This is a genomic window from Carnobacterium gallinarum DSM 4847 (genome assembly GCF_000744375.1).
Taxonomy (GTDB): Bacteria; Bacillota; Bacilli; order Lactobacillales; family Carnobacteriaceae; genus Carnobacterium; species Carnobacterium gallinarum.
On the sequence record NZ_JQLU01000003.1, the window covers coordinates 173,015 to 288,357 of the forward strand.

Annotated in this window: 105 protein-coding genes, 2 pseudogenes and 2 other annotated features (2 of these 109 running past the window's edge); of the genes and pseudogenes, 26 read left to right on the forward strand and 81 right to left on the reverse strand. The window is 33.7% G+C overall.

The window, feature by feature from the left end; translation table 11 throughout:
* The 3 genes from BR43_RS01780 to BR43_RS01790 all read right to left on the reverse strand — a co-directional run.
* Positions 1-316, reverse strand: the start of a protein-coding gene (locus BR43_RS01780; RefSeq protein WP_034558856.1) for an FAD-dependent oxidoreductase. Its footprint begins 1,043 nt before the window's first position; the window shows 316 of its 1,359 coding nt (coding positions 1-316); the start codon lies at positions 314-316; its stop codon lies off the left edge, out of view.
* Between the two features lie 310 nt (positions 317-626).
* Positions 627-1,766 (reverse strand): AI-2E family transporter, encoded by a 1,140-nt coding sequence (locus tag BR43_RS01785; RefSeq protein ID WP_051933773.1) that lies wholly within the window; start codon positions 1,764-1,766, stop codon positions 627-629.
* Positions 1,767-1,848: 82 nt separating this feature from the next.
* Positions 1,849-2,895: a M42 family metallopeptidase gene (locus BR43_RS01790; protein WP_034558858.1), complete on the reverse strand. Its 1,047-nt coding sequence runs from the start codon at positions 2,893-2,895 to the stop codon at positions 1,849-1,851.
* Between the two features lie 251 nt (positions 2,896-3,146).
* On the opposite strand from BR43_RS01790, the gene BR43_RS01795 reads away from it, so the two are divergent.
* Complete coding sequence (locus BR43_RS01795; protein WP_034558860.1) at positions 3,147-3,581, forward strand: GNAT family N-acetyltransferase; 435 nt, start codon at positions 3,147-3,149, stop codon at positions 3,579-3,581.
* Positions 3,582-3,634: 53 nt separating this feature from the next.
* Here BR43_RS01795 and BR43_RS01800 read toward each other — a convergent pair whose 3' ends face one another.
* From BR43_RS01800 to BR43_RS01815, 4 genes and pseudogenes are all read right to left on the reverse strand, one after another.
* The gene (locus BR43_RS01800; RefSeq protein WP_034558862.1) at positions 3,635-6,085 is read right to left on the reverse strand and encodes a M60 family metallopeptidase; all 2,451 of its coding nucleotides are present in this window, start codon (positions 6,083-6,085) and stop codon (positions 3,635-3,637) included.
* Between the two features lie 330 nt (positions 6,086-6,415).
* Positions 6,416-6,667 carry a DUF3006 family protein gene (locus BR43_RS01805; RefSeq protein ID WP_034558865.1) on the reverse strand — a complete coding sequence of 84 codons (252 nt, stop codon included), beginning with the start codon at positions 6,665-6,667 and terminating at the stop codon, positions 6,416-6,418.
* 3 nt (positions 6,668-6,670) lie between these two features.
* The gene (locus BR43_RS01810) at positions 6,671-7,696 is read right to left on the reverse strand and encodes a ComEC/Rec2 family competence protein (RefSeq protein WP_034558866.1); all 1,026 of its coding nucleotides are present in this window, start codon (positions 7,694-7,696) and stop codon (positions 6,671-6,673) included.
* Positions 7,697-7,784: 88 nt separating this feature from the next.
* Positions 7,785-8,288, reverse strand: a pseudogene (locus BR43_RS01815) (magnesium transporter); the annotation flags it as partial.
* 134 nt (positions 8,289-8,422) lie between these two features.
* Between BR43_RS01815 and BR43_RS01820 the strand changes: the two are divergent.
* Complete coding sequence (locus BR43_RS01820; protein WP_034558264.1) at positions 8,423-10,033, forward strand: IS1634 family transposase; 1,611 nt, start codon at positions 8,423-8,425, stop codon at positions 10,031-10,033.
* A 21-nt stretch (positions 10,034-10,054) separates the two neighbouring features.
* On the opposite strand, the pseudogene BR43_RS01825 reads toward BR43_RS01820, so the two are convergent.
* The 4 genes and pseudogenes from BR43_RS01825 to yjbM form a co-directional block, all read right to left on the reverse strand.
* A pseudogene (locus BR43_RS01825) lies at positions 10,055-10,933 on the reverse strand (magnesium transporter); the annotation flags it as partial.
* A 31-nt stretch (positions 10,934-10,964) separates the two neighbouring features.
* Positions 10,965-11,861: an RluA family pseudouridine synthase gene (locus BR43_RS01830; RefSeq protein WP_034558868.1), complete on the reverse strand. Its 897-nt coding sequence runs from the start codon at positions 11,859-11,861 to the stop codon at positions 10,965-10,967.
* Positions 11,851-12,663 (reverse strand): NAD kinase, encoded by an 813-nt coding sequence (locus BR43_RS01835; RefSeq protein WP_034558870.1) that lies wholly within the window; start codon positions 12,661-12,663, stop codon positions 11,851-11,853. Before BR43_RS01835 ends, BR43_RS01830 begins: the two co-directional genes overlap by 11 nt.
* Before the next feature lie 29 nt (positions 12,664-12,692).
* A complete protein-coding gene (gene yjbM, locus BR43_RS01840) occupies positions 12,693-13,352 on the reverse strand; it encodes a GTP diphosphokinase (protein WP_034558872.1) in 660 nt (219 codons plus the stop codon).
* A 167-nt stretch (positions 13,353-13,519) separates the two neighbouring features.
* Between yjbM and BR43_RS01845 the strand changes: the two genes are divergently transcribed.
* Positions 13,520-14,098 (forward strand): CYTH domain-containing protein, encoded by a 579-nt coding sequence (locus BR43_RS01845; RefSeq protein WP_034558874.1) that lies wholly within the window; start codon positions 13,520-13,522, stop codon positions 14,096-14,098.
* A 186-nt stretch (positions 14,099-14,284) separates the two neighbouring features.
* Entirely contained in the window at positions 14,285-14,971 is a 687-nt protein-coding gene (locus tag BR43_RS01850) for a DsbA family protein (protein ID WP_034558876.1), read from the forward strand.
* Between the two features lie 108 nt (positions 14,972-15,079).
* On the opposite strand, the gene pepF is transcribed toward BR43_RS01850, so the two are convergent.
* Positions 15,080-16,897 carry an oligoendopeptidase F gene (gene pepF, locus BR43_RS01855; RefSeq protein ID WP_034558878.1) on the reverse strand — a complete coding sequence of 606 codons (1,818 nt, stop codon included), beginning with the start codon at positions 16,895-16,897 and terminating at the stop codon, positions 15,080-15,082.
* Positions 16,898-17,015: 118 nt separating this feature from the next.
* Positions 17,016-18,203, reverse strand: coding sequence for a competence protein CoiA (locus BR43_RS18920; RefSeq protein WP_051933774.1), 1,188 nt, complete (start codon positions 18,201-18,203; stop codon positions 17,016-17,018).
* 183 nt (positions 18,204-18,386) lie between these two features.
* On the opposite strand from BR43_RS18920, the gene BR43_RS01865 reads away from it, so the two are divergent.
* Positions 18,387-18,932, forward strand: coding sequence for a ClbS/DfsB family four-helix bundle protein (locus BR43_RS01865; protein ID WP_034558880.1), 546 nt, complete (start codon positions 18,387-18,389; stop codon positions 18,930-18,932).
* A 67-nt stretch (positions 18,933-18,999) separates the two neighbouring features.
* On the opposite strand, the gene BR43_RS01870 is transcribed toward BR43_RS01865, so the two are convergent.
* The 6 genes from BR43_RS01870 to BR43_RS01895 all read right to left on the reverse strand — a co-directional run bounded on the left by BR43_RS01870 (position 19,000) and on the right by BR43_RS01895 (position 24,159).
* Positions 19,000-19,668 carry an adaptor protein MecA gene (locus BR43_RS01870; RefSeq protein ID WP_034558883.1) on the reverse strand — a complete coding sequence of 223 codons (669 nt, stop codon included), beginning with the start codon at positions 19,666-19,668 and terminating at the stop codon, positions 19,000-19,002.
* A gap of 201 nt (positions 19,669-19,869) precedes the next feature.
* Positions 19,870-20,391, reverse strand: coding sequence for a hypothetical protein (locus BR43_RS01875; protein WP_034558885.1), 522 nt, complete (start codon positions 20,389-20,391; stop codon positions 19,870-19,872).
* Between the two features lie 39 nt (positions 20,392-20,430).
* Positions 20,431-22,443 (reverse strand): ABC transporter ATP-binding protein/permease, encoded by a 2,013-nt coding sequence (locus BR43_RS01880; protein WP_034558887.1) that lies wholly within the window; start codon positions 22,441-22,443, stop codon positions 20,431-20,433.
* 21 nt (positions 22,444-22,464) lie between these two features.
* The gene (locus BR43_RS01885; protein WP_034558889.1) at positions 22,465-23,112 is read right to left on the reverse strand and encodes a hypothetical protein; all 648 of its coding nucleotides are present in this window, start codon (positions 23,110-23,112) and stop codon (positions 22,465-22,467) included.
* Positions 23,096-23,800 (reverse strand): ATP-binding cassette domain-containing protein, encoded by a 705-nt coding sequence (locus tag BR43_RS01890; protein WP_034558891.1) that lies wholly within the window; start codon positions 23,798-23,800, stop codon positions 23,096-23,098. Before BR43_RS01890 ends, BR43_RS01885 begins: the two co-directional genes overlap by 17 nt.
* Positions 23,800-24,159, reverse strand: a complete 360-nt coding sequence (locus BR43_RS01895; RefSeq protein WP_034558893.1) for a GntR family transcriptional regulator — start codon at positions 24,157-24,159, stop codon at positions 23,800-23,802. Before BR43_RS01895 ends, BR43_RS01890 begins: the two co-directional genes overlap by 1 nt.
* A gap of 176 nt (positions 24,160-24,335) precedes the next feature.
* Here BR43_RS01895 and BR43_RS01900 point away from each other — a divergent pair, with 176 nt between their 5' ends.
* Entirely contained in the window at positions 24,336-24,986 is a 651-nt protein-coding gene (locus BR43_RS01900; protein WP_034558895.1) for a Crp/Fnr family transcriptional regulator, read from the forward strand.
* Positions 24,987-25,070: 84 nt separating this feature from the next.
* Here BR43_RS01900 and spxA read toward each other — a convergent pair whose 3' ends face one another.
* The 5 genes from spxA to opp3b all read right to left on the reverse strand — a co-directional run bounded on the left by spxA (position 25,071) and on the right by opp3b (position 29,937).
* Positions 25,071-25,469, reverse strand: coding sequence for a transcriptional regulator SpxA (spxA, locus tag BR43_RS01905; protein WP_034558897.1), 399 nt, complete (start codon positions 25,467-25,469; stop codon positions 25,071-25,073).
* Between the two features lie 402 nt (positions 25,470-25,871).
* On the reverse strand, positions 25,872-26,828 hold the full coding sequence (locus BR43_RS01910) for an ABC transporter ATP-binding protein (protein WP_034558899.1): 957 nt from the start codon (positions 26,826-26,828) through the stop codon (positions 25,872-25,874).
* Positions 26,829-27,929, reverse strand: coding sequence for an ABC transporter ATP-binding protein (locus BR43_RS01915; protein ID WP_034558901.1), 1,101 nt, complete (start codon positions 27,927-27,929; stop codon positions 26,829-26,831).
* Positions 27,930-27,943: 14 nt separating this feature from the next.
* Positions 27,944-28,996, reverse strand: coding sequence for an oligopeptide ABC transporter permease (gene opp3C / locus BR43_RS01920; RefSeq protein WP_034558903.1), 1,053 nt, complete (start codon positions 28,994-28,996; stop codon positions 27,944-27,946).
* Positions 28,996-29,937, reverse strand: coding sequence for an oligopeptide ABC transporter permease (gene opp3b, locus BR43_RS01925; protein ID WP_034558909.1), 942 nt, complete (start codon positions 29,935-29,937; stop codon positions 28,996-28,998). The genes opp3C and opp3b overlap by 1 nt, the downstream gene beginning before the upstream one ends.
* A 267-nt stretch (positions 29,938-30,204) precedes the next feature.
* On the opposite strand from opp3b, the gene BR43_RS01930 reads away from it, so the two are divergent.
* The gene (locus BR43_RS01930) at positions 30,205-30,558 is read left to right on the forward strand and encodes a DUF3899 domain-containing protein (protein ID WP_034558912.1); all 354 of its coding nucleotides are present in this window, start codon (positions 30,205-30,207) and stop codon (positions 30,556-30,558) included.
* 87 nt (positions 30,559-30,645) lie between these two features.
* Positions 30,646-31,644: a tryptophan--tRNA ligase gene (trpS, locus tag BR43_RS01935; protein WP_034558915.1), complete on the forward strand. Its 999-nt coding sequence runs from the start codon at positions 30,646-30,648 to the stop codon at positions 31,642-31,644.
* A gap of 53 nt (positions 31,645-31,697) precedes the next feature.
* Here trpS and lplA read toward each other — a convergent pair whose 3' ends face one another.
* The 3 genes from lplA to hemG all read right to left on the reverse strand — a co-directional run bounded on the left by lplA (position 31,698) and on the right by hemG (position 35,014).
* Positions 31,698-32,705, reverse strand: coding sequence for a lipoate--protein ligase (gene lplA, locus BR43_RS01940; RefSeq protein ID WP_034558918.1), 1,008 nt, complete (start codon positions 32,703-32,705; stop codon positions 31,698-31,700).
* Between the two features lie 23 nt (positions 32,706-32,728).
* Positions 32,729-33,475, reverse strand: a complete 747-nt coding sequence (locus BR43_RS01945; RefSeq protein ID WP_034558921.1) for an MBL fold metallo-hydrolase — start codon at positions 33,473-33,475, stop codon at positions 32,729-32,731.
* A 129-nt stretch (positions 33,476-33,604) separates the two neighbouring features.
* On the reverse strand, positions 33,605-35,014 hold the full coding sequence (gene hemG / locus BR43_RS01950; RefSeq protein ID WP_034558923.1) for a protoporphyrinogen oxidase: 1,410 nt from the start codon (positions 35,012-35,014) through the stop codon (positions 33,605-33,607).
* 397 nt (positions 35,015-35,411) lie between these two features.
* Between hemG and BR43_RS01955 the strand changes: the two genes are divergently transcribed.
* Positions 35,412-35,912, forward strand: coding sequence for an antibiotic biosynthesis monooxygenase family protein (locus BR43_RS01955; RefSeq protein WP_034558927.1), 501 nt, complete (start codon positions 35,412-35,414; stop codon positions 35,910-35,912).
* Positions 35,913-35,960: 48 nt separating this feature from the next.
* Here the strand turns inward: BR43_RS01955 and BR43_RS01960 are convergent, their stop codons facing one another.
* The 8 genes from BR43_RS01960 to BR43_RS01990 all read right to left on the reverse strand — a co-directional run bounded on the left by BR43_RS01960 (position 35,961) and on the right by BR43_RS01990 (position 46,127).
* Positions 35,961-36,710: a DUF975 family protein gene (locus BR43_RS01960; RefSeq protein ID WP_034558930.1), complete on the reverse strand. Its 750-nt coding sequence runs from the start codon at positions 36,708-36,710 to the stop codon at positions 35,961-35,963.
* Between the two features lie 26 nt (positions 36,711-36,736).
* Positions 36,737-37,819: a M42 family metallopeptidase gene (locus BR43_RS01965; protein WP_034558934.1), complete on the reverse strand. Its 1,083-nt coding sequence runs from the start codon at positions 37,817-37,819 to the stop codon at positions 36,737-36,739.
* A gap of 631 nt (positions 37,820-38,450) precedes the next feature.
* Positions 38,451-38,627 carry a hypothetical protein gene (locus BR43_RS19785; protein WP_157463903.1) on the reverse strand — a complete coding sequence of 59 codons (177 nt, stop codon included), beginning with the start codon at positions 38,625-38,627 and terminating at the stop codon, positions 38,451-38,453.
* An 8-nt stretch (positions 38,628-38,635) separates the two neighbouring features.
* Positions 38,636-38,836 carry a TIGR04197 family type VII secretion effector gene (locus BR43_RS01970; RefSeq protein WP_051933776.1) on the reverse strand — a complete coding sequence of 67 codons (201 nt, stop codon included), beginning with the start codon at positions 38,834-38,836 and terminating at the stop codon, positions 38,636-38,638.
* A 440-nt stretch (positions 38,837-39,276) separates the two neighbouring features.
* On the reverse strand, positions 39,277-40,962 hold the full coding sequence (locus BR43_RS01975) for a peptide ABC transporter substrate-binding protein (protein ID WP_034558937.1): 1,686 nt from the start codon (positions 40,960-40,962) through the stop codon (positions 39,277-39,279).
* 322 nt (positions 40,963-41,284) lie between these two features.
* Positions 41,285-42,982 carry a peptide ABC transporter substrate-binding protein gene (locus BR43_RS01980; protein ID WP_034558938.1) on the reverse strand — a complete coding sequence of 566 codons (1,698 nt, stop codon included), beginning with the start codon at positions 42,980-42,982 and terminating at the stop codon, positions 41,285-41,287.
* 447 nt (positions 42,983-43,429) lie between these two features.
* Positions 43,430-45,442 (reverse strand): ABC transporter permease, encoded by a 2,013-nt coding sequence (locus tag BR43_RS01985; protein WP_034558940.1) that lies wholly within the window; start codon positions 45,440-45,442, stop codon positions 43,430-43,432.
* Positions 45,429-46,127 (reverse strand): ABC transporter ATP-binding protein, encoded by a 699-nt coding sequence (locus BR43_RS01990; RefSeq protein ID WP_281173945.1) that lies wholly within the window; start codon positions 46,125-46,127, stop codon positions 45,429-45,431. The genes BR43_RS01985 and BR43_RS01990 overlap by 14 nt, the downstream gene beginning before the upstream one ends.
* A gap of 370 nt (positions 46,128-46,497) precedes the next feature.
* On the opposite strand from BR43_RS01990, the gene BR43_RS01995 reads away from it, so the two are divergent.
* Both BR43_RS01995 and BR43_RS02000 read left to right on the forward strand, forming a co-directional pair.
* Positions 46,498-47,172, forward strand: coding sequence for a response regulator transcription factor (locus BR43_RS01995; RefSeq protein WP_034558942.1), 675 nt, complete (start codon positions 46,498-46,500; stop codon positions 47,170-47,172).
* 15 nt (positions 47,173-47,187) lie between these two features.
* Positions 47,188-48,249 carry a sensor histidine kinase gene (locus tag BR43_RS02000; RefSeq protein WP_034558944.1) on the forward strand — a complete coding sequence of 354 codons (1,062 nt, stop codon included), beginning with the start codon at positions 47,188-47,190 and terminating at the stop codon, positions 48,247-48,249.
* A gap of 93 nt (positions 48,250-48,342) precedes the next feature.
* Here the strand turns inward: BR43_RS02000 and nrdG are convergent, their stop codons facing one another.
* The 16 genes from nrdG to BR43_RS20400 all read right to left on the reverse strand — a co-directional run bounded on the left by nrdG (position 48,343) and on the right by BR43_RS20400 (position 68,241).
* A complete protein-coding gene (gene nrdG / locus BR43_RS02005; RefSeq protein WP_034558946.1) occupies positions 48,343-48,903 on the reverse strand; it encodes an anaerobic ribonucleoside-triphosphate reductase activating protein in 561 nt (186 codons plus the stop codon).
* 68 nt (positions 48,904-48,971) lie between these two features.
* Entirely contained in the window at positions 48,972-51,161 is a 2,190-nt protein-coding gene (gene nrdD / locus BR43_RS02010) for an anaerobic ribonucleoside-triphosphate reductase (RefSeq protein WP_034558948.1), read from the reverse strand.
* 1,363 nt (positions 51,162-52,524) lie between these two features.
* The gene (rplT, locus tag BR43_RS02015) at positions 52,525-52,884 is read right to left on the reverse strand and encodes a 50S ribosomal protein L20 (protein ID WP_034558950.1); all 360 of its coding nucleotides are present in this window, start codon (positions 52,882-52,884) and stop codon (positions 52,525-52,527) included.
* A 125-nt stretch (positions 52,885-53,009) separates the two neighbouring features.
* The gene (gene rpmI, locus BR43_RS02020) at positions 53,010-53,210 is read right to left on the reverse strand and encodes a 50S ribosomal protein L35 (RefSeq protein WP_034558951.1); all 201 of its coding nucleotides are present in this window, start codon (positions 53,208-53,210) and stop codon (positions 53,010-53,012) included.
* Positions 53,211-53,240: 30 nt separating this feature from the next.
* Positions 53,241-53,762: a translation initiation factor IF-3 gene (gene infC, locus BR43_RS02025; protein ID WP_034558953.1), complete on the reverse strand. Its 522-nt coding sequence runs from the start codon at positions 53,760-53,762 to the stop codon at positions 53,241-53,243.
* A gap of 27 nt (positions 53,763-53,789) precedes the next feature.
* Positions 53,790-53,933: a sequence feature (ribosomal protein L20 leader region), on the reverse strand.
* A gap of 58 nt (positions 53,934-53,991) precedes the next feature.
* The gene (locus BR43_RS02030; RefSeq protein WP_245617795.1) at positions 53,992-55,392 is read right to left on the reverse strand and encodes a polysaccharide deacetylase family protein; all 1,401 of its coding nucleotides are present in this window, start codon (positions 55,390-55,392) and stop codon (positions 53,992-53,994) included.
* Between the two features lie 654 nt (positions 55,393-56,046).
* Positions 56,047-57,984, reverse strand: a complete 1,938-nt coding sequence (gene thrS, locus BR43_RS02035; RefSeq protein WP_034558955.1) for a threonine--tRNA ligase — start codon at positions 57,982-57,984, stop codon at positions 56,047-56,049.
* A 392-nt stretch (positions 57,985-58,376) separates the two neighbouring features.
* Positions 58,377-59,303, reverse strand: coding sequence for a primosomal protein DnaI (gene dnaI, locus BR43_RS02040; protein WP_034558957.1), 927 nt, complete (start codon positions 59,301-59,303; stop codon positions 58,377-58,379).
* Entirely contained in the window at positions 59,303-60,766 is a 1,464-nt protein-coding gene (locus BR43_RS02045) for a replication initiation and membrane attachment family protein (RefSeq protein WP_034558959.1), read from the reverse strand. Before BR43_RS02045 ends, dnaI begins: the two co-directional genes overlap by 1 nt.
* A 22-nt stretch (positions 60,767-60,788) precedes the next feature.
* Entirely contained in the window at positions 60,789-61,247 is a 459-nt protein-coding gene (gene nrdR, locus BR43_RS02050; protein WP_034558960.1) for a transcriptional regulator NrdR, read from the reverse strand.
* Between the two features lie 199 nt (positions 61,248-61,446).
* Positions 61,447-62,061: a dephospho-CoA kinase gene (coaE, locus tag BR43_RS02055; protein WP_034558962.1), complete on the reverse strand. Its 615-nt coding sequence runs from the start codon at positions 62,059-62,061 to the stop codon at positions 61,447-61,449.
* Positions 62,062-62,092: 31 nt separating this feature from the next.
* Positions 62,093-62,947 carry a DNA-formamidopyrimidine glycosylase gene (mutM, locus tag BR43_RS02060; protein ID WP_034558964.1) on the reverse strand — a complete coding sequence of 285 codons (855 nt, stop codon included), beginning with the start codon at positions 62,945-62,947 and terminating at the stop codon, positions 62,093-62,095.
* A 553-nt stretch (positions 62,948-63,500) separates the two neighbouring features.
* Positions 63,501-64,094 carry a VanZ family protein gene (locus BR43_RS18925; RefSeq protein WP_051933777.1) on the reverse strand — a complete coding sequence of 198 codons (594 nt, stop codon included), beginning with the start codon at positions 64,092-64,094 and terminating at the stop codon, positions 63,501-63,503.
* Positions 64,095-64,112: 18 nt separating this feature from the next.
* Positions 64,113-64,514, reverse strand: coding sequence for a hypothetical protein (locus BR43_RS02070; RefSeq protein ID WP_034558966.1), 402 nt, complete (start codon positions 64,512-64,514; stop codon positions 64,113-64,115).
* Positions 64,515-65,321: 807 nt separating this feature from the next.
* On the reverse strand, positions 65,322-67,982 hold the full coding sequence (polA, locus tag BR43_RS02075) for a DNA polymerase I (RefSeq protein WP_034558968.1): 2,661 nt from the start codon (positions 67,980-67,982) through the stop codon (positions 65,322-65,324).
* Positions 67,983-68,013: 31 nt separating this feature from the next.
* Entirely contained in the window at positions 68,014-68,241 is a 228-nt protein-coding gene (locus BR43_RS20400; RefSeq protein WP_245617796.1) for a GNAT family N-acetyltransferase, read from the reverse strand.
* A gap of 390 nt (positions 68,242-68,631) precedes the next feature.
* On the opposite strand from BR43_RS20400, the gene BR43_RS20695 reads away from it, so the two are divergent.
* Positions 68,632-68,784, forward strand: coding sequence for a transposase (locus BR43_RS20695; RefSeq protein WP_157463907.1), 153 nt, complete (start codon positions 68,632-68,634; stop codon positions 68,782-68,784).
* A 155-nt stretch (positions 68,785-68,939) separates the two neighbouring features.
* Positions 68,940-69,200 (forward strand): transposase, encoded by a 261-nt coding sequence (locus BR43_RS18930; RefSeq protein WP_051933778.1) that lies wholly within the window; start codon positions 68,940-68,942, stop codon positions 69,198-69,200.
* Between the two features lie 213 nt (positions 69,201-69,413).
* On the opposite strand, the gene BR43_RS02090 is transcribed toward BR43_RS18930, so the two are convergent.
* Genes BR43_RS02090 through BR43_RS02105 form a run of 4 tightly spaced genes read right to left on the reverse strand, consistent with a single transcriptional unit; the run spans position 69,414 to position 71,918 of the window.
* The gene (locus BR43_RS02090) at positions 69,414-69,932 is read right to left on the reverse strand and encodes a hypothetical protein (protein WP_051933779.1); all 519 of its coding nucleotides are present in this window, start codon (positions 69,930-69,932) and stop codon (positions 69,414-69,416) included.
* 10 nt (positions 69,933-69,942) lie between these two features.
* Positions 69,943-71,298, reverse strand: a complete 1,356-nt coding sequence (locus tag BR43_RS02095) for a T7SS effector LXG polymorphic toxin (RefSeq protein WP_034558970.1) — start codon at positions 71,296-71,298, stop codon at positions 69,943-69,945.
* Positions 71,286-71,642: a hypothetical protein gene (locus tag BR43_RS02100; RefSeq protein WP_034558972.1), complete on the reverse strand. Its 357-nt coding sequence runs from the start codon at positions 71,640-71,642 to the stop codon at positions 71,286-71,288. The genes BR43_RS02095 and BR43_RS02100 overlap by 13 nt, the downstream gene beginning before the upstream one ends.
* A gap of 21 nt (positions 71,643-71,663) precedes the next feature.
* A complete protein-coding gene (locus BR43_RS02105) occupies positions 71,664-71,918 on the reverse strand; it encodes a DUF3130 family protein (protein ID WP_034558974.1) in 255 nt (84 codons plus the stop codon).
* Positions 71,919-72,248: 330 nt separating this feature from the next.
* On the opposite strand from BR43_RS02105, the gene BR43_RS20550 reads away from it, so the two are divergent.
* Both BR43_RS20550 and BR43_RS20555 read left to right on the forward strand, forming a co-directional pair.
* A complete protein-coding gene (locus tag BR43_RS20550) occupies positions 72,249-72,500 on the forward strand; it encodes a transposase (protein ID WP_157463909.1) in 252 nt (83 codons plus the stop codon).
* Between the two features lie 76 nt (positions 72,501-72,576).
* Positions 72,577-72,933 carry an ISL3 family transposase gene (locus BR43_RS20555; RefSeq protein WP_051933781.1) on the forward strand — a complete coding sequence of 119 codons (357 nt, stop codon included), beginning with the start codon at positions 72,577-72,579 and terminating at the stop codon, positions 72,931-72,933.
* Between the two features lie 142 nt (positions 72,934-73,075).
* On the opposite strand, the gene BR43_RS02115 is transcribed toward BR43_RS20555, so the two are convergent.
* From BR43_RS02115 to pepA, 8 genes are all read right to left on the reverse strand, one after another.
* On the reverse strand, positions 73,076-73,543 hold the full coding sequence (locus BR43_RS02115; protein ID WP_034558976.1) for a MaoC/PaaZ C-terminal domain-containing protein: 468 nt from the start codon (positions 73,541-73,543) through the stop codon (positions 73,076-73,078).
* Positions 73,544-73,682: 139 nt separating this feature from the next.
* Complete coding sequence (gene murC, locus BR43_RS02120; RefSeq protein WP_084679692.1) at positions 73,683-75,014, reverse strand: UDP-N-acetylmuramate--L-alanine ligase; 1,332 nt, start codon at positions 75,012-75,014, stop codon at positions 73,683-73,685.
* A 296-nt stretch (positions 75,015-75,310) separates the two neighbouring features.
* Positions 75,311-78,136, reverse strand: coding sequence for a DNA translocase FtsK (locus BR43_RS02125; protein ID WP_034558978.1), 2,826 nt, complete (start codon positions 78,134-78,136; stop codon positions 75,311-75,313).
* Between the two features lie 235 nt (positions 78,137-78,371).
* Positions 78,372-79,931 carry an amidase family protein gene (locus BR43_RS02130; protein WP_051933782.1) on the reverse strand — a complete coding sequence of 520 codons (1,560 nt, stop codon included), beginning with the start codon at positions 79,929-79,931 and terminating at the stop codon, positions 78,372-78,374.
* Between the two features lie 277 nt (positions 79,932-80,208).
* On the reverse strand, positions 80,209-80,823 hold the full coding sequence (ytpR, locus tag BR43_RS02135; RefSeq protein ID WP_034559217.1) for a YtpR family tRNA-binding protein: 615 nt from the start codon (positions 80,821-80,823) through the stop codon (positions 80,209-80,211).
* Between the two features lie 27 nt (positions 80,824-80,850).
* Entirely contained in the window at positions 80,851-81,318 is a 468-nt protein-coding gene (locus tag BR43_RS02140) for a universal stress protein (RefSeq protein WP_034558979.1), read from the reverse strand.
* Between the two features lie 121 nt (positions 81,319-81,439).
* Positions 81,440-81,751 (reverse strand): thioredoxin family protein, encoded by a 312-nt coding sequence (locus BR43_RS02145; protein WP_034558981.1) that lies wholly within the window; start codon positions 81,749-81,751, stop codon positions 81,440-81,442.
* Between the two features lie 41 nt (positions 81,752-81,792).
* A complete protein-coding gene (pepA, locus tag BR43_RS02150) occupies positions 81,793-82,872 on the reverse strand; it encodes a glutamyl aminopeptidase (RefSeq protein ID WP_034558983.1) in 1,080 nt (359 codons plus the stop codon).
* Positions 82,873-83,069: 197 nt separating this feature from the next.
* Here pepA and BR43_RS02155 point away from each other — a divergent pair, with 197 nt between their 5' ends.
* Positions 83,070-83,408 carry a membrane protein gene (locus tag BR43_RS02155; protein ID WP_034558985.1) on the forward strand — a complete coding sequence of 113 codons (339 nt, stop codon included), beginning with the start codon at positions 83,070-83,072 and terminating at the stop codon, positions 83,406-83,408.
* Between the two features lie 124 nt (positions 83,409-83,532).
* Here the strand turns inward: BR43_RS02155 and BR43_RS02160 are convergent, their stop codons facing one another.
* Together BR43_RS02160 and BR43_RS02165 are read right to left on the reverse strand one after the other, a co-directional pair.
* On the reverse strand, positions 83,533-83,916 hold the full coding sequence (locus BR43_RS02160) for a hypothetical protein (protein ID WP_034558987.1): 384 nt from the start codon (positions 83,914-83,916) through the stop codon (positions 83,533-83,535).
* Between the two features lie 2 nt (positions 83,917-83,918).
* The gene (locus BR43_RS02165) at positions 83,919-85,118 is read right to left on the reverse strand and encodes a Tle-like phospholipase domain-containing protein (protein ID WP_034558989.1); all 1,200 of its coding nucleotides are present in this window, start codon (positions 85,116-85,118) and stop codon (positions 83,919-83,921) included.
* Positions 85,119-85,248: 130 nt separating this feature from the next.
* On the opposite strand from BR43_RS02165, the gene BR43_RS02170 reads away from it, so the two are divergent.
* On the forward strand, positions 85,249-85,572 hold the full coding sequence (locus BR43_RS02170; RefSeq protein ID WP_051933783.1) for a DUF1433 domain-containing protein: 324 nt from the start codon (positions 85,249-85,251) through the stop codon (positions 85,570-85,572).
* A 77-nt stretch (positions 85,573-85,649) separates the two neighbouring features.
* On the opposite strand, the gene trmB is transcribed toward BR43_RS02170, so the two are convergent.
* From trmB to BR43_RS02200, 6 genes are all read right to left on the reverse strand, one after another.
* Entirely contained in the window at positions 85,650-86,303 is a 654-nt protein-coding gene (gene trmB, locus BR43_RS02175; protein WP_034558993.1) for a tRNA (guanosine(46)-N7)-methyltransferase TrmB, read from the reverse strand.
* A gap of 79 nt (positions 86,304-86,382) precedes the next feature.
* Positions 86,383-87,180 carry a phosphotransferase family protein gene (locus tag BR43_RS02180; RefSeq protein WP_034558996.1) on the reverse strand — a complete coding sequence of 266 codons (798 nt, stop codon included), beginning with the start codon at positions 87,178-87,180 and terminating at the stop codon, positions 86,383-86,385.
* Positions 87,181-87,664: 484 nt separating this feature from the next.
* Complete coding sequence (locus BR43_RS02185) at positions 87,665-89,089, reverse strand: MDR family MFS transporter (RefSeq protein WP_034558998.1); 1,425 nt, start codon at positions 89,087-89,089, stop codon at positions 87,665-87,667.
* Between the two features lie 147 nt (positions 89,090-89,236).
* Positions 89,237-90,097 (reverse strand): D-amino-acid transaminase, encoded by an 861-nt coding sequence (dat, locus tag BR43_RS02190; RefSeq protein ID WP_034559000.1) that lies wholly within the window; start codon positions 90,095-90,097, stop codon positions 89,237-89,239.
* A 200-nt stretch (positions 90,098-90,297) separates the two neighbouring features.
* Positions 90,298-91,530: an ABC transporter permease gene (locus BR43_RS02195; protein ID WP_034559002.1), complete on the reverse strand. Its 1,233-nt coding sequence runs from the start codon at positions 91,528-91,530 to the stop codon at positions 90,298-90,300.
* Complete coding sequence (locus BR43_RS02200) at positions 91,531-92,265, reverse strand: ABC transporter ATP-binding protein (RefSeq protein WP_034559004.1); 735 nt, start codon at positions 92,263-92,265, stop codon at positions 91,531-91,533. It lies immediately after the preceding gene.
* Positions 92,266-92,552: 287 nt separating this feature from the next.
* Here BR43_RS02200 and BR43_RS02205 point away from each other — a divergent pair, with 287 nt between their 5' ends.
* From BR43_RS02205 to BR43_RS02220, 4 genes are all read left to right on the forward strand, one after another.
* On the forward strand, positions 92,553-92,978 hold the full coding sequence (locus BR43_RS02205; RefSeq protein WP_034559006.1) for an HIT family protein: 426 nt from the start codon (positions 92,553-92,555) through the stop codon (positions 92,976-92,978).
* A gap of 16 nt (positions 92,979-92,994) precedes the next feature.
* Entirely contained in the window at positions 92,995-93,393 is a 399-nt protein-coding gene (locus BR43_RS02210) for a YtxH domain-containing protein (protein ID WP_051933784.1), read from the forward strand.
* Between the two features lie 140 nt (positions 93,394-93,533).
* Positions 93,534-94,508: a peptidylprolyl isomerase gene (locus BR43_RS02215; RefSeq protein ID WP_034559222.1), complete on the forward strand. Its 975-nt coding sequence runs from the start codon at positions 93,534-93,536 to the stop codon at positions 94,506-94,508.
* 205 nt (positions 94,509-94,713) lie between these two features.
* On the forward strand, positions 94,714-95,643 hold the full coding sequence (locus BR43_RS02220) for a peptidylprolyl isomerase (protein ID WP_034559008.1): 930 nt from the start codon (positions 94,714-94,716) through the stop codon (positions 95,641-95,643).
* 68 nt (positions 95,644-95,711) lie between these two features.
* On the opposite strand, the gene BR43_RS02225 is transcribed toward BR43_RS02220, so the two are convergent.
* From BR43_RS02225 to BR43_RS02245, 5 genes are all read right to left on the reverse strand, one after another.
* A complete protein-coding gene (locus BR43_RS02225; protein ID WP_034559009.1) occupies positions 95,712-96,695 on the reverse strand; it encodes a 3'-5' exoribonuclease YhaM family protein in 984 nt (327 codons plus the stop codon).
* Between the two features lie 38 nt (positions 96,696-96,733).
* On the reverse strand, positions 96,734-99,565 hold the full coding sequence (locus BR43_RS02230) for an ATP-binding protein (RefSeq protein WP_034559010.1): 2,832 nt from the start codon (positions 99,563-99,565) through the stop codon (positions 96,734-96,736).
* Complete coding sequence (locus tag BR43_RS02235) at positions 99,555-100,796, reverse strand: metallophosphoesterase family protein (RefSeq protein WP_034559011.1); 1,242 nt, start codon at positions 100,794-100,796, stop codon at positions 99,555-99,557. Before BR43_RS02235 ends, BR43_RS02230 begins: the two co-directional genes overlap by 11 nt.
* A gap of 127 nt (positions 100,797-100,923) precedes the next feature.
* Positions 100,924-101,268 (reverse strand): YlbF/YmcA family competence regulator, encoded by a 345-nt coding sequence (locus BR43_RS02240; RefSeq protein ID WP_034559013.1) that lies wholly within the window; start codon positions 101,266-101,268, stop codon positions 100,924-100,926.
* A gap of 132 nt (positions 101,269-101,400) precedes the next feature.
* Positions 101,401-103,527: a PBP1A family penicillin-binding protein gene (locus BR43_RS02245; RefSeq protein ID WP_034559014.1), complete on the reverse strand. Its 2,127-nt coding sequence runs from the start codon at positions 103,525-103,527 to the stop codon at positions 101,401-101,403.
* Between the two features lie 527 nt (positions 103,528-104,054).
* On the opposite strand from BR43_RS02245, the gene BR43_RS02255 reads away from it, so the two are divergent.
* Positions 104,055-105,389: a hemolysin family protein gene (locus BR43_RS02255; protein ID WP_245617798.1), complete on the forward strand. Its 1,335-nt coding sequence runs from the start codon at positions 104,055-104,057 to the stop codon at positions 105,387-105,389.
* 189 nt (positions 105,390-105,578) lie between these two features.
* On the opposite strand, the gene BR43_RS02260 is transcribed toward BR43_RS02255, so the two are convergent.
* The 5 genes from BR43_RS02260 to argR all read right to left on the reverse strand — a co-directional run bounded on the left by BR43_RS02260 (position 105,579) and on the right by argR (position 109,910).
* Positions 105,579-105,950 carry a DUF805 domain-containing protein gene (locus BR43_RS02260; RefSeq protein WP_034559017.1) on the reverse strand — a complete coding sequence of 124 codons (372 nt, stop codon included), beginning with the start codon at positions 105,948-105,950 and terminating at the stop codon, positions 105,579-105,581.
* A gap of 693 nt (positions 105,951-106,643) precedes the next feature.
* Positions 106,644-106,814 (reverse strand): hypothetical protein, encoded by a 171-nt coding sequence (locus BR43_RS19805; protein WP_157463911.1) that lies wholly within the window; start codon positions 106,812-106,814, stop codon positions 106,644-106,646.
* A 154-nt stretch (positions 106,815-106,968) separates the two neighbouring features.
* Positions 106,969-107,829: an aldo/keto reductase gene (locus BR43_RS02265; protein ID WP_034559018.1), complete on the reverse strand. Its 861-nt coding sequence runs from the start codon at positions 107,827-107,829 to the stop codon at positions 106,969-106,971.
* Positions 107,830-107,885: 56 nt separating this feature from the next.
* Positions 107,886-109,421 (reverse strand): phosphohexomutase domain-containing protein, encoded by a 1,536-nt coding sequence (locus tag BR43_RS02270; RefSeq protein ID WP_034559019.1) that lies wholly within the window; start codon positions 109,419-109,421, stop codon positions 107,886-107,888.
* 33 nt (positions 109,422-109,454) lie between these two features.
* Positions 109,455-109,910 carry an arginine repressor gene (gene argR, locus BR43_RS02275; RefSeq protein ID WP_034559021.1) on the reverse strand — a complete coding sequence of 152 codons (456 nt, stop codon included), beginning with the start codon at positions 109,908-109,910 and terminating at the stop codon, positions 109,455-109,457.
* A 157-nt stretch (positions 109,911-110,067) separates the two neighbouring features.
* Positions 110,068-110,291, forward strand: a binding site (T-box leader).
* Positions 110,292-110,376: 85 nt separating this feature from the next.
* Here argR and argS point away from each other — a divergent pair.
* The 4 genes from argS to BR43_RS02295 form a co-directional block, all read left to right on the forward strand.
* A complete protein-coding gene (argS, locus tag BR43_RS02280) occupies positions 110,377-112,071 on the forward strand; it encodes an arginine--tRNA ligase (protein WP_034559023.1) in 1,695 nt (564 codons plus the stop codon).
* Positions 112,072-112,253: 182 nt separating this feature from the next.
* Positions 112,254-112,970: a polyphosphate polymerase domain-containing protein gene (locus tag BR43_RS02285; RefSeq protein WP_034559025.1), complete on the forward strand. Its 717-nt coding sequence runs from the start codon at positions 112,254-112,256 to the stop codon at positions 112,968-112,970.
* The gene (locus tag BR43_RS02290) at positions 112,960-113,634 is read left to right on the forward strand and encodes a DUF4956 domain-containing protein (RefSeq protein ID WP_034559027.1); all 675 of its coding nucleotides are present in this window, start codon (positions 112,960-112,962) and stop codon (positions 113,632-113,634) included. The genes BR43_RS02285 and BR43_RS02290 overlap by 11 nt, the downstream gene beginning before the upstream one ends.
* A 24-nt stretch (positions 113,635-113,658) precedes the next feature.
* Positions 113,659-115,343: the 5' portion of a carbohydrate-binding domain-containing protein gene (locus BR43_RS02295; RefSeq protein ID WP_034559029.1), read on the forward strand. 274 nt of this gene lie beyond the right edge of the window; 1,685 of the gene's 1,959 nt are visible here — the first part of the coding sequence; its start codon is at positions 113,659-113,661; the stop codon falls past the right edge of the window.

Consider the following 115,343-nt stretch of genomic DNA (forward strand, 5'->3'; position numbering starts at 1 on the left):
TGTCGTAATCAACACTAAAGGTTCCACCATTCTGAATATCTTCAACTAATACAGATTTTTTCTCTGTATCAATGCTTTGTACATTGTGTTCCATCTTAACTGTAGCACCCATACTTGCTAATTCTTCAGGATTTGAATAAAACAATCCAGCGGGATCTTTTACTACTCCACCAACATATAGTGCAATACCGCACGAAAGGAATGACACATTATCATTTCGTTCAAAAACAAACACTTCAGCTTCTGGATGTTCTGTTAAGATTGTTTTTACTGCTGCTGTTCCTGCATGGGTACAGCCTACTACTACTACTTTCATCAATAAATTCCCCCTATATTTAAGCCTATATAGTCATAAGCTAATTGATAACAATAATCATTATTACTAAATAACTATATCACATGAGCCTTCAAAATACTATGGTTTAATCTATAGTTTTGATAATATTTTTCATTTTTTATTTTATTCCGCACTTTTTTCACAAACTAAATCAAAGAAAAAAAGCTTAAGAGTAAAGTTTCACTAAGTATTTCGTAAAAACTTAGTGAAATTTTAATAGTCAACTTTTTACAAAATTACTATTTTCTTAAACTTTTATTTTTGAATTCAATTTTACCCAATTAACTCATCATTCTGAATTTTCGTCTTCTGGATTTACTTTTGACGGTTCTCTTGCCAGAGCTAAATGATTTTTACGCAATTTTAAAATATCACGAATATAAAGAATAACAGTTTTTGCCACAGCGTAGAAAGGCACACCTAAAATCATTCCAATAATTCCAGCCAAATTTCCAGCAACTAATAAAATTACAATAATTGTCAATGGATGCATAGATAAAGATTTTCCAATAACATTTGGTGAAATTAAATTGCCATCAATTTGCTGCACAACTAAAACAACGACACAAACTAGTACAGCTTTTAGAGGTGATACAGTCAGACCGATAATGACTGCTGGAACTAATCCAAAGTATGGTCCAACATACGGAATAATATTGGTTACACCAGCAATAAAGCCTAATAAGAAACCATATGGCAAGCCAATAATTAGATAACCAATAAACGTAAAGGTTCCAACAAAAAGGCAAACTAATGCTTGTCCGCTAATATAAGAAGCAACGGTATTGCTCATTTGTTTTAATAACTCTAAAACTTTTCCACGATAATCGCTAGGGAAGAATTTTGTAACAGATGGACCAAATTTGTCCCCATCTTTAAACATATAGAAGAGTACAACCGGAACGGTTAATACCACTAACGTAACATTGGTTACCGCACCAATGATTGAACCTAAACTAGTTGTTAGGCTTCCAAACACATTTGTTGCAATCTTGCCAATTGAAATATCGGATTCTTTCAATCTATCGTCTAACTTCAATTCTCTAAGCCATGGTTGATTAATGATGTTGTTGGATACTTTCTCCAACTCTTTCAAATACTGAGGCAAATGATTCATTAACTGCCCAATTTGTGTAACTAAATTAGGAATAACAGCTAATGCTAAAAAGATAATCGCTCCCACTAACAATAAAAATACAATCCAAATGGCATAATTTCGTTTAATATTTAATTTACCTAGTAAATTAATAACTGGATTTAACATATAAAATAAAAATCCAGCAATCATAATTGGGGCAAATAAAGTTGAAACGAAAGTTCCTACTGGAGCAAATAAAAAATCAATTTTAGTGCACATAAAAATTAAAGCTGCAATCACTAATAACCAAATACTCCAAAACATCAGTTTGGAATTCTTAAACAGACCCATTTATTAAAACCAGCTCCTTTTTACTATTGATTTATTCTCTATTCTTTAAAAAAAGATGACTCTAAATAAAAATTCTAAAAAATTATCTATTGTCACTCTTTATTGTACTCAATAAGTAAGCTTCAATCAATCTTTCTGTTGCATCAATTGAATCTTGATGAGTTCGCTCGTAAGCATGGCTTGCTTCAATTCCTGCACCAACCAATCCGTGGCGTACATCTGCGCCAGCTTTCATCGCAGCTGAAGCATCACTTCCATAAAAGGGATAAATATCTAGTTGATAAGGGATTTGATTTTTTTCACATAAAGCTGTGAGTTCTTTTCTAAATTCATAATGATAAGGACCACTAGCATCCTTCACACAAATTGATACTGTATATTCATCTGTTTGTTGATCGTCACCCATAGCGCCCATATCAACCGCTAAGTAATCAACAACTTTATCTGATATATTAGAATTTCCTCCGTAGCCTATTTCTTCGTTATTAGAAATAAAGAAATGCGTTGTATGAGGTAATTGGATTTGCTCTGTACTTACTTTCTTTAAAAATTGAAGCAAAATCGCTACACTAACTTTATCATCTAAATGACGTGATTTAATAAAGCCACTTGCAGTAATCTCAGTTCGTGGATCAAAACTAATAAAATCTCCTACCTGAATTCCTAATGCTTTTGTTTCTATATCATTTTGAACTTTCTCATCAACCCGAACCTCCATATTCGTTTGATTACGATCGGCTGTTCCAGCATCTGAATAAACATGGACACTTGTTTGATGCATAAGAATGGTTCCACTATAAATTTTTCCATTTGTAGTGTGAATCTGGCAATACTCACCTTCAATCGCGTTAAATCGAAAGCCACCGATTAAATCTAGCTTTAAACGTCCATCTGGTTTAACTGCTCTCACCATTGCCCCTAAAGTATCAACATGAGCCGTAACAAATCGTTGTTCATTATGATTCTGACCTTTTACTGTGATAATCAATGAACCTTTGTGATTCACTTTTGCATCATACCCCCATTTAGCGACTAGCTTTTTAATATGGGCAATGATTTCAAAAGTATTGCCTGTAGGTGAGGCAATATTTGTTAATTCTGATACTAATTCAATGGTGTTTTTTTCCATTCGTCTCTCTCCAATCCAGTTTATATAAACTTAGTATACCTTACTTATGATAGAAATAAACAGCAGAAACATTTTTCTAAACAAAGAATTTTTCTTTATGCAACAATTTCAGTCGCATCTCAAACTAGTCACGCCTTTTCGTTCTTACATTCACTACTAAATTCTTGTTTTGACTGCATAATTATGCTACGCTAAAAGAACGTTGAATCTGTTGTGATTCATGTTTTTATTTTAATGATGGAGGTAATTTTATGGAATTCCAATGGACAACTGATTTAAATTCTGTAGCATATCAGGACGGATTAAATATCCGGAAAAAAGTCTTTATTGAGGGTCAACAAGTAGATCCAGCAATTGAGATTGATGACTTAGAAAATAAAACTTTGCATGTTATCGGGTATAGCAACAACATACCAGCTGCTGTGGCTCGGATTTATCCAATCAAAGAAAACAATTATAAAATTCAGCGAGTGGCTGTTTTAGCAGAATTTCGTGGTCAACATTTAGGTGAAGACTTGATGATAGAAATTGAACGGACGGCTAGAGAAGCTGGAGTTCATGCATTAGTACTTGGCGCTCAAGATCATGCCATTGGCTTTTATGAAAAGTTAAACTACCAAATTGATGGAGCAGGTTTTGTAGAAGCAAACATTCCTCACCACAATATGAAAAAAATACTTGCTTAATTCAAGAAAAAAAGATGACAGAAATTAAACTTTCTGCCATCTTTTTTTGACTCTTAGTTTTTAATTCTATAAGTTTTACCTGGTAAACGCACTTCAATAAAATAGGCGTCAGTTGTTTTTACATTACCCGTTGTCCAAACTTTATATGTGCTATTCCATAAGGAATAATGAGCTGCTCCTTTGGCTATATCTGAAGCGTAACTACCATTTTTAATTAGCACAATTGTATAATTTTTGTATAAATCATTCGCAAAAGTAACTTCTACCTTATTATTTGCGTAGTTAAATTTTTTGAATAGATTTTGCAAGAATAGTTGTTGTGCTTTTTCTAATCTCTTAGTGTAGTTTCCAACGTGAGTACTTCCGCTAGATGTAATAGCATTTTTTACTTGATCAAGTTCCGTTTGAGTTACAGTACTAGTTAATTGTGTTTGAGTTGCATCAGTAAATAATGCATCCAAGCGTTTTTCAATAATTGTATCATTAGTTGTTAACTCATAAATGGTATACGTTTTGTCGGCCATAGGAACTTTAAGCTTCATTACGTTAGTATTTTCTAAAACAGCTGGAACTAGCCAATCTGCTTCTACTCCTATCGTTGAGTTATTTGCTACTCCTAAATCTAAGCTTGAAACTTTTTCATTATTAAGCTCCATTTCAATCGAGTATTGTTGATAGATTGAACTAGCTAGATTAATTTGAACGCCTGTTTCTAACACTTTAACCCCAGCAACTAATTTGTTTACAAATAACTGTTGTGCTTTTTGATAAATAACCAAGTACGCGTCTTTACGGTCACTTGTATTGATTTTTTCTAGTAGTGTTGATAGTTGGTCTTGAGAAACACTGTCAACTAAAGCAGTTTGTTTTGCATCAGTAAATAATGCATTTAAGTCTTGGAATAAGGTTTGATCTGTTACTTTCAGTTTAGCTAATGACAGATAACGGTACGTTTTATCTAATACAAAAATTTCCACAATGTCATTATCTTTAACTTTATCTGGTGTGGTAATTTCTAAACTTTTGGCTGTTGCTTTCCCAACTCCGTAAAGAACTTCTCCATTATCAACTTCTGCGATGATTTGATTGTTTCTTGTAACTAGATAATTGTAATTCGCTAGCCAGTTAGAATCTAGAACAACTTTCACCGCATTATCTGTTATATTAAATTCCAAAACTGATTTTTTTAAATAATACAATGCTGGATTATACTCGTATTTATCAGCGGGCAAATCCAATGTAACTTCTGTTGTATTACTATTTTCCCAAATATTTTTAGTTAATGGTGGTAATTTTGCTAGTTCTGCTTTCGTAGCTTCACTTAGCTTCATTCCCCACATCTCATAGAAAGTAGTTAAGTTTACATTAGCTAGTTTTGATGTTTCTAGCATGAACTTCTGTTTTCTTTCTTCATCATTTTTTGGTTTTTCTGAATTTGGCATCACTCGATAAATTTGATGCAATTGTGGATAAAATTCGTTACCAAATGTAAGTTTTAATTGCCAAAACATAGCTAATTTTGCAGTGACATTTAATGTTTCATAATCTTTAGTTGTTTTTTTGAAATAAGTCTGCAATCCAGGATATTCCTTGTCCACCGCAGCTGATCTTTTGCCTGATGTAGCTTCTTGAGCCGTCATGGAATAAAGGTTAACTGTCACTTCACTAACTCCTGCCCATGTCCAAGCAGGTTGTTGATGTTGATGTCCTGCTTCATGCCACGGACCCCAACCATTAGTCGTTGTTAATAAACGATTAGCTGCCGCATCCCCATTAAATCCCATATGACCATTAGTTGCGTACATATAAGCTGACGTTCCTGTATGAGTAACAAAGTGTTGAAAATGTGGATCTCCTAAATAATCTTCACGACCATTTTCTTCTACTCCTGAAATTTTATCTTCTGCATCTAAAAACGTATCATAGTAAGTCATCAAAACTGTTGGATCAACTTTATACTTTTTGACTTGTGCATAATCAACTGTCAGGATTGCTTTTCTACTAACTAGTTGAACTGCTTTTGCTGTAGGATTTACCTTCAACATTTCTTGAAATTCAGCATTCGTAGTTTCACCTAATTTAAAAAATGGAATTTTTTCTAACTCACTTTTAATCTCATAGTGAACTTTTCCACCTTTGTTGCTATTTGATAAAAATAATGGACCTTCAGATGTTGCAATGAATGTATTCTCACCAACTACTAAAGAATAAGTACTAACGGTATCTCGTCTAGGAGCTCCAATACTTGCTTTCACTAAGTTATTTTTAAACTCATCTGTTGTTGTTACTGTAATGGTAACCGATTCACCTTTTTTTACATAAAAACCTGTTGCTTCCCATTCTGAAAATGCTAAGCGACGCCCTAAACGATTTTGAACATTTGTTGGGGTATCCTTCCCTGTAATTTCAATAATCTGATTCTCTGTTGCTGTAGCAATTGGTTGTTGCGTCATCAGCATCATAAAACCAATTAAAAAAATTGCAACTAAACTAATTTTTTTCATAATCATCCTCCAAGATATTAATATTCTTTTAACATGATTATTATACGCTATTTTCTATCATTTTGTTTTCACATTTTTTATCTATTTTTGGAAAAAAAAAAGTATCAAGGAAAAAAATGATTAGCTTCTCGCAATAAACTAGGAGTCACAATTTTTTTTAAAGGCACTCCTATACGATAAATAGATAGATAATGATAATGATTTACTCGCTTTTAACTTTTTTTAATTTCACAACGCTATTATTGAAGAAACTACTTTTTAATTAACTTTTTTACAAATTAAGAGCGTGAAATAAAACTATTTTCCAATTTTATTTCACGCTCTTAAAACTTATTTGATTTTTTTAATTAACAACGCTTCACGTTTAGCTTTCATCTCTTTTAAACGTTTTTCTTTTTCATTTGCGACTTTTTCAATTTTCCGAAGAGTGCTTGTTTCTGTTTTTAAATAACTAAGATTTAATACGTCTCCAATTTGATAGTCTTTTGGCAAATCATCCACTGTCAGATAATATGGAGCCGTTCCATTATCAGGAATCAATCGAGCAATTCTATCATCAATTTCTTCTAAAACCAGTTTCATTTTTTACGGCTCCTTTTCAGTTTTGACTTTATATTGACCCGCTTTATCAATCGTAACAGTAATCGTACCATTTTTATCTGTTCCATAAGTTGGAATTTTCAAGCTGTCTAATCGTTCAATGGTTTCAGTGCTAGGATGGTTGTAACTATTATTTATTCCAGCTGAATAGATAGCTAACTCTGGTTTCACTTTATTTAACCAGACCAAACTATTGCTTTCTTTAGAACCATGATGGCCAACATGGAATAAGGTTGATTGGACAGGCAGATTCTTTTCAATAATTTCTTTTTCAACACGACTTGCTGCATCCCCACTGAATAAACTACTAAAACTTCCAATTGAGATTCTGGTAATAATTGAATCGTCATTTTGATTACTTTTAGCCAGTTCTGTTGGATTAAACACTTCTAGATTAAATGGACCTATTTTTTGAGTTTCACCACTTTTTGGTTCTTCGTAGGAAGTATTTTTACTTCCAATGGCATCTATGACCTTCTCATAAACCTTAGTTGTTGTATCATGTCCGTTCATCCACACTTTTTTGACATCAAAATACTCCACTACTAAATCAGCATTGCCAATATGATCTGAATCGTTGTGAGTTAGAATTAGCAGATCGATTTTACCTCCGACACCAATATACTCATTTAAATAATTAATGATTCGCTTTTCCTTATCATCGTAACGACCTGTATCAATTAAAATATTAGTGCCGTCTGTTCCCTGGATTAATGTCGCATCCCCTTGACCAATATCCAAAAAACGCATCGTAACTTCTTCAGTTACAACTGGTTTTATCTTTGGATTTGATTGTTTTTTTGGTTCTATATTTTTATTTATATACTTTTCTATTTGATTAGGAATTTGAGTGATTTTTTCAGTTAAGCTGGCTGTGGAATCTGTATTTTGTCCAATTATCAAGCCTAGTGACACACCTATAAATAAAATGAATAATACCAATGAATAATTTGTTTTTAATTGTTTTGATTTCTTAGAAGACGTTCTTTTTTTCTGTTTTTTTTGTGGCAAAAAGCTCACTCCTTTATAAAAAAACTGAGTAGAAAAAAACTCAGTTTCACCATCTTATGAATAATTGAATCTAATATAAAAAATTGCTTTAGCTTGTCCCAATAAAATAAGACATAAATAAGGCTGCAATATTAAAATAAATCAAAACACTTGTTAAATCACTTAATGTGGTAATAAATGGCCCACTCGCTACTGCTGGATCAAAACCTAAACGATCCATTAAAACTGGAATTAAGCTACCCGCTAAATTAGCCACAGTAATAGCACAAAGCATTGCCATACCAATGACAAAGCCTAAAATAAAATTATCTTTCCAAATGCCAACCACAATAAAAATTGTCAGTCCTGTCACTAATCCCGTTACTAACCCTGTTGAAATTTCACTTAAAATCATTTTACCAAAGTTTACTTGACCTTCTTCTTTGGTTGCTAATTTCCGAACAGCTACCGCTAGAGATTGGGTTCCTGCATTTCCAGCAGTACCAGTAATTAAAGAAATAAAAACTGCTAAAATACTCGCATCACTAACCATTACTTCATACCGGCTAATTAAAGATGCTGTGCTCATTCCTAGGAATAATAGTGTAATAACCTGCATTCCCGAAACACCTAACTATGATTTAACAAAAAAAAGCTGAAACCATTGATATTAATAGGTTTTAAACACTCTCGCCATTACATAAACCTAGTTATGTGTTATACTATACATAACTAGGAGGCGGCAGAATGGCTATTATAAACCAGTTTGATAAACGAAGTGGCATTACCTATGTTTACGAATCCATATCCTATTGGGATAAGGAAAAGAAACAACCCCGGGCGAAACGCACACTGATCGGTAAGCGTGATTCTAATACAGGAGAAATCATTCCGACCGATGGTCGTGGCAGAAAACACAAGGAGGATCCGGAAGCTGCTAACTCAAGGAAACCAGGACCGGTACCTATCGAAATAGCTAGCCGCAGGTTTTACGGTACCACATATCTACTGGATGAGATTGGTAAAAAACTGGGTCTAACAGAAGATCTTAAGCAATGCTTTCCCGCTAGCTACAAACAAATCCAATCCATTGCTTACTATATGATTCTTGAATCTGAATCCCCGCTTTTTCGTTTTGAAAAATGGAGCACACTTCATAAGCATCCCTATGATAAAAATATTTCTTCACAGCGCAGCAGTGAACTTTTTTCAGATATTTCTGAAGAAGAAAGAACAAAGTTCTTTATGCTTCAGGAGAAACGACGCTCCGGAGATGAATACTGGGCTTATGATACTACCTCAGTGTCCAGTTATTCCCAAACGCTTCGCCAAGCTCAATATGGCAAAAACAAGGAAGACGATAGACTGCCTCAGATTAACTTGGCACTCGTATTCGGTGAAAAATCCGGTCTTCCTTTCTATTATCGAAAGCTAGCCGGCAACATTCCGGATGTGCGGACTGTTCAAAATCTTCTAGCGGATTTTGCAGTTCTCGGCTTTGATAAAGTGAAACTGGTCATGGACCGTGGATTTTATAGCGAGGCGAATGTCAACGGCCTTCTTAAGGATCACTTGAAATTCATTGTTGCGATTCAGACAAGCAATTGCTTTGCACGCAAAGCAATCGATACCGTTTATGACAACTTCCGTTCTTTCGAGAACTTCGATGAGCAGCATGAATTGTATTCCAAGACTGTCCTTTCAGAATGGGAATATAAGCAAGAACGCCCCTACAAGAAGGATGTTCTCACAGATAAAAAGCGGGTTTATTTACACATTTACTTCAACATCGATAAGTTTGCTGAAGATGAAACCAACTTCGATCGTAAACTTATGGCTATGCGGAAGGAGATTCTGAGTGGCAAACGTGTTGCGAAACATGAGCGATTCTACAAGCAGTATTTCCAAATTAAAGAAACTCCGATTCGTGGCTTACAGGTTACTGTTATAGAAGATGCAGTGAAGGCGACAAAACGTTATTATGGCTACTTCACTTTGATATCCAACGAAAAGATGGATGCCATGGCCGCACTGGAATTATACAGAAACAAAGATCTCATCGAGAAAGCCTTTGGTAATATTAAAGACCGCTTAAATCTTCGCCGCCTATTGGTGTCATCTGAGAAAAGCCTTGACGGAAAACTCTTCGTTGCATTTGTCGCGCTCATATATTTATCTTATCTCAAAAAACACATGCATGAAGCAGAACTTTATCAAAACTATACGATTCAGTCTGCCTTGGATAAACTTGATATTATAGAATGTTTTGAGTATCCAGGCTACGACCTTAGGGTCGGTGAGGTTCTTACAAAGCAAAAACAAATTTACGAAGCACTAGGCATCACCCCGCCTGCATAGTTATGTGTTGGCGGGAATCCAGGTAATAAGCCAAGGCAAACGTTTTGATGCTGCAATAAATGGATTTTCTGTTGTTTCATCAACATCAACCCCCGCCAAACCAGAGTAATCACTTGTTGCTTCATCATCAATGACATCAATGATATCATCAACGGTAATAATTCCTAATAAATGATCTAAATCATCTACAACTGGAACCGCTAAGAAATCATAATCTCGAATAGTTTTAGCAACATCTTTTTGATCGTCATTTACATTAACAAAAACTGGGCGTTCACTCATTAAATCCGAAATTAAAGCATCATCTTCATTAATGATTAAATCCCTTAATGAAATTACCCCTACTAAAGTCTCATCGATATCCATTACGTATACATAATAAATAGTTTCTGCTTCTAACGCTTTGCTTTTTAAAATAGCCATTGCTGAACGAACTGTTTGGTTTGCAACGATTGAAACAAATTCCGTTGTCATAATCGCTCCGGCTGTTTCATCTTTATAATGTAATAATTCTTTTATTTCAGAGGCGCTCTCTTCATCCATCATCGTTAAATAATTTTTGACATGTTGCGAATCTAGTTGTTTTAAAATATCAACAGCATTATCGGTATACATGTTAGAAAGCATGTCTGCGGCATATTGATTGTCCATCTCTTTTAAATAAATCTCAACAGATTCTTCATCTTCTTCGATAACTTCAAACATATCTGCCATTTCTTTAGGAGATAAGAAATGATAGAGTTTTTGTCGTTCTGTTTTGGTTAGACTTAAATAAAATTGTCCTTGTTCGTAGGTATGCAGGGATAGAAATTCTTCTCTAAATTCATGGATATTATCCATTTGTAGTAAATCTCTTAGTTGTTGCATTTTTTCTTCGATTTCTAATTGGCTTTCATTCACTATTTTCTATCTCCTTTCACTCTGAATAAACCTACATTTCTGCGGCTGTTATCCAGTGACCTATATCCTCAGGATAAGGAGCTTTTATCTGCATTTTTTCTTGAGTAAATGGATGAATAAACTGAAGCTCTTGGCAATGCAAGGCCTGTCTTTGAATCCATTGATTATGGACGCCACCATATAAATCATCCCCCACTAAAGGATGACCACTATGAGCAAAATGAACTCTAATTTGATGCGTTCGTCCTGTATGGAGCTGAATATCTACCAGGGTTGCGTCTGAATATCTTTTTTTTACCCAGTATTCAGTTAGCGCATATTTCCCATCTGAACGAACAATTCGTTTAATAATTGAATCTGGTGGTCGCCCAATAGGCGCTTCAATCTTCCCATGGTCTGCCCCATCCATTGTACCTGTGACTAATGCCAAATAACGCTTAACAAGTTTTTTTTCACGTAGCTCTTGATCCATTAATGCATGAGCGTATCCGTGTTTAGCAAATAACATCAGGCCTGTTGTATCTCGATCCAATCTAGTAACAATATGCACAACTTGATCAATATAAGCTTGACGACAATAATAGCCTTTAACCCGATTCGCCATACTTTGTTGCGGACTTAACTGAGAAGGAATCGAAACAACTCCATAGGGCTTATTCACAATTAAATAATGGTCATCTTCATAAATAATCTCAATAGGATTATCAACCGCTACCGTTGTTTCATACCCCTCTTCATCGGGAGTTGTAATGGTTACTTGATCTCCATAAGTTAAATAGTGAATGGCATTTTCAACTTGGTTATTAACTTCAATTTTACCACCTTGAAATTTTATTTTTGCTAATAACCCACGGGAAACACCCTTTGTACGTAAAAACTGTTTGACTTGATGTGATTCTTTTTCTAGATATTGCCAACTAAATTTCATGACTCTTCTTCGCTCCAATAAAGGCATCTTCAACACGGCTCCAAAAATGCGTATGACGGTAACGCGCAAAATGAATTCGTTCCTTAGATATCCGGTAATTAATTTCAATAATATTTTTTTCAGCTGAGGTTAACTGATCAATCGTTAAAATAAAACCATCTTCAGTAGCTGGCTTTAATTTGATCCACTCATTTGGTGCAACAATCATTGGTGAACTCAATGTCCGAAAAACACGATTATTAATTGAGGCTATTTCCGTTAATTGCAATGCCTCCAAACGAGGATGAATTACAGCACCACCCACTGACTTATTATATGCAGTAGAACCTGTTGGAGTAGAAATACAAATACCATCTCCACGGAATCGCTCAAATAACTCATCTTTGATATAAACATCGCAAACCATTGTTCCACCAACACGTTTTAATGTCGACTCATTTAAAGCAATAAAATGAGCTTTCTCCTCTTGCTCTTGATAACAAACTTCTACGTCTAATAAAGGATAGCTGACACTTTCACCTTGGTCCGCTACTAAACTAGCAACTAGCTCCTCTAATTCATAGTCGCGCCAATCTGTATAAAAGCCAAGATGACCCGTATGAACTCCAACAAAACGAATTTCAGAAAGTAAATGAGCATAACGATGAAAAGCGGATAAAAGAGTCCCATCCCCACCAATAGTAATCACTACATTTGGATGCTTTTCATCTAAAATCAATTGATTTTGCTGACATAATTTACGTAAACTATCTGCTAAAGCAACTGATTTTTGATTATTATTATAAATAATAGCTATTTTCACAGCTGCTTCCTCCTTCTATCTATATAAGCTTAATTTATTTTTGGTTTTAATCCTTTTTCTTCTTCCAAGTACCCTTTATTATGTGAAAACAAACGTTGGGCCTCTTGAATTTCGACTCTAATTTGTGACATTTCCTCATCTAGTTGAAAAGCTGCCTCAGCTGCTCTTTGTAACCGAATATTAATATCTTCCGGAAATTCCCCTTGATATTTATAATTTAAAGAATGTTCAATCGTTGCCCAAAAGTTCATCGATAACGTCCTAATTTGAATCTCTACTAATAGCTTTTTCTCACCACTAATTAATTGAACTGGATATTCCAAAACAACATGATAAGAACGATAACCACTCTCTTTATTATTTGTGATGTAATCTCGTTCTTCAACAATTTTAAAATCACGACGATTTCGCAATAGTTTTACAACCATATGAATATCATCAACAAATTGACACATAATTCTTAACCCTGCGATATCTTGCATATCTGTTTCAAGTCGATTCATATCAATTGAACGTAGCTGAGCTTTAGCTAAGATACTATCTTTAGGCTTCACTCTACCTGTTACAAATTCAATTGGACTATGCTGACTTTCTTGTCTAAATTGTTTTCGAATGCCTTTTAGCTTGATCTTCAGTTCTTCTACCGCCTGAGTATAAGGTGCAGAAAAATTATCCCAATTTTCAATCATTATGCATACCTTCTTTATCTATCAATTAAAAAACTACTCTTATTCAAGAAACGAATAAGCATACAGATTCATTTTAACATATGTAGCACTGAAAAAGCATTCTGAAATCCAAATATCTCTGAAAAATATGGTAAGATAAAGATAGTATAAAATAAGGAGTTAAAATTATGAGCGAACAATTAGAAATTGAATTTAAAAATATGCTAACAAAAGCTGAGTATATCCAACTTTTGGATTATTTCCAAGCACACGAATCAAGTTTTTTTACTCAAACAAATAGTTACTTTGATACACCCACTTGGACTTTAAAAAAATTAGGAGCCGGTCTACGAATTCGTCTATTGCCTCACTCCGCTGAACTGACTTTAAAAACACCCTTTCAAGATGGACTGCTAGAAACAACAGATTCCCTTTCTTTACATGAAGGACAACAATTAATTGCAAATAAAACTATCAAACTAAATGGTGCAGTGGCTGAAAAATTAGTCGAACTGGGCGTTACTCCTCAAGAGTTGAATCTATTAGGAACGTTAACAACTAAACGTTTTGAAAAAGAGACTAAAGATGGATTATTTGTATTAGATGAAAGCCAGTATGAAGGAATCACAGATTATGAGCTAGAATTTGAAGTAAAAAATCATGCTTCTGGAAAATTAGTTTTTGACAATTTTTTAACTACACAACAGCTCTCTATTCGACCAGCTAAGAATAAAATCGCTCGAATGATTGAAGCAAGATACAATTAAAAAGAATCACAAATCATGAATTTATTCGATAATTGTGGCGATTTTGTTACAGCTAACATTAGACCTATATAAAAGTCAAGTGCTTTTAATACTTTTTTTTACCTTTGTTTGATAAAGTAAGGATATCAAAAAGAAACTAATTGGATTTGAACTCCAAAATAATAGATAACTAAGGTGAAGATAACTATGTTAGCAGATAAAAAACAATCAACCATTCCTACATTTAAACGAGTCATTGAAATCTACCTTTTTGTTAACCCTATTGGCTCTCGTTGTTACGAATCAGAGAAGGAAGTTTTAGATTTTGTGAAAGATTTGGATCAAAAAGTCCATTTTCGCTTTATTCCATTTCATAACTTCCAAACTATAACTAATTTTATGCAATTTAATCAAATGCCTGAAAAAAATTTAGATTTAAGAAATAAAATTTGCCACAATACTTATTTTGCATCACTAGCTTATAAAGCAGCCTTAATGCAAGGTAAGAAAAAAGGACGTACATTTTTATTAACCTTACAACATGAACTAGTTGAAAATAACGTAATTTTTAGTGAGGCTTTATTAATTCAAGTTGCTGAAGAAGCAAAACTTGATATTCCCATGTTTCTTGAGGACAAAGAATCTGATTTTGCAAAAGCTTCTTATGAAGCAGATCAGCGTATTGCTCGTGAAATGTCTATTAAAAATAACCCTTCTATGGTAATTTTTGATAATGAAAATGATACGTATGGATTATTAGTAGAATCTTGTATCACAGTAGATTTATTAAAAAAACTTTGTGACCCTAAGGCTACTCTTAAAGAGAATAATAGAAGCTTAGTGACACAAACTCCACACTCAGTAATTTCTAAACAACATTTACGTGTTTTGTAAAATAAAAGAGCTGGAAACAAAACTAAAAAATAGTTTTGTTTCCAGCTCTTTTTCTGCATAAAATTCCGGATTATTTCTCAAAATTTAACATTTTTTCTATTATTTTACTTACCCTTTTAAAGTAGCAATCAATGCTTCTAATTCATTTAAACGTGCTTCAAAAACTTTCATGGCATCTTCAATATAGGTTTTTTCAGTCATATCGACACCAGCTTTTTTCATCACTTCAATTGGAAAATCACTACTGCCCGATTTCAAATAATTCAAATAATGGTCCAATGCGCCTTCTTCACCGGCTAAAATTTTAGCCGATAATGCTGAAGCTGCTGAAAAACCAGTCGCATATTGATACACATAATAATTATAATAGAAATGCGGGATACGAGTCCACTCAATTGCAATCTCAGGATCTTTCGCAACAGAAGGACCATAATAACGAGCATTTAAATCAGCATAGTACTCTGACAAATAATCGGCTGTCAAAGGAACTCCTGCAGCTGATTTCTCATGAATAAAATGCTCGAATTCAGCAAATTGTGTCTGACGGAAAATTGTTCCTTTAAAACCATCTAAATAATGATTTAAGATATAGGCTCTGACCTTAGGATCTGTTTGAGTTTCTAATAAATATTCTGTCAGTAAGTTTTCATTAGTTGTCGACGCAATTTCTGCTAAGAAAATAGAATAGTCACCGTAAACATAAGGCTGATTCTTACGGGTATAATAACTATGAACGCTATGCCCCATTTCATGAACTAACGTAAACAATTGATTCAGTGTATCATTCCAGTTCAATAAAATATATGGATTTGTTTCATATGCACCAGAGGAATAAGCTCCACTACGCTTGCCTACATTTTCAACAACATCAATCCATCGTTTATCAAATGCTTCTTCAACAATTGGTAAATATTCCGTTCCTAATGGCGCTAAGGCTTTTAAGGTTTCGGCTTTGGCTTCTTCGTAGGTGTAGCTAATCGCTGCTTCACCTGTAATCGGTGTATATAAATCATACATATGCAATTCTTCTACATCTAGTAGCTCTTTTCTAAGATTTACATAACGATGCAATAATGGTAAATGATTGTCAACAACTTCTAATAATGTATCATAAACTGCTTCTGGAATATGATTAGCATCTAACGCCTTTTCCCTTGCAGAGTGATAATGATGCACGTCTGCGTTGTAGTTGTGGTATTTAACATGAGAAGATAATGTACTAGCAAACGTATTTTTCAATCCATCGTAGGTTTTATATAAATTTTTAAATGCTGCTTCACGGACATCACGATTGGTGCTTTCCATTAATTGACCATAAACACCATGGGAAAGCTGAACATCCTTTCCTTCCTCATCTTGGATTACGGGAAATTGAATGTCTGCATTATTCAAAATACTAAATGTGCGGCTAGATGCACCAAAAATCTCACCTGCCCCAGCTAATAAGGCTTCTTCGTTTGCTGATAATACATGTGCTCTTGAACTAGTCATTTGATCGATAAAATGACGATACAACGTTAGCTCTTGGTTTTCTTGAAAAAAGCTTGTTAATTTTTCTGTTGGAATTTCTAATACTTCTGGTTCAAACCATGAAGTTGCTTCGCTAACCTTTGTCGCTAACGCACTGGCGCGATCATACATTCCTTGATAGTCGGAATTAGTTGTATCTTGATCATTTTTTAAATGGGCATAAACATAAATTGTTTCTAAATGATTGGACACATCTAGTAAAAAATCGATTCCTTTTACTAATTGCTTTGAGCTCTCACCAATCTTACCCTTTACAGAATCTACTTTTTCTAGCTTAGTTTCTAATTCTTGATAACTTTGATTAAACTCATCATCTGATTTAAAAATAACATCCAAATCCCATGTTAATTCAACTGGAACTTCAGGTCTCAAAGGTAATTTTTGGGTTTCTGACATAATAGCAAATCCTCCTTGTATTTTCATCACTTTCTAATATTACCATAAATCTACTAAAAAAGTGGAGTTTTTGTTTGAATTAACTAAAAATAAAAGGAAAAGAAAATTCGACTATTCTCTAAAACTCTTTCTCTTCTAATTCTTGATCAATTTCTATAAAATCACGATTTTTTTCTGCTTCATTTTGATAAAAATAAGGATGTTTCACAAGCTTCCATTCTTTTTCACCACTCTTTTCAATTAAACCTAACTGAGCTAACATACTTAGATAGTCCAAAAAGGAATTCGTAAGTACCTTATCTCTTAGTTGCGGAATGGAGTAGAGAGTGATTTTCTTTTCGTGAACTAACTGTTTTAAATAGCCCAAATAGTCCATTTCTATAAAGCATCCTCCATTATCTAAACAAACAATCCATTCAATAATTAAATAATGCCAATAAATTGAAGACGTTTGAATGAAGCTATTTTTATAACATGGAAAATAAACTTCTTTTGGTAGATTCAGTAAATTTTTTCCTTGTTGGTAAAGATATTTTTGTATCTCTTCCACTTCTTTTGTTCTATAAAAACGTCCTTGATTTAAGTAATGTTGATACCGTTGTAAGTAATTGGGGATTGCTTCTGCTTTAGTACTAATCCAGGCTAAATTTTTTTTTGCTAATTGGCTTTTCAATTCGCTAAGCGTATGACCTTTTTTTACTAAGGAAAATAACAACAAACCTGAACTTATTTTTTTGAAAGGCTCACTTTCTTTAATTTGAAAAAAACAGTCTAACTCTTTTTTGATAACATTTAAATAATATAACTGTAAGCCTAAGTGTTTATGATAACGCAAAAAACTTCTTTGTTGATTTGTTAGACGTTGATGACTGCGAAAACTTGCTCCTAAAACCCAGTAAACTTCATAGCCTATTTGCTGGTATCCTTTTGTTCGTTCTTTCATTCGTTTTAAAGAAATTGGACTGCACTGAAATTCAATTGCTACTGGTCGCTTTTCAGAAAGCCAAATTAATAAATCGGGACGCTGTTTTAAATCTGGCAAATAAGCTTCTAACTGACATGGAATCCCTTGTTGTTTAAACCAATTAAATAGCAGACGCTTCCCTGCAATATGTTCTCTTGTTTCTCCTTCTGAAAAAGTTTGACAATCTTTTTGGGTGTAGTGAGCAAAATGGGATTGAATCGTAGTGCCTTTTTTATAAAATACTCCTTTGCCACATCCTGGACAAAAATAATCTTTCTTATCCGTCTTTAACTCTTGATCTGCAAAGATATAACGATTCTCCTTTGTTAAAGCTACTAGCATTTTTGGCTCCTTTCTTCTACTCTATTTTATCGTGCCTTAAAATAAGTATCCGTAAAAAAAAACAAATTTTGCGAAAAAAATTAAAAAAATTTATCATTTAGCTTTAATAATTAAGCTGACAGACAGTTGTCAGTTTAGCTATGCTATTATAAAAATGTAATCAGCAAAGAAAGGAGGTCAACTATGGTAAGACCTACAACAAAAATAGATTTACTTACCGCAGCAAATGAACAATTTGCAAAATTATGGGAATTAATTGACAGTATGAGTCTAGAAATACAAGGGAAGCTTTTTGAATTCAGTCCAGAATTTTTATTAAAAAGAAAAGAAGCTCACTGGAAACGCGACAAAAACTTATGTGATGTACTTATTCATTTGTATGAATGGCATCAATTGTTACTAAATTGGGTCTTATCAAATCAAGAAGGATGTACCGTCCCATTCCTGCCTAAGCCTTATAATTGGAGAAACTATGGACAATTAAATCTTGAATTTTTAGAAAGACATCAAGAGACATCATTGAACGAAGCGAAAAAACTTCTTAAAGATAGCCATAAACACCTATTAACAATGATTGAATCTTTTACCAATGAAGAATTATTTGCAAAAAATAAAATTCCTTGGACTGGTACCTCTACGTTAGGAAGTTATTGCGTTTCTGCAACTTCCAGTCACTATGACTGGGCCATAAAAAAAACAAAACAGCATATTAAATCGCTAAAAAAATAGTTAAAAAAAAAGGACTTGCAATAATGCAAGCCCTTTTTCTTAATGATTCTAGAAAAACTTGGAACTACTACTTAAAGTAATGTCTCGTTAATTCTAATGCACTTTTTTCCATAATCAGTTTACCATATTCTCCCAGAACATCTGCAGTCACAGGTGTTTCTTCAGCAAATTCAAGAGCAATTGCGATTTCATCTTCAACGCTTGTTTCAGTCATCTCTTCTACAAAAAAGATTAATTGTAAGAAATACGAATCTTTATATAAGTATAGATTTGACACAGCATTGTCTAAATACATCATATTAGCTAATGAAATCATATCTTCAAATTGTCCTAACTTTAAAACAACTTCTGAAGTTAATAAGTCTGGGTCTTGTAAATAAGAGTCAATTTCATCAGGTTCAGTTGAACTATTTAAGATTTGCTTTTTAACAAATTCGGTAAAATCCTCTGGAGTTGAGTTTTCAGGCAAAGAAGATAAATCAAATTGCTCATTTAATCCGCCGCCTTTACTGATAAACAATTCCAAGCCATTGCCGTTGGGTAACACTTGAAACGTAATTGCATCAGATTCATGGAATTGCTCGTCAACATCTACTTCTTCAAGAATACTATAAAAGAAGGTCTCAATTTGTTTATGATTCCCTAGTAAATCTAAAAAAGTAATACCGCGTTCTTCCAAATCAGCATTTTCAATTAACACACGAATGGTATTTTCATTAATATGCTCCATTTCCATGATCTTACACCTCATTTCCTATTCTAGTCTTGAATAAACTAGAATCTCTATAAGACCATTTTAAAGCAAATAAGCAAAAAGTAAAGCTAAATGCAACAATTATTGAAATTCTTCTTAATTATTTTGCCATTATTGACATCCATTAAATATCTACTGCTATTTTAAATTAGACGGCTTATAAAATTAACACAATTCTGCCAATTAATTTTTATTTTTAATGAAGGCCAACATCTCATTGCTAAACATACTTTTATTGTCATTTTTTGAAGCAGCCGTTATTGCCTCAACATCAGCTGGTTCATGGGCCCAACTACCAGAATCTGCGGTTAAAAAGATTCCTAACTTTTCATCATCTTTATGAGTATCAATATATTCTAAAACCTTTACTGGTGGTTCGCTTGATTGAACCGTTGAAAAAATTAGCACTTTATCCCAATCTGCTAGTTTATTCGATAGAATCTCTTCAATAGGTTCAACTTGAACATAAATATTCTGACCCGAAAGTTCTTTTTTTAGTTCCGTTAAAACATTATTTTTGAATTCACGATCTTGAGTATAAATAACTACTTTTTGGCTGTTTTTCTTATCTTTGGCTTCTAAGTTGATTGTGTAACTTTTGATTTCTCCTTGAACTCGTTGCCAACGGTAAACACCTAGAAACCCACCTGCTCCCACTAAAATAACTACTAATATGATTAACGCAACTTTTACTTTTTTATTCATTTTATTTTCCTACTTTCTCTTTTATTCATGATTTTATTTTTATTCGTAACGCAACGCTTCAATTGGATCTAATTTTGCAGCCTTTCCAGCTGGGTACAAGGAGAAGATAATCCCCAAGATAACTGTAGCTACTATTGTAAATCCAATTGTTAACGGCGCTAATTGGATCACGTTTTTAATGCCGATTGCCGATTCAATCAAAGGATTGCCAACAAATTGAGTCAATAATGCTACACTAATTGAAATTAAATTAGATAACATCATAATATAAATTGCTTCCATTCTAAACAAACGCTTGATGTAGTTTTTTTTATAACCAATAGAACGTAAAATACCGATTTCTCTTGTTCGTTCAACAACACCAATATACAACACAACAGCAATCATGACTCCTGCAACAACTAATGAAAGTCCTGCAATAAAGGCTAACAAATAAACAATAATATCGGTAAATTGTTTAAAGGTATCTAAAAACGAAGAAGCATTGGTAATGGCATAATTTTCGTAATTCGCATCATCTTTGTATTTATCAATAAATTCTTTAGCCTCATCCGGTGAATCAGCAAAACCATCTACCGTATAAACAGGATTTTCATTACCTAACGCTATAACTGTTTCTTCAAAGGTTGTTGGAGATGCAATAAAACCTTGAACAAATCCTTCTTCGTCTGGGGAAATGATACCTCGAATCGTCGTTGTAACTTTGACTGGTTCAGACTCTATTCCTTTTTCACGACCTTGATAAACAAGTGTAATAGGCTTTCCAATTAATACTTTTGTATTGGCTGTTGTTAAATCAGTTGTTTTTAAATCTAGAATTTTCTTCGCTACCTCTGAAGGCAAAACAATCCCTTTCTCCTTTGGCGTAATAAATGCACCCGCGATTAAATAACCCTCTGAAACAGTATTGTTTTTATATCGTATCTCGGCTAAATTCCCTTCATCCATTTGTGTTGGAGCAATCTCTTCTAAGAGTTTATCTTCATACTGAAAACGAATTCCAGTAAGATGAGCACGTTCGTAAATTTCAGTGATTCCGGCTTTTTTATATAACTCTGTTAGATCTGAGATCTCGTCTTTACTTAATAACTCTGATGGTCGTGGTGGTCCACCACGTTCTGGATCTTGGTAGTAGGCTGTAATTTGATTAGGAGAATAGGCCGTTTGGAACATATCTGCTAAAACACCGTTAATTCCATTTCCAATCCCCAAAGCCAATAAAATAGCTGTAATACCAATTGATGTACCAAAAGCGACTAATAGGTTACGCATTTTTCGGCTAAAGAAACTCTTTCCGGCTAAAGCCATACTGACTAGAAATGGCAGCGCAACTGGCGATTTCTTCTCTGAATTTTCTTGACTGACTGTATTTCTTGTTTTTTCAGTGAAGACATCATCGCTTAAAATACGACCATCTTTAATTCGTAAAACCTTCGTGGCGTAAGAGATCAGCTCTTCATCATGAGTAACCACAATGACTAACGTTCCTTCTTCAGTTAATTTTTTCAATAAATGAATGATTGATTCTGCTGTAACTGAATCTAACGCTCCTGTTGGCTCATCTGCAATGATGACACTTGGATTATTGGCTAATGAACGGGCAATCGCTACCCGCTGTTTTTGACCACCTGAAAGTTGATTCGGAAATTTATCATAATGGCTACTTAAGCCGACTTTATCTAATAACTCTTTTGCTCGGTGCGTACAATCTGCTTTGCTTAATTCTCGATCTAAGTAGAGCGAACTTTTAACATTTTCTAAGATTGACAAATGCGCAATCAGATTAAAATTTTGAAACACGAATCCAACTTCATTTTTATGAAAATTATCACTATTTAACTCTTTTAAATTCGTTCCTTTGTATGAAACCGTACCTTCATAATCTGTATCTAATCCACTTAAAATATTAAGCAAGGTCGTCTTGCCACTGCCGCTGGCACCTAAAATCAAAGCAAAATCGCCTGCACTAAAATTTGTTGAAATATCATGCAAAACCATTTCTTTCCGTTTATCAATCATAAAAAATTTTGATACTTTATCTACTTGATACATAATCCAGCTCCTAACTTCCTGTTAAATTTGGTTTTTGCCTAAATAAATCCCAGCAATTCCGCTTGAAAGAACGAAATTTAAACTAAATGTACTTGGATAAAAAACTCCAGAATTAAGAACAAGTTGAAATTGACTGCTGTCTGGGAAATAACAACGAACGAGCCCATTTAATAATATAATTAAGACTATTCCAACAACCATTAAAAGTGTTTGAGGGAAATAATCAGTTTTCAATTTTTGAATCGTTGCTTTTAACAAAATCCCATAGCTGATAAAAGCCCCCATATAGACAGCCAGCTCACCACCCATTACTAAACCATCTAAAATCGATAATTCTAGCGTGAAAAGGTTAAAAAGGCTATTTAAGAGAAACACTCCTAAGACTTCTAGATAGGAAAGAATAAATTTACTAGCCAATCGCTGATATCCCTTCATGGAAACTGTGCTAGCTAATGTTTTATGTTGTTTATCCGTATCAAAAGAATTAATTTTCCACGTTAACACAATAGCTGTAATCACTGAAATTAAATAGGGCACTCGATCTCCTTGAAAATCAGGAATTAATAATTCAAGAATCCACTTAGCAAGATAACTAACGACGATAACTAGTAACCCACTGTAGAAATAGCGTTTATTTTTGTGATAGTAAAATTTAGTTAGTTGTAACATATGCTTCCTCCTCATAAATAGTTCGTAATGAATGACCGTATTCTTCACGCTCTGTTTCCAGATGATAAACCGTTGCTTTTTTTGCTCGATTTAGAACAAGAATGTCAGTAAACAAGTTATCCATTCCTTCAATAAAATTCGTTGAAAGAATAATAATTTTATTTTCGCCACTTTGCTGTAACAACATTTTTTTCAATTGATTTCGAGCAACATAATCCAGTGCTGAAAAAGGTTCATCTAGCACAATTAGCGGAGTTTCTTTTGCTAATTCACAGGCAATCTTTACTTTATCTTTGCTGCCTTTAGAAAGTTCCATCCATTTTTTATTTGGTGAAACATCCCAATCTAGCATCATTCTCAGTGCTTCTTTTGGCTGGAATTTTGGAAATAAAAGTCGATACTCTTGAAGGATGGCATGAATTGTTTGATACCCTTCAAATAAATGGTCTGTTGAGATGTAAGAAGTTTGTTCTCTAAATTCCGAATTTTTTTGTGAACAATTATTGAGTTGAATTTTACCTTCATCTATCGAACAATATCCAGTTAAGCACTCTAAAAATGTTGTTTTCCCAATACCATTTCGACCAAGAATACCTAATATTTGACCTTCAGTTAATTCAAATGAAATGTCCTGAAAAATATCTTCTTGATACTTCTTACTAAGGTGGCTGACTGTTAGCAGATTCATTAGACACTCTCCTTAATTTTTTTAATAATATACTGTTGTTCCTTCTGCGTTAAGTCAATTTTCTTTAATTGACTGATAAACTCTTCTAAGCAACGTTCAATTAACTCAAGCCGTAATGCTTGAATTCTTTCTACCTTAGTTGTCACGAATTTTCCAATTCCTCTCTGATTGACTAAAATTTCTGTTTGTTCTAAGACGCTGTACGCACGCTGAATCGTTGTTGGATTCACTTCTAATTCCTCTGCTAATTCTCTAACTGAAGGAACTTTTACATCACTCTTCCAACGTTCATTTACGATCCAGCTTTCAATTTGATGGATAATTTGTTGGTAAATTGGTTTACTTTCATCAAAATCCATAGGCATTCTCCTTTACGATTTCTTCGTGAGTGTACCACCGTTGTCACACACTCGCTTGATACCTTTATATTATCGAAATTCAGATTGCGAATTTATATCCTTGATATATTTTTCAGAAAAATAAGAACCGATTGTGTTATACTTTTCCTAAATGATTGATAGAAATGAGGAAAAAAATGGAGCTTTTTAAAAATAATCAGCAACTGATTACATACTTAAAGAACCGCATCCCCCAAGGAAATAACTGGAATGAAAAAAACTATGTCAAACAAGAAATTGTGATCGGCGAATATAAAAAAGCTGAAACTATTTATTTTCTACTAGAAGGAACAGCAACCGTTGAAATACTAAGTGATGATAAACAATATATCTCAGCATTTATTTTTGAGAATGATCTTTTCGGCATAGATAGTTTTTCCACGTTTAAGCAAAAATCCCATACTATTCGGATCATTAGCCCGACTGCAACGATTTTTAGCATAAAAAAAACCGCTCTACTGGCGGCACTCAATCACGATCCACATTATTATGAATTGATTCTGACAAACTTCGCCGATATCTTTCAACGACATTATGGCTATTTCGATTTTCTACATCTATCCCCTACAAATCGCGTTCACTATACATTGAACTACTTAAGTGATTATATTGGCATTATTAATCTACATAATGAATTAGAATTGCCAAAATTCATTACACAAGATATTCTTGCCAAATTTTGTCGAACTTCTCAATCTCGCATCTCCCTTTCTTTAAAGGAACTTTATCAGACTGGTTGGCTATTAAAAAAAACAATCCCCTTAACCATCAATCAAACAAACTGCTAACTTTTATGAAACTACCTTTAAAAAAGACTAAAAAAGTCCCCTTTAACAAAAATGTTAAAGGGGACTTTTAGAATTTTATGTTTTTTAGTAGCTAACTAGTAATTGTGCTTGTTGTAATTCTAAAGCACGAACTTCTCTTGGTAAGAAGCGACGAATTTCATCTTCATTATAGCCAACTTGTAATCTCTTTTCATCTAACATAATGGGACGACGTAATAAGCCAGGATTTTTTTGTACTAATTCAAATAGGTCTTGTAAGGGCATATCTTCAAGATCCACGTCTAATTCTTGGAATACTTTTGACCGGGTAGAGATAATCTCTTCTGTTCCATCTTCTGTCATTCTTAAAATTGCTTTGATTTCTGGAACGTTCAAAGGTTCTGAAAAAATATTTCTTTCTTTATAAGGGATGTTATGTTCTTCTAACCATGCTCGAGCTTTTCTACAAGAAGTACAACTAGGTGAAGTATATAATGTGACCATATTTTAATTCGCTCCTTTAGCTATTTATTTTCTGAAAGTTAAATTCAAACTAATTTACTTACTTAACTATATTAGTATTATAATCTATCCAAAAGAAAATATCTACCCTTTTCGACATATTTCTGTCACTTTTCAGACATTTATTATTAAAACATTTATAGGTCAATGATTTTTGTTCACATTTGATTAAAAAAAAGTGTATTTAAGCTCATATTTTTTTAAAAATGTGTATATTGATAATTATTACAAATAAATAATAATTATAATCTATTTGTATAAAACTAATTTTTAGTAAGTTCTATATTATATTATAGCATCTTTCTTTTTATTCCGATAGTCCTAGTTTATAAAATAAAAAAAGCGAAGAAAAATTGATTACTCAACTCTCTTCGCTTTAAATGATTATTTTTTATATTTTGCTGCTTTTTCTTGTAAGGCTGGAACATCTGCTTCAGCACAATAAACAAAATGACCCGGTGTAATCTCTCTTAGTTTTTCTTCTGCACCAGATTCAGGTCTTGGTTTGTACGGAATACGTACACGATTACGCTCATAATTAGGATCAGGAAGTGGTACAGCAGATAGCAAGCTTTCTGTATATGGATGTAGCGGATTGTTATAAACTTCATCCGCAGATGCCAATTCAACAAGTTTACCAAAGTACATTACGCCAATACGATCACTAATATATTTCACCATTGATAAATCATGGGCAATAAATAGATACGTTAACCCTTTTTCTTTTTGTAATTCCATCAATAAGTTAACTACTTGTGCTTGAATTGATACATCAAGAGCTGAAATTGGTTCATCACAAATGATAAATTTAGGCTGGACAGCTAACGCACGAGCAATCCCAATACGTTGACGTTGTCCACCTGAGAACTCATGTGGATAACGTGTTGAGTGATCTGGATTCAAACCAACTGTTTTTAATAAATCATCAACTTGCTTATTGCGATCTTCTGTTGAAGATGCTAAGCCGTGAATATCGATTCCTTCTGCAATAATGTCACGAACCTTCATTTTTGGATTCAGCGATGCATATGGATCTTGGAAAATCATTTGCATGTCGCGTCTAAAGCTCAACATGTCTTTTTTACCTTTAATATCATGAACTTCTTTGTCTTGGAAAATAATTTCTCCAGAAGTTGGATCGTATAAACGAATAATCGCACGGCCGGTTGTTGATTTTCCACAACCAGACTCACCAACTAATCCAAAAGTTTCTCCTTGAAAAACATCAAAGCTAATATCATTAACCGCTTGAACTTCATTTGTCTGTCCTACATTAAAGAACTGTTTTAAGCCCTTAACTTGTAGAATTTTTTCTTTTTTCTCTGTATTTATCTCAGCCATTTATAATTCAACCCCCTTACCAGCATCGGCATCCTCAATTGGTTCAAGAGTTACTTCTGAAACATGAGTAAACTCATCTTTTCTATATAACTCTTGGCGCGCACGAATTTCACCTGGTGGTGTTACAGCTGGCGCATCTGGATGAAGCAACCAAGTCGCTGCATAATGGGTATCAGAAACTTTGAAAAATGGTGGCTCTAACTCTGTATCAATCTTCATAGCAAATTCATTACGAGGTGCAAATGCATCTCCTTTTGGCGGATCCAATAAATCTGGAGGTGTTCCTGGAATTGCATATAATGATTTCCCTTTGATATCAAGAGTTGGCATTGAGCTGATTAATCCCCAAGTATAAGGATGTTGTGGATTATAGAAAATCTCATCAACTGTTCCAACTTCGACAATTTTCCCAGCATACATAACCGCTACACGATCGGCTACGTTTGCTACAACTCCTAAATCATGAGTGATAAAGATAATAGATGTTGCAATTTTCTTTTGTAATTGTTTCATTAAATCTAAGATTTGAGCTTGGATTGTTACATCCAATGCTGTTGTTGGTTCATCAGCAATCAATACTTCTGGATTACAGGCTAATGCGATGGCAATAACAATCCGTTGACGCTGCCCACCTGAAAATTGATGAGGATATTGTTTCAATCGTTTTTCAGGGTCCGGTAAACCAACTAATTTTAATAATTCTAACGCTCTTTCTAAAGCTTCTTTTTTACCTAATTTTTGATGTTTAATAATTGGTTCAGCAATTTGTTTACCAATTGTCATGGTTGGGTTTAAAGACGTCATTGGATCTTGGAAAATCATCGCAATTTCTTTTCCACGAATTCCTTGCATCTCTTTTTCAGACTTTTTGATAATGTCTTTCCCATTAAATAAAATTTCGCCTTTTTCAATATTGGCATTTTTAGCCAATAAACGCATAATACTACGACTTGTTACTGATTTTCCAGAACCGGATTCGCCAACAATTGCCAACGTTTCCCCTTTTTTCAAATCAAAACTGACACCACGAATTGCTTTTACTTTTCCAGCAAAGGTGTCAAACGTAATGGTTAAATCTTTAACTTCTAATATATTACTCATTCGTATCTACCTCGCTAATCTTTCATTTTTGGATCAAATGCATCGCGTAAACCATCAGCTAATAAGTTGAAGGAAATCATTAAAATACACATAACTGCCGCTGGATACCACATTAGATGCGGTAAGAAACGGAAAGTTTTATATCCATCACTTAATAACGTACCTAGTGAAGCTTGTGGAGCTGGAATCCCAATACCAATGAAACTTAAGAAAGCTTCAAAGAAAATCGCTGCTGGAATAGTAAACATTGTGTTGATAATGATTACACCAGAAAGATTCGGGATTAAATGTTTCACCGCAATTTTAAAGTTAGACTCGCCTAAAGTTTTGGCTGCTAAAATATATTCTTGATTTTTAAGTTTTAGTGTTTGAGCCCGAACAACCCTGGCCATTGTAATCCAGCCTGTAATTGCCATCGCTAAAACGATTGACATAATACCTGGTTGTAAAACTAATAACATCAGAATCAAGACAACAATATTTGGAATCCCTGAGATTACTTCGAGAATACGCTGCATGACATTATCAATACGACCGCCATTCATTCCAGAAATCAACCCATAAGATACTCCAATTGTTAAATCGAAAAAGGCTGCTATAAAAGCAATCATTAATGAAACTCGTGTTCCAGCTAAAATACGTGATAATAAATCACGACCTAAGCCATCTGTTCCAAAATAGTAATTTACATTATCTGGAACATTTTTTTGTTTGTATTTATCAACACGTTTATCTGTGTTTCCTACTTTACTTGTACCGTTTAATCCATTAATATTGATTCCTGGAATTCGTGGAGGCAAGTTTGCATAGGCTACTGTTTGTTTATTTGGATTTTGGGGTGAAATTACTGGTGCTGCTATACTTAAACCAATCATAAGAATTAGAATAAATAAACTTACAACAGCTGCTTTATTTTTCTTTAATCGACGCCAAGAGTCTTGGAAAAAGTTCAGTGATGGCGCAACGATTTTTTCTTTATCACTTGTATCAGAATCCTTCGCAGGTTCAAACATGCTAGGAGACAAATTTTTCATTTCTTCATTTAAGCTAGTTTCTTGATTGCTCATTAATTGCTCCCTCCCGCTACACGAATTCTTGGATCAATAATTCCGTATAAGATATCAACTAATAATATAATTCCTACAAGCATTGCAGAATATAACATTGTTACACCCATGATTGTTGGATAATCATTGGTCATAATCGATTTTACAAATTGTTCTCCAATTCCGGGAATTGAGAAAATATTTTCAATTACTAATGATCCTGTCATTAAACCAACTGCCATTGGTCCTAATAATGTTACTAAAGGAATTAGAGCGTTACGAACACCGTGTTTAAAGGAAACAACCCAACGAGCTAATCCTTTAGCACGTGCTAATTCAATATAGTCACTACTTAATACTTCCACCATTTCAGTCCGAATAAATCTGGCTGAATCAGCTAGTGGCGATATGCTTAAAGCGATGGTTGGCAGCACTGAAGATAGAAAGCCGTCCTTCCACATAGCAATTGGGAACCATTTTAAGTAAACCCCAAAAATTAATTGTAATAATACCGCAAAAACAAAGTTAGGAATGGAACGTCCTAAAATAGCTGCAAATGTTGCAGATGTATCAATCCATGTATTTTGGTTCATTGCTGCGACTACTCCTAGAACAATCCCCAATATGGTTCCTAAAACAACTGCCTGCACCCCTAGCTGGAGCGATGGACCTACTCTTGCAGAAAGCAAGGTTGTTACAGGTGTATTATTGAATTGGAAAGATGTTCCTAAGTCACCTTTGAATAGTCCTGTTATATAAACCCAATATTGTTCAATTACTGGTTTATTTAATCCGTACTTTTCATTCATTATCATTATTTGCTCTTGTGAAAGTTTTTCCTGGTTACTGTATGGCGTACCTGGCAAAAGCTTCAGTAAAAAAAATGTAATCGATGCTATTAGTAAAAGCGTGATTAGCATGAAAAAGACTCGCTTTCCCAAAAACTTAGCATAGTTTTTCATCGATTCAAGCACCTCCATGTTAAATTTTAATCATTTTCTTAAAAATGAATATACTATATAGAATAGCTCGTTAAGAGCAATAATGCAAAAGTTTTTTACTAATTCTTAAATATTTTTTTACAAATATTAAAAAACAGCCATAAATTATTCAAAAAAAGCCTTGTCAAACTCATATTATTCTCATTATTAAAGATATCATTGTAATTCAATTTTATTTAAGGTAAATTAAATTTAGTTTGTTTAACCTATTGAAAGGAGATATATAACATGAAATACTCAAAAAAAATAACCCTTCTAATTGGATTGCCACTTTTATTCACTTTATTATGGCAACTTGTTCAGTTTCAAAAAGTAACCTTCCTAGAAACATCAAATCTTTGTTTTCTATTTGCTGGTATTTTATTGATTATTGGTCTTTTCTGGTACACCCTGTCTTCTGGAGTTTTCGATTTTTTTAATTTTAGTATGAAAAAAAGTGCTCATATCATTAAAGGTGGTTCTGAAAAACTAGAAGTTAAGCCACTTTCTAAATCTGTTGGAACTGGTTACAAAACTGTTTTGCTGGCAGGAACAATTCTATTAGGTATCAGTATCCTTTCTCTAGTAGGCTTTTATCTCTAAAATTTTTTTACGTATACTAAATACAGATTCTACTATATACTAGACAGTAGAAAATATTTCTGAATTCATTTAAAAGGAGTTTTTACCATGGAAACTATTTTTTCCGGCATTCAGCCTAGTGGCACACCAACAATTGGAAACTATATTGGTGCCATGAAACAATTTATCGCTTTGCAAGAAGAATACAATTGCTATTATTGTATTGTTGATGAACATGCAATTACGGTTCCACAAGATCGCTTAAAATTAAGAAAACAAACAAAGAGTTTAGCTGCACTTTATTTAGCAGTCGGGTTAAACCCAGAAAAATCAACTATTTTTATTCAATCTGAGGTACCTGCTCACACTCAAGCAGCATGGATTGTTCAATGTAACATACCTTTAGGTGAATTAGAACGGATGACTCAATTTAAAGATAAATCTTCTAAATCTGGTCGTACTAGTGTCAGTGCTGGTCTGTTAACTTATCCACCTCTAATGGTAGCTGACATCATTTTGTACCAAAGTAATCTTGTTCCTGTTGGGGAAGATCAAAAACAACATTTAGAGCTAACAAGAGATTTTGTAGACCGCTTTAATAATAAATACAGTAACGGAGAGCCAATCCTGACTTTACCTGAAGTTAAAATACCTAAATTTGGTGGTAGAATTATGAGTCTTCAAGAACCTACTAAAAAGATGAGTAAATCAGACACTAATCAAAAAGGATTTATCTCTATGCTAGATGAACCTACTGTTATTCGCAAAAAACTAAAAAGCGCAGTCACTGATTCAAGTGGTGTAATTGAGTATGATGTTGAGAATAAACCGGGAATCTCTAATTTATTAACTATTTTCTCTTCTTTTTCTGGAGAATCAATTGAAAACCTTGTTGCTCGTTATGCTGGAGCTGGTTATGGAACCTTTAAAGACGAACTAGCAGATGCTGTCATTGCTGTGATGGAACCCATTCAAGAGCGTTACAACGATTTGTTAACATCTGATGAATTAACCACTATTTTAGATAATGGTGCATTAGCTGCAAATACAGTAGCTAACAAAACTCTAAGAAAAATGAAAAATGCCGTTGGTCTAGGCCGAAAATAAGCAAAAAACTAAGTTAGAATGAGAGATGACGACTCATTCTAGCTTAGTTTTTTTTAATAAATTAAATTTAATAAATCTTCTTTTTCAATATTGCCAAAATATTTTTTTATATCGATTTGATTTAATCTCTCATTAATTTCTCCACGATCATATTTTGTGCCTTCAAGAATTTTTTCAACATCCGAAATTTCACCTAATCCAAAGAAATCACCAAAAATGCGAACTTCTTTTAAATGACCTTTTTCAACATTCATTTTAAATTCAATTGATCCAATTGGAAAACGTTGTCGACGATTTAATTCAAATTTTGGCGATTTTCCATAATTCCAATCCCAATTTCCATAATATTCATTGGAAATTTCATGAATTTTATTCCAATCATCCTGCGTTAAATGATACTCTTTCACTTCATCACGTTTTTCCACACCAAAAATACTTAATAATAATTGATTTCTAAATTCTTTTGTTGAAATATATTGGTAATCATCACTTAAATAGGGTTTAATGTTCGTTACACGGCTTCTAATTGATTTAATACCCTTCGATTCAATCTTGTCTTTACGTACTTTTAGCGCTCCTACAACGGCTTCTATATCACTATCAAACATAATAGTCCCATGAGCAAACATTCGGCCACTTGTTGCATACATCGCATTCCCAGAAAACTTTTTGTCATCAATAACTAAGTCATTCCGACCTTTTAATTCGGCTCCTTCTACACCCATTTTGTGTAAAGAAGCGATTACTGGTTCAGTGAACTTTGCAAAGTCACGGAAAGAATTGCCATCATCTGGCATAATAAAACTAAAGGATAAATTGCCAAAGTCATGATAAACGGCTCCGCCACCTGACAAGCGGCGAACCACATGAATATGATTTTTTTCAACATACTCTGTATTAATTTCTTCAATGGTATTTTGATTACGACCAATAATAATAGAAGGTTCATTAATATAAAATAGTAAAATTGGTTCATCTAACGTAAGGTTTTTCAATAAGAACGTTTCAATTGCAAGATTAATTCGTGGGTCTGTAATTTCATCGTTATTTACAAAATACATACTAGCATCCTCTTTTCATTCATTTATAATTCAATGGTTAAATCCTTTTTTGCAAGAACAATGTCAACATCAGGAGCATGATTGATAGCCTGTGCTTTTAGTAACTCCAAATCACCTGTTTGTGGCAAATGAGTTAAGACTAATTTTTTAACGCCAGCTTTGGTCGCAATTCTTCCAACTTCAACAGCAGTCATATGAACTCGATGATTTTCCATTCCTTCAAAAAAGTTCGTATCTGCCAATAGAACGTCCGCATTCTGACTAAATGGAATGAATTCAGGTAAAAATCCAGAATCTGCGGTGTATACGACTACTTTTCCTGTTTTTATTTCTTCAATACGCATAGCAAAACATGGTACCGGATGTAAGGTACGCATAAAAGTAATTTCAAAAGGACCTATGGCTACCTTATCCTCTTCCTTGTAAGCAACTCCTTCACTAACTAAATCCATCGTCAGCGCTTTAAACCCTTCTGGATTCTCAGTATGTGCGTGGATAGGCAATAATGGTGCTCTGTCTTCTCCATTATTTTTACGCTTTAATTGACGCATAAATTGTAACACTCCCACGTCAGCAATATGGTCATGATGATAATGGGATAAAATCAAGGCATCTAGCTCTAGTGGGTCAAGATGATTTTCTAAGGCAATCAAAGATGCACTTCCTGCATCTACTAATAAATGAAATCCCTCTGATTCAATTAAATACGAACTTGTTCCTTCATTATTGATTGGATAGCCACCCCAATAACCTAAAATTGTTACTTTCATCTCAATAGACACTCCTCTCATAATTCCTCTCTTTTACCATACACTACTCTTTCAAAAATGAAAATAAAAAAGCCTATCCTCCATTAGAATAAGTACTTTTTTATTGTTCTCATTTCATTTCTTTACGGTCTAAATACAATTTTGTATTTTCATATACTCAACAACAGCTTTTGAAACACGATTCGCTTCTTCAACACATTGGTTAATACCAAATCCACCAAAACCATTTCCAGCAATATAAATACCTGGATAGTCTTTTCTTAGCGATTGCATTACCTCTTGTTTAAGATTCTCATGGTTAACTGTATATTGGGGAATTGCATTTGGCCAACGAGCTATTTTCATATAATTAGGAGCCACTTCAACTCCTAATATTTGTTTTAGATCTTTTAAAATATGCTCTTCAATCTCCATATTGCTTAAAGAAACAATTGAATCTTCACCACGGCGACCAAAATTAGCTCCAATTAAAATTTCATCATCTGATTGTTTTAAACTAGGCCATTTCTTGTCTAAAAATACAACCGATGTCACATGAGAATCATTTCTTCTAGGAGTCACAAAACCAAAGCCCTTTGGTTCTTTTTTTATCGCTCCCTTAGGAAAGCTAAATAAAATAAAGCCAATTGAAGCCGTCACTGTTTGATTTAAGAAATTACTTAATTCTTTTGATTTAAATAAACGACTATATTCAGTTAAAGGTGTTGCAACAATAATTGCTCCTACTCGAATTTGTTCTTTGTGATTAACATCAATAATATAGGTAGATTCATTATTTTCTTTAATGTCAAAAACTTTTTTTCCATATTGAATATGAGATTCTAAAGATTCTGCGAGTTTTTTAGGTAATACTTCTAAACCTTCTTTAAAGGTAATATAGTTTCCATCACCGTCGAAATATTCTGGATGTTTAGCTAAGCCTTTTGAAAACCGTCGATGTTTTCGCTCTACGTCAAAAACAAATTCCTTCGAGCTTCTCACACCCATCTCATCTAAATCACCTGCGTATATTTTAGAAAAGAAAGGTTCAATAACATGCTCAACTTGTTCTTCACCAAGTCTACGTTTTAAAAAGTCACTTAAAGGAATATCATTTTCAATCCAATCTAGTTTAGGCATAAACATATCTTTATAATTTGCCAGTTTTCCATTAAAAGTTAAAATATCATTTTTCCAAATGTCATTTGGGTAAATAGGAATTCCTTTGTAAGTTGGATAGTTTAATTGATGAAGCTCATTGTAAAAATAAACATCCGGCTTATCTCCAGAACTGTATATCAGCTGATTTTTTAAACCAAGTTCTGTTATTAATGATAGGGCTTCTGAAAAACGCACATCAATTGATTCTGCTCCTACGTCAATGAAACGGTTCTCTATTTGCAAACTTCGGATTTTTCCGCCAACTCTACTTGAGCCTTCTAATAAAATCAACTCAAATGGCAGGTTCTCGTTTTTTATTTGTTCATTTATTCGATATGCGGCAGTTAGTCCTGTGATTCCTCCACCGATGATAGCAATTCGTTTTTTGGCTCTTTCCATTAAGCGCCACTCTCCTCTACCAATCTTTCAAAACTGTCCTCTTTATTTTACTTGTTCTTTCAAAAAAAAGAAACCTATTTTAGTTTTTTATACTTGTTTTTATTAATATAAAATAGCTATATTATATTAATAAAAATAATTTTATTAGATTGTTTAATTAAAAAAGCTATTTTTTCTTCATTACAGGATTCCGTTTTCATTTAATTTGTTATTTTTTAAATTAAAACTTAATTTTAATACACTTCTCTTATAATAAAGTGTATACTAGGGTGAACTGACTTTTTACGAACTATTTTTGAGCCCTAATGATTCAAAAAAAGAAAGCTATTCCCTCTTTTTATTCTTCTTTCAAAAATGAATCTAGTACTCTTAACTTTTAATACAAGGAGGATGTTTTATGAGTTTATATGTATATACCACAACAGGTACTCGCCCTTATTTAACTAATTATTTGAAAGAAAAGCATGTGCTTCACAATTTTACACTTATGCAAAAAACAAATGCATCTGATATTTATTTATTACTAGATGAAACAGATGCTGCTTCTGTTTTCAATGCGCCCTTCGGTTATGAGAATCGCTTTCAATATGGCGAAAAACCTCATGATGGAGTAGCGGTTTTTGAACATATTGGCTTAGCACCTGAAAATGAGAAGAGCTTTTTACTACAATTTGAAAAAATTAAAACTGGATTAGAGGAACAACCAGGATTAGCAGCACTTTACTTATTACGCTCTGAGAAAAAGACTGCCTATGTTGTTTTGACTTTTTGGACGTCTGATATTTATTTCAATAAATGGACAAAGTCAGAGCAGTTCAAGCCTCTTATTCCATATATTACAGATCATCAAACACGTTCATCTGATATCACTTATGCTGATACATTTCAATTGCGTTAAATAAAAAATGATTTACTCCTTTCAATCTCGGAGTAAATCGTTTTTTTATTATTTTTTTGTCGCTTGATAAAATTCCGTAATGGACACTAATCGGTAAGGGATTACCCATAATAATGGAACCAGAAAAATCCCTAACAGACTCCAACCAATAAAAGAAATCTGAAGTAAAAATAAATTCCACCAGTTTCCTTTTAATAAGGCCAAACTAGATTTTACTAAATCACGAAAAGAGAGCCTAGAATCCTCTAATCTCATTAAAACGATAATCTGAAAGAAACCATCCACTAATAATCCTATTCCAGCAATAATTAGTACAAATAAAATCGTCAAAAATGCTAAGGCACTAAAACCACCCACTCCAGCGAGTTCAAAAACTGAGTTAATTGTTATACCACCACTTGAAAGAAAAATACTTGAAAGAATACTAGCCCCTAAAATCCCCATAAATGGCAACGCAAGAATTAAACTTAAAATTATAGTCACTAATTGTTCCATAATATTAATTAACAATAAAGGAAGATACCGACCTTCATTAAACCCACTAAAAATCATTTTCAAGGAAATATCTTGACCTCGACTAACTAATAAACTAGCATAAAATAACCCATAATTAAAAGCAAAGGTTAAAAATAAACTGGAAAGCAACATTATCCAAGGATAATCTTTCCCCAGAAAAACATCAAATACTACATTAATCCCTTTACTTAAAAGAACTGAAATCAGTACTAGTAAAGCAAAGACTCCCCATCGACCTCTTAATTTTTCTCTGGCAGCCAAACGATAATCACTAATTTTCATCCTTATCCTGCCTCCTAATTCTTGTTTTAACTAAATTTAATTTTTTTAACAGTTTCTTTGTCTAATCGTTTTACAACTTCTGTTACTAATTTGACTGTATTTAAATAATCATCTTCATGAATAACTGAAGTATGAGAATGCAAATAGCGTGTAGCAACTGTTATTGCTAATGCAGGCATACCATTACGAGTAACATGTTGACTTCCCGCATCTGTTCCACCACCAGCAATTACGGTATATTGGAAAGGAATTTCTAATTCTTCTGCTACACTTACAACAAAATCACGTAAGGCTTTATGAGCCACCATTGATGCATCATAAATAATAATTTGCGGCCCATTGCCTAATTTAGAATCTGCTTCTTTAGGAGTCATTCCTGGCGTATCTCCTGCTGTTCCAGTATCTAATGCAAAGGCAATATCTGGGTCCACTAAGTAGGTTGCTGTTTTAGCACCTCTAAGTCCTACTTCTTCTTGTGCATTAGCAGCTCCAAAAGCAATATTCGGATGACCACTTGCTTTTAAATTCTCTAAAACACGCAAGGTTACAGCCATCCCAATCCGATTATCCCAAGCTTTCGCTAAAAGGAATTTCGATTCGTTTAAGCGTTTAAATTCAATATAAGGGGTTACCATATCGCCAGGTTTCACACCCCATTCTAGTGCTTCAGCTTGACTAGTAGCACCAATGTCAATAAACATATCTTGGATATCATAGGCTTTATTACGTACTTCAGCTGTTAAAACATGAGGTGGTTTACATCCAATAACACCATGAATGACTTTATTTTTACTTGTTGTAATTTCAACTTGTTGTGCAAGCATCACTTGTGCCCACCAGCCTCCAAGTGTTTGGAACTTAATAAATCCTTCTGGAGTAATGGCTGTCACCATGAATCCGACTTCATCTAGATGTCCGGCGAATAGCACTTTTGGTCCTTCTTTGTCACCAACTTGCTTAGCAATGACACTTCCTAGTCCATCGTAAAAAATCTTATCGGCATTTTTTTCAGCATATTTTACGAATACCTCACGAACTTGACCTTCATTTCCTGGTACACCTTTAGCATCTGTTAATTTTTTTAACAACTCTAATTCTTTTGCTTCCATTTAAATCGTTCCCCCTAAGTTATTATGCTATTTTAATTCGTTGCATTCATTCTATGATTAATAGACAATAATAATTATAGCATTTTTCATAGTCTTTTTACATTTCTCAAGTATGAATAATTCATTAATTTTTTCTATATATATATATCGTGTTGGTAAGTAGAACGCTCGCCAATACTTCTTAGGCCTACCTGTTTGTCTGTTCATAAAAAACTGACAAAATAGTTAGCCTTGATTTGTTTTTTGAGTTTTTTAGCACAACATGTCCGCCGTTTGCTTTACTTTCTCCATTTAGCAAAATTGATAAAAACTTATCCGTAGTTAGTTTCAGAAAAACACCTATTTCATGAGACAACTCCTCAATAGACATAGAACTCTTAATAAACAATTTACACTATAAATCTTCCAAATTACTTCACTTCTTTATTTAAATCGAATCCTCAAATTGTTATCGACTAGATTGCACACCACTATCACCTAATTCTTTTTTAGTAAAGTACTTATTTCATCGAATTGCTGTTGGCTTAACTCTTGAGGTATCTTCAAGTTTTCAGTCCACTAACTTTCTCACTACCACCAACCGTCTTACTCCCGCTTCCCACAGCCAATCGATAGGACGCATAACTAAAATCTAAACTTGTAATTCTGCTTCCGTCGACCATGTATAGACGTCCTCCACAACTTGCGAACTGGACACAACTCCACCCAGAAATCTAGAATAACGATCCCCAGTTTCAAGATTCATTCCATTCCGAAAATCAGCTTTCACTTTTTTATCCCATTCGTCCAATGAGATAAATTCAAACATCGTCAGATCTAAATAGTATCCTGAACCGCATCAGCAATTTGTTTAGCGGTCTCTTGTGCTAGCTGAACTTTTTCTTGCGCTTCTTGATTTCCCACAATCGTTGTTTGCCTGTCTGTTTCTATCGTTGAAATCTGTTTTAGATTATTGGCGGCATTTTTTAATCCGGTTGCTTTTTGGGGTGCTTTGGTTAAATCACTTTTTATTTTCAACACAAATCTCCCTTTTTTATAATTACAGTTAATTAAAATTCCAGCATATATCCTCTACAATAAATACAAAAAATTACAACGTTATTTCAATATATATATAATTTATTTAGTTAACACTCTTCTTAAAAGTAAATAAGCTAGGCAGAATACTTGATAAGTTTACGCAGAATTCTGCCTAGCTGTCTTTATTTTTGTTATATTTAATTTGTCAATTAAGCTATACCTTTGTTTCTCGTTTGCGTAACTCAAGAATACTTCTAACGATGTTGTGGAGGGATAAACACCAATATCATAGTTATCAAACAGATCACTTATGGCTGTCGAAATTTTGGTAACTTTCGTACAAAAATCTATCTCATTCAAGGGACATTTCTAGCACAATAAAAAAAGTAGGTGAGAAAATAAATTTTCTCACCTACTTCGTTATTTTTTATTTAATTTTATTGTTTTGTTACATAAGCCCATTTGTATGAATACTCTGGACCAACTAATTGACGTACCATATCTTTAATATATGGTTTTTGTAGTACAGCGTTATAGCGTTGGTACATTGGACCAATTCCAGCTGTTTTCATCAAGATTTTTTCTGCTTCTAACATTTGTTCCCAACGTTTTTCTGGGTTTGCCAAACTTGTTGTTCCAATTTCTTTTAATAGTTTGTCATATTCAGCATTTGAATAATTTGAACGATTGTTACTGTTGTCTGTTCCAAACAGCTCTAAATAGTTAATTGGATCTGGATAGTCAGCACTCCAACCTGCAACTTGTATATCATAGTCCATTTCGTTATTTAATTGAACACGAACTTTAAATGGTACATTTTTTAGGTTAATTTTTAAGCCTGATAAGTTTTCTTCTAACTGATTTTGCATAAATTCTAATGAACGTTTTGCATTTTCAGTATCATCTGAAAGCATTTCTAAAGTAATTTTATCTGTTCCCAGTTCTTTTAAGCCTTTTTTCCATAATTTTGCTGCTTCTTTTTGATTGTATTTTAATAAAGTCCCATTTTCTTCACGGAAGTCTTCGTTATTTTTAGGATCTTTAGCTAATCCTGATGGAATGAATCCATCAGCTGGTATCGAACCATTTTGCAATACTGTATCTGAGTAAGCTTGCTTATCGAACGCCATTGAAAGAGCTTTGCGGATATTTTCATTGGCTAACGGCGTATCTTTCCCATCACGTTTTTGATTGTATTTTAAATAGAAAACAGAAGCCGTTGGAATGTTAATTAAATCAGGATCTCCATCACGGGTTTGAACATATTCACCAGCTAATTTCATTTGGTCAATATCGCCAGAATCGTATAAATTCAAGGCTGTTCCTGTTTCTTTAATAACGTCTACATTGATACGGTCAAGTTTTACAGCTTTCTTATCCCAATAAGTGTCATTCTTTTTATATGCCCAGCTTAAACCAGTGCCATCCCAGTCTGTTAATTGGAAAGGACCATTGTAAACTAAGTTATCGCTATTTTTAGCATAGCTTTCGCCTTTTTCAGTTACATATTTTTCATTTTGAGGCATATACATTGTTAAGCTTAATAAATCCTTAAAGTAAGGGATATCTGCTGCTAATTTTACTTCTAATGTGTTTGCATCAATCGCTTTTACGCCTAAATCAGTAGGAGCTTTTTCACCTGCTGCAATTTCTGTTGCATTTTCAATAACGCCAGACATCATATAAGAATATTGTGCTGCTGTTGTTGGATTAATGACACGTTGCCAAGCAAATACAAAATCATTTGCTGTAACCGCATCGCCATTTGACCATTTTGCATCTTTACGGATTTTAAAGGTATAGGTTAACCCATCTTCACTAACTTTTGGTTCTTCCGCAGCCATAGCTAAAGCATTTTCACCTTTTAAATCTTTACGATATAAACCTTCAAAAACATTGTTCATCACAATTGAACCGACTGCGTCTGTATTTAAGACTGAATCCATTGTTGGAATTTCAGCAGTTTCAATCAAGTTTATTTCTTGTTTATCTGCTAACTCACTATTTGTATCTTTGCCACTTTCATTTTTAGATGTATCTTCTTTACTACCACCACATGCTGTTAATACGACTGTTGAAAGTAAAGCAATACTAGCTAAACCAATTAATTTACTTTTTTTCAAATCTAACTCCTCCTAATTTGATCATTTTTGAAATAACTACATCATAAGTAAGTTATCCGCATTGAAAGAACTTTTTTAATAACTACTATATAGTCTATCTATTCTAACAGCCTAAATTTTATCATTGAATTCTAAACCTAGCAATTTGAATTATTGAATTTCTAATCAGCATCTCATATCCAATGCCAAAATTTAATGAAATTCTTTTTTTCTAATAAAATAACATAATAGTGGTAAATAAAAACAAACTAATTTTATAAAAATATGACAAAATAAAAAACCTAAGTAAAAGTCTAATGACTTTCACTTAGGTTTATAATGATTATTTTTCAGTTACATAAGCCCATTTGTACGAATAATCTGCTCCCACTAAGTGAGCACCGATATCTTTAACATAAGGTTTTTGTAAAACTGTCAAGTAACGTTGATAGATTGGTGCAATTCCAGCAGTATCCATTAGAAGTTTTTCTGCGTCACGCATTTGACCCCAACGTTTTTCTGGATCAGCTAAACTTGTTGTAGAAATTTGTTTCAATAAATCGTCGTATTTTTCATTAGAATAGCCAGATTTATTGTTTCCATTAGTTGTACCAAATAATTCTAAGAAGTTAATTGGGTCAGCATAATCTGCGCCCCAACCAGATAATTGAATATCATAATTTTGCTTATCATTATCGTTAATACGCACTTTAAATGGTACATTTTTTAATTTAAGCGATAAGCCAGGAAGGTTTTCTTCTAATTGACCTTGCATAAATTCAGATGAGCGTTTTGCATTTTCAGTATCATCAGAAAGCAATTCTAAGTCTAATTTATCAACGCCTAATTCTTTCAAACCTTTTTTCCAGTAATCTTGAGCTTTTTTAGCATCAAATTTTAATAAATCGCCATTTTCTTCACGGAAATCTTTATCATTCTTAGGATCTTTTGCTAATCCTTCTGGTACTAATCCACCTGATGGGATTGAACCATTTTGTAAAACAGTATCTGCATAGGCTTGTTTATCATAAGCCATAGCGATAGCTTTACGGATATTTTCATTCGTTAATGGTGTATCTTTCCCATCACGTTTTTGGTTGAATTTGAAATAGAAACTATATGATGTCGGTAATTTTTTAATATCTGGATCATCTTGACGTGTTTGTACATACTCACCAGATAATCCTATGCGATCAATTTGGCCATTATCATACAAGTTTAATGCTGTTGAAACTTCTTTTACCACATCAACATTGATTTTATCTAATTTTACGCTTTTCTTATCCCAATAAGTGTCGTTCTTTTCATATTTCCAAGATAAACCAGTTCCATCCCAAGAAGTTAATTTAAATGGTCCATTATAAATAATTGTATCACTATTTGAAGCAAATTTATCTCCTTGTTCTGTTACATACTTTTCATTTTGTGGATAAAACATTGATAATGACAATAATCCTTTAAAGTAAGGTACTGCTTTTTCTAATTTAACCTCTAGTGTTTTATCATCAATCGCTTTAACACCTAATGTATCAGGTTGTTTTTCACCGGCAGTAATTTCTCTTGCATTTTCAATAACACCTGCCATCATATAGCTATATGGCGCTGCTGTTGCAGGATCCACTAAACGTCTCCAAGAAAAAACAAAGTCCTTTGCTGTTACAGGATCACCATTAGACCAATTTGCATCCTCACGAATTTTAAATGTATAGGTTAATTTATCATCACTAACTTTAGGTTCTTCAGAAGCCATACCTAAAACAGAGTCATTTTTTAAATCTTGACGGTAAAGACCTTCAAATACGTTATTCATAACAATTGAACTAGTAGCATCTGTATTCATGACACTATTCATTGTTGGAATTTCAGCACCTTCAATTAGATTTAAAACCTGTTCTTTCGCCATGTTTCCTGATTCGCTACTTGATGTTGATTTTGAAGCTGAATCATCTTTTGTAGAACTAGTTCCCCCACCACAAGCAGCTAGAACTATTGCTGAAGCAAAAGTAATTCCTGCAATACTAAATAATTTCCCTTTTTTCATCTTCATTCCTCCAACTTCATACCTTTTAAAAGGTTAACTTTTTTTCCAAACTTTTAAGTAGCAGCATTTCCTTAACCACTTTTTAACATATTATCACCTAATTTTAATATTTTCAATATATTTGTTCTTTTTTTTAACCTTATTTTAACATATTCATTTAAACACATTTGTTGTCTTTACAAAAAAGTCTATTAACACTGCCTTTTTGTTATTTTCTCATTTTTCTAAAAATTATCATAAAAATTAAAAAAAAAGACTTTTATTTAATAAACACTTAAAATCTCCTTTAACTATTTGTTTATACAATAACCTGGGGCAAATTCTCAAAAAAGTAAACATCCCAAGACATCCATTTTGCCAAATGGTGATTTCTTAGGATGTTTACTTTTTAATTGATTGAGTTTTATGCAAAATTGTGATTTTATCCTCCCACAACCTATTCGCTCATTAAAATAAGCGACTATTTACAATTTTATTATAGGCTCTAGCAGTAAATAGATAAAAAATGAAATAAATAAAAATGAAACTCCCGCAGGCAATATATCCTAGGAAAGACTTTGTATCCATTAGAAAAAATGAAATTGCTCGAATGGCTATAATGGTATGCATCAAGCCAATAATCATTGGTAACGCAAAAACAAATGCCGTTTGTTTATAAATTGAACTTTTTATTTCTTCAGAACTTACCCCAATTTTTTTTAGAATATGATAATGTTCACTTTCCTCTTCTGCTTCTGTTAATTGCTTCAACATAATAATGCTACCTGTAGCAAACATAAATACTAGTCCTAGAAAAACGGCGATATACATCGTTGATCCAATAGATAGATAAATGGTTTCTTCAAATGGCAATCGTAAATTAATTAAATTCCTTGGAAGAGAGGCTTCATCATGATCAGGAATAGTAATAAAAATATTATTATTACTATCTTTTATTTTTTCAGTAAGTTCTTGATTTAATTTTTGACTGCTTTCGTAATTTTTCAACATTAATCCCGTTCGATTAAAGCTTGTGACTGGATGGTTGATTGCAGCAAAGGTTTTATCTGTAACTACTAAGACATCCCCATTTGCTGCTGGACTGCCAAACGGAAAAGCTGTTGAAACGCCTTGAATAGTTAAGTCGATAGATTCATTTTTTAATTCAATTCGTTTTGATACCGGATCACCCAACACTGCTGCAAAATAATATTGACTAATAAAATAAGTAGATTCAGGTGTATTTAATTGAATTTTAGAACCATAACGTGAGATTTCTACTGCTTGATTATAAGCTGATTCTGAAATTATACTGTAAAGATGAAATGAATCCCCTTTTTGATTAGGATATAAATCATCATCGTTTGCAAGAACTGTTTTATACGTGGCTGTAAATTTATTTGTAATAGGAAATTCAGGATATTTTTTGAGTGTTGATTCTATGATCCCCTTTGCTTCACGATTACTGGATTCGTAATGTAAATCAAAGGAACTTTCATAGTTAATCTGGCGTTCTGAAAAAGAATAAATAAGAGCTGCACCTCCAACTGCGCAGAGAGTGGTAGCACTTAAAACAGCAATAGTTGCTAATGTAGCAGCATTTCGTCTTAAGCGAAATAACAAATTGCCGATTGTCACCAAATTCATACCCTTATAATAAATTTTTTTATGCTTTTGACCAAATTTAATAACTAGAATTAAAAAAGAATTAAAGAATAGATAAGTCCCTACTACAACATTAAAAAGAATACTTAAGACTGCAAACAAAAAGATATATCCACTATTTTTATACCCTACATAATCAATAATCGTAATTAAATTTAATGCAATCGCATAACCAAAAATCATCATCGCAATTCCTAAGAAACCTAATACACTCGTCACCCAACTTGTTTTCGGCAGTCGTTCTCCAACTGTATTCGCTTTAAATAAATCGACAATTTTATATCGATAGACTAAGCTAGCATTTTGCAACGCGACAATGATAAAAATAATAACAAAAACCGTAATCGTTTGACCAATAGTAGGGAACGATAATCTAAAAGGCAGCTGTATCGTTAAATGCATCGTAGCAAATAAAATCATTGTAAATAGTTTTGACAATAAACTACCAAAAATAATACCGATAACTAAAGCCAAAGCTCCTAAAAAAAGATTTTCTAAAAAAAAGAGTTCAGCAATCTGCCACTTACGCATTCCTAATATATTGTATAAACCAATTTCTTTTTTGCGTTTTTTAATAAAGAAAGCATTTGAATAAAACATAAACAAAATAACAAATAATAAGATCAAAATACTACTTGCTTGCAATACTGCCTCTATTTTAAAACTTTTTTCAGCGGCATCTTGCAATGTTTTATTATATGACATAGAAATAAAGGTAAAATAAACCATGATTGAAAAAGACATCGAAACAAAGTAAACAAAATAATCACGGAACTGGGTCTTCATATTTTTATAAGCAAGCTTAGCTAAGGTCATGAATCACGCCTCCGCCAATTGTTGCTTGCATATCAATTATTTTTTGAAAAAACTCTTTTCGCGTTCCATTTCTAACAATCTCAGCAAACAAAAGACCATCTTTTATAAACAGTACTCGACTGCAATAGCTGGCAGCAAATCCATCATGGGTCACCATCAAAATTGTTGTCGCTTCCTTTTGATTAATTCCAGAAAGGTATTGCAAAAGTTCTGTTGCTGATTTTGAATCTAAAGCACCTGTAGGCTCATCTGCAAAAATTAATTGTGGATCTGTAATCAAGGCTCTTGCTGCTGAAACACGTTGCTTTTGTCCAATTGATATCTCTGCTGGATATTTATTAATGATTGCATCAATTCCTAAAATTTTCGTTACTCTTGCAACTCGTGCTTCTATTTCTGATACTTCTTGCTTATCTAATGCCAAGGGCAATAGAATATTTTCTTTCACTGTTAATGAGTTCATTAGGTTAAATTCCTGGAAAATAAACCCTAATTCATGCCGTCTAAATTGGCTTAAACGACTATCCTTCATCAACGTAATATCTTGACCACCAATTTTTACATTTCCTGAAGTGGGTGTATCAATCGTTGACATAATATTTAATAAGGTTGTTTTTCCAGCACCGCTTGGACCCATAATACCAATGAATTCTCCCTGCTGAATATCAAAGCTGATATTCTCCAAAGCTGTATATAAGTTACCTTTTCGTCCGTATGTTTTTTTAATTGATTTACTTCAACTATTCGATTCATCATTTCAAAGAGGCTCCTTTCATTCTGTCATTTTGTTTATTTTAGTTTAACAAGAAACTACTCATTGGGAAAGTGAATTCTCTTACAACCTTTCTTTTTAACTTACAGTATTGTCATCCTTGACTTTCAGACATTTTATGAATATCATTTATAAATAACATGAAAATTAAAATTTTCTCACTAAATTTGTTAGGTTTTATTAAATTTTTTTCTATGATGGTTGCATCTACAGACCACATTGTTTAACATAGAATTATACAGATAAAAATAAAGTACAATCTTGATAGAAAAGAGGAATTTCTGTGTTTAAAGTGATGATTGTAGAAGATGATGATATAATTCGTGATAATATTGCGGATAGCCTACTAAAATGGAATTTTGATTGTTATACTACCACTGATTTTGCGAATACTTTAAATGATTTTATTGAAGAAAAGCCACACTTAGTGTTGTTAGATATTAATCTACCCATTTATGATGGATTTTATTGGTGTCAAAAGATTAGAGAAATTTCAAAAGTACCGATACTCTTTATTTCCAGTCGCAATACAAATATGGATATGGTAATGGCCATGAATATGGGCGGCGATGATTTTGTCAATAAACCTTTTTCAATTGAGGTTTTAATCGCAAAAATCAATGCCTTATTGCGTAGAACATACAATTATGCAGATCAAACTACCGATGCGATTCAGCATAATGAAGTTATTTTGAACTTGCAAGATGGTTCTGCTACTGTCTCAGGAACCCATATTGACCTTAGCAAAAATGAATATAAATTGTTGCACCTTTTAATGAAAAATCATGGAAAAATTATTAGTCGAGAAAAACTATTACGAGGATTATGGGATGATGAACGTTATGTGGATGATAATACCTTGACTGTAAATATTAATCGTTTACGAAAAAAAATTGAACAAGCTGGTGCTGTTGGATATATTGAAACGAAAATTGGACAAGGATACATTATTCCATAGTACTGAGGTGAATATATGAATGCATTTAAATTTTTAAAAGATCAATGGATTTTAATTGTTTTTTGGTTTTTCGGCTTGCTCATTCTGAATTTAGTCCTCATTTTAGACCCGAATCAAACGTTCACAACGGATAACTTAGTATATGTATCCCTACTTTTAACAGTTTTCTTTCTTTTCCTATTAACTGGACTTTATATTTATTACTCACGTTGGTTCCGAGTAATTGAAGAAAAACGTGAAGCCGGTGAAGACGGGCTGCTTTCACCACTAGATGCAGCAATGAACGAAGAACAAAAATTTATTCAAGGATATATCAATGATCTCCTTATTCTTCATCAAAAGGAAATGAATCGCTTAAGTAAAAATCAACAGGATCAAAAAGATTTTGTTGATAGTTGGGTCCATGAGATTAAAGTCCCATTAGCAGGTACAAAATTAATTATTGAATCAGTAGAAGATGATATTTCTGAAAAAAAATATTATCAATTAGAAAGTGAATTGAAGAAAATCAATCATTATGTCGAACAAGTTCTCTATTATTCAAGATTAGATAGTTTTTCAAGAGATTACTTACTTCATGAATATAGTTTAGAAAGGATTGTCAATAATATCATCCGAAATAATGCGACTTATTTTATTCAAAATCAGTTGGCTTTTGAATTAACTGGTGACGATCAAAAAATTCTCACTGATGAAAAATGGCTGCATTTTATTTTAGAACAAATCATTTCAAATTGTATAAAATATACTCCTAAGGGCGGAAAAATCTCAATCCAAATTAGCAAAAATAATCTAGGTGTTTGGCTTGCTATTACTGATACGGGGATTGGAATTCCTGAAGAAGATCAGCGTCGAATTTTTGATAAAGGATTTACTGGATTTAATGGTCGGAATGATACAAGTCATCATTCTACTGGGTTAGGACTTTATCTTGCAAAAAATCTAGGTGAAAAATTAGGTCATCAGTTATTTGTTGAATCGACTGTTGGTAAGGGAACCACATTTAAAATACTCTTTCCCTTCCTCACCTATTTTAATGAAGAAAATCAAGAAAGCCAGTTTTTAACAACGGATTAATCAAAAATACCTACTCTTTTATGACTTTGTAGTACTCCCAAATTGTATTTTGGGAGTTGCTACTATATCAAAGAGTAGGTATTTTTATTTAGTTTAATCGACAGCCTTAGCCCATAATACAACTGAATTGGTTGCTAGAGATTGAGGAACATCAATAATTCGTTGATTGGAACTTCCGCGAAATTGTAACGTTAAATCCTTTTTAGCTAATTCAAAACGACCATCTACTACGATATCCAATAAGGAAAGAAGCTCCAACTTATCGGGCGTTTCCTCCATCAGCTCATCCCAGCGATAGCCCGTCCATGACCAGATATCTTTTGTTTGACCAAATTCTTGACGAATCCGTTTGGCTAAACCGATTGTAATCTCTGTATTTAAGAACGGCTCACCGCCTAATAAGGTCAAACCTTGAACATAAGGTTGACGCAAGTCCGCAATAATTTGATCCTCTAATTCTTGAGTATAGGGCGTTCCATAATTAAAAGATTGCGCAATTTTATTGTAACATCCTTCGCAAGCGAATAAACAACCACTAACATATAAACTACAGCGAACACCTTCCCCATCCACAAAATTAAATGCCTTATAATCTGCAATTTTATTTTGAGAAACTTGACTAGATTGCCATTCTTTTGGCTTTGGATTACGCATTTTCTTCACCTTTTTCTTCAAACTAAATGGTACGTAAATAGTCTAAGACTCTTACATACCATTTTGCTTTATTTCATATGTTTCACACGAGAAGAGATTTCTTTATGACGACCATGAACCATTGGGCGAGCTTGAGGATTCCCTAGATAGCCACAAGTACGTTTCACAACATCACACGTTTTGGGATCATGATTGCCACATTGAGGACATTCAAATCCACGTTCAGTTGGTTCAAAATCACCTTCAAAATCACATTCATAACAATGATCAATTGGTGTATTTGTTCCTAAATAACCAATTTTATCATAAGCGAAATCCCAAACAGCTTCTAAAGCTTTGGGATTTTGACGCATATTTGGATATTCACAATAATGAATAAAACCACCACTAGCAAATTTAGGATAATCCATTTCAAAGGTTAATTTTTCAAATGGCGTTGGGCTTTTACGCACATCATAATGGTAACTATTTGTATAGTATTCTTTATCCGTAATATCTTTAACTAAACCAAATTTCTCTGTATCTAAGCGGCAGAAACGATCTGTTAAGCTTTCACTTGGTGTGCCATAAACACTAAAATGATAGTCATATTCATCTGACCAAGCATCTGTATGTTGTTTTAAGTTTTTAAGGATGTCTAAGGTAAATTGTTTTGCTTCTTGATTATGTTCCCATTCGCCACCATAAAAGGCTGTAGCGACTTCATAGAGACCAATATAGCCTAAAGAAATCGTTGCTCGACGGTTTTTAAATAGCTCATCAACCGATTCATCTTTAGTTAGTCGTTCTCCAAAAGCGCCGTGCATATACAGAATCGGTGCATTACTTGGTGTAGCTTCTTTTACTCGCTCAACACGATAAACTAAACCATCTTTACAAATTTCCAAACGTTCATTTAACAAGGTCCAAAATTTTTCTTGATTGCCTGCAGCTTCCATGGCAATTCTTGGTAAATTTAATGTCAATACCCCTAAATTCATACGTCCAGAATTGACCTCAACGCCATTTTCATCTTTCCAACCTTGTAAGAAAGAACGACAGCCCATTGGTGTTTTAAAACTACCTGTTAATTCTACTAATTTGTCATACATCAGGACATCTGGATACATGCGTTTTGTTGCACATTCAATTGCCAATTGTTTCATGTCATAGTTAGGGTCCGTAGACTCTAAATTTAATCCACGTTTTAATGTATAAATTAATTTTGGAAAAATAGCGGTACGATGTTCTTTACCAATCCCTTTAATTCGGACTTGTAAAATAGCTTGTTGAATCTCACGTTCAATCCAGCTAGTTCCCAACCCAAATCCTAATGAAGTAAAAGGAGTTTGACCTTGTGAAGAATAAAGCGTATTAATCTCATATTCTAAGCTTTGCATCGCATCATAAATATCTTTTTTAGTTTTTTCTTCAGCAAACTCTAGTTGACGCTCTTCACCATCGATCCATTCTTTAGCGGCTGCTAAATGCTTCGTATAGTTCAATTCAGCAAATGGAGCTAGCGTTTCGTCAATTCGATCTGCACTGCAACCACCATATTGACTAGAAGCCACATTTGCTATGATTTGTGCCATTTGAGCTGCTGCCGTTTGGATTGATTTTGGACTTTCAACTTCTGCATTTCCAATTTTAAACCCTTCAGTTAACATGCCTTTAAAGTCAATTAAACAGCAGTTTGTCATTGGTGAGTATGGTTGGTAGTCTAAGTCATGATAATGAATGTCCCCTTTTTGATGGGCATTGGCAACATGTGCTGGCAACATTTTTAGTCCCATCGATTTCCCAACAATTCCAGCTGTTAAATCACGTTGTGTGTTAAATACTTCACTATCTTTATTCGCATTTTCATTCACTACAGAACGGTCTTTATTGATTAATTTCTCAATAGTAAAATTGATATCCGTTGATTGAGTACGATCAAAATCACGTTTTGTGCGATAATTAATATAGTGATCAGCTAATTCTATTTTTTTCTCATCTAAAAGAATATGTTCAACAATATTTTGAATTTCATAAATTTTAATATCCGTTGGAAAACGCTCTGCAATTTCTTGGTCAATTTTATCAATAATTGCTTGAATTTCTGCTTGCGTTTTTGATGTTAACTCACCATTTACTTGTCTTTCAGCTTTTACTAAAGCCTCATAAATTTTTTGGTCATCAAATTTCACTAAACGACCATCTCTTTTAATAACTGACAAGTTCAATAGTTTACTATCAAAATTATCTACCTCTAAATCACTAGTTGTTACGTCCATGATGTGATCCACACTCCTTTAATTATTGCTCTACATCATTTTAGCACAATTCTATTTTTTTACAAACCATATCTAGTATGAATTTCTTTCTATTTAACTATTGACAACTATATATGGTATATGCTGATTAATTAGTCAATTCCACTAATTAATCTTTTCCGGCTAATTTCAAGCTCTAATAAGAAGTAGGACTTATCTGATTTATGCTATTCAAAATAAAAAACATACGTTAAATTGCGTTAAAACGCTTTTTATTTTTTTCACAATCTAAATGTAAAAAAGTTTAAAAATGAAGCTTGTTCCTTCAAGCTTTCAAACTTTTTTTCAACAAAATCAAAAAAAAAGTTTAAAAAATAAAATTAAATGAGTTTTTCACTTAATTTTTTAATAGTTACAGGACTATTCTCAGATGATTTTAAATAAACAATTTTTCAAGCTAAAATAAAACTGTATCCTGAAAGCAAATTTATTTTAATTTTTTTCATCACTAAGATTTCAACTGAACGATATTCATTATTTTTAAGAACTTTTAACTCAAAAAAGGATATTTATAGAACTATCAAAAAAGAGTACGAATGCTATCTTTAGTATAATTACGTTTAATTATTGTTTCAAGTAAGAATATATCATTCAAATGCCGATCATGAATCAGAACTGTAACACTTTTTTCATTATCAACACTATCTTGATTTTTTCCCGAACATGGTCTAGAACCTTAATATTGTTATCCTATCCACCTGACCATCACGAACAACTGATAGGGTGTAGATAAAAAGAGCCTCATCTTCTTTTAAAATAAAGTTAAACTTTGCAGCTGAATTCAATGTGTTTGGATTCGTCAATGTATCGGACATTAATGTATAGGTATCTAGTGAATTAGGCTTGGCAATCTTGACAATTCGTCACTAAAAACAATAGTCACGCTCTTGTGCCACTTGCTTTTTATCATGTTTTAATATTTTCTTGTTTTACTTCAGCAGAACTTAATTCAGAGGCTAAAATATAAACTCCTTCTATTTTATAAAATAGCTTACGCCATAACAAAAACACATGTTATCAATTATCTAAAAAAGTTTACCTTCATTCATTTGTACTAACTACTAGTCTTTAAAAAAATTTTCACTTTTCATTTATCTGTTGCTATTCTGATTTAAAATATAACTATCTATTTTATTCAGAATTTTTACTAAACCATGATTTAATTGTCAGCTAAATCGGAATTTCTTAGCTTCATTGTAACAAATGCATGCAGTTATTCTATTATAATTTTGTACTTGCATTTTTTATTATATTCCTAGAATAAATAAAAAAACCCACTCAGTAATCGAGTGGGTTTTAAAACATTCCTAATACAATCGTAACTTTATTTACCTAAAGCTGTTTTAGCTTGTTCAGTTAACGCTGTGAATGCTGCTGCATCATGTACTGCGATATCAGCTAACATTTTACGGTTAATATCAATCTCAGCTAATTTAAGACCGTGCATTAATACACTGTAGCTCATGTTATTCATACGAGCTGCTGCGTTAATACGAGCAATCCATAATTTACGGAAATCACGTTTCTTTTGACGACGATCTCTGTAAGCATATTGATAAGATTTCATCACTTGTTGATTTGCTACTTTAAATAATTTACTTTTTGCTCCGTAATAACCTTTTGATAATTTTAAAATCTTTTTACGGCGTTTACGGGTAACTGTTCCACCTTTAACACGTGGCATAGTAATTTCCTCCTTATAAGAAATTTTCTATTTTAGAAAATTCTTTTCACTAATTTTTTAATCTGCTATCCATCTTAGTACTAAGTACCGACTTCATAGCGTAAATGTGCAGCAAATGAAAAGATTTATTTCATTTGTGATAATTGTTGACGAATACGTTTGAAATCGCCTTTTGAAATCATACCAGCTTTACGTAATTTACGTTTTTGCTTTTGTGATTTATTTGCAAACATATGGCTTGTGAAAGCGTGATGACGTTTTAGTCCGCCGCCACCAGTTCTTTTAAAACGTTTAGCAGAACCACGGTGTGTTTTTTGTTTTGGCATTTGTATTTCCTCCTTAAAAATCCATCGATATTACTTATCATTCTTTGGTGCTAACACCAAGAACATACTACGACCATCCATTTTAGCTTTTGATTCAACTGTTGAAATATCAGCAGTTTCGTCAGCTAATCTGTTTAAAACTTTTTGACCAATCTCTTTATGAGTAATGGCACGACCTTTGAATCGAATTGATGCTTTAACCTTATCCCCTTTTTCAAGGAATTTACGAGCATTACGTAATTTAGTATTAAAATCATTTAAATCAATTGTTGGACTCAAACGTACTTCTTTTACATTAATGATCTTTTGGTTTTTACGGGCTTCACGTTCTTTTTTCTGTTGCTCAAAACGGAATTTACCGTAATCCATGACACGAGCAACTGGCGGTTTTGCTGTTGGTGCAACTAAGACTAAATCTAAGTTAGCTGTTTCAGCAATTTGTAAAGCTTCACTCTTTGTTTTCACTCCAAGTTGTTCTCCATCGCTACCAATCAAACGTAATTCACGAGCACGAATGCCGTCATTTACCATCATATCTTTTGCTATGGTCATTCACCTCCATTAATTTCAGAGAAAGTACAGCAGAAAAATAGACGAGTTCTACTGAACCCGCCTATAAATATCCGAACTTATACGTTAAAATATAAGTATTCATCGTTTATATTATCTAGCCCAGCAACATAGGGTTACTAAGGCGAGAAGCGGGTGCTCCTGCTTTATTTTCTCAACTTTTAAATAATACCATGATTTCATCATTGTGTCAAACTATTTTATATAATTTTTAGCGAGTACTTCCTTTGCTGAAATATTGCGTCCCTGCTTGCATCGGTGTTCCAAACAATTCGCTGATTGTAACAAATTTATATCCTCTAGCGGTTAACTCTTTTAAAATTCGATCTAAAGCATCTGCAGTCGCAGGTTGAATATCATGCATCAATACAATTGAACCAACCCCTGAACTTCTCATCACTTCTTGATAAACAGCCTCAGAATTCTTTGTTTTCCAATCTAGCGTATCCACTGACCATTCCACAATTGGCATTTTTACATCTTTAGTCAGGCCTTTAATTGAACCATAAGGTGGACGCATAAACTGAACTGGATACCCAGTTGCATCTAAAACAGCTTTATTGGTTTTATTAATTTGGTCTAGTGCTGCTGCTTTAGGTAACGAAGCTAAATCAGGGTGACTCCAACTGTGGTTGCCAATCTCATGACCACCAGCAATTTCTTGTTGTAACAAATTAGGATAAGCCGACGCATTTTTCCCTAAAATGAAAAAGGTTGCTTTTGCATTGTATTTTGCCAAAGTCGCTAAGATTTTTGGCGTTAATGCTGGATCAGGTCCATCATCAAAAGTTAAAGCAATGACTTTTCCTTCAACAGGTGCAATGGCTTGTTGTTCTCTAATTCTTTTTAGACGTTCTTCTTCTTGCTGACGCTCAAGCTCTTCTTGTTGAATTTCAGCTGCTACTTTTTGATTTAATTCCGGAGTCATATACTCCGTTTTTAAGCTCCGTCGCAACTCGTTCTTAGTTAGTCCTATTTTAACCGTTCCCTGACTTGACGCAAACTGAAAGAGAATTTCTTGGTTCGATACTTGGTAATGAGTTGTTTCTTCATTTACTTGTTGAGTTAATTGTTGACGTATTTCTGTTTTAATCGTATCAGGAAAATAAGTATCTGTTTTAATTTTTTCAGTTAATCGTTCACTTAATTGATTGATTCCATGTTGTGGATCAGTGAATAGTTCTGCTAAAGTTAAATTATTCCCTGTTTGGGAAGAGATTGTTTCAAATTCTGTTTGTTTAAATGGAAGACGTGCAAATGATACTGGAAAAACAGCTAAATTAGGCATTAATTGTTCTTTAATTTGGTAGGTGGTTGTTCCTGTTGATGTAACATCTTTTCCCCAATCAATTAAGTAGCCTTTTAATTCTGGTAAATAATTTTTTAATACCCTACCTGCTTTAATTTCTGCAACTCTTCTTTGAATGTAGTCTTGAATTTGATTTTTTGAAACCAAATCTTTTGTATTGTTTATATAGTAAAAAGCCATTCCGGATTCAGTATAAGCTGTCCTTTGATATAAATTTTCTTCCGCTTGAATTTGATTTTTTGTAAAAAAAAGGAAACTACCAACACTTATACCCACAAGTATACAAACTTTTAACAACTTCACTATACTTCACTCCAATTTCTTATAGTACTAATTCCATTTATTTATAGTAACTTCCAACAGTTATAATTGTAACATTTCTGTAATATACATTACAATAATAAAAACTTTAAGAATTCATTATATTTTATTAAACCTATATCCTCCTACAAAAAACCGAACGAAAACATAGAATAGCCTTATTTCTGGCTCTATCAATTTATCTTATAACTATTTATTATCGCCCAAACACATTACTAAATATTAGCTTGTTCCTATGTAAATCATTACTTGAATATCTGGTCAAGTGTCGCTAGAAAGATAAACTGATTCACCAATCGCTTTATTTCTAAAGATTCTACTCCTCTTAGAAAAATTGAATATACAGTCTAAATGAAATCCTGCTACTATCTACACGATTATTCAAATCTCATTATTAAAAAGCCAGAAAGACACGAAAATCGTCTTTCTGGCTTTTTAAATGACTAGTTCATTATATGATAGGCATCGCTATAATTTTTCTTACTCCACTGCATTCACGATAAAATTGAATCAACGCAATGATGAAAACTAAGTTTTTATGAAGGATAACGTCACCTCGACTGTCCTTCCTTGCACTATTCAGAAAAGGGGAACTAATTGAGTTCCCTCATTAGTTCCCCTTCCTATAAATAAATTTTATTTACTAAAATTCTTGATTTCAGCGACAACTGCATCTAAGAACATATTGAATTCTTCAGTAGTTGTTTCTTTTTCACCATATTTACGAATCGTTACAGTCGCTTCTTCGACTTCTTTATCCCCAACCACTAATTGATAAGGAATTTTTTGCATTTGAGAAGCACGGATTTTGTAGCCCATTTTTTCGTTACGATCATCTACTTCTACACGCATGCCCATTTCAGTCATACGTTCTTTTAGTTCATAAGCGTAATCCGCATGTAAATCCATATTCACTGGAATAATTGTTGCTTGAACAGGAGCTAACCACGTTGGAAATGCACCTTTGTATTCTTCAGTCAAATACGCTACAAAACGTTCCATTGTTGAAACAATACCGCGGTGAATAACAACTGGACGATGAGTATTTTCACCATCTTCACCTACATATGTCAAATCAAAACGTTCTGGTAATAGGAAATCTAATTGGATTGTTGATAATGTTTCTTCAATACCTAACGCAGTTTTTACTTGTACATCGACTTTAGGACCGTAGAAAGCTGCTTCCCCAACAGCTTCAAAATACTCAAGTCCCATTTCATCCATAGCGGCTTTTAGCATTTCTTGAGCTTTTTCCCACATTGCATCATCATCAAAGTATTTATCTTTATTTGCAGGATCACGGTAGCTTAGACGGAAACGATAATCAGTAATATCGAAATCATCATAGACTGCTAGCATTAATTCCATAGTTCGTTTGAATTCATCCTGAATTTGATCTGGACGGACAAATGTATGACCATCATTTAAGGTCATTTCACGAACACGTTGTAAACCTGAAAGGGCTCCACTCTTTTCATAACGGTGCATCATGCCTAATTCGGCAATACGGATTGGCAATTCACGGTAACTATGGATATCATTTTTATATACCATCATATGATGTGGACAGTTCATTGGACGTAAAACTAACATTTCACCGTCACCCATATCCATTGGTGGGAACATATCATCATGGTAATGATCCCAGTGACCAGATGTTTTATATAAATCAACATTTGCCATAATTGGCGTGTACACATGTTGGTAACCTAAACTGACTTCACGGTCAACAATATAACGTTCGATAACACGACGGATTGTTGCTCCTCTTGGTAACCAGAATGGTAAACCAGATCCAACTTCTGGAGCAATCATAAATAAATCAAGTTCTTTACCTAATTTACGGTGATCACGAAGTTTAGCTTCTTCACGCATTTTGATAAATTCTTTTAATTCTTTTTTATCAAAAAAGGCTGTTCCATAAATACGTTGCATCATTTTGTTATTTGAATCGCCACGCCAGTAAGCGCCAGCTAGTGACAATAGTTTGAAGACTTGAATGCGACCAGTTGAAGGAACATGAACTCCACGACAAAGATCAACAAAATCGCCTTGATCGTAAACGGTAATTGTTTCATTTTCTGGTAATGCCGTAATTAATTCAACTTTGTAAGGATCATCTTTGAATAAATCTAAAGCTTCTCCGCGGCTAACTTCTTTACGTACGATTGGGTTATTTTCTTTAACAATTTTCATCATTTCAGCTTCGATTTTTGGTAAATCTTCTTCTGTAATTGGTGTTTCTGTATCTGTATCATAGTAGAAACCATTATCAATTGCTGGACCAACGCCAAAGTGAATATCTGGATACAAACGACGTAGGGCATTAGCCATTAAATGAGCTGATGAATGACGAATGATTTGTAATGCATCTTCATGATCTGGTGTGATAATTTCAATAGAGCCATCTGCTTCTAACGGACGAACTAAGTCCACCAATTCTCCATTGAATTTTCCGGCTAAAGCTTTTTTAGCTAAACCGTTACTGATGCTTTTTGCAATGTCTAACGTTGATGAACCGACAGGAAATTCTTTTACTGCGCCATCAGGAAATGTAATTTTAATTTCTGACATTTTTTATTCCTCCAATTTTTTATGTTTGTTGATTAAATGATAAGTTAGATACGCCACTAAATTCCCCATAAAAAAAGTCCCTTTTATAAGTCAAATAAACTTATAAAAGGGACGAAAATTTCGTGGTTCCACCCAAATTTCAAACCTACTATCACTAGTAAATTCTCTCTAGGCTGGATAACGTCAGCAAAACGGTCAACTGCTAATTCAATAAATGGTTCACAGCAACACTTGAAAGTGGTCAAAATCAGCTCATAAATAGAATACTTGCAGCAACTGTATTCCTCTCTAATAAATAGAATTCTAATTTTGGTATCTTTCTCATTGATTTAATCTATTGGTATTATTAAACCACTTTTCTTTGTGAAATTCAAGTTTTAAATTTCATTCTGTTAATAATTACGACGATTTTTCCCCGTCATATTGATTTCTTTACTTAAATAGCGAATTCGTTCCATAATTCGTTTGGCTTTCAAGGGTTCATCTTCTCCCCGTTGACTCGTTCGTAAATGTTCATTTTCTAAATTCTTCATGTCAAAATTAGATGAAAAGAAAGTCGGCAGTTGTTCTTGCATTCGATATTGTAAAATAACCCCTAAAACATCATCACGAATCCAGCTAGACATCGAATCTGCCCCAATATCATCTAGCATTAAAATTGCTGATTTTTTAATCGTATCTAATTTTTCACTCATATCGTTTTTCCCAATAGATTGTTTCATTTCTACTGCAAATGAAGGAAAGTGCAGCAAGGTTGTTGTATAGCCATTTTTAGCTAAGTCATGGGCGATTGCACCTAATAAATACGTTTTCCCAACACCAAATGAACCTTGTAAATACAACCCTTTATGGAATCCCTTAGGATCTTTTAAGAAAGAATCGATAAAATCTAAAGCTTCTGATAACGCTTCACGGCGTTCATCTGTCATTTGGAAATTAGCTAATGTAGCAGTACGAACATCTTTTGGCATATCCATTGAATTCACTCGACGTCTAATTTCATATTCCTTCTGCTTAGCAATTAATTCTGCAGTAGGAACATAGGTTACATCAATAACGTGAAAATTCATAAATAAGGTTGGGCGATAACCTGGCGCTAACATCCCTTGATTTTGTTCAAACTTTTTCTTTTCTTGTACAAATTCATATAGTTTTGCATAACTTTTTTCAATCTGACTATCGGTTAATTTCTCACGATTTTCAGCAATAAAGGCCGATACATCTGGATCTTTCAAGACTTCTTGAATCAAACTTTCATATTGTGAAGTTAAATTACGCTCTTTAATAATTTTAGTTAGACCTTTTCCCATATCTTCCATTAGTTGTCACCTTCCTTTCCTACATTTTGAATACGGGCAATACGTTCCATAAAGGCTTTTTGATCTGCCTCGCTCATTGGTTTTTCCTCAGGAACGACCTGATTTTCTTTCGCCCATTCTGGCAAACTTTCTTGACGATTCCGTTGATTAGTTGAACTACCATTGTTGTATTGAGCTGCCTTTGGACGTGAATAAGACGCTTTTTGTTCCTCACGTTTTTGTTTTTTTGCTTCATTTTCACGATATAAATCTTTAACTTTTTTGATGGCTGCTTCTGGAGACGTAACTTTTGCTTGGCTCCAATCATTTGCGATACTATCCGCTAAATTCTGAGTTAATGTTGGATTTCCTCTAGCTACTAAAACATAATGAATCAAGATATTAATCACTGATTTTGGCAAATTTGATTGACGAATCAGGTTCTCAACTGCCCACTCTTCATTACGTGCAACATAACCGCCCTTTTGTTTTTTTATACTAGCAATAAAATCAAATGGTGTGATGGCTTCACTTGTTTCAATCAAAGCAATATCGGCATCAGAGAATCCTTGATGACGCAAATCATTTTTCCTAAATTGTTTTTTATTTTGTTCACTAGAAATATCTTTTGCTACAACTTCCTTAACTTCAATTGGTTGCTTTTGATCCTGATGATAACTAGCATATACGAGTTGTTTTAGTTTCTTTTCATCCACCATTCCTGTATCAATATCACAAGCTTGCAGAACTAATTTTTGCATTTCTAACTCATCAATCCCATACATTGTATGCAATACTAGCATTACTTTTTCGATATCAGCTGTAATGGATGAACGTTTAATGTATTGACTAGACAGTCCCGCATAGAAAAATTTCAAATCAAAGGTCTTTGTATCTAATTGAATTCCTGCAACTTCTTGATTGACACCGATAATTGCTGTATTTTCTTTGAGTAGAGTGCGTTCCTCTTCAAGTCGTTGTTCATCAAAGCTAAAGACATCTAAGAAATTTTTTGTGACTTCTTGATACTCTATTAAATCAATTGGTGACACTGTAAATCGTTGACGTAAATTTTTATATTTTCGTTTGCCAACTGTTTCTAATAATAATAAACTCAAGAGATCATCATTGAAGAATCGTTCTACCGATAAGGGTGATTTTAATTCATAAAGAAATAATTTATCTGATTCTTTTTTTAAATAAGTTTTTAACAGACCTAAAGCTTCTAGCTTAATTCTCGCTTGATAAAGCTCTGGAATGCCAATATTGAGAATGGACAACAACTCAGAATGAAGAATTCCATCACTCCAATACGTTTCTTCACCAACCTCAGACCACAATGTCATATATAAACTATACGCCGTTGCCCCTGTTAATGGTTGGTATAAAAAGGTGAGAATCTTTTGATCAGCATCCGTTAGCATTGTACTTTGTTTTACTTTAAACCCATCTTTAGGACTTATACTTTTCCAAGGATAGTTCATAGTCATTCACACCTTTCTTTGATTATTTTTCTTTATCTTTTAACTTTTGTAATTCCTTTAAAAAGAAATCCATATCTTTAAATTCACGATATACACTCGCAAAGCGAATATAGGCGACTTCATCAACTTCAGCCAATCGCTGCATAATATACTCACCAATTAAAGTTGTTGAAACTTCACTTTCGCCTAAACTGCGAACTTTATTCTCAACTTCATCAACCATCCGCTCTACTTGTTCCATTGCGACAGGTCTTTTTTCACAAGAACGAATCAATCCACGTAGAAGTTTTTCACGATTAAATTCTTCTCTTGTTCCATTTTTCTTCACAACTAACAACGGAGATTGTTCAATTCTTTCAAATGTTGTAAAACGAAAACTACAGGCTTCACACTCGCGCCTTCTTCGGATAGCTCGTCCATCATCAGCTGGGCGACTATCCACTACTCTAGAACCATTATTTTGGCAGCTTGGACATTGCATTTTCATCATCCTTTTTTATATTCTATCTAATTTTTTGTTATTTTATGTTTTAATGGTGCTTTAATGAATTCATTTATCAAGACCTATTCTATTTTCAAAATAGGCACACGATCTCTAGTTTAACTTATTTTCTACATTGATTATAACATAGCTGTCTATAGTGTGAAAAGCCTTATAGAAACAAGAAAAAACTTTCTAACTAGTCTTTATCACTAGTTAGAAAGTTTTTTTGATTTAACCAATCATCTACTTGTTTTTTCGTATTTTCTGGCGTACCACTATTGTCTATTATCGTATCGGCTAATGCCATTTTTTTTTCAATTGGCATTTGGGAGTCCATTCGTTGCAAGGCCTCTTCTTTAGTAATTCCATCCCGTTTCATTAAACGCTCTAGTTGCAACTCTTCTGGAATTCCTACAACCATAACTTCATCCATCATTTCTTGATAATTGGCTTCATACAGTAACGGAATATCCATCACTACTAAATCTGCTCCACTTTGAATAGCTAAGTCTTTCTGCTTCGCAATCCAAGCACGAATATAAGGTTTTAATAGTTCATTTAGCTTGACCCGTTTGGCTTTATCTTCAAAGATAATCTTCCCTAAAGCCTTTCGATTCAATTGTCCATCTGCTTGTAAAATCAGTGGCCCAAAAAAATCAGCAATCGCTTGAAGACCTGGGGTATTTAATTCAACAACTGCTCGCGCACCCACATCTGCATCAACAATCGGAAAACCATACTCTTTAAATAACTGACTGACTGTTGATTTCCCTGTTGCAATGCTACCTGTTAGGCCTAAAATATAGGTCATCCTGTTTCCTCATTTCAATCTAAGTCTTTAATTAAGTCACTGGCAAAGAATTTTTATCTGTTAAAATTTGACATTGAGGGCAATAATGAGTTCCTCGTTGCGCAACTTTCATTTTCTTAATCGGGGTACCACAGCGAACACAAGGTTCACCCGTTTTGCCATAAACTAATAGTGCAACTTGGAATTTCCCAGCTTCACCTAAAGCATTCTGATATGTTCTAATAGTCGTTCCACCTGCTTCAACGGCTCTACCTAAAACATCAATAATCGCATGATATAGTCGCTTAACCTCAGCTGATGTTAAAGAATTCGCCGGACGTAAAGGGTGAATTTTAGCTTCATATAATGATTCATCTACATAAATATTCCCTAACCCAACAACTATTTTTTGATCTAATAGTAAGGGTTTAATCGCTCTAGCTTTCGTTTTTAAGGCTACTTTAAACGGTTGTAATTTGAACATTTCTGGAATTGGCTCTGGTCCCAAATCTCTGATTCCAGTCACTTCATGTTGCGTGCCGATTGGAACCAAAGTCATCCGTCCAAATTTCCGAACATCTAGATAGCGCAAATCTCGTCCATCAGTCAAATGAAAGACGACATGCGTATGTTTTTTTAGTGGTTCACCTGTTTGTTCAACTTCATATTTTCCTTCCATTCGTAGATGAGAAATCATCGCCCAATGATCTAAGATGAAAATCAGGTATTTTCCTCGTCGATCAATTCTATGAATCGTTTCACCTAACAGCTCATTTCTAAACGCTTCACTAGAGAACGGCGGCGTAATGATTCGATCCCAATAAACATCTACATCGGCAATCGTCTTTCCTGCTACAAGATTCGTTAATCCTTTGCGGACAGTTTCGACTTCTGGTAATTCTGGCATGATTTTAACCTCTTTCCGATCTAACTTGTTTGCAACAAGCTAGAGTATTTTCTTCGTATTTTAAATCAAATAATTTTCAACCATTTGATTATGCTTCACTTATTTTGCTTAATTTTCCTATTTATAGAAAGGTTAAGCTGTAATCTTTCGCAATTACATAAATAATTGTACACTTTTTTATAGAAATTTGCTTCATTTTTATTTCTTTTAAGTGATCTCAATTGAGAAAAACACTTTCCAAATTTTGGAAAGTGTCTATAGGATTCATGAGTTTTGCTAATCTGCATCGAAAGAATCTTGGAAGTGACTAATAAAGTCAATCACGGATTTATCTGATCCAAAAAGAATTTTTAACTCAAAATAAGAGAAAAGAAAAGTAGGTGAGAAATTAAAATTCCTCACCTACTCCATGATTTTAGTTAATTGATTCTTCACCAACACGATTCGACAAAGAGTCTCAATATAAAAAAACAACATCATAATTGTTTTCACATGATGTTGTTTTTTTATTGGTATTTCTATTTATAGAAGCGAATATTTTAGTTAGGTGAATTTATTTAATTTCGATTGAATTTTCCAATTCCAATAATTTGTTACATATTTTAAACAAATAAAATCCAATCACACCGCCTAATACATTTGTTACCAAATCCATTACATCAAAAACTCTATTCCCTAAATAGAAATAATTCAATATCAATTGAGTGGTTTCTATAAAAATACTAAAAATAAAAGAAGAAAAGAAAATTCGTTTTAAATTATTAAATGAGCTGAATAATAATGGTACAAAAAATCCATATGGAACAAATAAAAGGATGTTTCCCAATAGGTTATATGCAGAATAGTAAGTTAAAGTTGACAGTAATTCAAACGGATTTTTTTCAAACATATAACCAGTACCGTAGCTTGATGAATTTTCAATAATGGTACTGTTAATTATTGAAATTGGAAAAATAGTATAATCTGCTAGTTTATATAAATATATAAGAAAGAAAGTAAATAAAATTGCTTTCAACCAATTTTGTTTTTGTTTTTTTGCTAGTTTCCAAATAATTAATAGGATGAATCCAACAAATATTGGGAAAAATAACAATATTGTATTTAAGAATAAGTCCGGAGCATAAAATTCTCCATCTATTAATATCATTTATACTCACCATCTTTACTAATCAGAAAGTGTTCCACTTACTGTTTGTGTAGTATTGCTCTTTCCACTAAAAAAAAGTAAATAATAATTTGAACCAGTTTGATCAGTTTTTGTTGGGAAATTTTTACTACCTGTAGTTGCACTCACTGTTCCAAATGATTTATCAACAGCCCATGTATTTCTATATAGTGTTACTTGTGCTGTGCCAGGACCACTTTTACTTGAAATGTTCAGCCTAGCAGTTCTTCCAGAATTTAAATAATAAAATTTACCATTTGTTTTACCATTTGACCTTCCATTACCAGAAGCGTATGTCTGCCACTGAACCCATACTGAAGCTGATGCAGCAAATGCTTGAGGTAAAAATGAAACAATTAAAATTGAAACAGAAACAATTATAACCAAAAATTTTTTAACCATATTAAGCCTCCTTTTTTAGTCTTATTTAAAATCTTAAATTTTTGAATATAGTGTTTTAAAATTAAAAATTTTCTTTTTTAGTTGAAATTCTTTTTAATTTAAAAAACATTATAATTAAAAATAGATTAAAAAAACATGTTAAAGAAATTAGTATAACGCATACGATTCATTATTTACAATAGTATTTTTAAGAAAAATTTCATCTTTTTGCCACTTTCTTTGTTTAGAAGACGGATAATTGTGGATATACTATAATTAATTCGTGTATAAAAGTTAAAAAGATGGTGACTAATCTCTTAAAAAAGGGGTGATAACGATGGTTCATGACTTTATCCCTAGATTGGATTCTCAAGCGCTGATATTTGCAATTAGTTTTGCAACATTAGTTGTAGCGATACTGAAATTTAGGGTTCTATAATATATCTTATTGGTGGGTACACTCGCCAACAATTCTTTGCGTTCCACTACAAAAAAGACATCCAATTGATAAAATAAAGTCGACCAAAACCAAATCACCAGAAGGACAAACTCTTTTGATTATTCATGGAAAACTGGACTACCGCCCTTCTCACTGTGAACATTGTGGAAATCAAAACCAAGAAAAACTTATTCGGTATGAAACTTATCGAACCGAAACTCAACTCCTATTAAGGAGAATTTTTAATTCAAAATGAGAGAAAAGAAAAGTAGATAAGGAATTAAACTTCCTCACCTACTCTATGCTTTTAGTCAATTGATTCTTCACCAACACGATTTGACAAATATCCGGTAAAAAAACTTAGGTTAATTCAACTACATTAAATCACTTTATTTTGCATCGTACCAACTATCGCCAAAGTTACTATCGACTTTCAAAGGTACATTTAGTTTTACAGCAGCCTCCATTACTTCAGGAACTAATTTCTCTAAAATCGGAATTTCTTCTACTGGCGCTTCAAAAATCAGCTCATCGTGTACTTGCAATAACATCGTTGCTTGCAGATTTTCTGCTTTTAAGCGTTCATCCATTTGAATCATTGCCACTTTAATAATATCCGCAGCACTCCCTTGAATCGGTGTATTCATCGCTGTTCGTTCAGCAAATGAGCGCAAATTAAAGTTTCGCGAATTAATGTCTTTTAGGAAACGACGACGGTGGAATAATGTTTCCACGTAACCTTTATCTTTCGCTTCTCGGACGATATCCGACATGTATTGTTTCACACCTGGGTATTTTTCAAAATACGTGTCAATAAAAGTCTGAGCTTCTTTGCGAGTAATGCCTAAATTTTGTGATAAACCATAATCACTAATCCCGTAGACAATCCCAAAGTTCACGGCTTTGGCTTGACGACGCATATTGCCTGTAACATCAGCAGCATCCTTGATACCAAAGACACGCATTGCCGTACTTGAATGAATATCTTGTCCTTCTAAGAAGGCTTCTTTTAGATGCTGATCATCTGAAATATCGGCTAAAACACGTAATTCAATTTGAGAATAATCACTAGCAAACATTTTCCAACCTTCATGGCTAGGTACAAATGCTTGACGAATTTTACGCCCTTCTTCAAGACGTATTGGAATATTTTGTAAGTTAGGATCTACTGAACTTAAGCGCCCTGTTTGGGTTAATGTCTGTACGTAACGAGTATGAACTTTTCCAGTTGATGGATTCACAACTTTCAATAGACCTTCAACATAAGTTGATTGAATCTTGGCAATTTGACGATATTGTAAAATATCTTCTACAATCGGTGCCTGGGCGCGTAATTGTTCTAAAACATCTACCGCTGTTGAGTATCCCGTTTTCGTTTTTTTAATAACAGGTAATTGCATCTTCTCAAATAAAATAACACCTAACTGCTTCGGTGAATTAATATTAAAAGTCTCCCCAGCTTCTTCATAAATTCGGTTTTCAATCTCAGTTAACCGAATTGCAAATTCATCTCGCATTATGCGTAAGCGGCTAGAATCAAGCTTAATTCCAGTCATTTCCATGTTGCTTAAAACAATTGATAAAGGCAATTCCATCTCATAAAATAAATCTGTTTGTTCATTGTCTGCCAAATCATTTTTTAATTTATCACTTAATACTTCAATTGCCTTAATCTTACGAGCTAAGTGTTCATGTAAACTAGTTGCATCTTCAGGAACCGCAATTTTAGCACCTTTTCCATAGATACTTTCATCTGAGGAAATATCATAATAGTCATGATCCATTGCAACTTCAGCAATATCTTTGCTATTGTCATTTGTATTTAGAATATATGAAGCTAATAATACATCAAAATCAATGCCTTCTAAGGTAACGCCATAACGTTTTAAAGCGACAATTGTTCGTTTTGCATCAAAGACTTGTTTTTTATTTTCAGGATCGACAGCCCATTCTTGAAATAATGGTGAAGACAATACTAAATCTGGTTCAGAAACATAAATTTTATCCCCATTGCTCCAGCTAATGCCCACAATTTCGGCAGTATGGTAGTTATCACTTAGCATTTCAGCATACAATCCGCCTCTAGCACCAAACATCTCTGGCGTAAACTCTGTGACAAATTCAAAATTAACCTCAGCCTTTTCAATTTGATTTTCTTCGTCATAAGCTGTTGTATCTAAATCAGTTAAAAATTTCTTAAAGTCCATCTCTTTATAAAATTCAATTAATTTGCCAACATCTTTGCCTTCGTAGGCTAAACTATCCAGCGGCACATCAATCGGAGCTTCGACTTCAATCGTTGCTAATTTCTTACTTAAGAAAGCCTGTTCTTTATCGTTAATTAGATTTTCTTTACGTTTACTCGGTTTCATGCCATCAACATTTTCATAAACGCCTTCAACAGAACCAAATTCATGCAACAATTTTAAGGCTGTTTTCTCGCCAATATTGGTAACGCCAGGAATATTATCTGAAGAATCTCCTGCTAAACCTTTCATATCGATGATTTGAAGTGGATTTAAACCATATTTTTCCATCAAATATTCTGGTGTGTTTTCCTCAATCTCACTAACGCCTTTAACCGTGATATCTACTCGAACATTTTCTTTCGCTAGTTGGGTTAAATCACGATCGCCTGAAAGCACAACAACATCAAATTCATTCGGGTCAACTTGAGTCGCTAATGTTCCTATAATATCATCAGCTTCGTAGTTATCTAATTCATAATGAGCAATGCCAAATCCTTGTAATAAATCGCGTAAATAAGGCATTTGTTCTTTAAATTCACCTGGAGTTTTTTGACGACCATCTTTATAGGCATCATAAAATTCATTTCTAAAAGTTGTTTTTCCAGCATCAAATGCAACTAAAACATGAGTCGGTTGTTCCTTTGCCATTTCATTTTCCAACATACGATGGAAGCTAAAAAGAGCATTTGTGTGTAATCCATTTTTATTGATAAAGCTATTGACCGAACCCGGAATGGCATAGAATGCACGAAAGGCTAGACTGCTCCCATCAATTAATAATAACTTGTTTTTTTGTGTCATTGCAAAAACTCCCTTTTTCCTCAAGTTTATTTTATAAAAACGATTGATAAATATCGTGATTTTTATTAAAAATAAAAGCTGATTTTACTTTATGAAATTGATTTTTTTTAGCCAATTGAATCGATGCTCTATTTAGTGGATCAATAATGCTAATAACCTCGTGTAATTCCAATGTGTATTTGCCATACTCTAACATCGCTTTACAGGCTTCTCTTCCAAATCCTTTACGCCATAAGATCGGTGAATATGGTAGCCTCATTCAACTCTCTGGTCACCGTCGACGACTTGTTTGACAAAGCCACAATCACCGATAAATGTTCCATTGACCAACGAATCCATTCTGCTATTTTTTCTTTTGAAAATGGTGCTGGATAAAATGACCTCTTTTCACTATTGGAAAACAGTCGATAGGCAGCCCTAGGTCCGCTTCTTCATAGGGTGCCTTAGCTATAAGTGCGTGTCTCAATTTTAGTCATTCTTCCACTTAATTCTTCACTAAATTTTATCTCTTCTATTTTACCAAAAAAAAAGCCAGATAGCGAAGAAGAAATTTCATAGTTACTTAAAATGATTTTTACTAATTTTGGGAAAGCTGACTGAACTTCATCTGGACTACCTGTTGAGTATTTCTTAAAATATAATTCAATAGATGAGTTTTATTTGTGTAGATGGAGAAACTCATCAGCTCATTGATATTCTTGAAGACCGAAAACTACCACATCTAATCGCTCATTTTATGCGTTATTCTCATAAGGCACGACTCCATGTAAAATACTTGGTGATGGATATGAATGCCAGCTAATGAATCACTTAAAGAAAAGCGACTCGGAGGATGCAAAAAAGTATCGTCGTTTAAAACGATACTGGTCTTTATTTTTTTAAGATTCCAATCAGTTAGACACAGAAAAACGTTCTTATAATCGCTTGTTTAAACGACCACTTTGCCAAAAAGATATCATGGATGAACTCTTAACCTATCATCCACTTCTCAAACAAACTTATGATGAAATGCACTTGCTTAAGTATGCCATACTTTGTAAAAATAGTGAGTTATTTTTCGATTTAATCGACCAATTACCTAAGAGCTTACCTGATTGGTTTCGTAAGAAATTGACTTTCTTTAAAAAGCATAAGGAAGGCATTTCAAATGCCCTTCATCTTCCTTATTCTAATGGAAACGTTGAAGGGCTAAACAATAAAATTAAAGTCATTATTTGATATTAGCCAAACATAAGCTTTCCAAATATTGTTGATTAGCTCTTCAAGTTTTCCTTTACTTAAACTTCGCTTCACTTGTTTTGGAATTAAGCCTTCTATACTTGACTTATCCGTAATATCTTTTATGTCAATTCTGTCATCTCAAGTTGATTTTTCACCACCAAATGTTGAGGTTTCCCTTGCTAACTTCTTTTTATTTTTTTACTTTATTCTTCATGAGTAATCAACTTCATTTTCTTCAGGTTCATCTAATGGCGTCATTGTTTCCACTTCTTTTAAACTAATTTCATTCGCTTCTTCAAATGTTAAGTTTAATATTTCTTGATGCTTTTCTTTAAATTCTTCAAGTGTTAACCAATTTTCTTCATTGTCATCACTGATCGTTCCTTGAACCTCTTTTGCAAGTTCGCATACCATGGTGTATAGAGCTCGTTTATCTACTGTTAGAATATCGAGATGGTCGGTTTCAAAATACAAAATATGCTTATCTCTAATTGGAGCAACATATATATATTCTGAATCTAAATCGGTATTCAAAACATTCCATCGCTTATCGTTTAACCATTTATCCCATTTTAAAGTTAATCTGTAATTTTCCTTCAAAGTTTCTGTGTTACCACCATGAGAAATTTCTAGTTTTTTATTTAGATAACATTTGAACCACATTTTTTCTGATAACTCTCGATAGTCTAGTTCTATTGATGATTTATTAATTATTATATATATTCTCATTTTTTTCTCCTTATTTTGTCTTTAGCCAAATATAAGCTTTCCATATTCGATTGATTAAATCTTCTAATTGACCTTTACTCAAAGATCTTTTAAGATCTTTTGCAATTAATTTTTTTATGCTTTCCTTGTCTGTTATTTTTTCTAGCTTAATTCTATCATCTCGTGTTGATTTCTTTCCTCCACCAGATTGAATTTGAATTTTATTTCCGTCAGGTTCTGCATCTACTCGTATTTTTAATTTTGTACTATCTACGGTTGTTTCAATTGGTTTGTTCCCAAAAGTCTTACTCGTAATCTTCCCATTATTGGAAAACATCACATTGCCTTCATAACCATTTTGAAAACCGTTTAGCCCATCTACCATTATCGCTGTTCCAGTTCCTGCCACTGCTACACCTGCTGTCGCAACTCCTGGTAGAAAAATAGTTGCTGTTCCACCACTCGCAAGCTCTACAACCGCATAAGCGCCTGTAATCCCAACTACACCCACTATCGCAGTTGTTCCACCTCCGACAACTTTTACCGTATTTCCAATTAAATAGGACAGAATATCAACGACATCTTTTGCCGTATTCACTTTATCTTTTACATCATCCCATTGCTCTTCCAATAAAATTTCATTATAAGCTTCTGTTGCATCTTTATCAACTTTTCCATTTTTCAACACTTGATAAAACGTACCATATTTTGTCTTCACTTCTTTGACTTCATAACGATCTTTTTCGTTGGCTTTATTGTAACCAGATATGTGTTTATACCAACTACTTCCCGAAATGTCCTCAACACGATACCCACTTGCCCCGCTCTCAAAATGTTTACTTTGACCTAAATACGCCAATCCTTCTAAAATCGCTTGGATTGTTTCTCTTACCCCATCAAAATTCCCTTGTGTTGTATTTTCAAAGTGTTCATATCGTTTCAACACTTCGATTTCTTTCATTCGTCCGTTCATCGTATTATTCCCAAAAAATTCTTTTAAGACTGGAACGTCTTTGAACACTTCTGCCATAGCTTCCATAAATTCTAGTTTTTGTGTTTGCAAGCGTCTTAAATCGTTTTCTAACTCTTGTAACTCGTCTGTATCTAGCTTATTTTCAGCTTCTCCCACGACATTTTTAAATTCTTTTAGATAGTTCTTAATCGAATCATCCAAATCGTACAGAGCATTAAAAATAGCATCTGAAATCATCTTATATTGCCCATGATACTGTTTACCAGACGACCAAGCCGCTCCCAATAACTCCCTATCTTCGGTAAATAAATCATTTGACTTGTCGTACTCTTTTAAATAAGAGACCGTTTCTTGTCTCAATTTGGTAACTTCCTCAGAAAGAGCTTTTAGTTCTTGGTAGTCTATTCGTGGCATTTATTTTCCTCTTTTCTGACTTCAAAAAGAGATTCTTCCAACTCAACTCTTTTCTTTATTTTTGATTTCATTACTTGTTCTAACTCCTCTTCGCCTTCTGCTAATTTCCCATAAAAAAAATGACGTTCTTCTTCCAAATAATCAAATTCCCTTAAAACTGACGCTTCGGCTTCCGTACCACTACTCAATCGGCGAATTGATTCCCATAAATCGAACTCTTTTCTCGAATAATTTTGAAAATCTGAATAGGCATTTTCAATTGACAAATTCGCTTTTTTTAAACCTTTTAATTCATCTTCTATGTCCAAATACTCTTCGTTCACTACTCGACTGTTCTTCTTCATTCTCAACTCCCTTTCAAGTGGCTACAAATTTTCATCTGTTTTTTGAATCGCTTCATGAATCTTCACTAAATTTCCAACATCCACTTTAATGGCTGACTTAAATTGTGTAGTCGCTTTTTTCATGTCTCCTAAACATTCGGATAAAATTGTTACAGCAGTACTTTTAGAATATGAAATGTCTTTTTTTACATCAAATGAAACGTGAGAACTTGATTCAGTCATCCCTATTGTTACCATGGTAACAATAGTTGAATTAGTGGTTACTTTTTCTTCCATAAAATCCTCCTGTAAGTTAATAAATTTACGGTTAATGTATTTTTTTGAATGTATATCATAAATTAAAACATTTACAATTATGATATTTTTAATTTTATCATAAGTGCTACCACTCTACAAAATGAACGTTATTTATTTTATAATTATTATCTACTAGTAGTTATCAGTACCTGTTAGGTACATCTTTTTTATCTATTACAAATATAACTATAAATATATCTACTTAAAAGGTGGAAAAAATATTAATTTAATATTGAACAATTACTAGTAATCTCATGTCACATCTTTAAAAAAGAGTCCTCATATAAAAGTTATCCGCTCGCTCATTTTATGCGTTATTCTCATAAGGCACGACCCCACGTAAAATACTTGGTGATGGATATGAATGCCAGCTATGGACAATTAGTAAAATCTGTTTTTCCAAATGCCCACTTAGTTAGTGATCGATTCCATATTATTCAGCATATCCAACGAACCTTTAATACTTTACGGATTCAACTAATGAATCGATTAAAGAAAAGCAACTCGGAGGATGCAAAAAAGTATCGTCGTTTAAAACGATACTGGTCTTTATTTTTTTAAGATTCCAATCAGTTAGACACAGAAAAACGTTTTTATAATCGCTTGTTTAAAACGACCACTCTGCCAAAAAGATATCATGGATGAACTCTTAACCTATCATCCACTTCTCAAACAAGCTTATGATGAAATGCACTTGCTTAAGTATGCCATACTTTGTAAAAATAGTGAGTTATTTTTCGATTTAATCGACCAATTACCTAAGAGCTTACCTGATTGGTTTCGTAAGAAACTGACTTTCTTTAAAAAGCATAAGGAAGGCATTTCAAATGCCCTTCATCTTCCTTATTCTAATGGAATCGTTGAAGGGCTAAACAATAAAATTAAAGTCATTAAACGAGTTGCCTATGGGTACCGGAACTTTATCAACTTTCGTACACGAATTTATCTCATTCAAGGAGAACGTTTAACCAAAAACAAGAGAAAAGAAAAATAGGTGACGAATTAAAATGCCTCACCTATTCCATGATTTTAGTCAATTGATTCTTCACCAACACGATTTGACAAAGAGCCATTAAAATAAAAAGAGGAACTACAATCATAAAAATAATCGTAGTTCCTCTTTTTATTTTATTAACTTATTCAACAAGATCGTCACTTAAACCAAATTCAACCTTAGGTGGTTCCACCATAAAGACTGCATCAATCACACGTTCTCCTAACATATTCTTGGCATCTACCGTAATTGTCACCACTTCCTTCATTAAATCCACGCGAATCACTTCAAAATCAAACGTAATGGTTTCATAATGAAAAACAGGATTGACCATATTCACGGAAACATTGACTACATTAGAACCAGGACCTGGTAAATGCTTAGAAATGGCGCTCGTCATAATTCCAATGAGCATAACCGGTGGAACAAGAGGTTTTTCATAAGCAGTCTTGCTAGCATAATCATGTTGGACAAATAAAGGGTTGGCATCATTCGTTAAACCTAAATAAAGCAAAATATCTTTATCTTCGATAATTTCCGTTACGCTTAAATTATCGCCTTCAGCTAGTTCATTAATCTTTTTCCCAATCTTTCTAGGTTTCCCCATCATATTTTTCTAACTCCCCAGATTCATTTATTTTTTCACTATTTACTTTAGTTTAGTCTTTATTCTACCATAAATTTCTAAGTTTAAATGAATAAAAACGACAACAGAATTTTCTGTCATCGTTTTATTGCATCACTCTATTTTAGTTATTTCTTAAAATTGATCTGCTTAATAAGGTTTCATAGGCATATTCAAATTTTTGAACATCTCCTGCACCCATAAATATAACAACTGCATCATGATGATCTAAAAGTGGAGACATATTCTCTTCTTTTAAGACAATCGCTCCGTCAGTAATTTTATCCGCTAAATCTTGAATCGTTACATTTCCCTGTTCTTCACGAGCTGAGCCAAATATATCACATAAATAAACGCGATCAGCTAAGTTCAATGCTTCAGCAAAGTCACTTAATAACGCAATAGTTCGAGTAAATGTATGTGGTTGGAAAACAGCAATAATTTCTTTTTCAGGGAATTTTTGACGAGCCGCATCAAGAGTTACACGAATTTCTTGTGGATGATGTGCATAATCGTCAATAATCACCATATCACTAATTACTTTTTCACTAAAACGGCGTTTTACACCTTGGAAAGTTTGTAAATTTTCGGCAATTAAATTTTCTGGAATTCCTTCTAATTGACAAGCAGCAATTACTGCTAAAGCATTTAATACATTGTGTTCACCAAAAGTTGGAATCGCAAAGTGACCATAAAAAACACCTTTTACATAAACATCAAACGTTGATCCTGTTGTACTACGAACAATATTTTTAGCTTGATATTCATGGTTATCTGAAAAACCATAATAATAGATTGGAACTGGAGCTTTTAATTTCTTCAATTCATCGTCTTCTCCGCAAGCGATAATTCCTTTTTGAACTTGATTAGCCAATGTTTGGAATGCTGAGAAAACATCCTCCACTCCAGTAAAATAATCAGGATGATCAAAATCAATATTCGTCATAATTGCGTAGTCTGGTTGGTACGCTAAGAAATGGCGACGGTATTCACAAGCCTCTAAAACAAAGAAGTCCGCATCTGGAACACCATGACCTGTTCCATCTCCAATAATATAACTCGTTGGTTCAATTGAACTTAATACATGAGCTAATAAACCTGTTGTTGTTGTTTTACCATGAGAACCTGTAATTGCAATACTTGTATATTCTTTTAAAAATTCTCCAATGAATTTGTGGTAACGAATAACTGGCAAGCCCATCTCTATAGCCGCTTGAATTTCTTCATGTGAATCAGGGAACGCATTTCCAGCAATTATCGTTAAACCATCATGAATATTGTCTTTAGAAAATGGCAAAATCGAAATACCTGCTTCTTCAATGCCTTTTTGCGTGAAGTAATATTTTTCAACATCTGATCCTTGTACTTTAAATCCTTTATCATGTAAAACTAATCCTAAAGCACTCATCCCAGATCCTTTAATTCCGACAAAGTGATACGTTGTTTGTTTATTCATTATAATGCCTCCAAATTTTTTGTTCCAAGCTTTTATAACAATCATTTTTATACTTCATTAAATTTAATTTCATTTGATCATATTTCAAAAAAACAGTGAGAAAAATAACAATCAATATAGTTGTTTTAAATGAAAGCCTTTTAGTCATTATGCTTTCACTTGTTAAAATGCAATGAATACAGTATAGCACGATTTTATTTTTTAGCCTACTGATTTTATCCTAAATGAACAGATTCTTAGGATTAAAAAATTGAAAAAAGCTACAAAATTAATTGTCGCTTTTAATCAACGAAGCTCTATAAATAGTTTTTTTCATATTCTGCCTGTGTTAGAAAGACATCTCTAGGTTTTGATCCTTTGTTTCCAGAAATCAAATTTTGATTTTCTAAAGTTTCAATTAAATTTGAGGCTCGGTTAAAACCTATTTTAAATTTACGTTGCAATAGCGAAACAGAAACCGTTTCTTCTCCAGCAATAAATTCTAAAATCGATTCAAATAACTCATCTCGACCTTCAATTAATTCAAGTTTAGCTAACAAAGTTTCTGGCTCAAACAAATAATTAGGACCTCTTTGATCTTTAATGTGTTTTACGACTGAGTCAATTTCTTGCTCAACATAAGTGCCTTGAATCCGAATGGGTCTACCCGATCCATTTTCCATAAAGAGCATATCTCCACGACCTAATAATTTTTCAGCACCACCAATATCTAAGATTGTTCTCGAATCGATTTGACTAGAAACCATAAAAGCTACTCGAGTTGGAATATTATTTTTAATCGTACCCGTAATGACATCGACACTTGGGCGTTGTGTTGCAACAAGCAAATGAATTCCTGCCGCACGAGCTTTTTGTGTTATCCGTGCAATATAATCTTGCACTTCATTGCTAGCCACCATCATTAAATCAGCTAACTCATCAATAATGATCACAATATAAGGAATCTTCAAACCATATTCGCCAGTTTCCTCTGCTTTCTCATTGAAACGTTCAATATTCCGAACACCCGCTGCAGCTAGTTTTTGATAACGTTCTTCCATCTCATTAACAGCCCATTTTAAAGCCTCTGCGGCTGCTTTCGGCTCAGAAATGACCGGTGAAAGCAGGTGTGGAATATCATTATAAGGAGCTAATTCAACGGCTTTAGGATCAATTAAAATCAATTTGACTTCGTTTGGTTTTGCTTTATAAAGAATACTGATTAACAACGAATTAATAAAGACACTTTTACCTGAACCAGTAGCACCCGCAATCAAACCATGAGGCATTTTTTCAATCGTTGTTACCATTGCTTCTCCGGCTAGATTGACTCCTAACGCTACCGTTAATGGTGATTTACTCTCTTTAAAAACTTGGCTCCCCATTACTTCTGAAAGCATCACTGGTCTTGATGAACAGTTGGGAATCTCCACGCCTACCGAGCTTTTTCCAGGAATTGGTGCTTCAATCCGAATATCTTTAGCCGCTAAAGCAAGTTTTAAATCATCTGATAAATTCGTGATTTTATTTACCTTAACTCCGCGTCCTAATTGCAATTCAAATTGAGTTACTGCTGGTCCAATCGTCCAACCAATCACTTGCGCATCTACCCCAAAAGCATCTAAAGATTCATTTAAAAGTTCCGCTTGCTCCAAAACCCAATCATCAATAACATTATCTGTAAATTCAACTGGTGGATTCAATAAATCTAATGAAGGCAACTGATATTGGCGTAATTCTCGTTCTTCATTTTCTGAAATAGAATCCATTGTTGCTACAGGCTCATTCATTGTTTCAACCTTTTGTTGTTGACTTGGGACTTGAGGTAATTCCTGCTGCGTTTCTAATTCAATCTCAGAAGTATCCATTAGTCCTACTTCTTCTTTCAGAGTTTCTTCAACTTCAATGAACTGAGGAGTCAAATCTGGTTCATCTGATAATTCAACTTCTTCACTGAACTCATTGTCTATTTCCCTTGGCAATTCTTCCTCAGAAAAATCAGTTTCTAAATTGGTATTATCAAAGTCAGATTCTTCTATATCTTCAATCAAAATCTCATCTGGTTCATTAGCAGGTTCAATTATCATTGGACTTTCGGCAGATTCTTGACTCATTTCTTGTTGCTCTTCTAGTTGTTTCCTTAAATAGTTAAAACGACTTAAAGCAGCTTGAAATTCAAGTTCACTTTCTTCCTCATTTTTAGCTTTCTCCAAAGATCCTGATTCCTCTATATCTAGTTGATCCTCTTCTTGAACATCAGGAACTACTAATTCCGGTTGAACAGAAAGCTCTTCTTCAATTTCTTCCTTCTCTTCGCCAAAATAACGCGCCACATTCGTTCCACGATTTAAATGAATATCTTGTTCTTCCTCAATCATCCCTTGTAACGAGCGTTGCAAACGTCTTTCATGTTTCGCTTCTTCTTTTAACTCCATCTCTGATGGGTCAGTAGACTCATTTAAAACTTCAAATTCTGTCGATACTTCTTCTTCGATAATTTCAATTTCTTCTGGTACATCCTGTACTTCTTCTAGTTCAATCTCTTCACTATCTGTTACTTCCAACGTTAATTTTGGAATCTCAACTTCACTGAACTCTTCCTCTAATTCATCATCCGTTGCCAATAAAATAAATGTATCAAATTCTTTTTTTAATAATTCTGCCATTTTTTCATAATCTACACCAGATTTTAGTGTTGTACGTTCTTTTTGGAAACCATAAATTGGTGAGGGTATCTTCTGGACTTTAAAAGGCGTTGAACTTCTAGATTCGACATACGCTGTTGCATTTTTTTCAAGAGCTGTCCGGACCATATTTTTATCGGCAATTCGTTTGTCAATTTGTTTTTTGCGTTCTTCAAAAGCCTTTTGTTCCTGTTTTTCAACAGCTTTTGTTTCAGTTCTTGAATACGACTCTGTTCGAGTTAAAAACTCTGAAAAAACAGCATCTGGAACAGAATGTCGTCCTTCTCTTGAACGCTTTACTGGCTTACTATCTGAATTTACTTTATGTTTTTTTTCATCATCTAAGGATTCCTCTTTTTCTTTCTGCGTCACTTTGTCAGTATCCGTATAGAAAGGAAATTTAAATTTCTTTGAATTGTTGTGGTCATCTTGATAACGTGGTCCATCATAATGTGGCATGATAACACCTTTCCTTTCCTTACTATTCTTTTTTAGTTTAACATATCTTAGCCCTAGTTTATAGCTAAAAACGATTAAGAAAAGGTTGGGAAACTAAAAAAATAATTTGCTAATAGAATTTCCTCTATCAGCAAATCAGCTTAAGTTAAATCTTTTTATAAAAAATAAAATCTACTATTTTTAACTAATCTCACTATTAGATTATTCTGAAACCATCTTAATTATTTTCAGCCAATCATTGTTTAAAACGATTATTTGTTTCAAATAACTTCCCTACTTCAATTAATAGACGATCCTGATTCCGTGCTGCGCTGAATTGAATCCCTAGAGGCAAACCATTTTCTGCTACAAATGTAGGCAAACTAATTGCTGGCTCTCCTGTTAAATTTGCCAATTGCGTAAACGGGGTATAGGTTAATGCAGGCAACCAATGTTCATAAATTAATTTTCGCTTCTCTTCCTTTGATAAAGTCACCATGTTTTCAATTCGCTGACTATCGCCATCTTTAATTAAACGATCCGATACTAACGGAGCTGTTGACGCTGTTGTCGGCGTTAAGAAAAGAGTATATTCTTGATAAAATTGTTGCATTTGACTAGTTGCTACATGAATTGATGACCAGGCTTCATCTACATCATTCTTTGTTAGGTCTTTGCTTGTTTGGTACAATGCCCAAGTTGTGATATCAACATCCTCACTAGTAACATGTCGTTTGACTTTTTGCATTGCCAAATAATCAATAATCCCTGCCGAGCTGGCTGCTAGTGTATAATAATCCATCATTAATTGTTTGCCATCAATCGGATAATCCACTTCTTCAACTTGAAAACCTTTTTCTCTTAAAAATTGAACTGCATTCTCTACTGCTTTTTTTGCTTCTGGTTGAACGTCTGTCCCAACAGGTGATTTTACAGAATAAGCAATTTTTGCCGTATTTTTATTAAGATCGTTGACTGGAATTTCCTTTGTTAACAAAGTATTGAATAAAGCTTCCGTATCTGACATTGTTTTCGCCTCTGCAAAATGACTCGTTTGATTGCGTTCACTAGCAGAATTCCCAACTAAAATCCCTCTAGAAGGCTTCAACCCAACAAGCCCATTCCACGATGCCGGAATTCGGATTGAACCTCCGGCATCACTTCCCGATCCAATTGGAGCATACCCAGCTGCAACACCTGCCGCTGAGCCACCTGAGGAACCACCAGCTTGATATAATGGATTCCACGGGCTAGCAGTAGGACCATATAACATAGAATTTGTACTATTTTTTAGTCCGAGTTCCGGATAATTTGTTTGACCAATCACAATAAAGCCCGCTTTTTGAAAAGCTTTCGTCAATGTTCCCGAATTTTTTGAAATAGTACCTTCTAGAAAAGTTAGTCCATTTGTATTTTTCCCACCAGCAATTGTATGTCCTAATCCTTTTAAAATCATAGGAACACCAAAAAAGGGCTGTCCCTCATCCTTTAATTTGGCGGCTTCTTGTAATGCTTCTGTTTCTCTTAGACTAATCATTGCATTCAACGTCCCATCTTGCTCTTTAATCTTTTGAAAGGCAAATCGAACTAACTCGGAACTGGTTACTCTCCCTTCACGAATGGCTTTCGCCAACTGTAAAGCAGAACTATCCTCATATTCCTGAATCGTAAATACAGCTGTAGTCTGTTGTTCTGTCGTTATTTCTATTTGCGAAATGCCTTCAACAGAAACTCCATTAAATTGCCCAACAGTTAGTATGAATAAAACCAGTAAACTTACTTTTGTTAAGCTATTTTTGCTAAAGATAGATTTCATTTTACTCCTCCATATTAAAAACAGATGATTTGAACTAATCTGCTATTAACTATCTAATTTATTATAAACGAACTCCATTTCTCACCAGTTAAACTAAACACTCCTTTCCTACAATCACTAAAAAATATAATGTATTATGATTTCCAAGTACATCTATTTCGTCTAATCCTCTAACTCAAACTAAAAGAAAGAGCTTTCTAACAGCTCTCTAAGCTTAAAAAAGTAAAAAAAAAATACAATCATGAACATAAATTCATGATTGTATTTTCATTCATTCTTATTTTCCAATTGGAAAAGCTTCGCCTGTTACAGCATCCTCTGCTAGAACTAAAATTCCTTTTTTAGCTGACGCATCTGGCAAATTCAACTCTTTAGCTGAACAAATCATTCCGTGACTTGGTTCGCCACGTAATTCGCCATCCCAAATTAATAATCCGTTAGGCATCATAGCTCCAACTTTCGCTACAACAACTTTTTGATTCGCTGCAATATTAGGTGCACCACAAACGATTTGCACGACTTCGCCATTATCAATCTCAGTCTGAGTAATAGATAAATGGTCTGAATCTGGATGTGCCACACATTCTTTCACAAAACCAACGACAAATTTAGGTGATGGATCCGCTTCTAATAAATCAGCAAAGCCCGCAGCTTGAATTAATTTATTTAACTCTGCAACTTCCTCAGTCGTTAAAATAATTTGACCTGCTCCATCTAATTTCATTGATTTTGAAATCTCAAAGAAGTTATAACCAACTGTTTTTTTCGTTTCAGTATTAAAAATGCGCGTTACCAAACCTTTACTTTCAAAACTTTGTTCTGCAAATGTACTATTAGCAAGCATCACGATTAACGTATCGCCAATTCCTGCTTGATTGTAACTACTAATGATCACGTTTATTTCTCCATTTCTTGGTACTTATTTAGTTTTTTTCTCTTTTCCACGAACAACCAAAACATCACAAGATGCTTCACGAATAATAAATTGGCTAATACTGCCCATCATAATTCGTTCGATTTGATTCATTCCACTTTGACCACAAAAAATTAAGTCAATTTGATATTCTTTTGGTAATTTTTTCGCTAGTAATTCTTTCGGTGAGCCAGTAACTAACTCTGTATATACTTTTTTGACTCCATTTTCACTAGCTTGCTTTTGATACGTTGCTAACGCTTCTTGCATCGTATGACTCTCATCACCACTAGCTTCAATATCAAAACTAACAACACCCATTGTATAATTACGATTGTCAATCACATGCACGATCAACAATTCAGCATTATTTCTTTTAGCTGTTTCAATTGCTTTATCTAGTGCATTCTCAGATTCCGGACTACCGTCAACAGCTACCATAATTCGTTGATATTCTTGAATTTTTTCATTCATTTCTATCAGCTCCCTTTAAGAATTAGGCACCTTAGAAAAAAAGTTATTTCCTTTCTCTCTAAAATGTCTGACAAATCAACTAACCCTTAACCTTCTTCAAACTCTTATTCAGCGAAACTAATTATAGCCCTGTAATAAATGCTTCAATTTCTTCTTGTGTTTTACGATCTTTATTCACAAAACGTCCCAACTCTTGACCTTCTTCAAACACAACAAAACTTGGAATTCCCATAATAAATAGTTCGCCACATAAATCAATAAATTCATCGCGATCCACTTCTACAAAAGTAAACTCTGGATGAGCCGCTTCGATTTCAGGCATCACAGGTTTGATAAAAGTACAATCGCCGCACCAATCTGCCGTAAAGAAAAAGAGGTGTTTGCCAGATTGCTTCATTGTATTGAATTCTGCTACACTTGTTAATTTTTTCATTGTCAAAAACCTCTTTTCAAAATTGAAAAATAGCGTTATTCTTAATTGTTTTTCATGATTGTTTCATATGTGCTACGATCCATCGTGCGAGCAACTTGTAAAACCATTTCCTTAGCAGCTGCATAATCATCAATATGGAACATGGTTTGATGGGTGTGAATATAACGGGCACAAACACCAATAACAGCACTTGGAACACCATTATTTGAAATATGAGCAGCTCCAGCATCCGTACCGCCTTTTGAAACAAAGTATTGATATGGAATGTTATTCGTTTCAGCTGTATCTAATAAGAATTCACGCATGCCTTTAAGTGTAATCATCCCTGGATCGAAAATACGTAATAAGAAACCTTCACCTAAATGACCGTATTTTGATTTATCACCAGTTAAATCATCCGCAGCCGAACAGTCAACCGCAAAAAACAAATCGGGTTTAAATTGATGTACCGCACCTTTAGTTCCGCGCAACCCAACCTCTTCTTGAACATTTGCACCTGCGATTAATGTATTAGGTAATGCTTCTCCTTGCAACTCTTTTAAGGCTTCTACAACAACGGTACAACCGTAACGATTATCCCAAGCTTTGCCTAAGATTTTTTTACCATTCGCCATTTTTACAGTCTCTACAGCCGGAACGATTGAATCACCTGGACGAACGCCAAAAGCCATCGCTTCTTCTTTTGAGTCAAAACCAGCATCAAATAGAATATCGCCAATATCGGGAGTTCCAGCACTACCATTTGTTCCTCTCAATAAATGTGGTGGGACAGAAGAAGAAACACACGGATAATTCCCTTTAGCAGTTTGCAATGTGAAACGTTGTGCTGATACTACGTAAGGATTCCAGCCGCCTAAAGGAACAACGCGGAATAAGCCTTGCTCTGTAATGCTAGCCAACATAAATCCAACCTCATCCATATGAGCCGCTAACATAATTCTTGGTGCATTTTCAACCTTACTACGACGGATTCCAAAAATACCACCTAAACCATCTTGAACCACTTCATCAACAAGTGGCGTCATTTCTTTACGCATAACCTCGCGAACTGAATGCTCAAATCCACTGGTACCTTGTAATTCAGTCATTTTTTTAACTAGAGAAAAAGTTTCTTCATTCATTTTAGAACTCACAAAAAGCTATCGTTTATCTATTTAACAGCCATTTTGTGATCTACCCTCCTTCAAATTCATTTTACCTTTTTCATTATATCGCACTTTTCCAAATAATTTAATAGCCAATACCTCAATTATCTTTTTTTCATGAAATTTGTTATAATAAATGAGAATCCATTAACAAATTGATTGGAGGAAAGACAATGACTAAGAAAGAAACAAACTACAGTGCTTACGCCGTAATTGGTGGTTTTATCTTTGGTGCTGGGCTAACTTGCGGCTACCACATTGCTCGCTTTATGCAAAAAAACAAGACGATTCACGGAGATGAAATTCTAACAACTGTCAAAAATTTATTTTTAGAAGAAGGACCTATTGAAGGTTCTTGGATTGAGTTAAAACGTGTTCCCTTACGTAAATTCGCCTTTAAAACCGACGTTTATTATGGTGGCGTTTCTCGCATGGAAGAAGATCAATTAACCCAGTATGAGTTTATTGCTGATGCCCACACAGGATCGATTTTAGATTTGTATCGTATTTAAAACCAATAAAAAACATGGATACACTCATTGATTGTGATTTCCCTTAGAAGTTAGACTTTTGAGAGTCATTACACGCTACTGATTGAGCTTATCCCTGTTTTTTTTATTTATCCAGCTTACATAATTAAATCTGCCAATCCGACCCTTTGATCGATTGTTTGAAATAGCGAATTTGTTCAGTTGTATCTGATAATTGGTTCATTATGTTTACTAAGGTTTGTTGAAGATTTTCACCAGATCGACTTGTAAAAGAATCATTTAACTGATCTTTCGCTTGATAGATAGAGGCGTTGCTTTCTTGATACCATTGAGCAGTAACAAGCTCTTTTTTTAGTTGAACACGACGGGCTAACTCTTGTTTGATTTGTTCACGTAAGGCTTGTTTTTGATAGCCTTTTTTTGCCCAATTCAAGACTTCTTCTAGACCCACGCGGACAGCAAGAGAAGTCTCTTTATCTAACTTGGCGATATCTCGCTGTATTTTTCTTAACTCATACTCAAAATCCATTGTTATTCTCCTAACAATCCAGCAATATTTTTAGACCAGTCTGCATCCATTCGTTCAAACTCCGTAGCAGCTTGCCCGATGAATTCTTGCTTTTGAAGTAAATCAAGTTTTATTCTTTGTAGGTCGTCTAACAGCTCTTCCTTTTTTTGTCTATCGCAGAAATAATAAGTATTCCCGCTACTTGATTGGGCAAATTCATCAAAGATATCGTCCACATCTGTCACAGTCAAATGACTAAACCCACCTCTTCCGGTTTCGTCTATATAATTTTGGTGTACACTCCGAACCTCTTGATCTAACTCATCTGTTACCGTTTCCAACATTTCATGTGTAAAGTGCAGATTTTGGATTGCTGAGTCAAACAATGAAAGCTGATCCCGAATCTCATCTGGGCTAACTCGTAAACGAATCGAGCCATCACCAGCAAACATATTACTAAAGCTAGGACGTGTATGACCAACAATCCAGAGATCACTTTTGGCACTTTTCGCCATAATTCGTGAGCCAATAATTTCACCATTCGGAAGATAACCAACAGGATCATTCTTATGGCGATAATCTTTAATTAAATCATCGTACTCTCCATTTTGCACTCTTTTTTGTAATTCCTTAGGTAATAAGCGATACGCTTTCGCTGCTGCAAAAGTTGTTGCTGAAGCATCTGTTAAAACCGCCATATATTGTGCAAGCGCTCCGCCTAAACTATGTCCAGTAAAACTATGTTCTTTTGGAGTAAATTGTTTTAACGTCTGTCGAACAAAAAGGTCGTATTGAATAAATTGATTCTGTTCATTCGGATCATCAAAATCATATCCTTCAATAATGGTTGGATCAAATTGCTTTAATTCCTCAGGTTTTCCACCGGTACCAAGATTGCCCATATTGGTTTTCACCCAATCATTAAAAACATCCTCCCCCATCTCACTCCCGCGAGTCACAAAGACTAGATTTTGTGGAGCTTGGATTTCCCCAGCACATAAAGCCTTATATTCATCAAAAGAAACCACCGCAATAGCTTGAAGCCCACTTTTGTCATTGATTGAGTTTAAGGTGACCCATTCGGTATTATCAGCCAATCGCATAGGCTTTATTGCTTCTAATTGTTGGAGAGATAGGTTTTTAATTTTTTCAATTTTTAGAGAAGAATTTAAATAGACAATATCTGCTAGCCCCCAATATTCTTCATCTTTTAGTTGTACCATATAGTCACCTCCTGTATAATTATATTATTCATTAAAAATTTAAGATTACGGATGTGTTTAAATGTACAGAAAATTAATTATAATAATAATAATAATATTAATTTTAATTATAACAGGAGGTTGGAAAATTGTGAAGAGTATTCAAGAAAAAGAATTAATGGAAACTGAAAAACCACGAATTGAAAAATACTTAAAGTACAATTATCAAAACATAAAAACAGTAACCTTAACAGAAGTAATTGTGAATCCTACAGGAGTTCCCCACATACAAGGCTATGTCAATGATAATAAAGAAATGAGTTTTGATGCAGGGATATATGATGAGCATTTTGAAGGAGCTTTAAATGTTACAGGCGATGGTCCGCTACATAGGACTAGGTACGCAGTAGAGAACGGAATTAAAAATGTATCAGACATCGAAGAAGAAGTTCAACAAAAAAAGAGGACTGACTAAATTAAGCTATTAAAAATTGGGCTAGTCAAAAAAAAGAGGAACGCCACATTTTAACATGGCGTTCCTCTCTTTTATATTTAATTATTTTCTCTTTTAGGAAACTTAGCAACAACACGATAAATGCGTTGACCACGATTTGAGAATTTTTCTTCATACTCAGTTAAAACATTGCCTTCAAAATCACTTTCATGTAAATTCAGCCAAACTTTTTCCAAAATCATACCGTATTTTGAAAAACTATGGAGCGAATACTCAAATAGCCCCTGATTGTCAGTTTTAAAGTGAATCTCGCCTTCTGGAATCAAAATAGCTTCATAGTTCGCTATAAAATCGGCTGAGGTTAGACGGCGTTTTTCATGGCGTGATTTAGGCCACGGATCCGAAAAATTCAAATAAACTTGATCTACTTCCCCTTTTTCAAAATATTGAGTTAAGGAACCACCATTTACATGTAACAATTGTAAGTTTGGTAAATCTTCAGCAATTAACTTATCCAGTGCCACAACGACAACGCTCATTTGTAGTTCAATCCCAATATAATTAATTTCAGGGTGTAGTTTAGCCATTTCTGTAATAAAACGACCTTTCCCTGTTCCAACTTCAATATGAATGGGGTTTTGATTGCCAAAACGTTCGTGCCATTTGCCCTGCCATTTTTCAGGCGTATCAGCAATGTATTGTGGGTAGCTCGCAATTTTAGCTGGAGCATTTGGTTTATTTCTTAAACGCATTTTATTCATTCTCCTCTTAAATATAATAGTCTCATTTTTTATAAAAAATAGAACCCTCTTTTATTGTAACTAGAGGATTCTATTCGTCACTTTCCATCGTTCCTTGATAAATTGCTTGTAACGTTAAAATATCTTGATTCATTTCATGAAAACGCGATTGATAATGATGGCGTTTCGTTTGTTGCATAAAATTCACTAGGGCATACCATTCAATTCGCTTAATCAATTCATCGGTTACAACTGCACCATAATTCTCTAACCATTCCCGCCATTGTTTTTTCTCAACATATTGGCATAACAACATGCTTAAATCCAATGCTGGATCTGCTAAAACAGCCATGTCCCAGTCTACCAAATAAAGTCGATTTTCATCAGATAATAACCAGTTTTTCCGATAGATATCTCCGTGACAAACACGAGATGGAACAGACTCCATTGTTTTAACTTCTGATTTTAGTTTGGCTAAAATCTCAGTCAATAATGGATGAATTTTCAAATCATGAGGCAATTCCATTTGATATGATTGAATTAATTTTTCTGGTGAGACTTCTTCACCACCAACACGAAAAAGCATCTTCCGCAATGTATCTGAATGGTGAATCTTATAGAGTAACTTCGCTACACTTGGCGAAGACATTTCTTCATTTTTTAATGTTCGGCCATTTAGCCATTCTTGTGCTGTTAAAACATCCCCATTGCCGATACGTTTCGTCCAAACAAGTCTAGGAGTGATTCCTTCAACTGAAAGTGCAGCTAAAAAAGGTGAAGAATTCCGCTTCAAAAAAAGCTTTTCTTCTGCCCGTATTCCCATATAAGCTTGACCTGTATCGCCACCAACAGGTAGTAATTTCCACCCTGAATCAATCTCAAAATCCATAACTATCATTCCCTGCTATATAATTGGAAAAATAAAAAGCACTTGCAGTTATTAAATAAACTGCAGCTTCTATTTTTCACTGAAGTAGTCCTCTATCAAACAAGTAGTACGTTGAAACTTGCATACTATTTTCATTTATAGCAACTTTTAATTAATAATTTAACTTAGAGTATATCTGAAACCTACACTAGCGAATATTTTCGTGATGGTGCTGTCATTTTCAGACACACCTTAACAACTAATTTTTGTAAAAAACTATGTGTTTTCCTAAAACAAAAAAGATAGACATTCTATCGTTTATTCACTCTTTATTTTAGGGTGCTTGAAGCCTTACGTCAAGCGTATATATGCTAGTTTTAGAAAAAAAATTAAAAAAGGCTGTTTTTAGTGCTTTTCCAATGATTTTTTTCTTTCAAATTCATTAAAAAATGCTGTTAAAATCTAGGAATAAGAGCGCTAGATTTTAACAGCATCATTTTTTACATTAATTACGCAGTACGTCTACTTCAATCTCTTCTTCATTTTCACGAATAAAGAACGTTAAAATGAACCCTGCTAAGGAGAAGAGTCCGACTACAAAAAAGACCACTTGAAATCCTTTTAGTGAAGCTAATGTTGCACTTCCTAAGCTTACTGCTGATTTACTAGTTGAAACCATCGTCATAATAACGACAAACAAAGCTGTCCCCATTGATCCTGATAGTTGTCTTTGAGTGTTAAACATCGCTGAAGCATGAGCTGCCATCGGTAGTGGGACAGCGTTAAAAGCACCCGCTTGTAGTGGCATTAAGGTTAAGGATACACCTAGTGAACGAACTAATTGAATGCCGATGATTAAGCCAACGCTAGAATGCATATCTAAAAATCCAATCCAAAAAGTCATAATCGTAATCAAGAATAATCCTGTTACTGCCAAAACTTTCCCACCATATCGATCAAATAAACGACCGGTAATTGGGCTCATAACAGCAATCACAATTGAACCTGGCAATAAAATCATCCCAGATTGCATTGGGCTCCATCCACGAATCGATTGAAAATAAATTGGGAATAAAATAATTCCGCCATACATACCTGCTAAAATAATAAAAGAAATAATCATATTTAAGCGAAATCCACGAAATTGAAAAACTTTAAAATTCAATAATGGATGTTCAGAACGATTGCATCGCACAACTAACAACACAATTGAAATCCCACCAACTAAAACTGCGCCTGCTACATTTAAACTCAACAAAGGATGTGCAGAAGCATTACTAAATCCAAATAATAGTCCACCAAAACCAAGTGTTGAATAAATAACACTTAACCAGTCTAACTTCGGTTTACCAACTTCATTTACATTTTTCAAAACAAAGTAAGCAACAATTACATCAATAATTGCAAATGGTAAAATAAAGTAAAACAACATACTCCAATGATAATTTTGAACGACCCAACCAGAAAAAGTTGGACCAATTGCTGGAGCAAAGTTCATGGCTAATCCGATAATTCCCATTGCTGAACCACGCTTTTCAATAGGAAACATGTAAAGAATGACTATTGTTTGCAAAGGTAAGACAATTCCGGCACCAATTGCTTGAATCATTCGACTCATAATCAGTACCCAGTATACACTGGACGTTGCAGCTAACAACGTTCCAATAGAAAAAGTTATCATGGCAAATAAATAAAGTTGTCGTGTTGTAAATCTTTCTACTAAGTAAGCTGTGATAGGAATCATAATTCCATTGATTAACATATAAGAAGTTGTCATCCATTGTCCGCTGGTAGCGGTAATTGAAAACTCCTTCATAATACTAGGCAAGGCTGTACTCATCAATGTTTGATTTAAAATCGTGACAAAGGTACCCATTATAATGACGCCTAATATTGTAACAATTTGGGATTTTTGATTCTTTTGTTCCATCTATGTTCCTCCTATTCAATATAAACCACAGGAAAAGACGCTAGCCCAAAACTGGACAGCGTCTTTTCAACTAAATAATCTTAGCATAAATAAAAAATTATAGCAATTTTTTTATCTTACTGTCTTTCTCAACTAACGCTTCATTTTTTAACGGATTTTACCACAATTTTTTTCTACGTCAGCCACATATAAATCTTGTAATTGTTTCACAATTGGACCACGTTTGCCATCGCCAACAGGAACCCCTTCGATTTCAATAACAGGCATGGCTTCAATTGTTGTGCTAGAAGTAAAGACTTCGTCAGCCTCTTTTAACTGCTCTAAAGTAAAGCTTTCTTCTTTAACAGGAATTCCTGCTTCTCTAGCAACTTTAAGCAAGACAATTTTTGTAATTCCTGGCAACACAAGATTTCCATCAGGATGCGTATAAATGGTACCATCCTTCACCATCCACATATTTGCAGAACCCCCTTCAGTAACAACTCCATCACGATGTTGCACAACTTCATCTGCACCTTTTTTATGAGCTTCATGCTTCGCCATCACATTGCCAAGTAAACTAATTGATTTTATATCACAGTGCAACCAACGATAATCAGGTAGAATAATCGCAGTTACTCCTTTGTCCATCTGCTCTTGATCTCTAGGTACATCTGTTACTGAGGCTGTAAAAATAGCTGGTACTTTCGTTGGATCTGGATAGGTAAAGTTTCTAGGACTTGCAATACCTCTTGTCACTTGAAAATAAACATTTCCTGTTTTGATATTATTGGCAACTAACAATTCATTTAACCTATTTTTTAGTTCTTCTTTGGTAAATGGTAAAACCAATTCTATTTTTTCAGCCCCTCTAAACAAACGCTCAATATGCTCATCTGCTGTAAAAAAAGTGCCATTATATGCACGAATCACTTCATACAAACCATCACCAAATTGATACCCACGATCCTCCATATCAATCTTTACATCTTCACGCTCTACCAGTTTATCTCCTAATAGTACCTTCATCCCAAACCCCTCATTTCTTTTTATTCCTGTTTTTTTATTTTCTGTTGCTATCATATCAAAAAATTAAAAGCCACGCACCTTATTTATCAGAAAATTCAAAATCTATAGCAATTCTTAAGTTTTTTTCATTAAATTCTCTAGTTAGTGAAAAATACGCCTAATCGAAAAATCGATTGGCGTATTTAATGAGCTTAGTTTAGTTAATAAAGTCGAACCTTCAACATTTTTTTGATTCGTACTGGGACATAGATTTGAGTAAAGACTCCCACAAAGCCTAAGCTTGCTGCTAATACAATCAAACTATCCACGATAGAAAGTGTCACTAAACTTGTACTAAAAATAATCACTGCTTGACTCCCTAATACAACAACAAATAATTGTTTTAACGCTTTGGCCTTTTGTTCCATTTTAATTGGGTACAATCTAGTTAATGCCATGTTTTCATAGTGGAAATACATCGGCAACAACTGAAAACCAGTTAAATAGATAAACAAAATACTTAATAACAGAGCCATTACAAAATTTTGAGTAAAGATTACTAATAAAACAAGAATTGCAGTTAATCGAACATATAGTCCACTGTACTCCGTTCCTCTTAAAAAAGTACGGGCATATAAATAATCAAATGTATGATTATGATCTTTGCTAATTCCTTTTAACAATCCATCTAAATAACGACGACGCTTAACTTGACCTTTCAATGATGGAATATCCGTAAACAAGTTAATAAACTGATAAATACGATGCATTCGTTGTTCTTCACTTGCTACCATTAATTCCCATTGATAAATACGTTCATTTGCCATTTTCTTAAAGAAAGGCAGTGAAATAATTTGCAATGCAATCGCAAGAACGACACCGACAATAGGGTTTAAAAAGAGACTAATTACAGCAATTAAGGTAATGACAGCTAATTTAGCTCCTTGCCATTTCAACCGTTCATTTTTATGACTAATTTTCAAGCTAATTAATTGGGCATCTAAATCCCAGTTTTTTAACAATAGAAGTGTCACAACAAAATAAAGCATATCTAGAAAGACATACGAAGTCGTTGCCACCAACAGGGGCATAATAAAAGCCGTTAAAAGGACAATCACAAAACCCGGCAATAAGAAGCTATAGCGTTTAGCTCCTTTTAAATAATCAGGTAATTGTTGTTCTTTTGGCAATAGAAAAACTGCATCTGGGGCTTCAATTAATGTTGCTAACTTTCCGATAGAAACCGATGCTATAAACACAAGTAATGCAATCCAACGTCCCCAGAAAAAATTAGTATCTAACGTTTTAATTATATTGGAATAACCTAAGCTTAATGCACCAAAAATAAAGAAACAAACAATCACAAAATGATCATTTAAGACATATTTGAGATAGCGGGCCATTTTCTTTTCATGAAGACGAAGCCGTTTTTTCCAAATCTCTTGCATATTCATTTACTTATCCTCTTCTTTAGTTAAATGAATATAAATTTCATCCAAGGTAGCTTCCGGCATCTGGAAGGTTGCCCGTAAATCTTCCAAAGTTCCTTGTGCTTTAATCTCACCATTGTGTAAAAGTACAAAACCATCACATTGACGCTCGGCTGTTGCTAAAATATGTGTCGACATCAAAATAGATGCGCCTTGTTCCTTCATTTCATTCATTAACTCTAATAAAGCGTTAATTCCAAGTGGATCTAAACCTAAGAAAGGCTCATCAATAATATACAAGCTTGGCTCAACTAAAAAGGCACATAAAATCATCACCTTCTGCTTCATCCCTTTAGAAAAATTTGCTGGAAACCATTCTAATTTATTACTTAAACGGAAAGAACTTAGTAATTTCTCTGCTCGTTGAAAAGCAAGATCCTGAGGAACATCGTAAGCCATTGCCGTTAATTCAATATGCTCTTTCAGTGTTAATTCCTCATATAAAACCGGTGTTTCTGGGATAAAGGCAAACTTCTTACGATATCCTTCCGTATCCTGTGTTAATGTTAAGTCATCGATAGAAATTGATCCCTTTTGTGGATTCATCAATCCAATAATATGTTTGATTGCCGTACTTTTACCAGCACCATTTAAACCAATTAAACCGATTAATTGCCCTTCTTTCACTTCAAATGAAATATCTTTTAAAACAGGAACTTGGCTATAGCCACCTGTTAAATTAGTCACTTTTAAACTCATAACGTTTGTGTTCCTCCCACATAATCCAATTTTATCTTCTCATTATAACATAGCTTTAGAAAAGTGGAACTTTCTATTTTTGTTTAAATTTAACCATAAAAATAATTGGTGCTTGGAACTGATTATCTTTGACTTTATCCGCTTAATGAATACGATTGCGTTTCACATTCTTACTCATCTGTGATACATTTATAGAGTATAGAATTGTCGTTACCATCGTTCATTAAGTAACTTTAAAAATCAATGACACATACTATTCATCATTTAATTGAAAGAAGGTTTTGTAATTGGAAGATTGTATTTTCTGTAAAATTATTAATCGTGAAATTCCTAGTCATGTTGTCTATGAAGATGAAGACGTGCTAGCTTTTCTTGATATTACTCAAGTAACTAAGGGACATACACTGCTAATTCCTAAAAAACATGTTTCTGATATCTTCGAGTATGACCAAAATTTAGCAGCAACCTTATTTTCACGCATTCCAAAAATTGCAAAAGCAATTGAAAGTTCTGATAACTTAATTAAAGGAATGAATATCGTTAATAATAATCGAGAAGTAGCTTACCAAACTGTTTTTCATTCCCATGTCCATCTTATCCCGCGCTATGATAAAAAAGATGATTTCTCCATGCGCTTTGGTAATCATATGGAAGACTATTCAGCTGCGGAACTAGCTACACTTGCAAGATCCATTCAAGCTCACATAAAATAACAGAGGAGGATTCATTATGGCAAATTCATTTTTTAAAGGATTATTATTTGGCTCACTCGTTGGTGGTGCGATCACCCTATTAACAACACCTCGTTCAGGTAAAGAGAATCGTGATATTCTACTAAGTTATGTCGATGACACAACCGTTTTAGTTGACGATGTTTCTACAAGTCTAACTTCTCTAAAGGGAGCTATCCAAAACCTAACAGTCGAAGGTACAGCCTTAGCAACCGAATTTTCGGAAGATATTTCAGCAACAATTGAAGAATTTACAATGCAAAACGAACCACGGCTTCGCAGAATCGAAGAAAAAACTGATAAACTTGTGACTGATTTAGGGGAATTGATTCCAGCCGATGAAGAAGATGAACTTGAACCCGAAACGATTATTATCGAAAATATCCCGGAGTCATAAAAAACACAACTTATGAATAAATATGATTTTTTTATGACTTTATAATGAAATATTTTATTTTTGTAGTTATCGAAGGCAAATTTGTGATATATTGGTTTATGGATAAAATTATTAATAAAATTAGAAATGGACGTGTTAAAATGAAAAAAATTATACTCTCATGTGCAGCACTTTTACTTGCTGTTACAATCGCAGGCTGTTCAACAGATAAGACGGTAGCAACAACAACTTCAGGCAAAATTACGCAAGAGCAATTATACAATGAATTAAAAACTCAATACGGTACGACAACGTTGCAAACAATGCTTTTAAACAATGTCTTAGAAGATCAATATGGCGATAAAGTATCGAAAAAAGATACAACTGCAGAATTAGACAAACTTAAAGCTATTTATGGGGATAGTTTTGATGCAACGCTTAAACAAAGTAACATTACACTTGATGCATTAAAAACAAATATCCGTACAACTTTATTGAAAAAAGCTGCTGTTTCTGCAAATGCTAAATTTACAGACGCAGATTACAAACGTGCTTTTGAAATTTGGACTCCAAAAATGACAGCACAACACATTTTAGTTGCTGATGAAGCTACTGCTAAAGACTTAATTACTAAAATCAATGCTGGTGAAGATTTTGCAAAACTTGCAAAAGAGAACTCTACTGATACAACAACTAAAAACGATGGTGGAAAATTACCAGAATTTGATTACACTTCTAGCTTAGGTACTGATTTCGCTGCTGCCGCTGTTAAATTAAAAGATGGTGAAGTATCTCCAACACCAATCCAATCCCAAAGTGGTTACCATATTGTTAAAATGACTAAAAACCCTGGTAAAGGGAAATGGGAAGATCGTAAAAAAGAATTAAAAGAAATTTTAGTTACCGAAATTACTAGTGACAACACTAAATTACTACCTTATTTAGCTCAAGTTGTCAAAAAAGCTAATGTACAAATTAAAGAAGACGACTTGAAAGATGCAATGGCTCCATTTACTCAACCTGCAGCTACTTCAAGTAGTTCAGCTCCTAAAGCTAAAGATTCTAGCAAAGCAACTTCCGATACTGCTACTAGTTCTTCTGATAGTGCAGCAGCTACTTCTTCTTCAGCTAAATAATTTTCAACCTAAAAAAATAGTTTCCATTAAATATGGGAACTATTTTTTTATGCTCTTTCTAAATTCAACTCACTACTTTGTTTCGCTCTTTATAAAATATTCATATTTTTACCTAAAATAAATTATTTTTTTATTTTAGGTAATTGTGTTATATTTATATGTATAGGTTTAAATTTATAAAAAATAATGAAATGGATGTGCTAGAATGAAAAAGATTCTACTTAGTTGTTCTGCTATAATCGTTGCAGTTCTACTTGCTAGTTGTGGAAGTAACAATACTGTTGCCACAAGTAATGCTGGCGATATAAAAAAAGAAGATTTATATGAAAAAATGAAAGAAACAGCTGGACCATCTGTCTTGCAAAAATTAATTATTTCAGAAGTATTAACAGCTAAATATGGCGACGATGTTTCTGATAAAAAAGTTACAAAAGAATTCGATACTCAGAAAAAACAATATGGCGAACAATTCCCTGAACTTCTAAAAAATTCAAATTATACTGAAGCTTCTTATAAAGAAGTAATTAAAATGAACTTATTGATTGAAGCTGCTATTAAAGCAAATACTAAATTAACAGATGCAGACTATAACAAAGCTTGGGAAACCTACTTGCCTAAAATGACTGTACAACATATTCTAGTTGCTGATGAAGCTACTGCTAAAGACTTAATTACTAAAATCAATGCTGGTGAAGATTTTGGAACCTTAGCTAAAGCAAACTCATTAGATACTGGTTCAAAAGAAGATGGTGGAAAACTTCCTGAATTTGACCATACAACACCTTATGACCCAATCTTTATTGAAGCTTCTGCAAAATTAAAAGACGGTGAAGTAACTCAAGAACCCGTTAATGGTGCTAATGGCTACCATATTATTAAAATGATCAAAAACCCAGGTAAAGGTGAATTGAAAGATCATAAAGCTGAATTAGAAGCAAGTATTATTCAAAGCAAAGTAACAGATGAAAACTATGTTCATTCTGTCCTTTCTAAAATTCTAAAAGATGCCAAAATTAAAATTGAAGATGAAGATCTTAAAAATGTTATGGATGAGTTTCTAAAAACAGATAGCTCAGCTACTTCTAGTAGTGCCACTACTTCTTCTAGTAATGCTGCTACTTCTAGTAGTAAATAAGCCTACTTCTCTAAAAAAACACGCTAGATTCAAAAGCTATTCTATAGCTTGAATCTAGCGTGTTTTTCTTAATCTAATAATTCCATCTGTTCTTCATTCGTTACTTTTGGTACATTTGGATTATAAAATGTTCGGTTATCCATTCCAAAAATACGTTCAGTGAACGTTCCTGGTTCTGTTCTTTGTAATGCAGAATTCATCATATTAATAGATGCGTCAATATTATCAATCTGATGCAAAATTTCAGCCTCACGAACTCTTGGTCGCACAGGTGAACCATAATCTAATTGACCATGATGCGCTAAAATCATATGTTTTAATAAAATAATATCTTCTGACTTATCATCAATTTTTAAGGCTGCACAAGCTTTAATAATTTCTTCATCTACAATGACAATATGGCCCACAAGATTTCCTTCTAATGTATACTCCGTAGAAAGCGCTCCTGATAGTTCCATTACTTTTCCAAGATCATGTAAAATAACACCTGAATACAACAATGGTTTGTTAATTTCTGGATATTGATTAGCAATAAATTTGGCTAAACGTAACATCGAAATTGTGTGGAACGAAAGTCCTCCCATGTATGCATGATGATGCTTCTTCGCTGCTGGAAATTGGAAGAATTCTTTTTGATATTTGCTCATTAAATGACGCACAACACGGTTCATGTTGGCGTTTGTAATCTCAAAAATCACTTGATTGATTTCTTCAGCAATATCTTCTTTTCTCTCTGGTGCACTTTCAATAAAATGTTCAGGTGTACTAGGCTCCCCTGTATTCGTTAATCGAATTTTAAATAATTTAACTTGAGGATTTCCTTGATAGATCTCTCGTTTGCCAGATACTTTTACAACGTTACCTGCTGTAAAGGCTTCAATATCTGGATCAGAAGCATCCCAATATTTCCCATCAATCTGCCCACTAGTATCTTGAAATGTAAAGGCAATAAACTTTTTACCATTTTTGGCTACTCGTACATCTGCATTTTTTATTAATAGAAATAAATCAAATGTATCATCTACATTGTAATCAAAAATTTTTTTATCCATTAAATCCACTTCCTTTTGTCATTTTTCATTTGTTTCTTCTATTGTAACACTTTCACCTGGCTTTGCGGAAATTCGTTGTAAATTTCAGCTTCATAGGTGAAATATAGAATTTGATTTGTCTGACTCAGTTCATTTAATAAGTGCAAAACTAAACCTTTTCTTTCTTTATCAAAATTAACAAAACCATCATCAATTAATAACGGCATTTCCAACAAATCTTCTGCATTTTTAACAAATGCCAACCGCAGTGCTACGTACAATTGCTCTGCTGTTCCCTTAGACAATTCCTGCGCTTCAAAAAATGTACCGTCTTGATGCTGTACTTCAATTTGCTCATTTCTAAATAAAACGCGTAGATACTTATTTTCAGTCAATCTCTTAAAATAAATAGATGTGTCTTCCATAGTCGCTGGCAAACGATCTTTTCGTGCCAATGTTAAGGTTAATTCAATTAGTTCAGCAGCAATTTGCAGACTGCTCCATCTGTCTACCAATTCTTGTAACTCTGATTTTAGATTGGCCAATTCTTGTAATAGAACTGAGTATTGTCCACCTTCTTCTAAATTTTTCAAAGCAACTTCACATTCAACTTTTTGATTCAAGCGTTGATCGAATTGCTCTTTCAATTCTTTTAAATACTCTTCTTCTTCAATAATAGATTCTAGCAAAGCCTGTTCATCACGATATCTAGCAAATTGAACTAAATCCTCCGCCATTTGATCTTCCAACAAATCAAGACGAGCTTTTTTTTGTTGCAGTTGTTGATTTAAAATATATTTTTTATGATAGGCTTCTTCATCGGTTACTTCAACTAGTTGAAAAAGCTGTAATTTTTCTGCCTTTAATGTTGCTTGTTGTTCTTTTACAGCAGCTAACTGCTGATTAATCTCTGTCACTTGTTGACTAATCGTTTGCTGGCTTTTTTCAATTTCTTGTTGTTTTTGATAAAATTGCTGCAAAACAACAATAAATTCTGCTAATCGATCTGATGAATAGTTGACAATAGATTTACAAAATTCAGCTTTATCCATCCATTTTGTCAGCTGTCGTTCCTGTTCAGCCAGCTCTGCCTCTTGTTGATCTACTAATTGAATTTGTTGGCGAATCTCTAAGAAAGGATCTGTTGTTATTAAACTTTCCAGTGAAAAATCTACAGGTAGTCCTAAATTAGTTTTTAATTTTTGCTGTTTTTGGTTTAGCTGCAAATCTAAGGACTCTAATTCTTCTATTTGCAACATCATTTGATTCAGAGTTTCTGTCGCTTCATCTGCTTCAGCTAATTTTTCTCGCCATTGTTTCCGAATTTCAACTTGCTGAATATATTCTTCATAGCTATAAGTAGCTTCGCTTGGAGTTCCATGTGGTTTAATTTCTTTGTTGTGTTTAGGTAAGATAAAATAACTACTACCTGCTAATAAGAAAATGCCCAGAGCAACAATCCCCCAACCGATTCCAGAATTTAAAATCAAACCTAAAATAATGCTTACACTAGCCAATCCAAGACCTACATAAGCCGGCATTTTTGAGATTGACTTTATTATTTTACTTCGTTGAAGGTTACTGGAGTCTTCAATAGTCGATCCTTGATTGAAATCATGAAATGTCTTATTCTCCCATAATTGATTTTCTAACTTATCAATTTGTTGATTACAGGATTCTAGTTGAAAATCAATTCGTTGTTTTTCATAAGCCAACACTTTTTTTCGTTCTTTCAGTGCTTTTTCAGCCTCTAATTGACTATGAATTTGTTCTTGCTCACTCATTGCTAATGGTGCTGGTAGGTCACCATAAACTGGTAATCCCATTTTTGTTAATAATTGCTCTAAATAATAGTGTGCTTGTAGATACTGTGCTTGCAGAATTTCCTTACTTTGTAGAACAGCTTGAGTTTGATTTGCTTCTAAAACGACTTCCTTTATCGCTAATTTGTGTTCCAAATAAAAACTAAAGTCTTCCGATTGCCCAGCTTTTTGACTTAAATAAGCGATTTGCTCTTGGGCTTGAATGATTTCTTTCGTCAGTCGTTGCAACTCATCATTGACTTGTTTTAGTTGATACAAACCATCTTCTGGTAAATCTGTTAATTTTTCTTTTTGAATTTGATTTTGAATCTCTTGAATCTCATTGAAATGACTCCAATTATTGCTTAAACGTCTTAATTGAACTAGGTTTATTTCTAATGCCTCACGTTTTTCTTGATTCTCATGTAAGCTACCTGTTAAAACTAATTTTTGACTCATTAACTGATTGTACTCAGTATTTTTAGCTTTTGCAGTCTTTAACTGTTGTTCTTTCTGCTTCAAGCTAGCAAGTTTTTGATTAATTTCAGGTACACGTCCAGTAGGTTTATATAGTTTAGCTGCTTGTTGTTGAAACTTATCGGCAATTTTCAACAAATGTTCATTTCCTAATGTACCCACACTAAGAAAATAACGGCTTAACTTGCCACCACTCATTTGTTGGATTTTTTGCAGACCATCTAGATTAAAAGAAAATAACGCCTGATAAGTTGCTTTATCTAATCCAAAAACAATTCTTTTCAGTAAATCCTCTTCACCTATTTGTCCATCTGCCAAGGTCACTAGGACTTTGCCATTTCCTTTCCCTTTTATCCGTTCTACCAAAACCTCACCATAAATTGTATCCACCAACCTCAGTCGCCCACCATATTGGCTACCTTTACGAGGTTCATACTGCAAATCGGATCCCTGTTTACTTGGAAAACCAAATAAGATACTGTGAATAAAGGACATTAATGTCGATTTTCCAGCTTCGTTCTTACCGTAAAAAATTTGCATTCCTTCAGCTAAATCAAAGGTTTGATTCACCCATTTTCCATAGCCATAAATTTCAATCGTTTTAATCTTCATAAATCTCACTTCCTTCAATACCAAGCTGTTGCATAATTAATGCTTTTCCATCTGCAACAATTTGTTGACGATAGTCTGAATCTCGTGAATCTAATTGCTCCCCACTGTCTATCTGATCAAATAAAAAATTTGTTGCTTCATTAAATGTTACTTCCTCATGAATTTTTTTCAATGCTACTTGCCATTCCTTCGTTAGGAAATTCAAATCTGACTGACTACTTGTTGCTTCTATAATACTTAATTTATATACCCAAATAAAAGGTTGATCTACTGGATTAATTTGTTGTAAGGCTTCTAATAGCTCACCAGATTGAATCTTTTTACTAACACTTAGATTTAATTCATCTGAATCTTTTAAACTAAGTGCAATAAACTGTCCTTGATCTTGTTCTTTTAATTGGCTTAAATAGCTTTGAATTGCTTGATAAACCTCACCTAAATTTTTTAAGCCTTTTAACGAAAGCTCTTTGCTCTGCCACTTAATCGGTGCCGTTTCATAAAATTCATGCTTGGCTCCATTTTCAGTTAGTTCAACTAGCTCACAACCTTTAGCACCGGTTTCTTTACTACTACGGCCTTGAGTGTTTCCAGAATAAACAATTAACGGATTTTCTGATAAAAATTGGCGTTTATGAATATGACCTAACGCCCAATAATCATATTTTTTACTTTTTAATTCGGCTAATGAAAAAGGTGCATAAATTCCATGTTCTGAAGCAATTCCTTCACTTGAGCCATGCAACATACCAATCTGGTAATGCGCGTCTGAAGAACGTAAAGGATACTCTTCGATGCGTCTTTCCTTAATCCAGCGTTGATGGTAACTAAAACTAGTAATTGCAATTCTTTCATTCCTTTTAGTCGTCAACCAATGAGTTTCTACTGCTTCATTGAAAATCACAACATTCACAGGCATATCTAGATGCAATCCTAGATTCTCTATGTAATCATGATTGCCATGACAAATAAACACAGGAATTTCGGCTACTTCTAATCGAATCAATTCATTACGCAAATAAGCTTGTGCCTTCACACTTCGATCCTCGCTGTCATAAATATCGCCAGCTATACACAAAAAATCCACCTGTTTTTCAATAGCTAAATCGACAACTTTTGTAAATGACTGAAATGTCGATTGGTAAATTTGTTCCCATAAAAAATCCGGTAAACTTTTTAATCCAATGAAAGGACTGTCCAAATGTAAATCTGCTGCATGAATAAAACGTACCATTCTTCAATCCTCCTATTTTTTTAGATGTTGCTTAAATCAGACCTGACTATGGATTTAAACATACGTTCGCTATCTTTGTCAAAAAAAGAGTTCACTACCTATCTTTCGATAGTGAACTCTAGTTGAATTAACCTTGGTATAATTCTTGGATTGGTGACATAATGATACGGTTGATATCATCAATTAATTGGCTTAAAGCTTGTTCAGCTTCCATTAATGTTTTAATGGTTGCATTTTCGCCAGTTTTCATTGCCATTTCTTGTGCTTCTTTAATTTCTTCTTCTAAAATCTGTTCACCAGACATTTGTTTTTGTTGTAATTTGATTTGAATGTTTTGGAATTCTTTAAACATATCATCTGATTCTGGATTTTCTTTTACAGCTGCATAAGCTGTTTGCAAAGCTTTATATGCATCTGTTTCGCGTAAATCTCTTTCAAGTTGGTTAGCTGTATCATAAATATTCGTACTCATAAAAATGAAACACTCCTCTGATTTATATTGGTTGTTTTACTCTTTAACTATACCATTTCTATTCCATTTAATCCAACAACTTTAGTTAGAAAAGTAAGTTTTTTCTAGTTAATTCACGATAAATGTAACCTCTTACTTTAATTTTTCTTTCAGGCTATTGAAAAAATCACCTGTTTTTTCTTTGAGATAAGAAGAACCTTCATTAAATTTATTTTTCCAATACTTAGCTCCTTCATCAAAATCATCTTTCCATTTATCAACAGTTGTTTTATTTTGCTCTTTCACAATTTCAGAAGCGCTATTTGTATTAAAGGCAGTCATTGGTGTATTGGGTAAAATCCCTGCCATTTCTGCTCTAAAGATTGGGGCAACTCCTTCAGAACTCAAACCATCAAGATAATGATTTTCATCTGTACGATCATAACCAATCCATGTAGACAAGACAACATCTGGTGTATAGCCAACAATCCATTGATCTTTCGTTCCATTTTTGACACCAAAGGTTAGTTCTGTACTACCTGTTTTCCCAGCGATACTATAGCCACTTGGTAATGCTCCTTGACCAGTCCCATTTGTAAAGACTCCCATCAGCATGCTGGTCATATCTTTCGCAACTTCTGGTGTTGTCACTTTTTCAGTTTTAGGTTCGGTATTGTCCACAATCACAGCACCTGTTGCATCTACAATTTTTGTAATCAAATGTCCTTTAGAACGCTGACCTTCGTTGGCAAATACGGTATAAGCACTAGCCATTTGCATTGGTGAAACACCTTTGGTTAATCCTCCTAAAGCTAAACCTAAATAACGATCATCATTCGTTAAAGGAATTCCAAATTTTTTAACTTTCTGGAAGCCTTTATCCACTCCGATTTTATCCAATAACCAAACTGCTGGTGCATTGATACTTTGCTCAACAGCTTGATACATTGGGACTTTCCCTAAATAAACACCGTTGTAATTTGTTGGCATATAATTATCTGAACCATAGGCTTTCTGTTCATCTTCCAACATAGAATCAATCTTATAGCCTGCTTCTAGTGCTGGTGTATAGACTGCCAAAGGCTTCATTATTGATCCAGGTTGTACACGAATCTGCGTTGCTCGATTAAATCCTCTAAAGACATGCTCACCACGACCTCCAACTAAGGCATAGACACCACCTGTTTTAGGATTCATTGCTACTGAACCTGCTTGAGCTGGGGTTCCATCAGGGGCATACTGGAATAAACTATCATTTTCAAAAGTCGCTTGCATTTGCTTTTGATATTCTTGATTTAAAGATGTATAAATTTTATAGCCTTTATTTAAAATATCTTCCTCTTTTAAGTCATAATCATTAATTGCCTCATTAATTAAGGCATCAAAGTAATAGGGATACTGATAGCCGTTAGTCGAATTGTAAGTATCTTCTAACAATAAAGGTTCTGATTTTGCTTGATCCGCTTCAGCTTGCGTAATTTTTTTATTATCTACCATTAAACCTAAAATCAAATTCCGACGCTCAATTGAATTATCCATATGATCAATCGGGTTATAGTAACTTGGTGATTTCAAAATAGCTGCAATTGATGCCGCTTCACTGACAGTTAGTTCTGAAGCATGCTTGCCGTAATATTTTTGTGAAGCATCTTCAACGCCCCATACTCCATTACCAAAATAAGCGTTATTTAAATACATCGCTAAAATATCATCTTTCGTATATTTTTTTTCAATTTCAACAGCTAGAAAAAGTTCTTCTGCTTTCCTCGATAAGGTTTGATTTTGAGAAAGAAAAGCATTTTTAGCCAATTGTTGCGTCAAGGTACTCCCGCCACCAACAATGCTTCCACGATTGACGACATAGCCTACTGCTGCCCTGAGAATCCCTCTGACATCAAATCCCCCATGCTGATAGAACCGTTTATCTTCTGTGGAAATAACTGCATTTTGTAATGCTGGAGCAATCTTGTCTAAATCAACAAAGGTTCCCTTTTGGTCGTATAACGTTCCTGCTTCAGCATTATTTTCGTCATAGATTGTTGTTGTTTGTTCTAAACCGGCTTTTAAAGAAGAGACATCTGCACTTTTAGCTAAATACAATAAATAAATGCTGGTTACTAAAACAACTAATAAAATAGCTAGTAAAAAAATTTTATTAATATGATATTTTTTCCAGATGCGTTTTCGCCAGTGATGAATCTTACTTAAATAAGGACTTAACCACTGCCAGAAGAGCACCATTTGGATTTTGAATTTTTCAAAAAATGTTTTTTCTTCCATAATTTTTGATTCCATCCTTTTGTTTACGTTTATGTTTGTTCTTACTATCTGCTATTTTACCAAACATTTCCTTGATAAGAAATACATCTCTAGCAGGATTCTGAATTTCTAACAGACTCCTTTCCAATGTGTATTTAAAAAAATTACTTAAATCCAGTGAGATTAATTGCATTTTATTATTTTTACTTTATAATTTTAAACGAAGAGAGTAAAATTAACATAAAGACTTTTTTAAGATTACTCTAAATTTTTTAATGTTGACCCTAATGATGAAAGAGGTGAGCCCCTTGGGACAGAGAAGAATAGCTGGAATTTAACATGTTCTTCAAGATTGTTGGACAAAGATTATAGAATAGAAAACAAGTCATTCTGTTGCCAGTTGGTTAACTTTATTGTGTTTTTCTAATTTTTAGTCCTTGCTCTTAATAAACCTTGAAGAATTACTTTTACAAAAAAATCTAATGAAGAATTCAAGGAGGTGGAGCTTACGTTATCGCGTAAGCGCACATTTGTCAGTAGGAACAGGTATGATTGTATTTTTTATCGTTTTAATAATTGCCGCGATGTTTGTAATGTCTGAATTTGTTTTAGTTCGGATTCGCCCATCAAGGCTAGATTTTTTAATTGAGAATGGCAATAAAAAAGCGATTCTATTAAAAAAAATGACACAACATTTGGATACTTATTTATCCGCAACACAGTTAGGAGTTACCATTACTTCACTGGCTTTAGGTTGGTTAGGTGATCCCACATTTAAACGTTTGTTTGATGATATTTTTGCTACTATTAATATTCCAAGTTCAGTTTCAAGCATTCTATCTATTGTGGTGTCTTTCTCTCTATTAACCTTTGTTCAGGTCATTGTTGGTGAATTGGTTCCTAAAAACTTTGCTATCAATAAAACTGAAAAAATTGGATTCTTAATTGCTCAGCCACTTCAATTTTGGTATCGTCTAATGTTTCCAATTATCTTCTTATTGAATGGTGTTGCCAATGGAATTTCTCGTTTATTTGGTCTTAAAAGTGTCAGTGAATCAGATGAAAGTGTTTCAGAAGAAGAATTGCGAATTATTATGAGTGAAAGCTTAAAAAGTGGTGAAATCAATCATGATGAATACCAATTTGTTGAAAATGTTTTTGCCTTTGATAATCGCATGAGTCGTGAAATTATGGTACCTCGCACAGAAATGATTACTGTTTCAAGTGAAATGAGTTTACGTGAAATCAGTGAACTCGTTCGCACAGAACGCTATACGCGTTATCCTGTCATTGAAGATGGGGATAAAGATTCGATTATTGGCGTTATCAATACAAAAGAAATTTTCGCAGCTTATGTTAGTTATGTAGAATCAGGAAATTCAGATAACTTTATTTTAATCGACTATGTTCATCCTGTGATTTCGGTTATTGAAACAATTCCTATTAAAGAAATTTTAGTTAAAATGCAAAAAGAACGGAATCAAGTGGCCATTTTAGTCGATGAATATGGTGGAACCAGCGGCATGATCTCGATTGAAGATATCGTTGAAGAAATTGTTGGCGATATTAATGACGACTACGAAAGTACCGAAGAGCCTGAATTCAAAAAAATCGACGATCATCATTATATCGTTAGCGCTCGAATGTTAATTGATGATATCAACGAACTTTTTGGACTTGAAATTGATGAAGAAAATGTTGATACTATTGGTGGCTGGATGATGAATGAAAAATATGATATTGCAGAAGGTGATCAACTTACTTTAGGTCAATACATTTTTATCGTTAAAAAATCTGGAAAAAGCACCATTGAAACGATTGAAATTATTCATAAAGAAGTTCAAGAAGCTGAGAATAATGAAACAAAAGTAGAAAACGAATAAAAAAGAGCCTAGTTTCCACACTATTGATTGTGATGAAACTAGGCTTTTTTAGTTTGTTGCGTTTAAAAGTTATCTTAATTATAAATAAGATAGCTTTGCTAAATTCTTAAATAGGACTCTTGCAATTTTAATCAAGTATCCGTGTACATGAAATTTCTTTGGTCAGGCTATGAGTTCACATTTTTTATTTTAATCGTTATTTTTTTGTGCAGTTGGCATTATGTATAAGATTAAAAGAACCAGTGAACCAATATAAGGTATCACCTGTATAAAGATTAAGGACCAGTGAAATCCAGCATCTCTTAAACGTCTAATGGAAATAGCTAAGTTTGGCATAATAGTTGCTAAAATATAAATACTGGAAATACCTGTCAACATAAAAATAAATGCTGTATCTGTTGATTCTTCAAATCCTGTTGTTGCTCCAATTAGAAATCCCATCATACAAATTAAAATAACAATTAGAAAATTCAATAACCTAACATACCAATAATCAGCTCGACTAGATTCTCCCATAAAATTTGAATAATTACACCAAAATTTTTTATAAGCTTCAATCATCTAACTTTTCTCTCCTATCAACAAAACTAGATAAATTATACGCCACCTAATTCAATTGTATTTATTTTAAATTACCAACGTCATTATATACTGAATTTATGAAAAAATAAATAGGTTTTCCCATTCTAATTTGATAAGATCTAGCTTTTGCTTAGATTGTTTATACAATTGGATCCATAAAACTTATTATTCCTAAAATATAGTCTTTCATTTTCACTTTTTTAAGTTCTCTACATTTTTAACTCCTCTTCAAAATAATCGTTAAAACCAGACATAATTGTATTGGTAACACCCTATCTAAACCTTATAATTCTGACATAGTTATCCGACCAAATGATTAAGTCACCCCCTAGCAAAACGTCCCTAATCCATATTCCTTCCAATATAAAAACATCTCCTCTAGTACTTTATTTTGATACTCTTAGATTATTTCTTGACTTAAAACTTCAACTTTCTCAAAATCTTCAATCACTTGTTTCATAGTTATCTCTCCCCCATATTTCCATCAATTTAACATTTCTTTAAACAAAAAAATAGACCATGTGAACAATCGCCTTCATTGTTCACATGGTCTATTCTCTAAGATAAATAAGACTAATTGCTGATAAATTTGATCTCTTAATTTTACAATTTCTAATTTCTCAATTTTTTTCAAAACTAACCACCATTAAAATAGGTAGTTTTTTACTCTTACTATTTAGTTTTAGAACGATTTTTAACATTGCTATTTTTAGGTATATAAATTGGCGATGGATGTTCTTTTTTTCCATCTGAATTTCCTTCAAATTTGTTTCCTTCAATATTGCCAAAGACTGTATTGGCTAAAAAATTTTTAAATCCAGGTGTTTTCTTTTTTATTCTCATCCTTCTCACCACTTTCCATGTTGTATTATTACATAATTGTTACAAAAAAACTAGATTTTAATTCTAAAAAATAGTTAAAAATTCTTTAATTTAAACTAAAAAAAACTACCACAAAATCTAAAAATTAGATTTTGTGGTAGTTTAACTAAAATTCTTATTCAGGGCGAATCGATGTTTTCGTTAGAAATTCCTCATTATCTGGGCTAGTAGCATAACGCGTACCTGTATTTAAAGTTGCAATTTTCCCCATATCTTCTTCCGTTAATGAAAAATCAAATATCAGACTATTTTCTTTAATACGATGAGGTGTAACCGATTTAGGAATGACAATAATCTCGCGTTCAACATGCCAACGTAGCACAATTTGAGCAGGAGTTTTATTATATTTTTCTGCTAATTCTACTAAAATTGGGTTGCTTAACAAGTCATGTTTGCCTTGTCCAAGTGGCCCCCACGCTTCATGTAAAATACCTTCTTTTTTCATAAACTCATGTAATTCATTTTGTGGAAATTCTGGATGGGTTTCGATTTGATTAATCATTGGTTTGATTTTTGCATGAGCCAATAAATCTTCTAAGTGGTGGATTTGAAAATTCGATACACCAATAGCTTTGATTTTTCCAGCTTCATACAAGTCTTCTAATGCATGCCATGTTTCAATATAGTTTGGTGATGGCCAATGAATCAAATATAAATCTAAATAATCTGTTCCTAAACGTTCTAAGCTAGCAGCAAAAGCGGCTTTTGCTTCCTCATAACCATGATCGTAGTTCCAAACTTTAGAGGTGATAAATAATTCTTCTCTAGGAATTTCTGTTTCCTTAATGGCTGTTCCTACAAATTCTTCATTATTATAAATCATGGCTGTATCCAGATGGCGATAGCCATCATAAATAGCTGTTTTAACAGCTGTTTTTAGTTCCTCTTCTTCTTTAACTAGAAAAACACCTAAACCTAATTGTGGAATTTTAACACCATTTGCCATTGTTAAACTTTTCGTAATTGCTTGTTCCATTAATTGTCACGTCCTATTCTGTCGAATTTAACTTGATTAACGTTTTCTACTTAATCTTATAAAAGAGAATCATCTAAATCTTCATTATCTGCAAAAAAGGCTTTTAAATCGGCTTTTAATTGTGTGATTGCACCTTTTTGATCACTTTCAAAATTCAAAACGAGTAGTGGCTCATGTAAACTCAAACGCAACAACAACCAACCTGAACCATATTTCCCTGAAGTATTCACTCGAACGCCTTCTAAATTTCGCGGTTCAACATCTAAATCAACAGATTTATAAATAAATCCTCTAAAATCCTCTAAGACATTAGCACCAACCAACGTTAAATCATCCGAAAGAATTTTAAATCGAACTTCATCTGTTTCAACTGGCTGTTTTAAATCAGCAATTAAATCGCTGAGATTTTTGCCTTCCTTTTGTAAGGCTGCATCTGTCATGAGTATCTTAGCAACCAAATATGCACCATCATCCAAGAAATAATTTTCTTTTAACGCCGCATGCCCACTAGTTTCAATCGCTAAAGAAGTTGGAATTCCATCTTTATTTAGCTGAATCGCCCGATTAATCACATTACGATAACCTGTAATATAACGATTTTGCTTTCCGCCTAAACTTTCAATAAAGGTTTTTAAATGCTCAGAAGTTGTTGAATTTGTGACAATCGTCGTTCCAGGATTTTCTTTAATCAAAATCGCTGAAATCACTGCAATTAAATTATTTCGATTAAAAGGTTTCCCCTCATGATCTACTAATGCCGAACGATCAACGTCTGTATCAAAAATAACACCTAAATCAGCCTTATGAGTTCGTACTGCTTGCTGAATACTCATCATAGCCGTTTTATTATCTGGATTTGGAATATGATTTGGAAAATGACCATCAGGTTCTAAAAACTGACTTCCCTCGATATTCGCCCCTAACACAGCTAAAACATCTGTTGCAAAAAAGCCACCGGCACCATTTCCCGCATCAACAATAATATGTCGACCTTTTAATGGTTCTCGATAATTTTCTGAATCATTGATTCCTTCACGAATTTTTTCAACTAAATCACTAGCGTAATCTTTCAGTAGAAATCGATGGTTGACAAAGCCTTGCATATTCCCCCAGTAAACATATTGCCAATCTGCATGTTCTAAGATATAGGTGATATCTTCTTTTTCAGCGCCACCCTCTTTAGTGAAAAACTTCAAACCGTTGTATTCATAAGGCAAATGACTAGCTGTAATCATGATCGCTGCATCACAATCATAGTCTACATATTGTGTTGCCATAAACATAGCGGGTGTTGTTGCTAATCCAACATCAATTACTTCAAAATTCGCATTTACTAGCCCTTCGATTAAAGCGCTTTTAATTTTTTCGGCAGAAAGACGACTATCATGCCCAACAGCAATTCGTAAAGGATAATGTGGATCATCTACTGCTAACTTTTTTATTTCTTTTAACCAAGAAGCAAATCCGTAAGCAATTCGTTCAACCCGATCACTATTTAAGGAAACTACTTGTTTTTCAGTTTCAATTGCAATTCCGCGAACATCGGAACCGTTTTGTAACATCGTTAACATTGGAATACTAGACTCATTCATTCAATCATTCCCCCTATTATCGTTGATTATTGGTTAAAAATTCGTCCATTGATTAAAGTAATCATACATTTTTTGAGCTTCATCTTCATCTTTTGAAATCACTAAAATCGTGTCATTTCCCCCGACCGTTCCTACCATTTCAGGAAAATCAATGGCATCTAGTAAAGCCGCTACAACATGAGCATTTCCTGGAATCGTCATAATAATCGTCATGAATTGAACTTGTGTTAATCGAATCACTACTTCACCAATCGTCTGTTCTAATTTTTCTTGATCGGAAAGCTTGTTTTGTTGGAACAAGGTATATTTTACATTACCTTTTGAAGAAGTAGTTTTGACTAAATTCATTTCTTTAATATCACGAGAAATCGTTGCTTGCGTGGCATCCACGCCTTCTTCTTTCAAGTACTGTAATAATTCCTCTTGAGTAGCAACATCATGATTATTGATAATTTGTTTAATCACCAGCTGCCTATTTGTTTTCTTCATAATCAGAAAACCTCCTTTTTTAATTCCTACCTCCCATTATACCAAACGAAACGATATTCTGCTTTTATTTCCCATTCATTTTTATGAAAATGTGAAATAAAAAAATAATGTTGGCAATCTAGAGGTTGATTTGTTATACTATAGCTAATTTCATATCAGAATTTTGTTGACAGAGAGAGTAGATTTTTCATAAGGTTTTAAGCGAGTTGGGACGGTGGGAGCCAATAACTGTTGAAAGAAGGAAACGCACTTTGGAAGAAATAATTTGAACAGTTTAGTAGAATTATTCGGATTTGTTATCCGTTATCAATAAACAAGTGGTTTATAGCACAGCTATAAGCAACAAGAGTGGTACCGCGGGCCCTTTTACTCGTCTCTTATTTGAATTTATTCAAGTTTGGGCGTTTTTTTTATGCCTTTTTATAGACAAATCGAATGAAAACACAAACTATTGGAGGAATTTTTAATGGAATACAAATTAATTGTTGCTGAATTATTGCAAAAAGAAATTGGTGAAACCTTAACAACTGAAGAAATTTTCAATTTGCTAGAAAAACCAAAATCAGCTGAGTATGGAGATATTGCATTTCCAACATTCGCTTTAGCAAAAGCTTTTCGCAAAGCACCTCAACAAATTGCTGCTGAACTAGGCGAAAAAATCGCTGCTCCAGCGGTTAGTAAAGTTGATGTTGTTGGTCCTTATTTAAACTTCTTCTTAAATAAAGAATTAGTTAGTGCTTCTGTCTTAAAAGAAGTGTTAACTGCTGGCGCTGATTATGGAAACCAATCAATCGGATTAGGTCAGACTATTCCAATCGATTTGTCTTCACCAAATATTGCCAAACCAATCTCAATGGGACATTTACGCTCAACTGTAATCGGAAATTCAATTGCGAATATCGTTGAAAAAATTGGCTTTAAACCCATTCGGATTAACCATTTAGGTGACTGGGGTACGCAATTTGGAAAGCTAATTGTTGCCTATAAATTATGGGGCAATGAAGAAAGTGTTAAGGCTGAACCCATCAATGAATTGTTACGTCTTTATGTAAAATTCCACGCTGAAGCTGAAGAAAAGCCTGAATTAGATGATGAAGCACGTGCTTGGTTTAAAAAATTAGAAGATGGCGATGAAGAAGCCGTTGCGCTATGGAAATGGTTCCGTGAAGAATCATTGGAAGAATTTAATCATATCTACAAATTATTAGGTGTTGAATTTGATTCATTTAATGGTGAAGCATTCTATAATGATAAGATGGATGAAGTCATTGATTTATTAGAAGAAAAACATTTGTTAACTGTTGATAATGGAGCAACAATTGTTGATTTAGAAAAATACAATTTAAATCCAGCCTTAATTAAAAAGTCAGATGGAGCAACCCTTTATATTACCCGTGATTTAGCTGCAGCTATTTACCGTCAGCGCACATATAACTTTGCCCAATCTCTATATGTTGTTGGGAATGAACAAAGTAATCACTTTAAACAATTAAAAGCCGTTCTAAAAGAGTTAGGTTTTGATTGGTCAGATGATATGCATCATATTCCATTTGGTCTGATTACTCAAGGTGGGAAAAAATTATCTACTCGTAAAGGGAAAATCGTTTTATTAGAAGAAGTTCTGAATGAAGCTGTTCATCTAGCAAACCAACAAATTAGTGAAAAAAATCCTGATTTGGCGAACAAAGATATTACCGCTAGTCAAGTTGGAATTGGAGCCGTTATTTTCCATGATTTGAAAAATGATCGTTTAAATAATTTTGACTTTACATTAGAAGAAGTCGTTCGTTTTGAGGGAGAAACAGGTCCTTATGTTCAATATACTCGTGCAAGAGCTATGAGTATTTTGCGTAAAGCTGGTGATCTCGATGACACCCTACCAGATTCATTGACACTAAATGACGAACATAGTTGGGAAGTTATTAAATTATTACAAGAATACCCTACTACTGTTTTACGTGCGTATGAAAAATTTGAACCATCTGTTATTGCAAAACATGCTATTCATTTAGCACAAGCCTTCAATCGTTATTATGCACAAGTAAAAGTATTAAATGACGATGCTCAAAAACCAGCTCGTTTGGCTTTAGTTAAAGCTATTACGATTGTCTTAAAAGAAGATTTGCGTTTATTAGGTGTTGGTGCACCTGACGAAATGTAAAAAATAACTTGTTAAACTAGGAAGTAGAATCACATTGTTGATTCTTACTTCCTAGTTTTTTTATTTTATAACGAGTTCTTTTTATTTTAAGGTACTTTTAAGTTAAAGACTTTATGATACATACATAGGCGAGTACATTTGCCATTATTTATGATAACTATATGAACTAAAGGAGTTTAACTATGAGTAAAAATAAACATATTTTTGAACGTCGTGAAAAAAAATACCGTATGTCATTACCCCAATTCGACGCTCTCTATCAAGATTTGTTACGGTATATGGAGCAAGATGATTGCGGACTGCATACAATTTGTTCACTCTATTACGATACTGATGATTTCCAGCTGATTCGTCATTCTATGGATAAACCTGTTTACCGAGAAAAATTCAGAATTCGTAGCTATGGGGTTCCTTCACAACAAGACAAAGTTTTTATGGAACTGAAGAAAAAATTCAATGGAGTTGTGTATAAACGTCGTGCTGCAATGACTTTAGCAGAGACATCTGCGTATCTAACTTCTGGTGATTCACCAATTGCTAATGAACAAATTATGCAAGAAATCGATTGGTTTTTAGCACGTCATAAGTTAAGCCCTAAAGTAATGATTGCTTATGATCGAGTGGCTTTATTTGGCAAAGAAGATCCTGATTTTCGGATTACTTTTGATTTCCGTGTTCGTTGGCGTAATGAAGACCTAGATTTAAGTGCTGGTGATTATGGAGCTTGTTTATTACCAGAAGACGAATGTTTAATGGAAGTCAAAGCTCTAGGATCAATTCCCTTCTGGCTAAGTCAGATTTTAGCTAAACACCAGCTCTACCCTGCCTCATTCTCAAAATATGCCAACTGCTATAAACAACACTTATATATGGAAGGAAAGATGAATTATGTTAGCTAGTATTTTACCATCAACAACCGGAGATATTACTGTTTTACAAATTTTATTATGCACAGCCACTTCATTGATTTTAGGAATTGGAGCTGCTTCTGTCCATATGTATCGCAATGTTTACACTAAAAGTTTTATTGTTACGTTAGCTATTTTACCTGTATTAGTCCAAACGGTGATTATGTTAGTCAATGGGAATTTAGGAACTGGTGTCGCTGTTTTAGGTGCCTTTAGTTTGATCCGCTTTCGTTCAGTAGCCGGGGGTGCAAGAGAAATCAGTAGTATTTTCTGGGCAATGGGTATTGGCTTAGCAACAGGAATGGGCTACCTAGTTTATGTGGCGCTTTTCTCAGTAATTATTGGTACAATGCTACTTCTATTAAACACCCTTCATTTTGGTCAAAATAAAACAGCAGAAAAATCCTTAAAAATTACAATTCCTGAAAATTTGGATTACACAGAACTATTTGATGATTTATTTGAAAAATATACCTATACTTCGAGTTTAACTCGGGTGAAAACAACGAATATGGGAAGCTTATATGAGTTGGTTTATCAAATTATGTTAAAAGATACTGCCCAAGAAAAAAACTTAATTGATGAAGTGCGCCGCCGGAATGGCAACTTAACGATTATTTGTGGCAAAGTCGCTACTAATAAAGATGAACTTTAAACTAACTGAAAGAGGTGCTTCATTATGAAAATATTTCCTAAAAAAATTGTACTGGCAACATTGATATTAGTCGCTTTAGCTGGTTGCGGAACTAAGAATGAGACTAGTTCAACGGATACAAATAAAACAACAGCAACTCAAACTAGTGCATCCACCACTACAACAGACAAAGCTAAAGAATTATCAGCTGTTTCAAAAGCTGATACAAGTGGCTTATTTGGTAGCTATAGTGATACCGATAAAGAAACGACTTGGGAGGAAGGAAACGCAACAAAAATCACGTTGCAACAAGATGCTATCAAAATCGACGGCTCTGGTGCAGCAGCAACAGATAGCACGGTAACCATTACAGCTGCTGGAACTTATATACTAAGCGGCTCTTTAAGTGATGGACAAATTAGTGTAAATGCTAATAAAGAGGATACTGTTCGTATTATTTTAAATGGTGTTGACCTGACTAGCACTACTACTGCTCCAATTTATATTCAACAGGCCGATCAGACGACCATTACATTAGCTGATGGAACAAAAAATACCGTCAGCGATGCAACAGACTATGTCTATCCAGATGCAACTACAGATGAACCAGATGCAGCAATTTTTAGTAAAGATGATTTAACGATTAATGGGACTGGTTCCTTAACGGTTAACGGCAATTACAAAAATGGAATCACTAGTAAAGATGACTTAGTTATCACTGGAGGAATCTTCAAGGTAACCGCTAAAAATAATGGCATTCGTGGAAAAGATTCACTATCCATTTTAGCAGGAACATTTGATATTGAAGCTGAAAACGATGGACTTCAAGCAACCAATGCAACTGATCTTGAGCAAGGATTAATCAATATTGATGGTGGAACTTATCAAATAAAGGCAGGTCATGACGGCATTCAAGCTGAAACCAATTTAAATATTTCTGATGGAACATTTAAGATTACGACTGGTGCTGGTAGTGAAGATGCAACAAAGAAAAACAATTCGACTCAATCAACCAATGCAACCTCTGATTCTGAAACTTCAGATAGTTATAAAGGTCTGAAAGCTGGTAGCAATTTAGTCGTCAATCAAGGAACATTTACAATTGACGCAGAAGATGATGCTCTTCATACAAATGGGACAATTACAATTAATCAAGGAATTTTTGACATTGCTACTGGTGACGATGGCATTCATGCTGATGATACCTTAACTATTACAAATGGAACTATCGCTATTAAACAATCTTATGAAGGACTAGAAGCAGCCACTATTGCTATTTCAGGTGGTGATATCCAAGTTGTGAGTTCTGATGATGGTATCAATGCTGGTGGTGGCAGTGATGGCTCTACTGATGGACCAGGACCAGGTGGACAAATGGACAACTTTGCTCCAGGTAATAGTACTAGTGGTGATTATTTATTAACTATTAGTGGTGGAACCATTCAAGTTGATGCATCTGGTGATGGACTTGATTCAAATGGTGATATTCAAATGAGTGGTGGAACTGTTTTAGTGAATGGTCCAACAGATAGTGGCAATGGTGCATTGGATTATGATGGAACTTTTGATTTAACTGGCGGTGTGTTAGTTGCTGCTGGAAGTTCAGGAATGGCTGAAATGCCTAGTGATTCTTCATCTCAATCTTCTTTAAATTTAGTTTTCTCTAATGCACAAAAAGCTGGCACTCTTATCCATCTTGCTTCTGATTCTAGTGAGGAACTTATGACATT

What these genes read in the sequence shown, in the direction of transcription:
- BR43_RS02105 (WP_034558974.1), bottom strand. Translation starts at nt 71,918, where the DNA reads ATGGAAGAAAAAGTAACCACTAATTCAACTATTGTTACCATGGTAACA.
- rplT (WP_034558950.1), bottom strand. Translation starts at nt 52,884, where the DNA reads ATGCCACGTGTTAAAGGTGGAACAGTTACCCGTAAACGCCGTAAAAAG.
- BR43_RS02245 (WP_034559014.1), bottom strand. Translation starts at nt 103,527, where the DNA reads ATGGAAGAAAAAACATTTTTTGAAAAATTCAAAATCCAAATGGTGCTC.
- BR43_RS01915 (WP_034558901.1), bottom strand. Translation starts at nt 27,929, where the DNA reads ATGAGTAATATATTAGAAGTTAAAGATTTAACCATTACGTTTGACACC.
- BR43_RS20695 (WP_157463907.1), top strand. Translation starts at nt 68,632, where the DNA reads ATGAGTTTTATTTGTGTAGATGGAGAAACTCATCAGCTCATTGATATT.
- BR43_RS01870 (WP_034558883.1), bottom strand. Translation starts at nt 19,668, where the DNA reads ATGGAAATGGAGCATATTAATGAAAATACCATTCGTGTGTTAATTGAA.
- BR43_RS02165 (WP_034558989.1), bottom strand. Translation starts at nt 85,118, where the DNA reads ATGGTACAACTAAAAGATGAAGAATATTGGGGGCTAGCAGATATTGTC.
- BR43_RS02095 (WP_034558970.1), bottom strand. Translation starts at nt 71,298, where the DNA reads ATGCCACGAATAGACTACCAAGAACTAAAAGCTCTTTCTGAGGAAGTT.
- BR43_RS02285 (WP_034559025.1), top strand. Translation starts at nt 112,254, where the DNA reads ATGAGTAAAAATAAACATATTTTTGAACGTCGTGAAAAAAAATACCGT.
- BR43_RS02145 (WP_034558981.1), bottom strand. Translation starts at nt 81,751, where the DNA reads ATGAAAAAATTAACAAGTGTAGCAGAATTCAATACAATGAAGCAATCT.
- BR43_RS02270 (WP_034559019.1), bottom strand. Translation starts at nt 109,421, where the DNA reads ATGAATGAGTCTAGTATTCCAATGTTAACGATGTTACAAAACGGTTCC.
- opp3C (WP_034558903.1), bottom strand. Translation starts at nt 28,996, where the DNA reads ATGAGCAATCAAGAAACTAGCTTAAATGAAGAAATGAAAAATTTGTCT.
- nrdG (WP_034558946.1), bottom strand. Translation starts at nt 48,903, where the DNA reads ATGCGTAATCCAAAGCCAAAAGAATGGCAATCTAGTCAAGTTTCTCAA.
- BR43_RS02070 (WP_034558966.1), bottom strand. Translation starts at nt 64,514, where the DNA reads ATGGTTAAAAAATTTTTGGTTATAATTGTTTCTGTTTCAATTTTAATT.
- BR43_RS01885 (WP_034558889.1), bottom strand. Translation starts at nt 23,112, where the DNA reads ATGTTACAACTAACTAAATTTTACTATCACAAAAATAAACGCTATTTC.
- BR43_RS01850 (WP_034558876.1), top strand. Translation starts at nt 14,285, where the DNA reads ATGTTAGCAGATAAAAAACAATCAACCATTCCTACATTTAAACGAGTC.
- BR43_RS01790 (WP_034558858.1), bottom strand. Translation starts at nt 2,895, where the DNA reads ATGGAAAAAAACACCATTGAATTAGTATCAGAATTAACAAATATTGCC.
- BR43_RS02045 (WP_034558959.1), bottom strand. Translation starts at nt 60,766, where the DNA reads ATGAACTATCCTTGGAAAAGTATAAGTCCTAAAGATGGGTTTAAAGTA.
- argS (WP_034559023.1), top strand. Translation starts at nt 110,377, where the DNA reads ATGGAATACAAATTAATTGTTGCTGAATTATTGCAAAAAGAAATTGGT.
- BR43_RS01830 (WP_034558868.1), bottom strand. Translation starts at nt 11,861, where the DNA reads ATGAAATTTAGTTGGCAATATCTAGAAAAAGAATCACATCAAGTCAAA.
- BR43_RS01900 (WP_034558895.1), top strand. Translation starts at nt 24,336, where the DNA reads ATGGAGCTTTTTAAAAATAATCAGCAACTGATTACATACTTAAAGAAC.
- BR43_RS01805 (WP_034558865.1), bottom strand. Translation starts at nt 6,667, where the DNA reads ATGAAACTGGTTTTAGAAGAAATTGATGATAGAATTGCTCGATTGATT.
- pepA (WP_034558983.1), bottom strand. Translation starts at nt 82,872, where the DNA reads ATGAATGAAGAAACTTTTTCTCTAGTTAAAAAAATGACTGAATTACAA.
- BR43_RS19805 (WP_157463911.1), bottom strand. Translation starts at nt 106,814, where the DNA reads ATGAGAATAAAAAAGAAAACACCTGGATTTAAAAATTTTTTAGCCAAT.
- BR43_RS02130 (WP_051933782.1), bottom strand. Translation starts at nt 79,931, where the DNA reads ATGAAATCTATCTTTAGCAAAAATAGCTTAACAAAAGTAAGTTTACTG.
- trmB (WP_034558993.1), bottom strand. Translation starts at nt 86,303, where the DNA reads ATGCGTTTAAGAAATAAACCAAATGCTCCAGCTAAAATTGCGAGCTAC.
- BR43_RS01785 (WP_051933773.1), bottom strand. Translation starts at nt 1,766, where the DNA reads ATGGGTCTGTTTAAGAATTCCAAACTGATGTTTTGGAGTATTTGGTTA.
- polA (WP_034558968.1), bottom strand. Translation starts at nt 67,982, where the DNA reads ATGACACAAAAAAACAAGTTATTATTAATTGATGGGAGCAGTCTAGCC.
- BR43_RS02125 (WP_034558978.1), bottom strand. Translation starts at nt 78,136, where the DNA reads ATGCCACATTATGATGGACCACGTTATCAAGATGACCACAACAATTCA.
- opp3b (WP_034558909.1), bottom strand. Translation starts at nt 29,937, where the DNA reads ATGAAAAACTATGCTAAGTTTTTGGGAAAGCGAGTCTTTTTCATGCTA.
- BR43_RS01875 (WP_034558885.1), bottom strand. Translation starts at nt 20,391, where the DNA reads ATGAATAAAAAAGTAAAAGTTGCGTTAATCATATTAGTAGTTATTTTA.
- dnaI (WP_034558957.1), bottom strand. Translation starts at nt 59,303, where the DNA reads ATGGAAGATATGGGAAAAGGTCTAACTAAAATTATTAAAGAGCGTAAT.
- BR43_RS02255 (WP_245617798.1), top strand. Translation starts at nt 104,055, where the DNA reads ATGATTGTATTTTTTATCGTTTTAATAATTGCCGCGATGTTTGTAATG.
- BR43_RS01880 (WP_034558887.1), bottom strand. Translation starts at nt 22,443, where the DNA reads ATGTATCAAGTAGATAAAGTATCAAAATTTTTTATGATTGATAAACGG.
- BR43_RS01895 (WP_034558893.1), bottom strand. Translation starts at nt 24,159, where the DNA reads ATGGATTTTGATGAAAGTAAACCAATTTACCAACAAATTATCCATCAA.
- BR43_RS02090 (WP_051933779.1), bottom strand. Translation starts at nt 69,932, where the DNA reads ATGAGAATATATATAATAATTAATAAATCATCAATAGAACTAGACTAT.
- BR43_RS02235 (WP_034559011.1), bottom strand. Translation starts at nt 100,796, where the DNA reads ATGGTACGTTTTATTCATGCAGCAGATTTACATTTGGACAGTCCTTTC.
- BR43_RS02180 (WP_034558996.1), bottom strand. Translation starts at nt 87,180, where the DNA reads ATGGATTTTGAGATTGATTCAGGGTGGAAATTACTACCTGTTGGTGGC.
- BR43_RS20555 (WP_051933781.1), top strand. Translation starts at nt 72,577, where the DNA reads ATGGATGAACTCTTAACCTATCATCCACTTCTCAAACAAGCTTATGAT.
- BR43_RS01890 (WP_034558891.1), bottom strand. Translation starts at nt 23,800, where the DNA reads ATGAATCTGCTAACAGTCAGCCACCTTAGTAAGAAGTATCAAGAAGAT.
- pepF (WP_034558878.1), bottom strand. Translation starts at nt 16,897, where the DNA reads ATGTCAGAAACCCAAAAATTACCTTTGAGACCTGAAGTTCCAGTTGAA.
- BR43_RS02140 (WP_034558979.1), bottom strand. Translation starts at nt 81,318, where the DNA reads ATGAATGAAAAAATTCAAGAATATCAACGAATTATGGTAGCTGTTGAC.
- BR43_RS02225 (WP_034559009.1), bottom strand. Translation starts at nt 96,695, where the DNA reads ATGGATAAAAAAATTTTTGATTACAATGTAGATGATACATTTGATTTA.
- BR43_RS02240 (WP_034559013.1), bottom strand. Translation starts at nt 101,268, where the DNA reads ATGAGTACGAATATTTATGATACAGCTAACCAACTTGAAAGAGATTTA.
- BR43_RS18925 (WP_051933777.1), bottom strand. Translation starts at nt 64,094, where the DNA reads ATGATATTAATAGATGGAGAATTTTATGCTCCGGACTTATTCTTAAAT.
- nrdR (WP_034558960.1), bottom strand. Translation starts at nt 61,247, where the DNA reads ATGCAATGTCCAAGCTGCCAAAATAATGGTTCTAGAGTAGTGGATAGT.
- murC (WP_084679692.1), bottom strand. Translation starts at nt 75,014, where the DNA reads ATGAATAAACAAACAACGTATCACTTTGTCGGAATTAAAGGATCTGGG.
- mutM (WP_034558964.1), bottom strand. Translation starts at nt 62,947, where the DNA reads ATGCCAGAATTACCAGAAGTCGAAACTGTCCGCAAAGGATTAACGAAT.
- BR43_RS01955 (WP_034558927.1), top strand. Translation starts at nt 35,412, where the DNA reads ATGAGTTTATATGTATATACCACAACAGGTACTCGCCCTTATTTAACT.
- dat (WP_034559000.1), bottom strand. Translation starts at nt 90,097, where the DNA reads ATGAAGGTACTATTAGGAGATAAACTGGTAGAGCGTGAAGATGTAAAG.
- BR43_RS01845 (WP_034558874.1), top strand. Translation starts at nt 13,520, where the DNA reads ATGAGCGAACAATTAGAAATTGAATTTAAAAATATGCTAACAAAAGCT.
- BR43_RS01820 (WP_034558264.1), top strand. Translation starts at nt 8,423, where the DNA reads ATGGCTATTATAAACCAGTTTGATAAACGAAGTGGCATTACCTATGTT.
- BR43_RS01930 (WP_034558912.1), top strand. Translation starts at nt 30,205, where the DNA reads ATGAAATACTCAAAAAAAATAACCCTTCTAATTGGATTGCCACTTTTA.
- BR43_RS02185 (WP_034558998.1), bottom strand. Translation starts at nt 89,089, where the DNA reads ATGGAACAAAAGAATCAAAAATCCCAAATTGTTACAATATTAGGCGTC.
- BR43_RS02220 (WP_034559008.1), top strand. Translation starts at nt 94,714, where the DNA reads ATGAAAAAGATTCTACTTAGTTGTTCTGCTATAATCGTTGCAGTTCTA.
- BR43_RS02210 (WP_051933784.1), top strand. Translation starts at nt 92,995, where the DNA reads ATGGCAAATTCATTTTTTAAAGGATTATTATTTGGCTCACTCGTTGGT.
- BR43_RS02100 (WP_034558972.1), bottom strand. Translation starts at nt 71,642, where the DNA reads ATGAAGAAGAACAGTCGAGTAGTGAACGAAGAGTATTTGGACATAGAA.
- BR43_RS02115 (WP_034558976.1), bottom strand. Translation starts at nt 73,543, where the DNA reads ATGATGGGGAAACCTAGAAAGATTGGGAAAAAGATTAATGAACTAGCT.
- BR43_RS02195 (WP_034559002.1), bottom strand. Translation starts at nt 91,530, where the DNA reads ATGAATATGCAAGAGATTTGGAAAAAACGGCTTCGTCTTCATGAAAAG.
- BR43_RS19785 (WP_157463903.1), bottom strand. Translation starts at nt 38,627, where the DNA reads ATGTTTGAATTTATCTCATTGGACGAATGGGATAAAAAAGTGAAAGCT.
- BR43_RS01965 (WP_034558934.1), bottom strand. Translation starts at nt 37,819, where the DNA reads ATGGAAGCAAAAGAATTAGAGTTGTTAAAAAAATTAACAGATGCTAAA.
- BR43_RS02155 (WP_034558985.1), top strand. Translation starts at nt 83,070, where the DNA reads ATGACTAAGAAAGAAACAAACTACAGTGCTTACGCCGTAATTGGTGGT.
- BR43_RS01795 (WP_034558860.1), top strand. Translation starts at nt 3,147, where the DNA reads ATGGAATTCCAATGGACAACTGATTTAAATTCTGTAGCATATCAGGAC.
- BR43_RS20400 (WP_245617796.1), bottom strand. Translation starts at nt 68,241, where the DNA reads ATGAGGCTACCATATTCACCGATCTTATGGCGTAAAGGATTTGGAAGA.
- BR43_RS02000 (WP_034558944.1), top strand. Translation starts at nt 47,188, where the DNA reads ATGAATGCATTTAAATTTTTAAAAGATCAATGGATTTTAATTGTTTTT.
- BR43_RS02290 (WP_034559027.1), top strand. Translation starts at nt 112,960, where the DNA reads ATGTTAGCTAGTATTTTACCATCAACAACCGGAGATATTACTGTTTTA.
- thrS (WP_034558955.1), bottom strand. Translation starts at nt 57,984, where the DNA reads ATGTCAGAAATTAAAATTACATTTCCTGATGGCGCAGTAAAAGAATTT.
- BR43_RS02265 (WP_034559018.1), bottom strand. Translation starts at nt 107,829, where the DNA reads ATGGAACAAGCAATTACGAAAAGTTTAACAATGGCAAATGGTGTTAAA.
- hemG (WP_034558923.1), bottom strand. Translation starts at nt 35,014, where the DNA reads ATGGAAAGAGCCAAAAAACGAATTGCTATCATCGGTGGAGGAATCACA.
- nrdD (WP_034558948.1), bottom strand. Translation starts at nt 51,161, where the DNA reads ATGGACGTAACAACTAGTGATTTAGAGGTAGATAATTTTGATAGTAAA.
- BR43_RS18930 (WP_051933778.1), top strand. Translation starts at nt 68,940, where the DNA reads ATGGATGAACTCTTAACCTATCATCCACTTCTCAAACAAACTTATGAT.
- argR (WP_034559021.1), bottom strand. Translation starts at nt 109,910, where the DNA reads ATGAAGAAAACAAATAGGCAGCTGGTGATTAAACAAATTATCAATAAT.
- BR43_RS01960 (WP_034558930.1), bottom strand. Translation starts at nt 36,710, where the DNA reads ATGAAAATTAGTGATTATCGTTTGGCTGCCAGAGAAAAATTAAGAGGT.
- BR43_RS18920 (WP_051933774.1), bottom strand. Translation starts at nt 18,203, where the DNA reads ATGCTAGTAGCTTTAACAAAGGAGAATCGTTATATCTTTGCAGATCAA.
- yjbM (WP_034558872.1), bottom strand. Translation starts at nt 13,352, where the DNA reads ATGATTGAAAATTGGGATAATTTTTCTGCACCTTATACTCAGGCGGTA.
- BR43_RS01985 (WP_034558940.1), bottom strand. Translation starts at nt 45,442, where the DNA reads ATGACCTTAGCTAAGCTTGCTTATAAAAATATGAAGACCCAGTTCCGT.
- lplA (WP_034558918.1), bottom strand. Translation starts at nt 32,705, where the DNA reads ATGTATTTTGTAAATAACGATGAAATTACAGACCCACGAATTAATCTT.
- infC (WP_034558953.1), bottom strand. Translation starts at nt 53,762, where the DNA reads ATGACCATAGCAAAAGATATGATGGTAAATGACGGCATTCGTGCTCGT.
- spxA (WP_034558897.1), bottom strand. Translation starts at nt 25,469, where the DNA reads ATGGTCACATTATATACTTCACCTAGTTGTACTTCTTGTAGAAAAGCT.
- BR43_RS02200 (WP_034559004.1), bottom strand. Translation starts at nt 92,265, where the DNA reads ATGAGTTTAAAAGTGACTAATTTAACAGGTGGCTATAGCCAAGTTCCT.
- BR43_RS01865 (WP_034558880.1), top strand. Translation starts at nt 18,387, where the DNA reads ATGGTAAGACCTACAACAAAAATAGATTTACTTACCGCAGCAAATGAA.
- BR43_RS20550 (WP_157463909.1), top strand. Translation starts at nt 72,249, where the DNA reads ATGCGTTATTCTCATAAGGCACGACCCCACGTAAAATACTTGGTGATG.
- trpS (WP_034558915.1), top strand. Translation starts at nt 30,646, where the DNA reads ATGGAAACTATTTTTTCCGGCATTCAGCCTAGTGGCACACCAACAATT.
- BR43_RS02160 (WP_034558987.1), bottom strand. Translation starts at nt 83,916, where the DNA reads ATGGATTTTGAGTATGAGTTAAGAAAAATACAGCGAGATATCGCCAAG.
- coaE (WP_034558962.1), bottom strand. Translation starts at nt 62,061, where the DNA reads ATGACCTATATTTTAGGCCTAACAGGTAGCATTGCAACAGGGAAATCA.
- BR43_RS01910 (WP_034558899.1), bottom strand. Translation starts at nt 26,828, where the DNA reads ATGGCTGAGATAAATACAGAGAAAAAAGAAAAAATTCTACAAGTTAAG.
- rpmI (WP_034558951.1), bottom strand. Translation starts at nt 53,210, where the DNA reads ATGCCAAAACAAAAAACACACCGTGGTTCTGCTAAACGTTTTAAAAGA.
- BR43_RS01945 (WP_034558921.1), bottom strand. Translation starts at nt 33,475, where the DNA reads ATGAAAGTAACAATTTTAGGTTATTGGGGTGGCTATCCAATCAATAAT.
- BR43_RS01800 (WP_034558862.1), bottom strand. Translation starts at nt 6,085, where the DNA reads ATGAAAAAAATTAGTTTAGTTGCAATTTTTTTAATTGGTTTTATGATG.
- BR43_RS02230 (WP_034559010.1), bottom strand. Translation starts at nt 99,565, where the DNA reads ATGAAGATTAAAACGATTGAAATTTATGGCTATGGAAAATGGGTGAAT.
- BR43_RS02215 (WP_034559222.1), top strand. Translation starts at nt 93,534, where the DNA reads ATGAAAAAAATTATACTCTCATGTGCAGCACTTTTACTTGCTGTTACA.
- BR43_RS01980 (WP_034558938.1), bottom strand. Translation starts at nt 42,982, where the DNA reads ATGAAAAAAGGGAAATTATTTAGTATTGCAGGAATTACTTTTGCTTCA.
- BR43_RS02260 (WP_034559017.1), bottom strand. Translation starts at nt 105,950, where the DNA reads ATGATTGAAGCTTATAAAAAATTTTGGTGTAATTATTCAAATTTTATG.